Below are 115,343 nucleotides of genomic sequence, written 5' to 3'. Positions count from 1 at the left end.
GAGAGCTTGAGCGGTTCGATACCGGCGGCGATCGCACCCGAGGACACGATCACCACGTCCGACCCGGCCCGCATCCGGCCTTCGATCGCCTCGACCAGGGTGGCCAGCCGGCTGGCGTCGAACACCCCCGACGGTGTGGTCAGCGCGGTGGTGCCGATTTTGACGACGACGCTGCGGGCGCGGCGGATGGCGTCGCGGTGGGCGCTCACGACTCACCGTCGGGTCGGCGGCGCTCGCGGCGGGCCGCTTTGCGTTCGGCCGCCGACACCCGGTCGGTCTGCTCCAGCCGCGCATCGGTGCCGCGCCCGGACAGCGGCACGTCGACGCCGGCGGGAGTCTGGGGTTCCCAGTCGAAGGTGACGTCGCCGATCGTGACGGCGCAGCCGGGTGTGGCGCCGAGCCTGAGCAGTTCGTCCTCGACGCCGAGCCGGGCCAGCCGGTCGGCGAGATATCCGACGGCTTCGTCGTTGTCGAAATCGGTTTGGCTGATCCATCTTTCGGGCCGCATGCCGTGCACGACGAATGCGCCGTGGCCGTCGGGTTCGACGGTGAACCCGGTCTCGTCGACCGGTACGGGCCGGATGACCGGCCGGCGCGCCACGGCGGGCGGCTGCGCCTCGCGGTACGCCGACACCATGTCCCACAGCGCGAACGTCAACGGCCGCAGCCCTTCTCGGGTGGCAGTGGACACGGCGAAGGTGGGCCAGCCGAACCGTTCGGCGATCTCCTCACGGACGAACTCGGCCAGCTCACGCGCCTCGGGTACGTCGATCTTGTTGAGCACCACCGCTCGTGGCCGCTCGGCGAGATCGCCCAGCGTGGTGTCACCCTGCAACGTCGGGGTGTAGGCGGCCAGTTCGGCTTCGAGCACCTCGATGTCGGAGATCGGGTCGCGGCCCGGTTCGGCCGTCGCGCAGTCCACGACATGCACCAGCACCGCGCAGCGTTCGATGTGGCGCAGGAAGTCCAGGCCCAGGCCGCGGCCGGAAGATGCGCCGGGGATCAGGCCGGGCACGTCGGCGACGGTGAAGGTGTGCTCACCGGCGGACACGACGCCGAGGTTGGGCGCCAGCGTGGTGAACGGATAGTCGGCGATCTTGGGTTTGGCCGCCGAGATGACCGACACCAGCGACGACTTACCCGCGGACGGAAATCCGACCAGCCCGACATCGGCGACGGTTTTGAGCTCCAGCGTCAGGTCGCGGACCTCGCCTTTTTCGCCGAGCAGCGCAAAGCCGGGCGCCTTGCGGGCACGCGAGGCCAGCGCGGCGTTGCCCAGCCCCCCGCGACCGCCGGCGGCTGCCACGAAACGGGTGCCGGCACCGACCAGGTCGGCGAGCAGGCGGCCGTTCTCGTCGAGGACGACGGTGCCGTCGGGCACCTTGACTTCCAGGTCCTCGCCCGCGGCGCCGTCGCGGTTGCTGCCCGCGCCGGGCTTGCCCGACGGTGCGACGACGTGCGGGCGGAAGTGGAAGTCGAGCAGCGTGTGCACCTGCGGGTCGACGACCAGCACGACGCTGCCGCCGCGGCCGCCGTTGCCGCCGTCGGGGCCGCCGAGCGGTTTGAATTTCTCGCGATGGACCGAGGCGCAGCCGTTGCCGCCGTTGCCGGCCCGCGCGTGAATCACCACGCGGTCGACAAACCGGGGCATCGGATACTCCTCTCCATTCGCCGAAAGGGACGTTTGGGCGCGAAAGTGCGAGAGCCTAACGCCAAAACGTCGATTTCGACGGCGGAGTTAGGCCTCCGCGGACGGTCGCACGACGCTGACCGTCTTGCGGCCACGCTTGGAGCCGAACAACACGGCGCCGGGGGCGGTGGCGAACAGCGTGTCGTCGCCGCCGCGGCCGACGTTGGCGCCGGGATGAAAGTGTGTGCCGCGCTGGCGGACCAGGATCTCGCCGGCCTTGACGATCTGGCCGCCGAAACGCTTGACGCCGAGCCGCTGGGCGGCGGAGTCGCGACCGTTACGTGAGCTGGAAGCGCCCTTCTTGTGTGCCATGTCGTAAGCCCTTACTTGATGCCGGTGACCTTCAGGACCGTCACCTGCTGACGGTGGCCCTGACGCTTGTGATAGCCGGTCTTGTTCTTGAACTTGTGGATGCGGATCTTGGGGCCCTTGGTGTGCTCGAGCACCTCGCCGGTGACGGCCACCTTCTCCAGAGCCTTGGCGTCGCTGGTGACCTTGGCTCCGTCGACGACGAGGGCCACAGGCAGCGAAACCTTGGAGCCGGGTTCGCCGTCGAGCTTTTCGACCTTGACCACGTCTCCGACAGCGACTTTGTACTGCTTGCCGCCCGTCTTGACGATTGCGTACGTGGCCTTCTCGGCTGCCATCGTGCTCGTGCTCCTACGTCGTTTCTGCACACAGCGCTGCTCGCGACTGCGCGGGTCTGGGTTTAGACGTCGCCGGCAGGGCCTGGCGACAACTGCTCAAGGCTACTTGAGCCGTGCCGTAAGGGTCAAATCACCGCAGGTCACGGCACCGGTTCCGGCGGACCCGCAGGTCGCGCTGCGGCGCGCCGACGGTGCCGACCGCCCGGGCGGGTCACCGCGACGGACCGCTCGTCGTCGTCATCGGAGCCGTCGTCCTCGGAGTCGTAGTCGTCGTCCTCCTCGTCGTCGTCCTCCGAGTCAGAGTCGGAGTCCGAGTCGTCGTCGATGACCTCGATGTCGTCGTCGATGTCGTCGTCCTCGTCGTCGGAATCCAGGTCGATCTCGTCCTCGTCCTCGTCCTCGTCCGAGTCGTCCTCGTCGTCGGGCTCATAGGTGTCCTCGTCGTCCTCCTCCGGGGACGACACCGCCTCGCGGATGCTGTCGGAATCGACCTCGGCGACCTTCTCGGCGGGCTTCTTCTCCTCGCCGCCCTCCTCGCCGTTCTCCTCGTCGTCCTGGCGTTCGGCCGTGGCGGCCATCGCCTTGAACATCGGGTGCTCCCCGGCCGGATGCGCAGGCACCTTGGCGACCGCCACATCGTCGGACTTGCCGCCGCGCTTACCGCGCTTGCCCCGGCGACCGCCCCCGGAACTGCGCCCGTTGCCCGACGTCGAGTCGATGGGGTCGGTGTGCACCACGATGCCGCGCCCGCCGCAGTGCGTGCACGACGTGGAGAACGCCTCGATCAGCCCGGTGCCCAACCGTTTGCGCGTCAACTGCACCAGCCCCAGCGAGGTGACCTCGGACACCTGGTGGCGGGTGCGGTCCCGGGCGAGCGCCTCGGTCAGCCTGCGCAGCACCAGGTCGCGGTTGGACTCGAGCACCATGTCGATGAAGTCGATGACGACGATGCCGCCGATGTCGCGCAACCGCAGCTGGCGCACGATCTCCTCGGCGGCCTCGAGGTTGTTGCGGGTGACGGTCTGCTCGAGGTTGCCGCCCGATCCGGTGAACTTGCCGGTGTTGACGTCGATCACCGTCATCGCCTCGGTGCGGTCGATGACCAGCGTGCCCCCCGACGGCAGCCACACCTTGCGGTCCATCGCCTTGGTCAACTGCTCGTCGATGCGGTGCACGGCGAACACGTCCGGACCGTCGGGCGTCCCGGGCTCATACTTCGTCATCCTCGGAAGAAGTTCCGGCGCAACATTATTGACATATTCGGTGATGGTCTTCCAGGCGTCGTCACCGGCGACGATGAGCCCGGTGAAGTCCTCGTTGAACAGGTCGCGGATCACCTTGACCAACACGTCGGGCTCTTCGTAGAGCGCCACCGCCGCGCCGGCCTTCTTCTCGGTGATCTCGGCGGCCTTGGCCTCGATCTCGGTCCAGCGCTTCTGCAGCCGGTCGACGTCGGAGCGGATGTCTTCTTCCTTGACGCCCTCGGAGGCGGTGCGGATGATCACGCCCGCGTCCTGCGGCACGACCTCACGCAGGATCTCCTTGAGCCGCTGCCGTTCGGTGTCGGGCAGCTTGCGGCTGATCCCCGTCGACGACGCGCCCGGCACGTAGACCAGGAAGCGGCCGGCCAGCGACACCTGCGTGGTCAGCCGCGCCCCCTTGTGGCCCACCGGGTCCTTGCTGACCTGCACGACGACGTAGTCGCCGGGTTTGAGCGCCTGCTCGATCTTGCGGTTCTGCCCGCCGAGGCCCGCGGCCTCCCAGTTCACCTCGCCGGCGTAGAGCACCCCGTTGCGGCCGCGGCCGATGTCGACGAAGGCCGCTTCCATCGACGGCAGCACGTTCTGCACGATGCCCAGGTAGATGTTGCCGACCAGCGACGCCGACGCGGCCGACGTCACGAAGTGTTCGACGACGACGCCGTCCTCGAGCACGGCGATCTGGGTGTAGCGCGAGCCCTCGTGCGGCGGCTCGGTGCGGACCTTGTCGCGCACCACCATCATCCGCTCGACGGCCTCGCGGCGGGCCAGGAACTCGGCCTCGCTCAGGATCGGTGGGCGGCGCCGGCCCGCGTCGCGACCGTCGCGGCGACGCTGACGCTTGGCTTCGAGCCGGGTCGATCCGTTGATGCCCTGGATCTCGCCGTCGCCGCTGCCGGCCGACTTGTCGGCCTTCGTGCTCTTCCGCGGCTCGCGTTCGTGCACGACGGTATTGGGCGGGTCGTCGGGCGACGACGCCGTGTCGTTGTCGTCGCCGGAGCCGGACTTGCGACGACGGCGGCGGCGACGACGGCGGGTGGCGCCCTCAGCGCCGGTGTTGTCGTCGTCGTTGGTGTCGTCGTCGGAGTCGTCGGAGTCGTCGTCGGAGTCGCTGCCCTGGCTGTCGGTGTCGTCGGAGTCGTCGTCACCGCTCTGCTCGCCGCGGCCACGCCCTCGGCCGCGCCGGCCCCGGCGCCTGCGCCTGCCGGACGGCCGCTCGAACTGGTCGTCGTCGGAGTCGGAGTCGTCATCGGTGTCCGAGCCGTCGTCGTCCTCCTCGTCGTCATCATCGGAGCGGTAGCCGACGGTGACGGGCTGGGGCGCGACGAACAGCGGAAGGTAGTCGGCGGGCTCGGAGTTGGCGGGCGCCGCGGTGTCCGGCGGCTGCTCGGACTCCGCCTCGGCTTCCGACTCCGCGCTCTCGGCTTGCGCCTCGACGGTCTCGGCCTCCGGCGGTTCGGCGGGCGTTTCGACGACCGTGTCGGAAACCGTCAGCCCCTCGGGCTGAGGGTCTTCACTCTGCGGTGTCTGGTCTTCTTCGGTCGAGGCTTGGGAATGGTCTTGAGAATGGACATTGTCGGCCACGTAGTCTCCTTAAGCCCCCGGGCGCGTCGTGTTTGACGCGGCCACGCGAGGGCTTCCGCTATTGGCCCGGGTAAACGTCCCCGAGCTTGTTATGGTCTCGCCCCGAGCGGCTCCTAGGTGGAACCATCCCGGCGCCTATTGCGAATGATGGCTGGACGGTCGGCGCCGCACCGCGCGTGTCGATGGTCGCGCACGTCTAAGTCTTCATTCGGGCGTCCGACCCCAATTACAGGTCGGTAACCCACGGCAAGTATCCCACATCACGCCAACTCGCCGAACCATGGCGCACGAGCAGGCGATATCGGTGTTTTAGCTCCCGGGGAACCAGAGTTCGATCTCGCGGGCGGCCGACTCCGGTGAGTCCGAGCCGTGCACGATGTTGTCCTGGGTGACCAAGGCCAGGTCACCGCGGATCGAGCCCGGTGCGGCCTTCTCGACGGGATCGGTGCCGCCGGCGATCTGGCGGAACGCGGCGATGGCGCGGGGGCCTTCCACGATGGCCGCCACCACCGGCCCGGAGGTGATGAACTCCAGCAGCGAGCCGAAGAACGGTTTGTCTTCGTGCTCGGCGTAGTGCCGACGGGCCAGGTCCTCGCTGACGTCCTTGAGCTGCAAGGCCGCGATCGTCAGGCCCTTGCGTTCGATCCGGCTGAGAACTTCGCCGATCAGGCGACGCTTGACGCCGTCGGGCTTGATCAATACCAGGGTCCGCTCAGTCACGGCCGACAGCCTAGTCGGGCGGCTGCTGCTGTCCTGGCAGGAGTCCGCGTTTCTGCCTGCGCAGCACCTCGGCGCGCAGGTAGGCGATCACCAGCCACACCACCAGGAAGATGACCCCGATCAGCCCGACCGCGACGTGGAAGACGAACCCGGCGATGAACACCGCCTGCATGGCCAGGTTGACCCAGATCGCCCACGGTCGGCCCTGCACGCCGCACAGCAGCACGAGCACCACCGCGACACCGATGAGGTAGCCGCCGCTGGCTGCGGTCAGCCCGCCGCCGATGCGCGCCACCACCGGCAGCGCCAGCAGCACCACGATGGCCTCCAGGATCAGCGTGCCGGCCATCACACCGCGGAAGCTCTTCCACGGGTCCGGTTGCTGGGTCACTGCGGGTCCTTTCCGAACAGCGTCCGCGCCGCGCCCGCGGTCACCACCGAACCGGTGATCACGATCCCGGCGCCGCCCAACGCCTCGCCCTCGTTGCCCGGGTCTTCGACGATCGCCGTCGCGGTCTCGATCGCGTCGGGCAGGGTGTCGGCGGTGACGACGCGTTCCGGACCGAACCGCTCCTCGGCACGGAGCGCCAGCGCCGCGACGTCGAGCGCGCGCGGCGAACCGTTGTGGGTCACCACAATCTGATCAAACACCGGCTCCAGCGCGCTCAGGATGCCGTCGACGTCCTTGTCCTCCATGACTGCGACGACGCCCACGAGGGTGCGGAAGTCGAATTCCTCGGTGAGCGCCTGCGCCAGCGCCGACGCGCCCGCCGGGTTGTGGGCGGAGTCGATGAAAACCGTTGGTGCGCTGCGCATCCTCTCCAGCCGGCCCGGGTTGGCCACGGCGGCGAAGCCGGCCCGGACCGCCTCCACGTCGAGTTGGCGTTGCGCGCCCGCCCCGAAGAACGCTTCGACCGCGGCCAGTGCCACCACCGCGTTGTGCGCCTGGTGCTCGCCGTGCAACGGCAGATAGATCTCGGTGTACGCGCCACCGAGACCTTGCAGTTCCAGAAGCTGCCCACCGACGGCGATCTGCCTGCCGAGCACGGCGAACTCGGAATCCTCACGTGCGACGGCGGCGTCGGCCGCGACGGTCTGGCGCAGCAGCACCTCCATCGCCTCGGGGGCCTGTCGGGCGATGACGGCCACGGTGTCGGTCGGCACCAGGTCGTCTTCCTGTTTGGTGATGATTCCGGCCTTCTCCGAAGCGATCTCGGCGATCGTGTCGCCGAGGTAGTTGACGTGGTCCACGGAGATGGGGGTGACGACGGCGACGGGGGCGTTGACGACGTTGGTGGCGTCCCAACGTCCCCCGAGGCCGACCTCGACGACCGCGACGTCGATCGGTGCGTCGGCGAACGCGGCGAACGCCATCGCGGTGACCACTTCGAACTTGCTCATCGCGGGCCCGCCCGCCTTTTCGGACTGCTCGTCGACGAGGTGCACGAACGGTTCGACCTCACGGTAGGTCGCCACGTATTGCGCCGGGCTGATCGGCTTGCCGTCGATGGAGATCCGCTCCACGGCCGACTGCAGGTGTGGGCTGGTGGTGCGCCCGGTGCGCCGGTGCAGCGCGGTCAGCAGCGCGTCGACCATGCGCGCCACCGACGTCTTGCCGTTGGTGCCCGCGATGTGGATCGACGGGTAGCCCCGCTGCGGAGAGCCGAGCAACTCCATCAACGCCGCGATGCGCGCGGTGCTCGGCTCGAGTTTGGTTTCGGGCCAACGCTGGTCGAGCAGGTGCTCGACCTGAAGCAGTGCGGCCACCTCGTCGGGCGTCGGGGCGGGTTCCGTCATAACCGCTGCGCCGAGGTCATGTCAGCGATGCCAGCCTCGCGGTGATGCGCTCCACTTCCTCCTGGGCCAGCTGCTGGCGTCCGCGGATCTTCTCGACCACATCCGCCGGCGCCTTGGCCAGAAACGCCTCGTTGCCCAGTTTGCCTGTGGTGCCTGCTAATTCCTTCTCCGCGGCGGCGAGGTCCTTCTCGAGCCTGCGCCGCTCGGCGGCCACGTCGACGGTTCCGGAGGTGTCGACCTCGACGGTGACGGTGCCCTTCGACAACCGCACCTCGATGGCGGCGGTGGGGTTGAACCCGTCGTCTGCGGCGGTCAGCCACGCCAGCGCGCTGACGGCGGGCACCTGCGCCGACAGGTCGGCGGCGTCGATGTCGGTCAGTCGCGCGGGCACCTTCTGCCGGTCGTTGAGTCCCTGGTCGCTGCGGAATCGGCGCACCTCGGTGATCAGCTTCTGCATATCGGCGACCCGCTGGGCGGCCGCCGGGTCCAGCGCGAAGCCGGTGGGTTCGGGCCAGTCGGCCACCACCAGTGACTCCTGGCCGGTCAGCGTCTTCCACAGCACCTCGGTGACGAACGGCATCACCGGGTGCAGCAGCTTCAGCAGGGTGTCCAGCACCGTCGCCAACACCGCGGTGGTGTGTTGGATCCCCTCTGCCAGTTGCGTTTTCGCCAGCTCGACGTACCAGTCGCAGAACTCGTCCCATGCGAAGTGGTACAGCGATTCACAGGCCCGGTTGAATTCGTAGCCCTCGAAGGCCGCGTCGACTTCGGCGCGCACCACTTCCATCCGGCCCAGAATCCACCGGTCGGCGTCGGTGAGCTGCGAAGTGTCCGGCAGCGCGGCGGGTTTGGTGCCGTTCATCAGCGCGAACCGGGTGGCGTTGAACAGCTTGGTGGCGAAGTTGCGCGAGGCGCGCGCGTGGTCCTCGCCGATGGACAGGTCGCCGCCGGGGCTGGCGCCGCGGGCCAAGGTGAAGCGCAGCGCGTCGGCGCCGAACTTCTCCACCCAGTCCAGCGGGTCGATGCCGTTACCGCGCGATTTACTCATCTTGCGGCCGTGCTCGTCGCGGATCAGCCCGTGCAAGAAGACGTTCTCGAACGGCACCTGCGGACCGCGCTTGCCGTAGTCGGTGATCGCGTCGTCGCCGGCGACGAAGGTGCCGAACATCATCATCCGGGCCACCCAGAAGAACAGAATGTCGTAGCCGGTGACCAGAACCGTTGTCGGGTAGAACTTCTGCAGTTCTGGGGTGTGGTCGGGCCAGCCCATGGTGGAGAACGGCCACAGCGCCGACGAGAACCAGGTGTCGAGCACGTCGGGGTCCTGATCCCAGCCCGCGGGCGGGGTTTCGTCCGGGCCGACGCACACCATTTCGCCGTCGGGCCCGTGCCAGATCGGGATGCGGTGACCCCACCACAGTTGCCGCGAAATGCACCAGTCGTGCATGTTGTCCACCCACGCGAACCAGCGCGGTTCCAGGCTCTTGGGGTGAATCACCGTGTCGCCGTTGCGCACCGCGTCGCCCGCCGCCTTCGCCAGCGCGTCGACCTTGACCCACCACTGCAGCGACAACCGAGGTTCGATCGGCTCGCCGCTGCGTTCGGAGTGCCCGACGCTGTGCGAGTACGGCCGCTTCTCCTCGACGATACGGCCCTGGCCGGCCAGCGCTTCGCGCACCTTCACCCGCGCCTCGAACCGGTCCATACCGTCGAATTGCGTTCCGGTGTCGATGATCCGGGCCTTGGTGTCCATGACGGTGGGCATCGGAAGGCCGTGGCGCATGCCGATCTCGAAGTCGTTGGGGTCGTGGGCCGGGGTGACCTTGACCGCACCGGTGCCGAACTCCGGGTCGACGTGTTCGTCGGCCACGATGACGATTTCGCGGTCCAGGAAGGGATGCGGCAGCGTCTTGCCGACCAGGTGACGGTAGCGGTCATCGTCGGGATGCACCGCGATCGCGGTGTCGCCGAGCATCGTCTCCATCCGGGTGGTGGCCACCACGATGTGCGGTTCGTCGTCGGCCAGCGAACCGTAGCGGAACGACACCAGCTCACCGTCGACGTCTTCGTATTTGACCTCGAGATCGGAGACGGCGGTCTCGAGCACCGGCGACCAGTTCACCAGCCGTTCGGCGCGGTAGATCAGCCCCGCGTCGAACAGCCGCTTGAAGATCGTGCGTACCGCCCGCGACAGCCCGTCGTCCATCGTGAACCGGTCGCGGCTCCAGTCCACGCCGTCGCCGATGCGGCGCATCTGGCCGTTGATGGTGCCGCCGGATTCGCGTTTCCAGTCCCACACCTTGTCGACGAACAGCTCGCGGCCGAAGTCCTCTTTGGTCTTGCCGTCGACGGCGAGTTGCTTTTCGACCACGGATTGGGTGGCGATTCCGGCGTGGTCCATCCCGGGCAGCCACAGCACCTCGTAGCCCTGCATCCGCTTGCGGCGGGTCAGCGCATCCATCAGCGTGTGATCGAGCGCGTGGCCCATGTGCAGGCTGCCGGTCACGTTCGGCGGTGGCAGCACGATCGAATAGGCGGGTTTGGTGCTGGTGACGTCGGCGGTGAAGTAGCCGGCGGCCACCCAGCCCTCGTAGAGGTCGGCCTCCACCGCGCCCGGGTCCCAGGACTTGGGCAATGCTTCAACGCCGGGATCGGCGGCGCGGCGGGGGGTTGAGGTCACACGGCAATTCTAGGAAGGCTCGGCCGCTGCGAGGCCAGTGGGCCCACGGGGCGCCCAACAGTTCAGTCCAGCCGAACGGTCTGCACCGAGACACCCGCGGCCGGGAACCGCGCCAGCAACGCATCGCCCATCGCCGCGGCCGGGGTGAGCACCCCGCGTAGGTCCGACAACCGATCCCGGTCCAGCGCCAGCGCCAGGCCGCTCTCGCCGAGCAGCACGGAGGTGGCCTTGTAACCCGGGTCACCCTGCTGCGACATCGTGGCCTTGTACCGGGCGCCCGTCGTCGTGGTGGTGTAGGTCTCGACGGTGTAGTGCCCGCTTTCGCGGGTGCGTTCGCTGGGGCCGGTGCCCGGCTTGGGCACCACGCGCTCGACCAGCTTGCGTGGCAACCGGTGGAAGAACCGACTGCCCAGAGCCATGGTGGCGGTGTTCCCGCCTGCCGAGACGGCCGCGGCCACCGGCGCGAGGACCGAACGGCCCACGCTCATCTGCTCACCGTATTCGAATCGCCTGCCGTAGCCGTAGTCGAGTAATGCGTTGCTGCGCCGCACGATCCGGGTGTTGACGGTGGCCATGACGAACGGTCCGGTCCAGTATCCCTTCAGCTCCGGCGCGATTTCCGCACCCCGGCGCCATCGCATGTCGGGTTGCGCCCCGAGTTCCGGCTCGGCGCTGCGATCGTCGGCCAGGGTGTAGGGGTCCTCCATCAACCGCCTGGCCTCGGGGTCGGTGGAGGCGGTGTGCATCACCTCCAGCATCGAGGCGACCGTGCCCCCGGACACCCCGCCGGCGAACTTGCGCACCACGAGGTTGGTGTCGGTGAGCTGACCCGCTTGATCCTCCTGCGCCCTGCGGTACAGCGCGAACACCGTGAGATCTGAAGGGATGGAATCGAATCCACACGAGTGCACGATGCTCGCACCGGTGTCGATGGCCTGCTTGTGATACAGGTCGATGCTCTGGCGGATGAACATCGGCTCACCGGTCAGGTCGGCGTAGTCGGTGCCGGCGGCCGCGCACGCGGCCACCAGCGGCAAGCCGTACTTGATGTAGGGACCCACGGTGGTCACCACTACCTGGGTGCGCGCCGCCATGGCGTTCAGCGACGACGGCTCCGATGCGTCGGCGGTGATCAGCGGCCAGGACTGCGCCGACGCCGGCAACTCGTCGCGTACGGCCAGCAGCTTGTCCTGCGATCTGCCTGCCAGCGCGATACGGGCGTCCCCGGCGGCCCTGGCCAGGTAGTCGGCCGTCAGCTTGCCGACGAATCCGGTTGCCCCGTATACGACGATGTCGAATTCCCGTTGCGCGCTCATGGCAGCGACGCTACCCGAGGGTCTCGGGCAGCTCGACGTCCTCACCGAGCACATGACGGGCCAGAAACGCGGTGACCACCTGGTACCAGATCGTGGCGTGTTGCGGGGTGAGCACCCAATGGTTCTCGGAGGGGAAGTACAAGAACCGGTGCGGGCTGGTGCCGTCCTCGCCGGCGGGCAGGCCGGAGTCGGTGAGCAGCTCGTACCACAGCCGCAACGCTTCTCCGATCGGCACCCGGTAGTCCTTGTCGCCGTGGATGACCAGCATCGGGGTGCGGATCTGGTCGACGTAGTGGTGCGGGGAGTACGTCGCGGCCATTTCGCGGGTCATCTCGCGCACCCAGAAGTAGGACGAGTCGGTGGTGCCGCCGAACTGGTCGAGCGCCCACAGGCTGGCGTGCGTGACGACGGCGTCGAACCGATCGGTGTGGCCGGCTACCCAGTTGGCCATGTAGCCACCGAAGGAGCCGCCCATCGCCGCGGTCCGCGCGGCGTCGATGCGGGAATGCGCGCAGGCGGCGTCGGTGGCCGCCATCAGGTCGTCGAACGGCGCGCCGCCCCAGGCGCCCCATCCGCGGGAGACGAAGTCCTGACCGTATCCGGTGGACAGCCCGGGATCCGGCAGCAGCACCGCGTATCCACGGGCGGCCAGCAGCCACGGATTCCAGCGCCACGACCAGCAGTTCCAGCTGGCCAGCGGGCCGCCGTGAATCCACAGCAGCAGCGGCGCCGGCACGTCACCGTCGGGCAGCACCAACCAGGACCGCACCCGGGTGCCGTCGGTCGCCGTCGCCTCGATCTCAGTCAGCGCGCCCGGCAGGCGCGGGCCCTGCACGCACGGCAACTCCGTCACCGTGCCGTCGGCGTCGATGCGCACCGGGTGCGGCGGCGCGGCATAGGAACTGCGCAGCGCGTAGAACACCCCGTCGGGTGCGGCTGTGACGTCGGTGTAGGCATAGTCGTCGAACGTCAGCTGGGTCACCGCGCCGTCGGCCACGCCGACCGAAAACACCGGGCAGCGCCCGTCCTGGTCGGCGGTGACGATCAACGCCGACCCGTCGGGTGCCCACGTCACCGAGGACGGCCAACGGTCCCACTGCAACGCCAGATCTTCGTGCTGCCCGCCGAAGCGCATGCAGCCCAACGTGATTCGGGGAGCCTTGTCCGGTGTCGAATAGGACTCCCGTAGATATGCCACCGCCGAGCCGTCCGGCGCGATCGCCGGGTTCCACAGGTCGGCGTCGGCTTCGTCGGCGATCACGGTGCGTTCGCCGGTGTCGGTGTCGATGCGCATCAGCACCGAGTGCTGCGCGGCGCCCGGTGCGGGCTGCTGCCAGGTGGTCACCACGAACCGGCCGTCGGCGCTGACGTCGAACTGCGCGTCGCGCAACGCTCCTGCCGGCGACCCGGTGAGGTCGGCCGGTTCGTCCTCGCCGGTCGCGAGGCCGAACAGGTGCGGGTGACTGAGCCCAATGTCTTTGTCCCAGCGCCGGATCGGATAGCCGGTGTGCAACACCGCGGTGATGGTGTGGTCTTTGCGGAGGTCGCGCAGCCGGCGGTCGTCGTCGACGGTGCGCGCCGACGGCAGCATCGGCGCGCGGATCACCGTCACGCCCGCCTCACGTGCCGCGCGGGCGGCCTCCACCCCGCCCGGCAGCGCCAACTGCTCGTAGGCCTCCCCACCCGCGGCGGGCAGCCGCCACAGCGCCGCCGGTGGTTTGTCGTCGTCGTCGGTGGGGCGCACGGCGATGAACAGCAGGTCGCCGTCGGCGGTGAAGACCGGCGACGACTCCCCTTTGCCGCCGCGGGTCAGCCGTCGCGCCGGCGCGCTGCCCGTCGGGTCGAGTTCCCAGACCGCGCTGACGTATTCGGTGCGTTTGTCGTTGAGTTCGGCGATGGTGGTCACCACCCTGCTGCCGTCCGGGGATACCGCCAGCCCGGAGACGCGCGGCAGCGCGATGTAGTCGTCGAGATTGTCGAACGGCGTCGCGGTCACGCCTTGTTGGTAGCACAACCCCGGTTCGGTTCTCTGCCCGATTTCTGCGGCACGCGATACGTTCGACGGATGCCGAAGCGGATCGTGGTGGTCGGGGCTGGCGTCGCCGGGCTGGCGACCTCCGTCGCGCTGCAGCAGCGCGGCCACGCCGTCACCGTCGTCGAGGAGCGCACCGACACCTCGACCGGCGCGGGCATCAGCATCTGGCCCAACGCGCTGGCCGCGCTCGACGAGTTGGGCCTCGGCGACGCGGTGCGCGAGGCCGGCGGCAGGGTGACCGCGGGCGCGCTGCGCTGGCGCGACGGCACCTGGCTACGGCATCCCTCCCAGCAACGCATCGTCAAGGCGCTCGGCGAACCGCTGGTGGTGATCCACCGCTCGGCGCTGAGCGCCGTGCTGGCCGACGCGCTCACCGACTCCACGATGCGCACCGGGGTGGCGGCGACCGCGCTGGCGGCCGACGGCGACGGGGTGCGGGTGACGTTGTCGGATTCGTCGACGCTGAGCGCCGACGCCGTGATCGGCGCCGACGGCACCCATTCGATGGTGGCGCGTCACCTCAACGGCCCGCTGAACAACCGCTACGTCGGCTACACGGCCTGGCGCGGGGTCGCCGCGCACGCGATCGACCCGGACGTCGCCGGTGAGGTGCTCGGACCCGCCGTCGAGTTCGGCCACGTCCCGCTCGGCGCCGACCACGCCTACTGGTTCGCCACCGAACGCACCCCCGAGGGCGGCCGCGCCCCGCAAGGTGAGCTGGCCTATCTGCGTGAGCGGTTCGCGTCGTGGGCCGAACCGATTCCGCAGGTGCTGGCCGCCACCGATCCCGGCGAAGTGCTGCGCAACGATCTCTATGACCGCGACGAGGCGCGGCAGTGGTCACGCGGACCGGTGCTGCTGGTCGGCGACGCCGCGCATCCGATGCGGCCGCATCTGGGCCAGGGCGGCTGCCAGGGCCTTGAAGACGCCGCGATCCTCGCGAAGTTCCTCGACGGCGACGCCGACCTCGCCGGGGCGTTCGCGCGGTTCGAGGCGTTCCGCCGGCCCCGGGTGCGGTCGGTGGTGCGCGAGTCCAAGCTGCTCGGCGTCGTCGTCAACCTGCGCCCGGCGCTGCTGAGCACGCTGGCCAGCCGCGCCACGGTGCTGGTGCCCGAATGGGCGCTGACGCGGCATCTGGCCACCGTCGCGTCGCGCGCGGCGTTTCGGCTGCCCGACGCGTGAGCACCGCCCTGGGCGGCTTCTCCGTTGAAGCCGCCGACCCGCAGGCCGCGCAGAAGTTCTGGGCCGACGTGCTGGGCCGAGACGTCCAACATAACCTGTTGGCGTTTCGCCCGCAGCAGCGGGCCAAGACCGTGAAGAACCGCGTGCATCTGGACCTCTACACCCGCGACGTCACCGCGCTGGTGGACGCCGGCGCCCGGGTGCTTGCCGAACATTCCGGATGGGTGACGCTCGCCGATGTCGAGGGCAACGAGTTCTGCGCGTTTCCCGACCCGTCACCGGCGGGTGGGGCCGTCGCCCGGGTGTTCGCGGTGTGCACCGACAGCGACCGTCCCGAGGAACTCGCCGCGTGGTGGGCGGCCGTGGTGGGCGCCGACGTCCGCGACGGGCCCGACGGCACCCCGCGCTGGCTGTACGGCTCGGCCGGCTGGGAGTCGCTGATCTGGAAGTTCGTCCGGGTCTTCGATGAACGGGTGGTGCCCAATAGGTGGCAGTGGACGCTTCGGGGCGAGCCGGCGGTGGCCGTGGCGCGCGGTCCCGGCGGTGTCTTCGCCGATCCTCAGGGAAACGAGTTCAGCGTGTGGCGCCCAGCGTGCCCAGCGGGTTGAGCAGTGCGGTGCACATCTGGCGCGGGTTGACGAAACCGAGCAGGGCGCGGGTGGGCATCGCCGAGCACCCGGTGGCGGCTGGGGCCGACGGTGCCGCGGGGGTGCCGGCGTTGGTCCACACCGCGGGCGTGGCGCCGCGGGGCCCGCACTTCGGCCAGGCTTTCAGGCCCTGGGTGCGCAGGACGTTCTCGGCGACGCGGATCTGCTCGGCGCGCGTTGCATGTGCCGGGTTGCCGACGCCGCCGTTGGCCGCCCAGGTCGCCTGCTTGAACTGCAGGCCGCCGTAGTGGCCGTTGCCGGTGTTGATGTTCCAGTTGCCGCCGGACTCGCATTCGGCGATGGCGTCCCAGTTGACCGACTCGGCTTGTGCGGTGGGCGTCGACACGGCCATCGGCACCAGTGCAAGCGCGCCGGCGATAGCGGTGGCCCACAGGCCCTTGGTGACTGTCTTACGAATGTTCATCGCTGCGGTCCTTCCCCGACCGGTTGAAACAAGGTCCGCGTGAAGAGCTGCTCTCCGTTGCTGCTCTCCGTTGCGGTCATCCGGTCTGTCGGGTGAGGAACGTCACCTGTTACGCGAGTGTCAAAAGTTTTATTCGTTACTTAACTGGTGTAAGAGGCTTCTGAGAAAGAAGGGGCGACGCCGCTCATCGGCGGCGCCGCCCCTCTACGCTGTTTAGCCCTGCTCTGGCAGGGTCTGCGTGCTAGCCGCGCCCGCCGCAGGACGGCCATGCGCCGATACCCTGCGTCTGGAGCACGTTTTCCGCGACGCGGATCTGCTCCGACCTGCTGGCCTGGTGGGGCATGCCCGACCCGCCGTTGGACCGCCAGGTGCCCAACGTGAACTGCAGACCGCCGTAGTAGCCGTTACCTGTGTTGATCGACCAGTTGCCGCCGGACTCGCAGGCCGCGACGGCGTCCCAGTTCACGCTGTCCGCATTGGCGGTGCCCGCCAGGGCCATCGGAGCCACGGCGAGTGCGCCTGCGAAGGTCGCCAGGCCAAACGTCTTGCGGATGTTCTTCACTTCGATCCTTTCGCCAAGCGCGCGCCAACAAGCACCCGCGGATACGCAGGTGTAGGTGCCTGGTCAGGCGACAGGGGTTGGGCCGCACCGTCTCGGTCGGGTGCGACAGCGGAAGGCCGAAACCTCGCCGGACATCACAGTCCAGCGGCCACCGGAGGTATATCTCCCCCGACAGCCCCACTCACACGCATGTTCGTGGGTTTGCAGTTGTTTGCTCCGCGCAGAAGCCGTTTTGGACCGTACAAACCCAAACGGCGGAAGTCATATCGGTGAAGAACGTGTCGCGGAATGATCACGGACAGATCACGGCCGCGCTTTACAAGTGTCCGTGCAGGTCATTGGCGACTTCGACTACAGCGCAAAAAAGACGGGTCGACGCATATCGGTGAGTCAAATCACCACGATTTTGTGAGGTGGCCCACGTGTAGGAACGCATTTTCGGGGCACGAAGTGGGCGAAACCGCACTTCCGGCGCAAGAATCGCCGCCACAGCACGTGAAGTTCGCTAGCGCGGCGCCTCGCCGGTCAGCGTTTCGCTGCGACGGATTATCCTGTACCCGAGTATATTTCACGGCTTCCGGCAAAGTTTGCGCTCAAGAGCAACCGGGCGCGACGGCCGGCTCAAACCCTCAGAATCGTTGGTATCCAGCTATTCTCGCGATCGAGAGGTCGTAGGCTGCACGGCGTGCACGCCCATGCCCACATCAACATCCGTGCACCTGACCGAATCATCGCTTCCGGGATCGTCGCACCGTTGTCGCAGAGCACATTTCATGGCTCGAATGGGTTCACATTATCGGCTGGACAATTCGAAACCGCATGCGGCGGAAGCGGATCCGCGCATTATCGGCATCGGCTGTTCGTAACGGAATAGGCGAAGGGGTGCTATTGCCGGCGTTTATAACGACCATAATTCGTGCTACAGAATTAGAAACCATTCGCTACAAATAGCGGCTTATTCAAAAGCGAATTTGCTAGGCAATTTGCAGAGAACGTACCGCGGCCAAATCCTCGGCGGTGTTGACGTTGGTCAGCCCGCGCTGCTCAGGCATCACGATGCGCTGCGTGTCCACGGTCTCCACCAACGCGCGCATTCTGCGCTCTCCTGCGGCCACCAGGGCGTCCACCCGATCGGCCAGCGACGTCCGGTAGACACCGGCCAGGTAATGGTCGCGTCCGTCCCAGGGCAGCACCACGTCGGCGTTGAGGGCCACGGCGGGACCCACGAGCTGATCAATGAGCTCGACCCTCAGCAGCGGCATGTCCACCGCCGAGACGAACGCCAGCTCATGACCGGCCTCCGCGGCGGCGTGCAGTCCGCGTCCGGTCGCCAGAAGCGGGCCGACGCCGCGCACCTCGTCGCGCAGCACCTCGGCGTCGAGCGAAGGAAGCGCCTGTCCCGGTGCGGCCACCACGAAAACCGGCGCACAGCGGCGCTTGAGAATGGCCACCATGTGCTCGACGAGGGTGCTGCCCTCGTAGGGAAGCGTGGCCTTGTCCCGGCCCATTCGGCGAGAAGCCCCGCCCGCCAAAATGATCGCGGCAAGGCCCACGGTGGTCGTCATGGCTGAGACGTTAGTCGACCATCCACGTGTCTTTACCCCGAAGCAGCGACTGCAACGCGGTCGTGTCGTGCGGTTGGCCTTCCCTGGCCGCGACGACCTGCTGGCGGGCGGCGTCGTCGTAGGTCGGCCTGTGGACCTGTCGGAAGACGCCCATCACCATGTGTTCGAGGTTCTGCTCGGAAAGCCGCGACAGCGCGAACGCATACGCCGAGTCCTCGTTGTGCGCGTCGTGCACGACGATCTCCTCGGCCGACACATCGGCGGTCTTGGCGACCTCGAGGCCGTAGCCGGATTTCACCACGCAGTACTCGCCGTCGGCGCCGAAGACCACCGGCTCACCGTGGGTGAGGTTGATCAGGCGCTCTTCAGCGCCCTCCTTGCGCAGCGCGTCGAACGAGCCGTCGTTGAAGATCGGGCAATCCTGCAGGATCTCGACCAGCGCCGCGCCGCGGTGCGCGGCCGCAGCACGCAGCACCTCGGTGAGGCCCTTGCGGTCGGAGTCCAGCGCGCGACCGACGAAGGTCGCGTCCGCGCCAAGCGCCAGCGAGACGGGGTTGAACGGGTAGTCCAGCGAACCCATCGGGGTGGACTTCGTGATCTTGCCGACCTCCGAGGTCGGCGAATACTGACCCTTGGTCAACCCGTAGATCCGGTTGTTGAACAGCAGGATCGTGAGGTTGACGTTGCGGCGCAGCGCGTGGATCAGGTGATTGCCGCCGATCGACAGCGCGTCACCGTCGCCGGTGACCACCCAGACCGAAAGGTCCTCGCGGGCCAGGGCCAGTCCCGTCGCGATCGTGGGCGCCCGGCCGTGGATCGAGTGAAACCCGTAGGTGTCCAGGTAGTAGGGGAAGCGGCTCGAGCAGCCGATACCGCTGATGAACGCGATGTTCTCGCGGCGCAGACCCAGCTCCGGCAGGAAGTTGCGGATGGTGTTGAGGATGACGTAGTCACCGCAGCCCGGGCACCAGCGCACCTCCTGGTCGCTGGTGAAATCCTTGCCCTTCTGCGGCTGGTCGGTCGTGGGCACCCCACTGGTGCCCGATGTCAGGCCGAGGTCAGCTCCAACCAGATCTGTCATGCGTTCGCTCCCACACCAGTCGCGTCGGCTGCTTCGGCCTCGATGGTGGCCGCCGCCAGCCGCGCGAACTTGGTCTTGTCAGTTTCCTTGTCGCCCAGCGTTCCCTCGAGCGCGGCGTCGATGATGCCTTCCACCTCGTCGGCCAGGAACGCCATACCTTCCACCTTGGTCACCGACTGGATGTCGACCAAGAACTTGCCGCGCAGCAGCAGCGCCAGTTGGCCAAGGTTCATCTCCGGCAGCACGACCTTGGGGTAGCGCCGCAGCACCTCACCCAGGTTGGCCGGTAGCGGGTTGAGGTTGCGCAGGTGCGCCTGCGCGACCTTGATCCCGCGGCGCCGTGCGCGCCGGCACGCCTCGCCGATGGGGCCGTAGCTGCTGCCCCAGCCCAGCATCAGCAGTTCGGCATCACCGGTCGGGTCATCGACCTCGATGTCGGGCACCTTGATGCCGTCCACCTTGGCCTGCCGCAGCCGCACCATCAGATCGTGGTTCTTCGGCTCGTAGGAGATGTTGCCCGAACCGTTGGCCGCCTCCAGCCCGCCGATGCGGTGTTCCAGACCTGGGGTACCGGGAATGGCGAACTGACGTGCCAGGGTCTCCGGATCGCGTGCGTACGGCTGGAACGGCTCACCGGATTTGGCGAAGGTGTGCTCGATCGCCGGGTACGTGCTGAGGTCTGGAATGCGCCACGGCTCAGAGCCGTTGGCGATCGCGCCGTCGGACAGGATCATCACCGGCGTGTGATAGGTGACCGCGATGCGCACGGCCTCCATGGCCACTTCGAAGCAGTCGGACGGCGAGCGCGGCGCGACGATCGCAACCGGCGACTCACCGTTGCGCCCGAACATCGCCTGCAGCAGGTCGGCCTGCTCGGTCTTGGTCGGCAGGCCGGTGGACGGGCCACCGCGCTGCACGTCGATCACGATCAGCGGCAGTTCGGTCATCACCGCCAGGCCGATGGCTTCGGACTTCAGCGAGATCCCCGGCCCCGACGTACTAGTGACGCCGAGCGCGCCGCCGTAGGAGGCGCCGATCGCCGCACCGATCCCGGCGATCTCATCCTCGGCCTGGAAGGTCAGCACGTTGAAGTTCTTGTGCTTGGACAGCTCGTGGAGGATGTCGGACGCCGGAGTGATCGGGTATGTGCCGAGTACGACCTGCACCTCGGCCAGCTGGCCAGCGGTGACGATGCCGTACGCCAGCGCGGTGTTCCCGGAAATCTGGCGGTATTCACCGGATTTCAGCTTGGCGGGCGCCACCTCGTAGGTGCTGGCGAACGCCTCGGTGGTCTCGCCGTAGTTCCAGCCCGCCTTCAGCGCCAGCACGTTGGCTTCGGCGATGTCGGGCTTGCGGGCGAACTTCTCGCGGATGAAGGCCTCGCTGTGCGACAGCTCGCGGCCATACATCCACGACAGCAAGCCGAGCGCAAACATGTTCTTGGCGCGTTGGCCGTCCTTCTTCGACGCGCCGATGGATTCCACCGCGCCGAGGGTCAGCGTGGTCATCGCAACGGGCTGCACGACGTAGTCAGACAGTTCGTCGCTCTCGAGCGGGTTGGACTCGTAGCCGACCTTGGCGAGGTTGCGCTTGGTGAACTCATCAGAGTTGGCGATGATCAGGCCGCCGCGGGGAAGGTCGGAAACGTTTGCTTTTAGCGCGGCGGGGTTCATCGCGACCAGCACGTCCGGTCGGTCGCCGGCGGTGAGGATGTCGTAGTCGGCGATCTGGATCTGGAACGACGAAACACCGGGCAGCGTGCCCTGGGGGGCTCGGATCTCGGCAGGGTAATTCGGTTGCGTGGCAAGGTCGTTGCCGAACAGCGCGGCCTCGGTGGTGAATCGGTCACCGGTGAGCTGCATACCGTCGCCGGAGTCACCGGCGAACCGGATGACGACTTTCTCTAGCTTCTGCCGAGTTCCTGGACTGGCGCTGTTGCCGTTGGCCCCCACTCGCCTGCCTCTCTAGTTTGTGGACCGACGAACGTCGTTTGCGTCGCCGTCAGCATGACCCGCGCCGTCAGACGTTCACCCAAAATTTTTTATGTCACTGCCAGTACCGATTATTGCACTTTCCTTAGGTAGGCCTACACCGGACTCGCGGGGGACACTCGGACCAGGGTAGCCCAAACGCGCTGCTCACGTGTGTGCGGGGTGCCCTCGTGAGACAAAACTGTGCTTTTCGTCACCCCGCCGGGCGTCGCGATTTCTAAGGAAATGGTTACCGGGCAGTAGCAGCTGGCTAGCACGCCGCCTTCAGGGCGACGGCCGCAGCGGCGCTTCGCTACGCGAGCCGCTCGGCCACGGCCGCGGCGCGCCGCTCATGCCAGCGCAGACGCAAGAGCAGCAGGTTCTGGTGCGCGCGGAACCCGGCCGAAAGCGGATCACGCCACGCGCGCGTACGAGCCTTCGATGCGGTTTCAAGATGCACGAATCCATTGTGCCGGTTCGCGGCGACAGCGGCGAGTCCAACACGTGTGGGCTGCGCCCTAGGCTGGACACATGCCGTCGAGCAGTAGACGCGCCGACGCCGGCGCCGCGATCGGGCAGGAGAGGGCGTAATGGGCCGGGTCACCGCGCGGCGCCGCGTTCAGCACGTGACCGCGGCGGACACCGTCGCCCGACCGGACACGCTGGTGGTCGAAGAGCCGCTGGAGATCCGGGTCAACGGCACCCCGATCACCGTCACCATGCGCACACCCGGCTCCGATATCGAACTGGCGCAGGGCTTTCTGCTCACCGAAGGGGTGATCGCGCATCGCGAGGACGTGCTGACCGTGCGCTACTGCAAGGGCACCAGCCCTGATGAGTCCGGCGTTGCGGCCAACACCTACAACGTGCTCGACGTCACGCTGGCGCCCGACGTCGCGATGCCCGACGTGGATGTGACCCGCAACTTCTACACCACGTCCTCATGCGGTGTGTGCGGTAAGGCCTCCCTGGAAGCGGTGCAGTTGAGCAGCCGACACGGCCCCGGCGATGACCCGTCGACCGTCACCGCGCGGACCCTGACGACCCTGCCCGCCCTGCTGCACGACGCGCAGAAGGTGTTCGCCAGCACCGGCGGCCTGCACGGCGCCGCGCTGTTCGACACCGACGGCGCCACGCTCGCGGTCCGCGAAGACATCGGCCGCCACAACGCCGTCGACAAGGTGCTCGGATGGGCGCTGGAGCAGGACCGGATCCCGCTCGGCGGCACGGTGCTGCTGGTCAGCGGACGCGCATCGTTCGAACTGACCCAGAAGGCGGTGATGGCCGGTGTCCCGGTGCTGGCCGCGGTGTCGGCGCCGTCGTCGCTGGCCGTCGATCTGGCCAGCCAGTCCGGGCTGACGCTGGTGGCTTTTCTTCGCGGCGACTCGATGAACGTCTACACCCGGCCAGACCGGGTCCTTTAGCGCGTGCGCGTGCGATAACTGGCCGCTGGACCAGCCCGGCTGCGTTAAGCGCTCTTGTCGCGGCGCTCGTTACGGGACGGCTTGCGCGGCACGATCGTCGGCAGCACGTTGTCCTGGACCGTCTCCTTGGTGACGACGACCTTGGCGACGTCGTCGCGGCTGGGGATGTCGTACATCACCGGCAGCAGCACTTCCTCCATGATCGCGCGCAGCCCGCGGGCACCGGTGCCGCGCAGGATGGCCTGATCGGCGATGGCCTCCAACGCGTCGTCGGTGAACTCCAGCTCCACCCCGTCCATCTCGAACAGCCGGGTGTACTGCTTGACCAACGCGTTCTTGGGCTGGGACAGGATCTGCACCAGCGAGTCCTTGTCCAGGTTGGTGACCGAGGCCACGACGGGCAGCCGCCCGATGAACTCGGGGATCAGGCCGAACTTGATCAGGTCCTCGGGCATCACTTCGGCGAAGTGGTCCTGGGTGTCGATCTCGGCCTTCGAGTGCACCTCGGCGCCGAAGCCCAGCCCGCGCTTGCCGACGCGGTCGGAGACGATCTTCTCCAACCCGGCGAACGCACCCGCCACGATGAACAACACGTTGGTGGTGTCGATCTGGATGAACTCCTGATGCGGATGCTTGCGTCCGCCCTGCGGCGGCACCGACGCCTGCGTGCCCTCGAGGATCTTCAGCAGCGCCTGCTGCACACCCTCACCGGAGACGTCGCGGGTGATCGACGGGTTCTCGCTCTTGCGGGCGATCTTGTCGACCTCGTCGATGTAGATGATCCCGGTCTCGGCGCGCTTGACGTCGTAGTCGGCGGCCTGGATCAGCTTGAGCAGAATGTTCTCGACGTCCTCGCCGACATAGCCGGCTTCGGTCAGCGCCGTGGCGTCGGCGATGGCGAACGGGACATTGAGCATCTTGGCCAGCGTCTGCGCCAGATACGTCTTGCCGCAGCCGGTGGGACCCAACATCAGGATGTTGGACTTGGCCAACTCGACCGGCTCGGAGCGGGAGTCACGGGTCTTCTCGGAAGCCTGGATGCGCTTGTAGTGGTTGTAGACCGCCACGGCCAGGGTGCGCTTTGCGGTGTCCTGGCCGATGACGTAGCCCTCGAGGAAGTCGCGAATTTCAGCCGGCTTGGGAAGCTCGTCGAGTTTTACGTCGTCGGCGTCGGCGAGTTCCTCTTCGATGATCTCGTTGCAGAGGTCAATGCACTCATCGCAAATGTAGACCCCTGGTCCCGCAATGAGTTTCTTGACCTGCTTTTGGCTTTTGCCGCAGAACGAGCACTTCAGCAGGTCACCGCCGTCTCCGATGCGCGCCATGGTGGTGGGGTCCTACTTTCCTCGCAGTCGGTACTGAATGTTCTTGTGTGGTTGTCGTCGAGCTTTTCTGGGGAGTTGACTCGACGCTACCCGTTTGTTCCCGCACGGTGCGACCGATAAAGCCGAATCGCGTGGTTGGTATTTAGCTGTGTCGCGCCAACATATCGTCTGAGGCCGCCGATCGCCGACCGGAACGCGCACTGTGTCCCTGGCGTGTCGCCGCCGTTATCGCTTCGGGAGCCGTCCGACACCAAAGTACCCGTCGGCGAGCAGATATCCAGCGCGCGAGCTCAGCGCCTGCCCGGGCCTCCCGGACCCACCGGGCCCGGACCCACTGGGCCTGGTCCCACCGGCCCGGGGCCGACCGGGCCGACCACTCCCCCGACGCCGACCGGACCTGCGGGACCCAGCACCGGGTTCGGGCCCAGAATCGGCGTCGGGTTCAGATATACGTCGACGGCCGAATACGGGATGCACTGGTTGGTGTAGACGTCCCAGTACGTCCCCGCCGGACAGGGTTCTTCTTGGGCATGGCTCACCGCCGGCGACGCCACTTGAAGCGCCAACCCCACGGCACACGCGGCGATGACGCCGCCGAGTCGTGTCCCCACCTGCATCACGCTCTCCTGCCGTCTGATCCCCCGGATGGCTGCCGGAAAAGAGTGCCACACGGCGGGTTGCGACGTAGGTAAACGACGCGATTGGAACTCAGGCGGTCTGCGCCGAGAGCTTGCGGTACTCCAGCACCGTGTCGATGATCCCGTACTCCTTGGCGTCTTCGGCCGTGAGGATCTTGTCGCGGTCGGTGTCCTTGCGGATCTGCTCGGGCGTCTTGTCGGTGTGGCGGGCCAGCGTCGTCTCCATCAACGTCCGCATCCGCTCCACCTCGGCGGCCTGGATCTCCAGGTCGGAGAACTGGCCTTGGATGACGCCGGACAGCGCCGGTTGGTGGATCAGGACGCGGGCGTTGGGCAACGCCATGCGCTTACCCTTCGTGCCTGCCGCCAACAGCACCGCCGCGGCCGAGGCGGCCTGCCCGAGGCACACGGTCTGGATGTCGGCGCGCACGTACTGCATGGTGTCGTAGATCGCCATCAACGAGGTGAACGAGCCACCGGGTGAGTTGATGTACATGGTGATGTCGCGGTCGGGATCCAGCGACTCCAGCACCAGCAGCTGGGCCATGATGTCGTTGGCCGACGCGTCGTCGACCTGCACGCCGAGGAAGATGATGCGTTCCTCGAAGAGCTTGTTGTACGGGTTGGACTCTTTGACACCGAAGCTCGAGTGCTCGATGAACGACGGCAGGATGTAGCGAGCCTGCGGCGTAAGCCGGGCGTCAAGCGACGGATGGATGTGATCGGTCATTTGTCTAGTCCTGCTCCCGGTCCTTGGCCGTTGACTGACGCGCTGGTGATGATGTGGTCGACGAACCCGTACTCCAGCGCTTCCTGTGCGGTGAACCAGCGGTCACGGTCGGAGTCGGCCTCGATGCGTTCGACGGTCTGCCCGGTGAACTCGGCGTTGAGCCGGAACATCTCCTTCTTGATGACCGCGAACTGCTCGGCCTGGATGGCGATGTCCGAGGCGCTGCCGGTGACACCGCCGAGCGGCTGGTGCATCAGGATGCGCGCGTGCGGCAGGGCGAACCGCTTGCCCTTGGTTCCGGCGGCGAGCAGGAACTGCGCCATCGACGCGGCCATGCCCATGCCGTAGGTGGCGATGTCGCACGGCGCGAGCACCATGGTGTCGTAGATCGCCATGCCGGCGCTGATCGAGCCGCCCGGTGAGTTGATGTAGAGCGATATGTCCTTGGTGGGGTCCTCGGCGGCCAGCAGCAGAATCTGCGCGCACAGCCGGTTGGCGATGTCGTCGTCCACCTGCGAACCCAAAAAGATGATCCGCTCGGACAGCAACCGCTCATACACCGAGTCGACCAGGTTGAGCCCGTGGCCGTTCGACCGCATGTCAGTCACGACTTGGTACCTGCTTTCTGTCAAAGTCTCGTTCTCACCGACACTAACCAACCGGGGCCGTCGCGCAGTCCCCAGAGGGGCCGCGTTCGCTCACAGCGTCACTTGGTGTCGGCGGGTTCCTCGTCGGCTTCGGGTGCGTCGTCGGCGGCTTCTGCTTCCGGTGCTTCGGTCTCCGCCTGCGCATCGGCGCGGCCGAAGAACTCGGTGGTGTCGATCTCGGTGCCGTCGCTGTCGGTGACGGTGGCGCCCTGCACGACGGCGGCCACGGCCAGCCCGCGTCGCACATCGGCGAACATCGCCGGCAGCTGGTTGTTCTGCTGCAGGGCCTGCAGCAGCTGCTGTGGCTCCATGCCGTACTGCTGCGACATCAGCACCAGGCGCTCGGTGATGTCGTTCTGGCCGACCTGGACATCGAGCTTGTCGGCGATCGCGTCTACCAGCAGCTGGGTCTTGATCGCCTTCTCCGCGTTGGTGCGGTTGTCGGCGTCGAACTCCTCGCGGCTGCTGCCTTGGGCCGCCAGCGCCTCGGCGAAGCGGTCCTCGTCGTGGTCGAGGTTGTGGATCGCGCTGTGCAGGGTGTCGTCGACCTGAGCCTGAACGACGTTTTCCGGCAGCGGCACCTCGACCTGCTCGAGCAGGGTCTCCAGCGTCTTGTCGCGGATCTGCTCGGCCTGCTGCACCCGCTTGGTGCGCTGCACCTGCTCCCGCAGGCTGTCACGCAGCTCGTCGATCGTGTCGAATTCGCTTGCCAGTTGGGCGAAGTCGTCGTCGGGCTCGGGCAGCTCGCGTTCCTTCACCGACTTGACGGTGACGGTGACCTGGGCCTCCTTGCCAGCATGCTCGCCCGCGGCCAGCTTGGTGGTGAAGACCCGGCTCTCGCCTTCCTTGAGCCCGACGATCGCCTCGTCGAGGCCCTCGATCAGCTGTCCGGATCCGACCTCGTGTGACAGACCTTCGGTCGCGGCCTCGGGCAGGTCCTTGCCGTCGATCGAACCCGACAGGTCGATGGAGACGAAGTCGCCGTTCTGCGCGGCGCGGTCCACCCCGGACAGCGTGCCGAAGCGGGCGCGCAGCGACTGCAGTTCCGCGTCGACCTCTTCGTCGGTGACCTCGATGGGGTCGACGCTGATCTTCAGCGCGGTCAGGTCGGGCAGCTCGATCTCGGGGCGGACGTCGACCTCGGCGGTGAAGATCAGGTCCTCGCCGTATTCCTTCTTGGTGATCTCGATCTCGGGCTGCCCGATCGGGTTCACCTGCGTCGTCGTGACGGCTTCGGTGTAGCGGCCGGGCACCGCGTCGTTGACCACCTGGTCCAGCATCGCTTCGCGGCCGACGCGGGCTTCGAGCAGCTTGCGGGGCGCCTTGCCGGGGCGGAAGCCGGGCAGCCGCACCTGCTTGGCGAGCTGCTTGAACGCGCGGTCGAACTCGGGCTCGAGTTCAGTGAAGGGCACCTCCACGTTGATGCGAACCCGGGTCGGGCTCAACTTCTCGACGGTGCTCTTCACGTTCATGCTCCTTCAAATACTGGTCTGGTTCGTGTTGCAGTCGGGGTGACAGGATTTGAACCTGCGACCTTCCGCTCCCAAAGCGGATGCGCTACCAAGCTGCGCTACACCCCGCGTCCGTCGGCCGTCCTGGAAACACACAACGACCACGCGAGATACTACGGGCTGGACACGCGATGCCTTTAATTGGATTTGGTTCCGGTGCCGCCGGTACAGTCTGCTGGTGCTGCACACGCGGGCGTAGCTCAATGGTAGAGCCCTAGTCTTCCAAACTAGCGACGCGGGTTCGATTCCCGTCGCCCGCTCCAACACCTCCGGTCGGCCGCGTCAACGGGCGCTGTCACGAGCGCCGGCCTCCGCATCAGATGCCGTCTTTTGCGGCGCATCGCGTCGACGTCGAAAAAAGTATTGACGAGACCGTAATCCCCAGCGCCAAAATAAATCGATTAGCTTGCACGTGAAGACATACATCTGATGGATATTGCTGAGCAAAGCTATATCGAGTTCCTCCAGCTCGTTGAATTACGATCATATACTGTTCAACGCTCCGCCCCCCAAAACTGATCCAAAACACGCCAATCGAAGCAAACTACTGTAGTTTGCTATAACCGGACGTCGATGAGACCGGAAGTTCGCCCATCGCGTCCGAGCAGGCATCGGATATCGAGGGGAAGAACCATGGGGAAAGCGGCACCGATCGGTCGAGTCGGGGTGCTGGCAGTAGTGCTCGGCGTTGGGGTCGCAGCCCCGGGGGCGGTGGCGTGGGCGCAACTCACGCCAGGCCACGTATCCATCTCGCGTAACGGTGAGGTCGAGATGCAGCGCGGCAATGCGACGGCAGAATCAGTCGCGACCGCGGCTGGGGGGTCGGACGCGATCGCCAGGGGCGACGGCGCCGAGGCCGTCTCGTACGGCAGCAACAACAGGGCCGTGGCGATCGGCGACAGCAGCTTGGCTTTAGCCGGAAACAGGGAAGACCCAACAGGTTCCACGAACAACGTCGTCGACATCAGCGGATTTGCGAGTAAGGGCCGGGCGCAAGACGGCAGCGGCAACCGCCTCGACGTCATGGGTGATGGCCACTACGTGCGCGTCTTCGGCGGCGGCCACAACACCGTCACCGTCGACGGCTACAACCACCACGTGGACAGCCAGAGCGGCAGCAACAACACCATTGTGGTCAGCGCCGGTTTCCAGAACCGGATCATCAACAACAGCAGCCGCAGCACCATCAAGTCCGTCGACGTCGAACGGGGCGATGAGGTCACGATCACCCAGGACGGCACAAACTTCTGTCGTGGCACCGGGTGCCCACCGACGGGCGGAGCGTTGGGGGCTGCGGCCCTGCCGAGCGCGTTGTTGATCGGCGGTCGGCCGCTGATCGGCGATGGTATCGACGCTCCTCCGAACTGCCCCATGTGCGATGGCGGGGACGGTGGCCTGCTGTATGGCAATGGCGGCAACGGCGCCAACGGCGGCAAAGGCGGGGCAGCCGGGATGATCGGTAACGGTGGCAATGGCGGGAATGCCACCGCCACCGCGGCTGCGGGAGCCGGTGGCCCCGGCGGGTGGTTGTTTGGAAATGGTGGCGTCGGCGGTACGGCGAGTGCGGCGTTCCCGATGGCCGGCAGAGGCGGTGACGCCAGGTACTTCGGCCATGGCGGCGCCGGCGGGAAGTCGCCGGTGGACAACGGAACCGGCGGCGCCGGCGGGCGCGGTGGGGTGATCTGGGGCCACGGCGGCGCCGGCGGCGATGCGACCGGCGACAACGGGATCGGCGGCGACGGCGGAGACGCAGGAATGTTCGGCCGCGGCGGGGCCGGCGGGGCCGGGGGATCGAGCACCGTCGGGACGGGATTCGGCGGCAACGGTGGCACCGGCGGAGCGATCGTCGGCGACGGAGGTGCCGGCGGATCAGGAACCGGAACCGACACCGGACTTGGTGGTTTCGGTGGCAACGCCCGCGGGTTCGGCAACGGCGGCGACGGAGGTGCCGGCACGGCCACCAGCGAATCGGGTGTGGGTGTCGGCGGTGACGGCGGCAACGCCGGGAACATCGGCAACGGCGGCTATGGCGGGACGGGCAGCGGCCCCTATGCCGGCGTCGGCGGCGACGGCGGGCACGGCGGATCGTTGTCCGGCAACGGCGGCGAGGGCGGTGACGGCATCTCCGATGACGACACCGGCATGGCTGACGGCGGTGACGGCGGCAACGCAGGCGCACACGGTAACGGCGGCGACGGCGGTGACGCCATCGGCGGCGACTACGGCAGCGGTGGCCCCGGCGGAACCGGCGGCACTGTGCGCGGCGACGGTGGCGACGGCGGCTTCGGCACGACCGAGGGCGGCAACGGAGGCGCCGCCCCGCGCAACGGCAACGGTGGCAACGGCGGCGACACCGGCGCGTCCGGCACGCCAGGCACCGGCGGAAGCGGCGGCTCGGAGTCCGGCGCCGACGGCAGCGACGGGCAACGCGCCGACTGACCGCGCTTCAGAACCGATGAGGCTGGTTACGTACGTGTCTCATCGGAAGGCATTGAGCCCGGTGATCGCGCGTCCAACGATGAGGGACTGAACCGAGTCGGTGCCCTCGTAGGTGTACACGGCCTCGATGTCGGCATGGTGCCGCGCGACGTGGTGATCAAGCAGGATGCCGTTGCCGCCGAGAATGTCCCGGGCCATCGCGCAGACCCGGCGGGCGGCGTCACCTGTGTTCAGCTTCGCCAGCGCGGCGTGCTCGATCGACACCTGTCCGCGGGCCTGCAACTGCGACATTCGGGTGCACATCAACTGCATGCCGGTGATGTCGCTGAGCATGTGCGCCAGCTTGTCCTGGATGAGCTGGAACCGGGCCAGTGGACGACCGAACTGCTCGCGTCGCAGCGCATAGGTCAGCGCTGCCTCGTAGGCGGCGACCGCGTGGCCCAGTGCTTCCCAGGCGACGGTCTGTCGGGACTTCGCCAGCACGTAGTTGGTGTCGTTCCAGGTGCGGGCCTTCGCCAGCCGGGCGTCGGCGGGAACCCGCACGCCGTCCAAGCGGATCTGGGCCTGCCACACTCCGCGGTTGGCTGCTTTGCCGACGATCTTTCTGGCGTGATACCCCGGCACCGGGTGCTCCGCGCCGTCGGGGTGTTCCACAACGAAGGCACCGACCTGACCGTCGTCGTCCCTGGCCCAGACGACCACCACATCGGCGACCGTACCGTTGCCGATCCACCTCTTGTGCCCGTCCAACACCCACTCGTCGCCCTGGCGCCGCGCCCGGGTTTCCAACGCCACCACGTCGGACCCGTGCTTGGGTTCGGTCAGCGCAAAGGCGCCGAGAGTTTCACAGGTCGCCATCCGCGGCAAATACCGGGCCCGCTGATCTTCGGAGCCGAGCATCGCGATGGTCGTCATCGCGAGCCCGGAATGCACGGCGTTCAACGTGGCGATGCTGCCGTCGCCGCGGGCCAGTTCGGCCGCGATGACGCCTTCGGCGAGAAAGGACACCCCTGGGCAGCCGTTCCCGACGATCGAGGCGCCGGCGATCCCGAGCCGGCCATAGCCCTCGGCCAGGTCGACCGGGAACTCCGCTCGTTCCCAGAAACCGGCAGCGGCCGGCGCCACCTCGCTGTCGCACCACTGCCGAACGCGGTCCCGCATCTCTCGTTCCCGGTCGGTGAGCAGTTCATCGAGCAGGTAGAAATCGGTGCCCCGAGAAATCGCCAGATCAGCACCGCTCGGCAACTCGTTGTCGGTATCGCGGTAATCCTGCTCGGTCGCTGGACTGGTCGGCGCGTTCATGCGTGGGTCCTGCTTTCACGTTCAGATGGGTACGCGGGGCATGCGGGCCCGTCAGCCCTGAATCCGGCTGCTGTGGCCGGCCCACTCCTTGTCGCGCAGCGAAAACTTCTGCAACTTTCCGGTCGACGTGCGCGGTAAGGAATCGACGAACTCGATCGCCTTGGGCACCTTGAAGCGGGCGATGTGCTCCTGCAGGTAGGCGATCAGCTCCTCCTCGGACAGCTCGAGGTTGGGCTGGCGCACGACGAACGCCTTGGGCCGCTCACCCCACTTCGTATCCGGCACGCCGATGACGGCGACTTCGGACACCGCGGGGTGCGCCTCGATCGCGTGCTCGATCTCGATCGTGGAGATGTTCTCGCCACCGGAGATGACGATGTCCTTGGAGCGATCGCGCAACTCGACATACCCATCGGAGTGCTGGACGCCGAGGTCCCCCGTGCGCAGCCACCCGCCCTGGAATGCCTTGTCGGTGGCCTCCTCGTCGCGGAAGTACCCGGCCATCACATTGTTGCCACGCATCACGATCTCGCCCATAGTCTGGCCGTCGCGCGGAACATCGTTCATCTGATCGTCAACGACCCGCACGGGATCGGACTGGATCATCGCGACGCCCTGTCGTGCCTGTCGGCGCGCCTGTTCGGCCGCCGACATAGCCGACCAGCCGGCCTGCCACTCGTTGAGGGCGTAGGGGCCATACGACTCGGTCATCCCGTACACATGCACGATCCGGGCGCCCAACTCGCGCATCCGTGCGATCACCGTCGGCGCCGGCGCGGCGCCCGCTACCGTTGCCACCAGCCCCTGATCGAGCGGATGCGCCTGCGGCGCTTCGGCGATCGTCACCAGCACCGTGGGTGCACCGTCGAGATGTGTCACACGTTCCTCATCGAGCAGCCGCCAGATCACGTCGGCGCGTACGGCCCGCAGGCACACGTGCGTCGCACCGATGCCGGTCACCGCCCACGGCGTACACCAACCGCTGCAGTGGAACATCGGCAGCGTCCACAGGTACACGCTTTCCGGGTCGAAGCGCTGGTGGATGATCTCGCCCAACGCGTTCAGGTACGCGCCGCGGTGGGTGTACATCGCGCCCTTGGGTCGGCCGGTCGTGCCCGAGGTGTAGTTGATCGCGATCATCCCGAGCTCGTCGTCGACCTGCCATGGCAACGAGTCCGCCGAGCCGCGCGCCATCAGCTCGTCGTAGGAGATGTGCGCGTGCTCGGTAGCCGCGATCGAGGCGGGCCCAAGCGGGTCGTGCAGCGCCACCACCTCTTGAACGGTTTGCAGACTGGACAGCACCGGGGCCAGCGACTCGAGGTACTCGGTGTCGGCCACCAGCAGCTTGGCCCTGGAGTGATCGCAGATGTACTGGACTTCTTCGGCGGCGAGCCTGACATTGATCGGCACCATCACCGCACCTGCCAGCGGCACCCCGAAGTTGGCCACCAACATCTCCGGGATATTGGGGCACAGATACGCCACCCGATCGCCGCGTTCAATGCCTGAAGCGCGCAGTGCATTCGCCAAATGCGTTGCCGCCGCACCGAACTCGCTATAGGTCAGCCGGTGGTTGCCGTAGGCGATGGCGGTTTTGTCGGCGAACACGTCCAGTGACCGCTCGAGAAACGTCAACGGAGTCAGGGCCGTGTACGAGCCAGATGTCGTCACGTCCCGACCCGCCGGCAGGTCAACTGTGGGTGCCATGAACCCTCCGCATCGTAAGAATCGATACACACGGCCGTGTAGACGACGGTAGACCGCTGGCGCACGCAATACCCCTCGGTCCCGCGGAGTGGAAATCCCGGATCGGGCGAACTGGTTCCGGCGAACCGCAGGCGTATATAGCGGGTCCGCTCTCGGCGTAACCCAGCGCTGGTCGCGGCCCTGATCTGAGGGTTTCCTGTCGGTACGCTGAACGCCATGAACGCCGTGCTGCTGGTCCTGGTCGTGCTGGTCATCGTCGCGTTCGGCGTGCTCGTCTACGCGGCGATGAAGGCTTCGGACAAGCGCAACGCGGCGGCGCTGGACGACGCCAAGGCCGACGCGCGTCGCGTCATCGAGCGCCTCGGCGGTCAGGTGATCAGTCTGACCGGCACCGACGAGGCGTCCAAGCAGGCATTGGCCGACGCGTCGGAGCGCTACACCGCCGCCGGTTCGCAGATCGAGCAGGCCACAACCGCGCGCCAGGCCGAGTTGGCCAAGGAAAGCGCGCTCGAGGGCATGTACTACATCCGCGCCGCGCGCATCGCGATGGGCATGGACCCCGGACCCGAGTTGGAGACGCTGTCGGGTCAACGGTCGGCGGGAGCGGTCACCGAGGCCCGTCGCGTCAACTTCGAGGGTCGCGCGATCGAGGCGTCGCCGACGCCCTCCGAGCGCACCCCCAACTACTACCCCGGCGGCCAGGTCGCCGGCCGCCCAGTGCCCGCCGGGTGGTACTCCGAACCGTGGTGGAAGCCGGCCCTGGTGGCCGGAGCGTGGGGTGTCGGCTCGATGCTGCTGTTCAACGCGCTGTTCTCCGGGATGCACGGCAGCGGGTACGAGCAGGGTTTCGCCCAGGGCTACGACCAGGGTTTCGATCAGGGGATGGGCGGTGACGCCGGCGGCGGCGACGGTGGCGGCTGGGACTTCGGCGGCGACTTCGGAGACTTCGGCGGCTTCTAGTTTCTTGGCGCGAGCAATCTCTTAGCCCGAGCGATTTTTTGGCGCGAGCAGACGCAAAGGCCCCAATTCGCCGGTAATTTAGGGCCTTTTACGTCTGCTCGCCGAGAAAAAGTGGGCCTACTTCTGACAGGTCGGGCACCAGAACAGGTTGCGGCCCTCCATCACCGCGGTGCGGATCTCCGTCCCACAGATGCGGCACGGCTCGCCGGCGCGACGGTAGACATAGGTGCGGGGCCGGTCCGGACCGTAGGCCGGCGCGCCGTGGTCGTCCTCCGGGCGCATCACGATGATCTTGCCGCGGCGCAAACCGACCTTCATCAGCGCGACGAGATCGGTCCACATCGCGTCGAACTCGGCCTCGTCGATCTTTGTGCCCGGGCGGTACGGGTCGATGCAGTGGCGGTACAACAACTCGTTGCGGTACACGTTGCCCACCCCGGCGATCACCGACTGATCCATCAGCAGCGAGCCAATCGCCCTGCGCGACTTACGGATTCGCTCCCAGGCCAACGAGCCGTCGGCGTCGCGGCGTAGCGGATCGGGACCCAGCCGCGCGATCACGTCGTCGATCTCGGCCTCTTCGATCACCTCGCACACCGTCGGCCCACGCAGATCGGTGCCGTATTCCTCGCCGATCATCCGCATCCGCACCTGCCCGACCGGCAGCGGCATCGGCAGCCGCATCTCGGTGAAGGTCCCGTACAGCCCCAGGTGTACGTGCACCACCCGACCACCTTCGTAGTGGTGAAACAGGTGCTTGCCCCACGCGGTCGCTTTGCGCATCACCCGCCCGCTGACCGCGGCGGCCCCGTCGGCGAACCTGCCCTGGGGGCTGGACACCAGCACCGGCGCCCGCGCGTAACGGCGCTGATGCAACCGGGCCAGCCGGTGCAGGGTGTGACCTTCCGGCATGCCTAAGCGCCGGGCACAGGCGGCGCGACGTGGGTGCGCTCGTACTCGGAGAGGATGTCGATACGCCGTTGGTGGCGTTCGGCATCCGACCACGGTGTGCTGAGGAACGCGTCGACGATCGCGAGCATCTCGTCTTCGGTGTGCATGCGCCCGCCGATGCCGATCATCTGCGCGTTGTTGTGCTCGCGCGCCAGTTTCGCGGTCTCGACGCTCCAGCCCAGCGCGCACCTGATCCCGGGGACCTTGTTCGCCGCGATCTGCTCACCGTTGCCCGAACCGCCGAGCACGATGCCCAGGCTGCCCGGGTCGGCGGCCGTCTTCTCGGCGGCCGCGATGCAGAACGCCGGGTAGTCGTCGACCGCGTCGTAGGTGTAGGCCCCGCAGTCGACGGGCTCATGCCCGTTGGCCTTCAGGTGCTCGATGATCCGCTGCTTGAACTCGAAGCCCGCGTGGTCGGCTCCCAGGTAGACGCGCATGGCGGTCACCCTACTTCGGTGTTCGCGAAATCAACATGAGGGTCGTGATCTTGGCGCCTCAACGACCCTGGTGTACGTCTCGCGAAGCACCCGGGGGCCGCGGTCAGTCGAAGCTCGGCGCCTCGGTGCGGCTGCGCTTGAGTTCCCAGAAATGCGGATACGACGCGAACGTCACCGAGGCGTCCCACAGCTTGCCGGCTTCCTCACCGCGCGGGATCTTCGAGAGCACCGGGCCGAAGAAGGCGACCCCGTTGACGTGGATCGTCGGCGTGCCGACATCCTCGCCGACGGCGTCCATGCCCTCGTGGTGGCTCTTGCGCAACGCCTCGTCGTACTTGTCGGTGGTGGCGGCGTCGGCCAGTTCGGCGGGCAGGCCCGCCTCGGCCAGCGACTCCTTGATGACGACGTCGAAGTCCTTGTTGTCCTGGTTGTGGATCCGGGTTCCCATCGCGGTGTACAGGGGTTCGAGGACTTCGCGGCCCTTGGCCTGCTCGGCGGCGATGGCGACCCGCACCGGGCCCCAGGCCTTCTTCATCGCCTCCTGATAGTCCTCGGGCACATCGCGGCCCTCGTTGAGCACCGCGAGGCTCATGACGCGGAAGTTCACCTCGATATCGCGGACCTTCTCGACCTCGAGGATCCACCGCGAGGTAATCCAGCACCACGGGCACAGCGGGTCGAACCAAAAATCGGCGACGGACTTCTCGGGCATCAGGGCGTCCTCTCGTTGACTGCGGTCCGTTCAGCACAACTGCGTAGATGTGCAACGTGTTCCCCAAGCATGGCCGACGAATCTGAGCCTGATGAGAAACGCCTTAATGTACAAACGGTGACCAAACCGTGTTTCTGCTGTGACCGCTGTAATGAATCGTTACCAAAGTGAACAAGCATGTTAATCGAACGGCCCAGACCTTCGCGCTGACCATCGGCGCGACCGCCGCCGCAGCCCTGCTCGCGGCGCCCGCCCACGCCGATCCGGTCGACGACGCGTTTCTGGCCGCGCTTCGCGGTGCGGGCATGACGGTCGACAATCCGGTGGACATGGTCGCCCTCGGCGAATCGGTGTGTCCGCTGCTCGTCGAGCCGGGCGAGAACATCGCGAAGGTGTACACGCGGGTGTCGGACAGCGGTATCCCGCCGGGCGTCGCCGCGTTCTTCACCGGCATCGCGATCAAGTCGTATTGTCCGCAGATGCTGGCCTCGGTGGGTAACGGCACGGTGCTGGACTGGCTGCCCGCGGCGCGGGCGATCCCGGGCCTCTAAGCGCTGCAGCGGGCGGCGCTGCGCCAGCCGATAGGTTGGTTGGGTGGCCTTACCCAACCTGACTCGCGATCAAGCCGTCGAGCGCGCCGCGCTCGTCACCGTCGACAGCTACCGCATCGTCCTCGACGTCACCGACGGTGACGGTAACCCCGGCGAGCGCACCTTCCGCTCCACCACCACCGTCGAGTTCGACGCGCTGCCCGGCGCCGACACCTACATCGATCTCGCAGCCGACGCCGTTCACCGCGCGACGCTCAACGACCGCCCCATCGACGTCTCCGGGTACGACGAATCCACCGGCATCCCGCTGACCGGGCTTGCCAAGCACAACGTGCTCGTCGTCGACGCGGACTGCCGCTACTCCAACACCGGTGAGGGCCTGCATCGCTTCGTCGACCCGGTCGACGATGAGGTGTACCTGTACTCGCAGTTCGAAACCGCCGACGCCAAGCGGATGTTCGCCTGTTTCGACCAGCCCGACCTCAAAGCCACCTTCGACATCACCGTCACCGCCCCGTCGCACTGGGAAGTGGTGTCCAACGGCGCCACCCTGGGCATCGAGGACGACGGAAAAGCCAAGCGGCACAGCTTCACTGTGACACCGCGGATGAGCACCTACCTGGTGGCGCTGATCGCCGGGCCGTACGCGCGCTGGGATGACACCTACTCCGACGAGCACGGTGACATCCCGCTCGGCCTGTTCTGCCGCAAGTCGCTGGCCGAGTTCATGGACGCCGACCGGCTGTTCACCGAAACCAAGCAGGGATTCGACTTCTACCACCGCAATTTCGGCATCCCTTATGCGTTCGGCAAATACGACCAGTTGTTCGTGCCGGAGTTCAACGCCGGAGCGATGGAGAACGCGGGCGCCGTAACGTTCTTGGAGGACTACGTCTTTCGCAGCAAGGTGACCCGGGCGTCCTACGAGCGTCGCGCAGAAACGCTGCTGCACGAGATGGCGCACATGTGGTTCGGCGACCTGGTCACCATGGTGTGGTGGGATGACCTGTGGCTCAACGAATCCTTCGCCACATTCGCCTCGGTGCTGTGTCAGGCCCAGGCCACCGAGTACACCGAAGCGTGGACCACGTTCGCCAACGTCGAGAAGTCGTGGGCGTACCGCCAAGATCAGCTGCCGTCGACGCATCCGGTGGCCGCCGACATCCCCGACCTCGCCGCCGTCGAGGTCAACTTCGACGGCATCACCTACGCCAAGGGTGCCAGCGTGCTCAAACAGCTCGTCGCCTATGTCGGCGAGGACGAGTTTCTGGCCGGGCTGCGGGATTACTTCCGCGACCACGCCTTTGGAAACGCCACCTTCTCGGATCTGCTCGGCGCGCTGGAGAAGGCCTCGGGACGCGACCTGTCGGGTTGGGGGCAGCAGTGGCTCAAGACGACCGGGCTCAACACGCTGCGACCGGACTTCGACCTGGACGCCGACGGCCGGTTCACCCGGTTCTCGATCAGCCAGAGCGGCGCGCAGCCGGGTGCCGGTGAGACGCGGGTGCACCGGCTGGCGGTCGGGATCTACGACGACGACCCGGCCGGCACCGGCAAGTTGGTTCGCGTGCACCGTGAGGAGCTCGACATCGAAGGGTCGATGACCGAAGTACCTGCGCTGCAAGGGGTTTCGCGCGGGAAGTTCATTCTGGTCAACGACGACGACCTGACGTACTGCTCGCTGCGTCTGGATCCCGATTCGCTCCAGACGGTGCTGACCCGCATCGCCGACATCGCCGAGCCGCTCCCCCGCACGCTGGTGTGGTCGGCGGCCTGGGAGATGACCCGCGATGCGGAGCTGACGGCCCGTGACTTCGTGGCGCTGGTCTGCGGCGGTGTGCACGCAGAGACCGAAGTCGGTGTGGCGCAACGGCTGTTGCTGCAGGCGCAGACCGCGCTGAATTCCTATGCCGACCCACAGTGGGCCGGCGAGGAGGGCTGGCCCGAGTTCGCCGACCTGCTGCTGGAATCGGCCCGCAACGCCGCGCCCGGTTCGGATCACCAGTTGGCGTTCGTCAACGCGTTGTGCGGCTCGGTGCTCAGCCCGCGCCACATCGAGGTGCTGTCGGCGCTGCTGGACAGCGACCCGGCCGACAAGGGACTTCCCGGGCTGAACGTGGACACCGACCTGCGCTGGCGCATCGTCACCGCGCTGGCCGCGGCCGGCGGGATCGACAGCGACGGGATGGCGACGCCGTTCATCGACGCCGAGGCGCAACGGGATCCGACGGCGGCCGGACAGCGCCACGCGTTGGCCGCCGCGGCGGCCCGTCCCGAGCTGGCGGTCAAGGAAGCGGCCTGGGAGCAGGTCATCGAGGACGACACGCTGGCCAACATCACCGCACGATCGATCGTCGGCGGGTTCGTGCAGCCGGGTCAACAGGAGCTGCTGCAACCGTTCCGGGACAAGTACTTCGGCGCGATCTCCGGGGTGTGGCAACGACGCTCCAGCGAGGTCGCGCAGACCGTCGTCATCGGGCTGTACCCGTCGTGGGATGTCAGCCAGGAGGGGCTGGACGCCGCCGACCGGTTCCTGGCCGATCCCGACCTACCGCCGCCGCTGCGCCGGCTTGTGGTCGAAGGCCGCGCCGGCGTGGAGCGCGCGTTGCGGGCACGCCGGTTCGACGCGAGCCTTTGACGCGAGCCCCCTTTTGGCGCGAGTGTGCGTGTTTGCGGCCGACACGCCGGAGTTTTGCGGAACTTTACGCACGCTCGCACGGCATCCTCGGAAGGTGGCCGTCAACCGGAGCCGTCGGGCACGCGCTGCCCGCAAGCGCAAACGTCGGCTCAGCGCCGTCGACAACGACCTCACGGCCGACCAATGGGCGGCGATCAAAGCCGCGTGGAACGGTTGCGCCTATTGCGGCGCGACCGAGGGCCCACTGCAACGCGACTGCGTCATGGCGATCTCGCGGGGCGGGCGCTACACCATCGACAACGTGGTGCCGGCGTGCGCGTCGTGCAACACCAGCAAGTGCAACGAAGAGGTCACCGGCTGGATGCGCCGCAAGCGCCTCGACGAACGCAAGTTCCTGACTCGCTACGTCGAAATCCGCGCCACGTTCGCCGACGAGCGTGCGTAAAGTTCGGCAAAACCTCGGCGTGTCGGGCGCAAACACGCACGCTCGCGGCCGAAGAGGGCCAGCAACACTAGCGGGGCCGGACGCCCGCGCTCATCACCTCGACGGCCTCGATCAGGCCGTCGATCAGCTTGCCGTCCTTGAACGCTGCTGCGGCGGCCGACACCCCTTTGGGTGCGGAGTCCTCGATACCGCGGCCCTTGACGTCGTTGCCGTACACCACCTCGATCGCGCGCTGGTTAGGCGAGACCGCGAGCAGCACCGCATTGTCGGGCGTGGGCACCGTAGCCAGGACCTCGCGGGCACCTGCAGCGGTGTCAGCGCCGAGATCGCCGAGGTACACCGCGAAGCGCGCCCGCGCGGCGCGGGAGCCATACTTCAGCGCGTTGTCGAGGAAGACCAGGTCCTTGACGGGAAACGGGTAAGACAGCGAGGGCTCGTCGGGTTCGTTGACCCCCGAAATCCGTCCGCTGCTGGTGACGACCCAACCGAGCGGCAGGTCCGCCGATTCGATGGTCGTAACTTCACCACTTGCCACTGGCGCCGCCTCCTACGGTGAACGGGTGTGAATCATGGCCGCCGTGGCCATGGTCAGCAGGTTCGTCGGACGCCCACAAGATCGGTTCGTGCGTCCACTTCTCGGACAACTCGTAAGTCTCCGGGTGCACTCCCTTGCCCCGCCAGATCAACGCGGCCAGCACAGCGGTCAGCGCCAGCGGCACCAGGATCACTATCGCGTATGAAGTTGCGTCGCTCACGTCCGAAACCGTATACCAGCCGCGGTTACGCCGCGCCTTCACCCAGGTATCGCACCCACGACGGATCGAGTTCCTTCACCGACGACAGCAGCCGCCAGTGCTGTCCCTTCGGCGGCAGCGGAACCGAACGCAGCGTCCATCCCAGCTCGCCGAGCAACCGGTCGGCCTTGCGGTGATTGCACGTCGAGCAGGCCGCAACGCAGTTCTCCCAGGAGTGGTCGCCGCCGCGGCTGCGCGGCACCACGTGGTCGACGGTGTCGGCCTTGCCTCCGCAGTAGGCGCAGCGAAACCGGTCGCGATGCATCAACGCCGCCCGGGTCATCGGGATGCGGGCCCGGTAGGGCACCCGCACGTAGGCCTTCAGCCGGATCACCGAGGGCACGACGATGGACCGGGTCGCGGAGTGGATGACCGGCCCGGCCGGGTCGTCGTGCACGACGTCGGCTTTTCCGCACATCAGCATGATGACCGCCCGCCGCATGGGCAGAGCGGTCAACGGTTCGTAGGTGGCGTTCAGCAGAAGGACTCGGCGACGCCCCCAAAAGGAGCCGTCGCTGCTACTTGGTGGATGGGTCTCGACGCTGTGCAGAACACGCGTCTGGGCGCGCGATGTCGCGGCCCCGGACAAGCCCGCTCTTCTGGACGGGCCTTTCTTGCGATGCGCCATACGTCCTCCGACGGACAGTAAACCCTTGTTTCGCGCCGATCGCACGGTCTTTCTCCCCGTGTTCGCAGGTCAGTCCGATGAACAACCGGTAGCCGACCGTCTGACCAGCCACATCGGGCGACAAGACACAATGGGGGCGTGACCCAGTCCCAACGATCGTTCTACGACGAGGTCGGTGGCCACGAGACGTTCCGCGCGATCGTGTCGCGCTTCTACCAACTCGTGCGCGACGACGAGATCCTCTATCCGCTCTACCCGGAAAACGACCTGGACGGCGCCGAGGAGCGGCTCAGGATGTTCCTCGAGCAGTACTGGGGTGGACCGCACACCTACTCCGAGCGGCGCGGCCATCCTCGACTGCGGATGCGCCACGTCCCCTACCGCATCGGCTACCTCGAGCGCGACGCCTGGCTGCGCTGCATGCACACCGCGATCGCGGAGATCGACTCCGAGACGCTTGACGACGTCCATCGCAAGCAGTTGCTGGGTTATCTGGAGATGGCGGCCGACTCGCTGGTCAACTCGCCGTTCTGATGCCCGCGCGCTGGTGGTCTTCGGCCGTCTTCTACCAGGTGTATCCACGGTCGTTCCGGGACAGCGACGGCGACGGTGTCGGCGACCTCGACGGCGTCGCGGCCCGACTGGACCATCTGCAGGGCCTCGGCGTCGACGCGATCTGGCTCAACCCCGTGATGGTGTCGCCGATGGCCGATCACGGCTACGACGTGGCCGATGCGCGCGACGTGGATCCGCTGTTCGGCGGCCTCGGCGCGCTGGACCGGCTCATCGAGGCCGCCCACGGACGCGGCATCAAGATCACCATGGATCTGGTGCCCAACCACACCAGCTCACAGCATCCGTGGTTTCTGGCGGCGCTGCGGGCCGGCCCGGACAGCGCCGAACGTGAGCGCTACATTTTCCGCGACGGCGCCGGGCCCGACGGCAGCCAACCGCCGAACAACTGGGTCTCGATCTTCGGCGGCCCGGCGTGGACCCGCGTCGTCGAACCCGACGGCGCAGCCGGCCAGTGGTACCTGCACCTGTTCGACGCCGAGCAACCCGACCTCAACTGGGACAACCCGGAGGTGTTCGAGGACCTCGAGAAGACGCTGAGGTTCTGGATGGAACGCGGCGTGGACGGGTTCCGCATCGACGTCGCGCACGGGATGGCCAAGCCGCCGGGGCTACCGGACATGGAGGTCGCCAGGGCCGAGATGCTGTTGGCCGATATGGACAAGGATCCCCGGTTCAACAACGACGGGGTGCACGAGATCCACCGTCAGATCCGCCGCGTGTTCGACGATTTCGAGCACGCGGTCGCGATCGGGGAAGTGTGGGTCTACGACAACGAACAGTTCTCCCGCTACCTGCGCCCCGACGAGTTGCATCTGGGCTTCAACTTCCGATTGTTGCGGTGCCACTTCGACGCGGCCGAGATCCGCGAAGCGATCGAAAACTCCATGGCCGCTGCGGATCTGGTGGACGCCACCCCGACGTGGACGTTGTCGAACCACGATGTCGACCGCCCGCCGACCCGCTACGGCGGCGGGCAGGTCGGGCTGTCGCGGGCGTTGGCCATGGCGTTGGTGATGTTGGCGCTGCCGGGCGCGGTGTTCGTCTACAACGGCGAGGAACTGGGCCTGCCCAACGTCGACCTGCCCGACGAGGCGCTGCGCGACCCGATCTGGGAGCGGTCGGGACGCACACAGCGCGGCCGCGACGCATGCCGGGTGCCGATGCCGTGGGAAGGTGACGCGCCGCCGTTCGGGTTCTCCACCAATGCCGATACGTGGTTGCCGATTCCGCCCGAGTGGGCGGCGCTGACGGTCGAGAAGCAGGTCGACGACCCCGATTCCACGCTGTCGCTGTATCGTCGCGCCCTCGAATTGCGCCGCACACGACGCGAATTCGAGGGTCGCACGGTTTCGTGGCTCGACTCCCCTGCCGACAGTGTGGCCTTTGCGCGCGACGGCGGCTTGGTGTGCGTACTCAACGCGGGCGACGCCGCCATCTCGCTGCCCGACGGCGAGGTGCTGTTGGCCAGTGCCCCGCTGGTCGACGGCAAGCTGCCGCCCGACACCGCCGCCTGGCTGTCCCTTCTTTAGCCCTTCTTTAGCCGCGAGCAGACGCAGAAGGCCCCTTCGGAGCCCCTCAGAGGGGCCTTCTGCGTCTGCTCGCGGAGATATCGGTCACGGGTCTGTGGGAGGGAGCAGCATGTGCTGCCATGTCTGGCCCTCGGGCGCACTGCGCGCAAGGTTGGACTGCGTGTAGGTGCGGCCGTCGGATCCGACATAGGTGCCCGAATTCGGGTCGTACTGCGCAATCGCCACCGGCGTCGGCGTTTCGGGGCGAGGTTGCGGAACGGCCTGCCCAGACAACGTCGCGTTCGGGTCGCCCTTCCAGTTGTACCCGTCGTTGAGAGGTACGTAATTCTCTTCGCTCTCACACATTTTGGCGGTCGGAGCCCGCTTGCCGGGGCGGGCGGCGCAGGGCACGTTGCGCAGGCCGCGCACGTTGAACTGCGAGTCCTGCGGCACCCGGCAGTACAGGTCACCGGCGGGACGGTCGGGATAGTCGACCTCGCTGGGTGGTCGTCGCTGTTGAGCCGGCAGATATCCGGTCATACAGGGTGGCGGGAGGTTGAGGTTCAGGTTGAACGACAGGTAAAGCCCGCGGTAGTCCTGTTTCGTGTCGCGGTTCGCCAGACCGGCGCCTTGCAGGATCTCCAGCCCCGGTGGGGTCAGCACCAGGAGCTGTTCCAAGTTGGGTTGGTAGGTGACGGCCACGTCGGCGACGCTGACCAGGTTCGCCATCAAAACCGGCAGGGTCGGTTGCACGCGATCAAGCATGCTGCGAACCGCCTCGGCGGCGTCCGGACCGGTGTCCAAAATGCCGCGCAGCGCCGCGTCGTTCTCCTGCACCTGGCGGGTGATCTGCGCGGTGTTGGCGGCCCACGCCTGAATCGAGTCCGAGGTGTCGATCTGGGTATCCAGAATCGGCTGAGACTCGTCGATCAGGGTGGTCAACGCGTCGAGGTTGTCGCGCGCATCGATGGCCAATGTGGTGCTGGATCTGACAATCCGGGACAGTTCGGGACCCAGACCGCCCACGGCGGTGAACGCTTCGTCAATGGCCGTCTTCAGGTTGTCGTGCGGAATCGCTTGCAGGCCTCGGTTGGTCGCACTCAGAAGCGCGTTGATGTCGGCAGGCACCGTTGTGCGGTCGACGGGAATCACGTCGCCGTTCTTCAGCAGCGGGCCGCCATCGCTGCGCGGCACGAGCGCGATGAACTGTTCCCCCAGCGCCGTCTGGCTGTGCACGCGCGCATCCAGGTCGGCGGGTATATCGATACCGGTCTGCATGGTGAGGACGGCGTCCACCCCGGTCGGGCTCAACCGCACATCCTTGACGAGGCCGACTTCGGTGCCTCGGTAGGTGACGTTGGCATTGGAGTAGAGCCCGGCGGCGACGGGCAGGTTCACGGTGACCTGGTACTGGCCGGCGCCGAAAAGAAGATTCGGCACCCTGAGATACGTCAATGCCATGGCGCCGCCGGCGAACAGGGAGATCACGGCAAAGAACACCAGCTGCAACTGGACTCGTCTGTTGAGATGCATATTAAGGCCCCTGATCCCAGCGGTAAGGCGCCATCAGCGGGTTACTTGCCGTGTAGGGGCTGGGCAGCTGGCCGATGGTGCGACCCCATTGCAGCTCCAACTCCGTGAGGTCGCCCTCCCAGCGAGTTCCGGTGAACAAAGCCGAGTCCATCCGACTGAGGGTCAGGTCCGCGACGACGGTGACGTTGGCGTAGTCGCCGCGCATCCAATTGGTCAGCGTGTCCTTCGGGAAGGGATAGGTGGTCAGTAGGTCGAGCGAACGCGTCAAGGCAGGGCCGGCGTTCGCGAGCGACTCGAGCACCGGGCCGAGGTCTTTGAGTTCCTGAACCAGCGCGGCGCGGGTTTGGTGGACCGAGTCGGTGGCCAGCGCGTTGAACTTGCCCAACTGATCGAATACCTCGACAAGGTTGTCGCGCTGGCTATTGAGGACTGCCAGGCCATCTGGGATCGCTTCGAGCGCCTTGTCGACGACGGGTTTCTGCGCAGCGAACTGTTCGACGAGCCGGTTGAAACTTTCGGTGGCAGCGATGATGTCGCTGGTTTGATCGTTCGCCCGGTCCATGAACGTGTCCAGCTGCACCAGCAGGCTCCGCAGATCGTCTTCGCGACCGGCAAATGCGGTGCTCAATGCCTTCGTGATGTCGTGAACCTGCCCGATTCCACCGCCGTTGAGCAGCAGTGACGCCGCGGCGAGTGTCTGTTCGGTCGACGGATAAGCGCGGCCCGATGACAGGGGAATCACGGAGCCTTGGCGCAGCCTGCCCTGTGGCGGTGTGTCGGTCGGCGGCGCGAGTTCGATGTGCAGTGATCCCAACAGGCTGGTCTGCCCGACCGAGATCGTGGCGTTGGCGGGGACGTTGACGTCACCGTTGAGCCTGATTGTCACCAGTGCGTGCCAACTTTGTCGTTCGATCGTGGTGACCGTGCCGACGTTCACGTCGCCCACGCGGACCCGCGAATTCTGCTGAATGTTGTGCACATCGGGCATCTGCGCCTGGATCGTGAAGGAGCCCGGGCCACGACCTTGAGTGCCGGGCAGCGGAAGGGCGTTCAATCCGCGCCAACCGCACCCGGACAACACTGTGCTCAATACCAGCACTGCCGCCACACCGGCGGTTCGCCACCGTCGTGCCCGCGTCATGGTGCCGCCTCGGGCGGAACCATTATTCCGGGTAACCCTTCGCCCGGATCGGTTTGCCGCCCCGGCTGCTCCGCGCCCGGTATCGGTTGGGGTGGAACGTAATCCGGCCGCATCCAGGCCTCGCTGTAGGTGACTTCGTTGGGACGTACGCTGGCGCCGACGAATGGGTTGAGCCCGAGCGGCAGAAAGTTGTACTGGCGGTTCTTCACGATCGGTGCCAGATACTGCACACACAATTTCGACGACTGTTCAGCGTTCAGCCGTGATGCGGCCTGAATCGCGCCGCACAGAAAGGTGATGGGATCGCTGAAGTTGTTGGCCGACAACGCTCCGCTGAGGGTGCCCTGGGCGGGTTGATACGAGTTGATCAGGTTGGCCTGTCCCGTGGGAGCGGCGTGCAGGAACTGCTTGATGTCGTCGATGCTGTCGACCAGCACCTGGGACACTGACGCCAACTTCTCCGACGTCGTGCCGATGCTTTCGCGGTTGTCGGCAACGAACGCTTTCACCTCGCCAAGGACAGAATTCATGTCCTCGATGGCGTGCGCCACTTCGCCGGGATCGTCGGCCAGCAGTCCCGTGACAGAGGCAAGGTTCCTGTTGAGCTGTCGTATCAGCACCGTACTGTCCTGCAACGCCGACACCAGCGAGGACAGGTTCTTGACGCTGGTGAACATGTCGTCGCTGTGATCACCGAGAGACGACAGCGCCTGCGAAAGTTTGGTGATCGCATCGCGAATCGCCGGCCCCTGCCCCCGCAGGTTGTCAGCCGTGGTGTTGATGAAGGAGCCCAGGGTGCTGACACCACCTGCTTCGGTGGGCTGCAGCGCCTCGGTGAGCCGTTCGAGTTGACCGCGGAAGTCGTCCCACTCCATCGGTACCGCAGTGCGGTCTTCGCCGATCACCGCATCGTCGGGCAGGGTCGGGCCTGACCGATACGGCGGGGTGAGCTGAATTGACCTTGCTGTCACCAGTGTTGGCGACAGAATCACTGCCTTGACGTCGGCCGGAACGGAATAGGAGCCATCCACCCAGAACGTGATCTTCACCGTCGTGGGTTGCGGTTCGATGGCGTCGATCTTGCCGACAGTGACGCCTCGGATCCGGACGTCATCGCCGACGAAGACGCCGTTGCTGTTCTGGAAGAACGCCACCACACGGGTGCGGTTCGTCTCGCGCGCGGCCCCAATCAACAGGGCCGCCGCGCCGACCAGGGAAACAATCAAGGTCATGATTACGCCGATACGCGTGTGTGCCCTGCTCATCGGTCACCCTGCCCGGAAGCGTGTTCGGCCGACGGCTGCGCCGGAGGCCCTGGCGGCGGTCCGCCCGGTGGCGGCGGCGGTAGCGGCTCGCGGTACGGATAGCGCGGATCACCGGGTTTACCGGTAATGGCGTCGGGCAGATGTAGCCGCGGCTCGCCGCCCTGCCCGGTGCGCGGAAAGGGCACCGGCGACGCTGGCGTGCCGGGCTGGCCGACCTGCGAATCGGTACGCTCCGAGGGCGCAAGCACGTTCGGATCCAAACCCAAGTCGGAGAACGCGGCATCGACGAACGGTTGTACGAACTGACCGGGCAACAAGTTGGCGACGTAGGCGTTGAAGAACGGCCCGGAGCTCACCGATTCGCTGAGGGCCATCACGTACGCGGACAGGCCGCGGAATGCTTCCCGCACTTCGGCTTTGCGGTTGTCGATTGTTGCGAGCACTCCGTTCAACTTGTCGAGCGCCGGTTTCATGGTCGACCGGTTCTCGGTGATGAACCCGAGAATCTGATTGGCCAGTGCCGAGATGTTGCCGGAGATCTGGTCCAGTGCAGCGCTTTGGCTTTGCAGTTGCGCAAGCATGGCGTTGGTGTCGGAGATGAGCCGTACGATCTGGTCGGTACGCCCAGCCAACACCCCGGTGGCCTTGCGGGCGTTCGCCAGTAGCTCACGCAGGTGTGTGTCGCGTCGGTTGAGGGTTTCGGAGAATCGGGCGATGCCGTCGACCGCGACCTTCAGCTGCGGTGGGGTGTCGCGAAGCGTATCGCTCAGTGTCCGCAACGAATCGGATAACTGGCCGGTGTCCAGGCCGCTGATGGTCGCCGTCAAGTCGCCGATGGCGTCGGGAAGCTGGTAGGGCGAGGTGGTCCGCTCGATCGGGATGGTGCCGGACAATCGGCCCTCCCCGCGCGGCGTAATCCCCAGAACTTTGTTACCCAGTAGGCCGATTGTCTTGATGGCGGCCTCGGTTCGCTCCCCTAGCCGGATGTTGTCAGCGACGGAGAAGGTGACCAGCACGCCCTCGGGTTTGAGGTCGATCCTGCGCACCTGCCCGGCGCGAAAGCCCGATACCTGCACTGGGGCGCCGGTCGTCAGACCGCCCGCTTCGTCGAAGTACGCGGAGTACGTCGTGTCGGAGCTGAGGAACGGCAGCTTGTTGAAGTTGAAGGCACCCACGGCGATGGCTGCGACCGCGGTCAGCGCGACGGCGCCGATGATGATCGGGTTGCGTTCCCTGAAGGGCTTCATCGTGGGGTGCACCTGCCTGTGGATTGACCGGCGACTTTGACGTAAACAGGCTGGCCGCCTTTACCGTTCAACTTCAGAACCACGTCGCACATGTAGAAACTGAAGAAGTCGCCGTAGATCGCCTGCCGGCCCAGCACGCGGTAAGCGTCCGGAAGTGTCGTGAGCAGGTCGTCGAAGTACTCGTGATCGGCCAGCACGGTTCCTGCCGTACGGTCGGTTTCGGTAACCACCTTCTTCAGTGGCTCACGGGCCTCGGCGAGCAGGCCGGCAATACTGCGGGCGCCCTCGTTGGCGTGCGCCATCCCAGTGCTGATGTCCTGCTTGCGCTTCTCGAGCCCGTGCACGAGCTCCGACAGCGAGTCCACAGCCTTGTCGAACTTGTCGGTGTGATCGCCGAGTGAACCCAGCACCGTATTCAGGTTGACGACGACCTGTCCGATCAGTTCGTCCCGATCGGCCAGCGTGTTGGTCAGTACAGCGGTCTGGGTGAGAATCGACCCGATCGTGGGCCCCTGCCCCTCAAACGCCGAGATCAGCTGGCCCGCCAACGCATTTACTTGATCGGGTTCCAACGCTCGAAACAGCGGCCGGAATCCACCGATCAACGCGTCGAGATCGAGTGCCGGCGCGGTCTGGGTCATCGGGATCGTGTCACCAGGGATGAGCTTCCTGGTTCCACCGGCGCCGTCCTCCAACGACAGATAGCGTCCTCCGATCAGGTTGTCGTATCGGATGACCGCCCTGCTGCCCTCCGTCAAGATCACGGAGTCATCGGCACTGAATTCGACCAACGCGGTGGAATCATCCTGGATCGCGATGTGTTTGACTTTGCCGACCTCAACGCCGGCGATGCGGACGAAGTTGCCGTTCTCCAGCCCGGTCACCGCGCTGAAGGAGGCGTGGTAGGTGCTCTCCTCCTGGAACCTGAGTTGGGCGAAGATGGCGATCAGGCCAAAAGCGCCCAGCGCGCACACAACGAAGAAGATTGCCAGGCGGATCAGAAGCCCGGACATACTACGTCGCAAGGCGATTCACCTCTTCCAAATGGTGCTGACTGAGCGGCGTCGGCGTGATCACGATGGCGGTGCTTCCCCGTGATCGGTGGGCCCCGGCCCGGGTGGCGGATGCGGGGGAACGCCCGGATACAGCGTCGTGCCGTCGGGTCCGTACTGCGGGGCACCGTAGGGCGGCGCACCGAAGTACGGAAAAGGACCGGGAGCCGGGCCGCCCGGAGAGCGGATGCTCGGCGGTTCGGGCACCGCCCGAGTGACCGGCAGGTAGTTGGCCCACCCGGGGAAGCCGATCCCGGGATTGGGACGGACGTCCAGGCCGGCCCCGAACCCGGTGTTGGCCACCAGGTAGCGGACAGGCCAGCTGTGCGCGACGTCGGGAAGCGATCCGCAACCGGGCTTGCCGCCGGGGCCGCCCTTGGCCGCGATGACGGGTAGGTTCTGCGGATATCGGTACGGGTCGTCACCCATGAGCAACGCCGCGTCCATGATGAGCGACTTGCCGTTGCCGCCACCGGCGTAGTGCCGCAGCCCGTGGTCGAGGGTGTTCTGGGCGCCGACGAGAAGGCAGGTCAATGACGGGTTGTATTTCATCAGCAGGTTCGTGGTCGGCTCGATCAGATTGACGGCTCTGATCAAACTGTCCTTGCTCGGGCCCAGAACGTTGATCCCGCTGCGCGACATGCCCACAACGCCAAGCAGCAGTGCGTCGAGCTGCCGGGCCTGATCAGTCAACGTCACGCTCGTGGTTGTTGCGGCGCCGAGGGTATCGATGATGTCCTGCGCGGCCGCGCTGTAGGTGTCGCTGACCTCTTCGATTGCTCGCCAGTTCGCACGCATTGTCTCGGATCGCGGATTCAGCGCGATCAGTACCTCGTTTGCGGCTGTCGTGGCCTCCCCCATGCGTTCACCCTGGCCACGCACCCCCTCGGCGAACGCGGCCAGAATCGCATTCAACTTCGCCGGATCGATCTGGTTGATCAGCTCCACCAAGTTTTGGAAGACGGTATTCACCTCGACGGAGACGTTCTTCGACTCCAAAACCGCACCGGCGGAAAGTCGTTGCGGATCCGGATTCCTGGGAAACACCAGGTCGACGAACTTCGACCCGAACAGCGATGTGGCGTCAATACGGGCTTCGACGTTGGCCGGGATGTATTGGACCTGATCGGGGTCAATCTCTAGTCGAAGGGTCACCGCGTCGGACGCACCGGAGATCATGGCGACACGCCCGACCTGAACCCCCCGCATCTTCACCTTTGCGTACGGTTCCATCACCAGCCCCGCGCGCTCCGAAGTCAATGTGACGGGCACCGTCGGCGTGAATGACCGGTTGAACGCGCCCATGCAGACCGCGACTGCGACGGTCAATCCGACAACCAAAAACGCAGCCCACCACTCGGACGCGATTCGCGGAGTTCCCCATTTCGACGACATCGCACTACCCGGAGAAGTTGAATATGCCGGTCTGGCCATAAATGGCGAGAGTGACGAACAGGATCAGGAAGCTCGACGCCACGAGTGAGGTTCGGGTGGCACGCCCGACGGCCTCCCCCACCCCGACGGGACCACCGCTGGCGGTGTAACCGTAGTAGGTGTGAATCAGCATGATCACGACCGCCTGCATGATTGTGACTGCGAACGAACGCATTACATCGCCGGGAACCAGGAACGTGTTGAAATAGTGGTTGTACACCCCCGCCGACTGGCCGTAGAACACCGTCGTGCCGAAGCGAGCAGCGGTATAGGCCATCAACAGCGCGACGGAGTAGAGGGGAAGGACGACGATCACCCCGGCCGCTACCCGCGTTGAGGCCAGGTAGGCAATCGAGCGGATACCCATGACCTCCAATGCGTCAATCTCTTCGTTGATCCGCATCGCGCCCAACTGCGCGGTCGCACCGGCGCCGATCGTGGCGGCCATCGCGATTCCTGCGGTGGATGGCGTGATCAGTCGGGTGTTGAGGAAGGCCGACGCGAAACCGACCAGGGCGTCCACCCCGACCTGGGAGAGTTGGTTGTAGCCCTGCGCCGCGATCAGCCCGCCTGTCGACATGGTCAGGAAGGCGACGACAGCGACCGTGCCCCCGATCACCGCGAGGGCACCGGTTCCCAGGCTCATCGCCGCGACCTGTCGTAACAACTCGGACTTGTACCGGATGAAGACGTCGCCGATCGAAATGATTGTCTGGCCGTAAAACCGGGTCTGATCACCGATTTGCCGCCAGCCCGACCTCGCCCCGTCTACCGCGATCATGGTCCGCGGTAGACGTTGTCGGAGAACGACGCTCGCGCTCACTTGGTGACCTCGAACCCGATCGCGGTGACGACGATGTTGATCACGAACAGCAGGACAAACGAAAACACGACCGTTTCGTTGACCGCATTGCCGACCCCGGCCGGGCCCCCACCGACGGTCGTGCCCTGGTAGCAGGCGATCAGACCGGCTGCCAAGCCGAACAGCGTTGCCTTGACCATGGATATCAACACGTCGCTCAAACCGGTGATGAACGTCATGCCTGCGACGAACGCGCCGGGGGTGACATGTTGGAAGAACACTGAGAACAGGAACCCGCCCGTCAGGCCGGTGAGCGTCACCAGCGATGACAGCAGCAACGCCACCACCGTGGCAGCCAGCACTCGCGGCGCCACCAGGGCCTGCATCGGGTCAATACCCATGACCCGAAGTGCGTCGAGCTCTTCACGGATGGTGCGCGCTCCCAGATCGGCGCACATGGCCGCCGCACCCGCACCGGCAACGACAAGCACGGTGACGAAGGGACCGATCTGGTTGACCGCCCCGATCGCTGCGCCGGTGCCGGAGAAGTCGGCGGCGCCGAATTCCATGAGCAGCACGTTGAACGTGAAGACGGTCATGACGACCAGCGGAATGGACAACATCAGGGTCGGGATGAGTGACACCCTGGCCACAAACCAAGTCTGCTCCAGGAATTCGCGCCAGGCGAACGGTGGTTTGAACATCGTCACGAACGCGTCGAGGGAAAAGGCGCAGAAGCCACCGACGCTGCGCAGAGGTTTCAAAACGATGGCGCGCGGTGAACCAATCGATGTCCGGTTGACATCTCCGGCGCGGCGGATGATCCTCGCCGAAGTTTCAGCGCTGTCGGTGGCCACGACTTCACCTGCTCACGGGTGAGCTGGTTGACGGTTCTCGGTGACTGCGGCCCACGATGAACCTCACGACTGCGCCAAGTGCGCATAGGAGACACGGAGTTCCTTCTTGAGGATCTTGCCGCTCGGGTTCTTCGGTAGCGATTCGACGAAGACCAGATACTTCGGCCGCTTGTAACCACCCAGCACTTTTCGTGCATGTTCCTCGACCTCTTTGGCCGTCAGCCCCGCACCGTCTTTGGGAACGACTGCCGCGGTGACCGCTTCGATCCAGTGCGGATGCGGCACGCCGAAAACGGCGACCTCCGCGACCCCGTCGAGCAGGTAAAGGGCCTCCTCCACCTCACGGGAGGCGACGTTCTCGCCTCCCGTTTTGATCATGTCCTTCTTGCGGTCGACCACCGTGAGATAGCCGTCCGGGTCGATCACGCCGAGGTCGCCAGAATGAAACCAACCACTGCGGTAAGCGACGGCGGTCTTTTCTTCGTCGTTGTAGTACCCAAGCGTGGCGTGCGGTGAGCGGTGCACGATCTCGCCGACTTCGCCGCAGGCAACGTCGAGGTCGTCCTCGTCGACTACGCGGGTCTCCACGTTCAGCGATGGGCGTCCTGCCGAGCCGGCATGTGAAAGCTGTTCCTCCGGACGCAAAATGGTGGCTAGCGGGGCCAGCTCGGTTTGTCCGTAGAAGTTCCAGAACCGCACGTTGGGCAGACGGCGGGAGAGTTCCTTGAGCACTTCCACGGGCATCGGCGATGCACCGTAGTAGCCCTTCGCGAGGCTGGACAGGTCCCGCGCGTCGAAATCAGGATGTCGCAGCAGGGAGATCCACACGGTGGGCGGACAGAACAGCTTTGTGACCTTCTCCCGCTCAATCGTTTCAAGCAACACTTCGGCGTCCGGTCGAGGCAGGATGATGCTGGTTGCACCGAGATAGACATCGACCGAGAAGAAGCAGTCAAGCTGGGCGCAGTGATACATCGGCAGACTGTGCAGCTCGATGTCATCCGAACTCATGTCGCCGTCCACAGCGCAGGAAACGTACTGGCTGATCAGCGAACGTGAAGTGAGCACGACACCCTTGGGCCGGGATTCAGTCCCGGAGGTGTACATCAGCCGCAGCGGGTCATCGTCTCCGATCAACACCTCCGGCGACGAGCTGTCGCCAGCGTCGATCCAGCGGTCGACGTTGTCCCAGTTGCCCGTTGGCGGGCTGCCTGTCATCGGAATCCAGCCCAGTACAGCATCAGAGATGCTCGCCGAGGACAACGCCTGCTCGGCGACCGGGGCCAGCGCATCTTCGGCGATGAGACTCTTGGCGCCCGAATGGGCGAGGATGAAGGCGATCTCTTCGGCGTTGAGCATGAAGTTGATCGGGACCAGCACCACTCCGAGCCGAGCGGTTGCGAAGGTCAAAACGGCGAACTGCCAACAGTTATGGGACAGAATGGCGAGCCGATCGCCTTTGACCAAGCCTTTTTCGGTGAGGTTGTTCGCGCACCGGTTCACCGCAGCATCGAACTCGCGGAAAGTCACTCGGCGGTTGTCGGCAATGACGGCGGTCTTGGCTGGATACCGAAGTGTTGTGCGGCGGAGGAGATCGCCTAAGCCGTGTTGGCGTGCGCGCGCCACTGTTGCCGCGGTCGCCGCAGATGAAGCCGTGCTCGTCATGACCATCCCCTCTGGATTTCAGACAGCTGTTACGCAGACGCCTCGTGTATCGAAGGCCTCGCCGGCGAGTTGAACGTGCGTCGCAGCTTGACCATTGGGTCGAAGAATAGCCCACGGTTTGATCAAAATAAAGCAGTTTTCTAATCTTCTGGGCCTCTAATGGCATCTTTGTGATCAAACTAGCGGTTGCTCGGCGCATCGTCGGCTGGCGCGACCTTCCGGATACCGCGCACGCGCAGAGCTACCGCGGACTACTCCTCCACTGGGTCGCCGGCGAGCGGACGTTGATCGCAGGAGTCGTATTCACGGGCGAAATGGACGAAGAGATCGCTGCGTAACCCCTTCCAGCACGTGACCAGCACCGCACCCACAATCGCTGTGGCAAAGGCGATCACTACCAAGAGGTCGGTCACGTCACGTCCCCTTGAGAAAGTCCGGAGTCGGAAAGAGGTTGCCCCACGCGTCGAACCCGGCACGGTCCGACCAGGTTCGCGATGGGGTGTCATGGTTGACAATCGACATCTCACAAGATAATTCGAGCCTGTGGCCGTCGGGCATGATGAAGTAGGCAAAGATGTTGCCACCCGCACGATGACGACTCACCCCGAGCTCGAGGTGCGTACCAGCCGCGGCGAGGACATCGATTGCCATCTTCACGTGATCGATGCTCGACATCGCCAGCGCCCAGTGGTGCATGCGTGCCTGCCCCAGCGTCACCGCGATGTCATGATGCAGCAGGCCCTTGCGAATGAAGCTGCCGTGCCACATGTCGGAGCTGGGATCCAACTCGATGTGTTCGGTCTCGCGCCAGCCGAGTACGTCGACGAACAACTTCGATGCCGCTTTGACGTCAGCAGACTGAATTGCGATGTGGTCCAGGTCCAATGGCTGAAAACCGCGGCGTGACGCGATGGTCGGCTCTGCGAGCACGTGGTAACGGTTGTCAGCCACCAGCACGTAGTCCACCGCGAGACCGGAATCAAGAACCCATCGCATTCCCTCGGCCTGATTCGGATGCGCTCCGTCGGTGCGAGTCGTCGTCAACCCCGCTTGGTTCAACGCGCGCTCGGCAGATTCGATCTCAGCCACGTCTTCAGCGCGGAAGGCGACACGACTGACTCCCGTGGGCCCTTCTTTGAAGGCGACGTCCCAGTTGCCATCAAACCCACAGCCCAGATAAACCGCATCACCGGTGCGCGCAATTTCGACCAGGCCGACGACATCCTGGTAGAAACGGACAGTCGAGTCGATGTCGTTGACGTAGAGCTCGAGGTGTTCAATCTGCTGAATTCCCACTGTTCCTCCGAGGTTCGGCTGGTATGACAGGCAAGATGACATAAGGCAGTTGACGATCGGACGAGTGCAGGGTGACCGTCCCGCCAAAGACGTCCGCGGGCCGATCCCGGGTGTCCCCGTGCATTGCGTCGGCGGGGTTGTACCAGTCCACCGAGGTTTGGCTGTCGGACGACTCATGTTGATAGTCGTGCCCCTGCACCGTGAGCGCGAGTGTGTAGCCGGCCGGGACGACAATCGACGTCGGCCAGATTTCGACGTCGAGCTCGTAAACGGTCTGGGGCACAAGAGGCGTCGGATCGTCATGGGTATGGTAGGGCCGATAGGGCGTGCTCTGAACGGGATCGAGCTTGCGGTGCGATCCGCGCAGCCAACCCAGCGAGATCGGAGTGTGCGGATCGTTCGCGCCGGCAAAAGTGACTTCGTTGCCAAGGGGGTCGAAGACCCGAAGCACCAGGAAAAGGTCGACGTCACGGGTCGATGACGAGACGAAGATCTTCACGGCCGAGGGCCCGGTGATCTCCGTATCGACGTCGAAAACCGTGCGGTAAGTGAGGCCGCCGCTCAAAGCTTGGTAGCTCGCCTGGCGTTCGCCTGCAGGTGGCTTCTGGACGAGCCTTTGGTCGGAATGATCCAGGTACAGCTTTGTCCAGTCAGTCCCTGGAAGGGGCCAGTCCTGTTCGTATCGAAGCGACGTAGTCCCGTCGACGTGGCGAACGTTGAGAATTACCGGGGGAACATCATCCCAGCCGTTCGGCTCGTCCTTGAGAAAGTGGTCGAAGAAACGCTTTTGCAATTCCCGCCCGTAATCGGTGTAGAAATGGGTCCAGTGCTCGAGGTTGTGAAACTCAAGCCACTTCCGCCGGGATCCCGCGCGTAGGAAGCCCTCGACGTTACCGCGCAAGTGAAGGCCCTGCCCGCCAATGTTGGCCGCAGACAAGAGCGGCACCTCGATGGCCGACAGGTCCGCGTTGAGCGACTCGAAATACTCGTCGAACGTGGGATGGTCGTAAAGCTCCGCAATCAAGTCGGCACGATTTTGCGCACGGACCTCGCTTGGCAAGGTTTCGTCTCCGAAGACCGGCACACCTGTGACGGGATTTCGCCCGCCACCTTCGCCAACGCCGAACTGCGCCTTGTCGATCCGGTTGCGATACCAGCGGACGATGAACGTCGACAGGATCCCGCCGTGCCGGCGTGCGTCGCGGTAGTGATCGGAACAACCCTCCCACGGACAGATGGCCGCCAAGTGCGGTGGTCGCAATGCAGCAACCTGCCACTGATTCATTGCGACATAAGAGATTCCGATGAGGCCGACCCGCCCGGTACTCCAGGGTTGGGTTCCAGCCCACTCGATGCAGTCGTAATAGTCTTGCGTCTCGCGAGGGGACCAGTGGTCCACATATCCGGGGCTGCGCCCCATGCCCCGTGAGTCGACACGCACCACCGCGTACCCGTGTGGAACCCATTTCTCGGGATCGATCGTCTCCCAATTGGCGTACCGATTACTGGAACCCGTGGGTACATCGGGGTGTCGGGTGCAGAGGGCGGTCCATTGATCCGGCCGGCCTGCGGCGAAGTTCAGCCCTTTTCCGTACGGCGTGTAGCAGAGAAGTACCGGATGCCGCCCCTCCGTCGGGCGGTAGACGTCTGCGCGAAGGAGTAGGCCGTCGTCGGCTTCGATCTCGACATCCCAATCAATCTGCATACCTTGGCCGTCGTGGGCCATCTTCACCTCTTTCTGCCCGCTGCACGGTGTACGCTGCCTCCCACGCACGCTACGGACATTTGATCATAAGATGCGCCAATTGCGGGCCGATTGGCCCAATTCGCGGACTTTTTGATCAAATTATTCGCTCGCGCGCGGATGCTCTGCGTCATCCCGCCGGCGGCTAGCCCGCGCGGAGGCGCATTCACCGCGTCGCGATCAGAGCGGGCAGCCTCTTGTCGATCAGTTCGTACGCGTCGCGCATGATCTGATCGACCACCTCGGCGCAACTCGCGACTCCGTCGATCAGCCCTTGGGCCTGACCGGCCCACCACATGCCGCCCTCCACGTCGCCTTTCTCAAGCACTTCCGTGCGGCCTCGCGCGCCTGAGGCAAGGTGCGCGATATCTTCAAACCCCGAACCGTCCCGTTCCGAGATGCTGAGAATCTCCTCAGACACAGAGTTGCGTGCCACCCGAGCGGTGTTGCGGAATTTTCGGAAGACGATCACTGTCGCACGTTCGTCGTTCATCACAATCTGCTTCTTCACGTTCTCGTGCACCGGGGCCTCAGTCGTCGCAACGAATCTGGTGCCCATGTTGATCGCCGACGCACCCAACGCAAGTGCGGCCGCCAGACCCGCACCTGTGGCGAACCCACCACTTGCGATGATGGGAATGGTGAGGCACTTAGCGGCGGCGGGAATGAGCACGAGACCGGGAACATCATCGTCTCCGGGGTGGCCGGCGCATTCGAATCCATCGATGCTGACCGCGTCGACGCCAAGCTTCTCAGCCTTCAGCGCATGACGCACAGCCACCGCCTTGTGGATTACCTTCACACCAGCGCTCTGGAACCGAGGCAAGTGCGGTGCCGGGTTGTTGCCCGCTGTCTCAACGATTTTCACGTCACCGTCGATGATCGCTTCGCGATACTCGTCGTAAGGCACCGGTTTGATCGTGGGGAGGATGGTGAGGTTGACACCGAACGGCTTATCCGTGAGATCACGCGTACGCTGGATCTCCCGCGCCAGCGCCTCCGGCGTCGGCTGGGTCAGCGCCGTCAGGAAGCCCAACGCACCGGAATTCGCCACAGCGGCGATCAACTCTGCGGTGCCCACGGCAGTCATGCCACCGCAGACGATGGGATGCTCTATTCCGAACTCCTCGGTGAACCGGGTGACGAACATGGACCTTCTCTCCTTGCCGGGGACTATGGTTCCCGCATGCTGGCGACCCTGGCAGCGCCGGCGGCCAGGGTCGCGAGATAAGGGCGCCGCGTTCACCCCGTCGCTCAATCAGCCCTGATACCGGGAGGACGGACGCTAGTCACCGACACCGACTGCCGGGGCGGTCGCCGCGCCCTCGATGACGCGCCCGGCTTCGACCGGATCGAAGAACCACGGAAAGGCGTTGGGCGGATGTGAGAAGTTTCCGAAAATGCGCTCCGCCAGGTCTTTTCGCTCTTGCGCGGCGGAGAACAGGGCGAGTTGGGACTGTGACGGCGGGTCCAAGAGGCTGTTGGTGAAGGTATACGCGTACTGCTCGTAGTCCTGCCAGAACGTCTCCCACACATCTGACATCCATTCGGAGTCAAACGGTCGGCTATCGCGCTCCACGATGCGGTGCAGATAGTGGCGCGCGCCTTTGGCAGCACTGTTGGAACCTTGGCCGCTGACCGGGTCCTTCAAGCTCAGCACGTCACCGAGTCCCAACACCTGCGCACCCGATGGCAGCGTAGCCACGGGCCGGCGAACTCCAGGGGTGATTCGGCCGCGGATGGCGCTAGCCGGATCCGCCAGCCGCGCGTTGCGAGCCAGCGCGTATTGGTCCGGAGCGATATCTTGAAGTATCTCCTTGCAACGCTTCAGGATTTCCTCTGGATCCGTCGCATCGTCGAAGCGATCGATCGGCCCACCCGGGACCGCCTCGAAGATCATGAACACCGAGTCGCGCTCGGTTGTGTTGAGAAAGTGCGTCCCGAATATCTCGCCCGCCCCCGCGTGCGCAGCGAAGTACATGCACTCGAAACCAACCGACTCAGCCCAGGCGGGATGACCGTCAACGACGACCATCGCCAGATGCCGCTGGGCCTCGGTGTAGACCGACCGTTCTTGATCACGCTCGAAAAGTCCGCTGATATCCCCCTTTCCCGCGGCGACGATGGTCAGGTCGCTTGCGCCCGCGTACGCCTCGATGTTCTCCAGCCTGGCGTCCTGTATCACCAAGTTGCCACCGCGCCGCTGGAACTCCTCGGCCCACCGGGCGCACTTGAGCCGCAGATCGACTGCCTGCCAAGAAATTTTTTCGGGGTTCCACGGGCCGTCGATCGACAGCGCAACGGTCCCGCCTGGCACGATCATTTCGAAGTGCACGCCGTCTGAGGGGACCAACACGTCATCCCAGAAGTTGACTCCGAGCTCCCGCTCGAAAGCCTGTGCGTCCGGTGAGATCCCCGCCGACGAGGGGACGAAGCCGCGACGAACCTGGCCCGGCGTGCGGTCGGAAACGATCGTCACGTCGTGCCCGTGCTCAAGCAGGCCGAGCCCCAACAGCAGGCCGCTGTGACCCGCACCGATGATCGAGATCTTCCTCATAGTTCATCCTTTGCAAACGAAACATATTGGTGTCCAACAGGTTTTGTGCATTCAGCGGTATCGAGCCTGCCCCTTCGGGCATCGTCGGTGCCATGGAGATCGACTTCGCAGACACGTCCCGTCAGATCTGCAAGATCTGCACCCCTGCGGGCCATCGGCACCTCTTCTATCGGTGGGTCGACCCTAAAGCGCAGATTGCAACCGCGTCAAGCATGTTTGATCACAAAGTTCGCTTTTTGCCATCTTTTTCGTGCGTTCTAGCTTTTCTTTGATCAAACAATGGGTTACTGTTCAGGCCGATGGGACGGACCACCGACCCAGGACCCGAGCGCAACGACGAACGAGAGGCCGTGGATCGCAATGACATCGGCAAGCACGACGTCGGTGGTCGCCATCGAGGAATCGCCGACGGGCACTACACAGACGCGCGTTGATATGGCCGTCAATGCCCTGCAGGATTTGATCGTGTCGGGATCGCTTGAGCCCGGTGCCCCGCTTCGGCTCGCGCCGCTGGCGGAGCGATTGGGCATGAGCATGATGCCGGTTCGGGAGGCGCTGCGGGTGCTGGAATCCCTGGGCCTGGTGGAGCAACAGCCCAGGCGCGGGGCGCGGGTGAGCCTGTTCTCCGTACAAGACCTCATGGACACTTATCGGGCTCGGATCCGACTCGAGACCTTGGCTGTCGAGCTGGCCGCCGAGCGTTTCACGCCCGAGCACGGGAAGGTGGCGCTCGCGCACCTGGAACGGCAATGCGCCGCGGCCGCACGTGGCGCGCTGGAGGAGTCGCGCAAGGCGCACACGTCGTTCCACTTCTCGATCTACGAAGCAGCCGGATCCGCCTGGTTGATTCGCCTGATCACACCGCTGTGGGCGAACAGCGAACGCTATCGAATGCTGTCTCTGCCCCACCGAGGCGCCGTCAAGGACCGCCGACTCGAACACGAGCGGATCTTGGAAGCGTGTATCCGCGGCAATCCTCGCGTTGCGTCACGCGAACTGCACGAGCACCTGGCCAAGACGGTCAACGTCGTGGCCCGTCAACTTGGAGAGGAAGCCCTGTTTTGAACAGCCCTGAACTCACTGAACTCATCCTGCGGGCAGAGGAAATGCCCTGGCGGGCAAAGTCATTGCCCGGTGTTTCCGAACGTATGCTGTGGCGCGACGATGACTCCGGCGCCTCGATCGCGCAGATCAAGATCGAGAAGGGCTGCGGCATTCCGCAGAACCACTGCCACGCCTCGAACCAGTTCATGTACGTGCTGTCGGGCAGCTACAAGTACCTACACAGCGGCGAAGTCCTGACCACCGGATCCTTCTACTGGAATCCCGCCGGCAACTTTCACGGACCGACCGAGGCTCTGGAGGACACCGTCTTTCTGGAGGTCTACGACGGACCGCACTACCCACAACGTCCCGATTGGTATGACAACGATGAAGATGCGAGGTAGCCATGTCCATTTCCGAGGTCTACAGCAAGAAGCTGAACACGCCGTTGGGAGTGTTCTCCCAGGCCATCAAGGTGACTGATCCGAAAGAGTTGCTGTTTGTCAGCGGTCTGACGTCCCGCGCTCCTTCGGGCGAGGTGGTCGGCGTCGGCGACGTCAAGGTCCAGACCGAAACCATCCTCGAGAATATGAAATCCATCCTCGAGGAGGCCGGCGGCAGTCTCGCCGACATCGTCAAGCTCACGGTCTTCATCCGGGACATGGAGCAGTTCGATGACATCCACGAGGTGCGCAAACGTTACTTCTCCGCACCGCTACCGGCGTCGTCGATGTTCGAGGTTTCCCGACTGGTGGACAAAGAACTCCTGATCGAGATCGAGGCCATCGCCGCGATCGGCCAGTCAGGCCGCTGATATGCAGCTTGCCACCTTCCAAATGCCGGGCGGGCAAGCCAAGCCGGGCGCCGTACGGAGGGACGAGGTCATCGACCTCAGCGCGATCTGCGACGAGATCCTCGATCTCGTCGCAGATCCCGCGCTCTTCGACGACGCCAAGCGGGCCGCCGCTGCCAACGAGAGCACCGCTCGTCTCGCGGATGTTCGACTGTTGGCCCCGATACCACGACCAAACCACATCTATTGCGTCGGCTGGAATTATCCAAAGCACTACGAGGAGGGCATCGGCAAACGCGCCGGCCAAGAGACCGACGAGCGCAAGTTCGCGACATTCTTCTCCAAGCCCAACGGCAGCGTGATCGGCCCCGGCGATGCGATCGCCTGGGATGCGGCTGTCACGACCAAGCTCGACTACGAGGGCGAACTGGCGGTCGTCATCGGCAAAGGGGGCCGATCCATCTCTGAAGAATGCGCGAAGGATCACGTATTCGGATACACCCTGGCCAACGACATCACCGCGCGTGACATCCAGCGCCGCCACGGCGGCCAGTGGCAAAAGGGTAAGGGCATGGACACGTACTGCCCCTTGGGGCCCGTGATCGTCACCGCCGACTCACTTGACGAACGGTCTTTGACCCTGCGGTCACTCGTCAACGGGGAAGTGCGCCAAGAGGCGTCGACAGGGTCGCTGTTCTACCCCGTCGAACGGATCATCGCGCAACTCTCGCTGGGTATGACCCTCGAACCGGGCGACGTCATCCTCACCGGCACGCCGTCCGGGGTCGGTTTCGCCCACGACCCACCCCTGTTCCTCGAACCGGGCGACGTCACAGAGGTCGAGATCGCCGAAATCGGGCGTCTGGTCAACCGCGTCGAGAAGATCGCACTCACCTAACTCGCCACCGTCGACCCCTCCCGCGAGGCAGACTTCCCCGGGGACCTACGCGCTCATCAGCCGAGCCGACCCACAAGGAGTAAGCGATGTTGCTGAAACCGTTCGAATACGCGGTTGCTGCATCGGTTGACGAGGCGATCCAGCTGCTTTCCGCACCGGATTCTCGCGTCCTGGCGGGCGGAGCCACCTTGATCAACATGATGAAACTTCGGGTAGCTTCGCCCCACCGGCTCGTCGACATCGGCAGCCTTGCCGACCTCAAACAAATCGTCGTGGGTGACGACGGTTCACTCCAGTTGGGCGCCGGCGTGACCTTCACAGAGATGATCGCCTCCGAGACGGTGCGGGCGCACCGCCCGATCCTGTGCCACGTGGCCGCCACCCTCGCGGATGTGCAGGTACGCAACCGCGCCACCGTCGGCGGCAACGTCTGTCACAACGACGTCAACAACAACCTGCCGCCGCTCATGCTGGCCGTCGGCGCGTCGATGACAGTCGTCGGCGCCGACGGCGAGCGACAAGTCCCGGCCGACGAATTCTTCATCGCGCCGTTCTGGACCGCGGTGAGGCCCGGGGAACTGTTGACCAAGATCGTGATCCCGCCCAGACCACCCCGTCGAAGCGACGGATGGGCGGCGTTGCGCGTCGGCGCCGACGGCCCCGGCATCGTCAATGCGGCAGCGACCCGCATCGGTGACGACGTCCGGATTGCGTTCGGAGGCGTCGCCTCTCGGCCCGTTGCGGTGTCGGCCGCCGCAGAGCCGGACGAGATCCGCGCTGCCATCGCCGATGCGAGTATTTCTCCGCCCCCCGACGTGCACGCCACGACCGAGTACAAACGGCACCTCGTCGGTGTCCTCGGCTTGCGCGCCGCGCAGCAAGCCCTGAGCGAAACGGAGGCCCTGTAGATGAGCGAGCCCACCCGCGCGAAGGCGATCGACCTGCGTGTCAACGGCCGTGCATACCACTGCGAGGTGGAGGCCCGAAAACTGCTTGTGCACCTCATCCGCGACGACCTCGATCTCGTCGGAACACATGTCGGGTGCGACACCGGCACATGCGGGGCATGCACTGTGCTCATCGACGGCCAGTCCACGAAGTCCTGCTCGGTACTTGCCATCCAGGCCGACGGAGCCGAGATCATCACGGTCGAAGGCGTGTCACCGACCGACGGCCTCAGCGATCTCCAACAGGCGTTCTCCGACCACCACGCCCTCCAATGCGGCTACTGCACACCGGGCATGTTGATGAGCGCGACCCACCTGCTGCGGTCCAATCCAAACCCGACACGCACCGAAATAAAGCGTGCGCTGAAGGGCAATATCTGCCGCTGCACCGGCTATTGGAACATCGTCGATGCCATCGAGGCAGCCGCCAGGAAGGAGCGAACGAGTGAGTAGCGACCTCCACGACACCGCAGAGGCTTCCTCGGCAATCACCGCAACCGAAGCTTGGACCGGTCAACGGCTCAAACGCAAAGAAGACCGACGACTCCTCAAAGGGCAAGGCAAGTTCGTCGATGACGTCAAGCGGTACGGTATGGGCTACCTGCACTTCGTCCGCAGTCCGTACGCGCATGCACGCATCGTCTCGGTGGATGTGTCGCAGGCCGAGGCGCTTCCCGGGGTGCATGGAACCCTCACCGGACGCGAGGCAGCGGACCTCACCGATCCGTACTGGCAGGTCGCACCCGGCGATGCAAGCGCCATCACCGAATACTGCCTGGCCGTGGACAAGGCGTGCTGGGCAGGGCACCCCGTCGCTGCCGTCGTGGCGGCCACCCGCGAAATAGCCTGTGATGCCGCTGAATTGGTAGAAGTAGAGTACCAGCCTCTTGACCCGCTGATGGATGCCCGCAAGGCAACCGAGAACGACGCGCCGATCGTGCACGAGGATGCCGGGACCAACGTCGTATTGTCCGCCCTGTTCGACTACGGCGATGTCGACGCGGCGCTGCGAGATGCCGATCATGTACTTCGGATCTCAGAACTCTACTTCCACAGGTTCTCTTCGACTCCGCTGGAATGCTCCGGCTCCGTTGCGGAGTTCGACGCGGGCACAGGTGACTTCACCGTCACCTGCAACCTGCACGGTCCCGGTCCGTCGATCACCTGGATCTCTGGCGCGCTGCGGGTTCCCGCCGCCAAGTTGCACCTGATCACCGGCGACATCGGTGGCGGGTTCGGAAACAAACTCACCGGATACACCTATGTGACCGCGGCTTGTCTACTGGCCCGCAAGCTGGGCCGTCCCGTCAAGTGGACCGAGTGGCGCACCGAACAACAGACCGCGAACGCACACGGTGCCGATCGTTGGTTCCAGGACATCGCAGTCGCCGTGGCGAAAGACGGTACCCTGCTGGGGTTTTCGGCGAAGGCGATAGACGACGTCGGCGCCTTCCCCCGCTACGAGCCAACAGGCGCCGTGCTCTGGACCCAGGTGACACCCGGATGTTATCTGTGGCGGAACATCCGCGTCGACATGAAGCAAGTCATCACCAATAAGACGCCCAGTTCGGCGAACCGCGGCTACTCACGGATGCAGCATCTGTGGTTGACCGAACGGATCATCGACATCGTGAGCCACGAACTCGGCTTCGATCCGGTCGAGATCCGGAAGCGCAATTACATCCCGGCCACGGACTTTCCGTACGAAACTCCCAGCGGGGGGATCTACGACTCCGGTGATTACACGCAGTCCCTCGACATCGCCTTGGAACTCGCAGATTACGACAGGTTCCGAACTCAACGTGGCATCCGCAACAACGGCAAGCTGCTGGGTATCGGCATCGGATCCACCCTGGACTCGGGCACCCAGAACTACGCGCAGGTGCGTCTGGCGAACCCGCACATCCCCGTCTCCGGCAACAACCAGGTCGCGACCATCAAATTGGACCTTTCCGGCGAGGTGGTGCTGTCGCTTGGCTCGGCGCCACAGGGCCAAGGACACGAAACCACCGCCGCACAGGTAGCGGCCGACATCCTCGGTGTGACACCCGATGACGTCGTCGTGCACAGCGGGCACGACTCGCGCCGCAACACGCATGCCGGTTGGTCGGGCACCAATGCCAGCCAATTCGCCGTCACCGGACTGGGTGCGACCAAAGGTGCTGCGGAGAAGCTGGCCGCTGAGATCCGACTCCTCGCCGGCGCGGTGCTCGGGGCACCTGCCGCCGAGATCGTCCTCGCCAAGGGAGCGGCCATGGCTCCCCACGGCGGATCGCTCACGTTTTTCGAGCTGGCGAGTCTGGTGAACGTCGACAACCTCGACTACCCAGCCGATTTGGATGTGACGCTCAACTGTCGTTACGTGTACCGGCCGCCGTTCGCCCTGCCAGATGTGGAACGGAAGTTCGGCAACTTGACGCTGACGTATGCGTCGCAGATCCACCTGGCCGTCATCGAAATCGACCCGGACACCGGGGCAATCGAAATTCTGCGGTATGTCGCCGTTGACGACTGCGGGGTACGAGTCAACCCGATGATCGTGGAGGGTCAGGTGCACGGCGCGCTGGCCCACGGCCTGGGCGCTGCGCTCACCGAAAGCTACGAATACGACGAACACGGGCAGTTGCTGACGTCGAACTTCTACCAATACCACGTGCCGACTGCCCTCGACATGCCAGATCTTCACACCGGCGAGGTCGTCACCCCGTCGCCATTCGGACCGGTGGGCGCGAAGGGGATGGGCGAGGGCGGCGGTGCAGGCCTGCACACCATCAGCGCGGCAGTTCAAGATGCGTTGCGGGCCGCAGGGATACGAGCGGTGGTGCACGAAAGTTTCAACGACCCACAACGCGTGTGGTCACTCATCCACGAACCCGAGGCCAGCCAACGCCGAGTGATCGTGGAGTCACGATGAACTTTGATGGGACCCGCTTGGTGGAGGCATCACCAGAGACGACCTGGGACGCGATCGCCGAGCCCGCCACCTTCCTCGGCTTGATCCCGGTGGTCCAGGACGTTTCGACGCAATCGTCCGGCGAAATCCGCGCGCGCTGCGTATTTCCGCTCGGCCTCGGCAACCTGCACCTCAACGCCAGGGTGAAGTGCGTCGAACGCACACCGGGCGAGAGCGCACGCTTCGCGGGCACCGCACTCGGAGACGGCGTTCACGCCACCTTCGACAACAGGATCGTGTTGGGCGCCGCGCCCGATCCCAACTGCACGACGCTGCGATGGACCGCATCCGTCGTATTGCGCGGCCCCGTCGTCGGGATGACTCAGCACGTCGCGCCGCTTCTGGTGTCACAACAGATCGATACCGCCTTCGCGGCGTTCGTATCGCGCTTGGGTTCGGTCTGAGCCATTGCCACGATTTGACGCAGTGATCATCGGGAGTGGACTCAACTCTCTGGTAGCCGGCGCGCTGCTGACCCGCGCCGGCTGGGGCGTGTGCGTCCTGGAGAGCAGCGACCGCCTCGGCGGCGCCGTGCAGACCGCCGAGCTCACCGCGCCGGGTTACACCCACGACGTCTTCTCCGGGTTTCACGTGCTGTTCCTGCTGAGCGAGGCATACCAGCGGCTCAAACCTGAACTCGACGCCCGCGGACTGCAATACACGTTCGCACCGGTACAGACTGCCTACGCTTCCCCACACCACGACGCGGTCCTGCTGACATCGTCGCACGAGCAGAATGTCGCCGAGTTCACGCGCCACCACCACGCCGACGGCGCGGCCTGGGATCGCCTCTCCGACTGGTTCGGCCGACATCAGCAGACCACCACTCATTTGATGGGGAAAGAGTTTTGGTCGTTGGCGACGCTGAAACTCGGCGTCACTGCCTACCGCCGGCTGGGGCGCGACGGCAGCCTGCGCTACGCAAGCGACCTACTCGAAAGCTGCCGTGACTGGGTGACGGCGGAGTTCCGATCCGAACCTGCCCGCGGCTTTTTCGCACCGCTGCCCCTCCACGGTGGCCTCGGACCGGAGTCCGTGACCTCTGCGTTGATGGCGAAAATGGTCGCGCTGTCGATCGAGATGGTTGGGATGCCGATTCCCCAGGGCGGCGGGGTCAAGCTGATCGAGGCCCTGGCCGGCATCATCCGCGACGGTGGCGGCGAATGCCGAACCAATCGTGACGTCACCCGCATCGAGGTGTCGGGCGGAGCGGCGACCGGTGTTGCGACCGCCGACGGCGAACGCTACGAAGCGCGCCAAGCCGTGCTCGCCAACGTGACTCCCCAACAGCTTTACCTGGATCTCCTGCGGAACGAGGATGTTTCGCCCCCGGTTGCCAGCGACGCTCGGCGATTCCGGTATGGCCGCGCGGGAATGCAGATACACATGGCACTGAACGAGCAGCCTCGCTGGCGGGGCGATTCCCGGCTAGCCCAAGCCGCATCGGTGAACCTGACACCGGGACTCGACGGCGTGTCACGAGCCGTCAACGAAGCGACCCGACGACTGCTTCCCGCATCTCCCACGATCGCCATCGGCCAGCACACGGTCGCAGATCCCTCTCGTGCCCCGAAGGGCGGTGCCACGTTGTGGGTTCAACTCCTCGAGTTGCCGTCCAGTCCTGTCGGTGACGCGGCGGGCGAGATCGATGTCGGAAACGGCGTGTGGACCGAGCATCTCAGAGAGACATTCGCCGACCGAGTTCAGGAGATCATCGCGCAGCACATCACCAACCTGGACTCGGCGCTGGTGGGCCGCGCCGTGTTGTCCCCCGCAGACCTCGAGGCCGCCAACCGCAATCATGTGGGCGGCGACGGCTACAGCGGGTCATTGGAACTCGACCAGAGCCTCATCCTGCGTCCGCGGCCCGGCCGGTCCAGCCATCGAACCATGGTGGATCGGCTACTACACATCGGCGCGAGCACCCACCCCGGACCGGGATTGTCCGCGGGATCGGGTGTCCTTGCCGCAGACGCGCTTCTGCGCAGACGCCGACTTACGCGCATCCTGCCCCGCCGCGGGTGAGCCCAGCACCCGAGACCGAATCTCGCAGTAAGGACGGAAGGTGAACGACACGTTGAACGAGCACAGGATCGCCGTCATCGGCGCCGGGCCGGTGGGGCTCAGCGCCGCCGCCTGGCTGGCCTGTCACGGCATCTCCGTGACGGTGTTCGAAGACGACGCGATGACGTCGTCGGCACCCAAAGCCGGCACGGTCGTTCCGCGAGCGTTGGAATTTTTCGACCGTCTCGGCGTCATCGACAAAGTACTCGAATCGGGCATCCGCATCGAGAGCGTCGACTTCATCAGGCGGACAACAGAAACGCCGTTGATGCGTGTCGACATGACCGAACTCCAACAGGACACCGCGTTCCCGTTCTTCTTGAACTTGCCTCAACATGAGTTCGAGCCGATTCTGCTGCAACGCGCGGTGGAGCTTGGGGCCGAGGTCCGCTTCGGGCACCGGCTGACCGCCCTGAGCCAACGCGACGACGGCTGTCGGCTCACGCTGGAAACCGACGACGGCACCGTCGAATACGAGGCCGATTACGTTCTCGGATGTGACGGTGGCAAAAGTACCGTGCGTCGCCAGCTAGGCTTGCGCTACCGCGAAATCACTCCGGCCGAGCAGTTCATCGTCGTCAACGCCGAGACTGACGTCCGCGGCAACGACGGGCACCCTCCGGATTCACTGTCCTATCTCTGCGACGCCAACGGATTTTTCACCCGGATCCGCCTGCCGAAGTTCTGGCGGTTGGGTTGGGCGGCACCGGCGGACGCCCCTGAACTCACCGATGCCGAAATCGATCAGCGCTTGCGGGAGGAGCTCGGGCCAGATCAGCCGTTCCGGGTGCTCGATTGGGCGCAGTATTCATCTCAGGGACGCGTCCTGGATCGGTTCCGCGTCGACCGAGTGTTCCTCCTCGGCGACGCCGCCCATCTCGTAACGCCAATCGGCGGCCTGGGCCTCAATACCGGCTTCGAGGACGCCTTCAACTTTGGTTGGAAGCTGGCCTGGGTGCTGCGGGGCTGGGCGGGCCCGGCGCTGTTGGACACCTACAGCACCGAACGTCAGCCCATCATCTCCAGCACCGCCTTGGCGATGCAGAATCGCAAGCGCAGCTTCATGGAAGTCAGCGGCAGTCGGCTGATCAATGCGGCCGGCGCGGTGCGGCGCCAGGCAGCTCTGCGCGACCCGCGTCGCCGTTGGGCTGCGGCATACAACGGTTCGCTTCTCGGGCTCAACTACCTTCGGGCACCCGACACCAAGCCGGTTCTGCGCCCACCGATCGCACGCGGAGACCGGGTCCCCGACGGCAGCATCTTCGGCCCCGACGGACGGCTCCGGCGTCTGCACAGCCTGCTCGGCCGCGACTTCGTCGCGCTGACATTCGTCGACTGGCCCGCAGAGGCGCCGTTGCTCACCGATCCCCCACCCGGACTCGCGCAGGTTCTGATCAGCTGCCGCGACGCCCCCCTTGACTCCGGGGCCCGCGGCCGGACCTACTTTGACGTTCGAGGCACCCTGACCAAGCGCTTCGGCGCCAAGAGCGGCACTACCTACCTCGTGCGGCCCGATGACTTCACGGCGGCGATCACCTCTGCGGAACCCGCGGCGATCGTCACCGCCTACCTGACGGCCGTCGGCACGTCCCTCGCGGCAGTGGCGGAGGAACCCGCGTGACCGTCGGCACCATGACGGGGTTGCATCACGTCTCCTTCGCTGTTTCCGACCTGCCGCGTTCGGTGGCGTTCTACGGGTCGCTGGGTTTCGCACATGAACGAACCATCGTCGTAGCCGATGCCGCCGGCATCGGTGGGCGGCTGCGCTGCGCCTTCATGGCTGCGCCGGGGGTACGTCTCGAACTGCGCGAGTACGGTGTCAGCGGTGATCAACGCGCACCCGAGGAACACGATGTCGGATCGGCGCATATCGCACTGCAAGTCGACGACATCGAGGCGTGGCATCGCAGGCTCAGCGCCGAGGGTGTCCGCTTCCTGTCCCCGCCGCTGCACAGCGACACCGCCGCCGCGATGTGGGTCTTCCTGCTCGACCCAGACGGGCTGCCCGTCGAGCTCGTGGAGCCGGACACAGCCGGTGCGCCGTCGAGGAAGGCGCAGGGTATGGACACGGTCCGCGACATATAGTGAGGTTATGACGGTTTTGCCGTGCTGACGCAGACGCTGCGGATGGAGAAGGCTTTTTGAGCGGCACTACGAGTAAGCCGAGGCCTACGACGAGAGTCGAGGACGCGGTGGAGATCCTTCGGGAAGAGATCGTCACGGGCAAGCTTCCTCCTGGCTCACCACTTCGGTTGAAAGCGCTCGCCGACCGGCTCGGGATGAGCATGATGCCGGTCCGCGGCGCACTGCTCAGCTTGGAGTCGCTCGGGCTGGTGGAACAAGATCCTCGCCGCGGCGCGCGGGTGGGCAGCTTCTCGCTCGATGACCTGTACAACACCTACGAAGCCCGGCTTGCACTCGAGGTCCTCGCCGTCGAGCGGGCCGCATCCCGCTTCACCGACGAGGACGAGGAAAAAGCGCGCAAAGCGCTGGACGAGCACACCGCTACTGCAGCGAACACCATGGCATCGCGGGAAGCGCACACGGCGCTGCACTTTGCGATCTACGAGGCCGCCCGGTCTCCGTGGTTGACCAAACTCATCATGCCGCTGTGGGTCAACAGCGAGCGCTATCGGCTCGTGTCGATTCCGCACCGTGGCGACCGCGAGGCACGCCGGCTCGAGCACGAACGGATCATCGACGCCTGCGCCAGGCGAAATCCTCGCGTCGCCGCACGCGAACTCAGCACGCATTTGGCGTATACCGCCAACCTCGTCGCCCGGGAACTCGGCGGCGAGGACATGTTCTAAGCGCTAACGCGCAAGGAAGCCACCGTCCACCGTGAGCGCGGTGCCCACCATGTATGACGCGTCGTCGGATACCAGAAACGCGATAGCAGCCGCGATCTCCTCCGGCTCGGCGCTTCGACCGATGGCGGTGGTTTCTTCACCGACGGCCTGAAAGACAGCGTCCGACTGCTCCTGTGGCATACCGGCATAGAAGTGCTGCAAGGCCATGGTCCGAGTCGGTCCAGGGACGACGCAATTGACCCGGACCCCATCGCGCGCGTACCGGGTCGCCAGTGACGTGGTCAGCTGACGAACGGCGGCCTTGGTGACGTTGTACGCGATCGTGCTTTCTCCGTTGATTTCTTGCCCGACGTATGACGAGATCGACGCGAGGTTGACGATCGATCCGGACCGCTGCGCGATCATCGTCGGCAGGACTGCCTTGCAACACAAGAAGGCGCTGCGCAAGTTCACCGCCATCACCCGATCCCACTCGTCCACAGTGATTTCGACGGGGTCCTTGATGAACATGTTGCCAACAGCGTTGACGAGAATGTCGACTCGTCCGTACGCATCGAGGGCCTGCGCCGCAAGGGCGGTGGCGGTCTGCTCAACCGAAGCGTCGCCGACGACGGGCAGCACCGTGGACTGCGGCAGCGTCTCGACAAGCGCGCGCAAGTAATCGTCGTTGATGTCGTTGACGACCAGGCGACAGCCTTCGTCTGCTAGACGCTGCACTGTCGCACGACCTATGCCGGCGCCGGTGCCCGTGACGATCGCGACCTTGCCGTCGAGTTTCAAGTCAAATCCTCACGCCGTGGCCGGGTTTGATGATCGGCGGCACCCCCCGGTGGAGGTTTTCGCCGCAAATTCACTGTGACCGTATATGATCAAAATCGGCGTCGTCAATGGCGCGTATGCTCGATCCGACGACTATTTTGATCAAATTCGATACATGGCGGCGGGCTCTGTGCTTATCTGTAGACGTGGCCCGCCCGGCACGGCCTTCATCGCTGACGGATGCTCGATCCGGCAGATCGCCGGCGTGTCAAACGCAGGGTGCCACGCTGCTCGACCTCGACCGCATCGAAGACGACGATCAGATCCAGGCCTTGCTGACCGACCTCCTCGCGCCGCATTCCCTTGATGTCGAACGCGGCTGGGCGCTCGATGCGGCTGTACGTGTCCATGCCATCGGCAGGATTCAACTCGTCTGGATCAAGTACGGCGCACCCGTCCTCATCGACGTGGTGCCATCGGCGAGACCGTTTCATTTGGTGCAGATGCCATTACAGGGTTGCGCCGCCATCGCCACAGCCGACGAGGAACTCGTTTCGACCCCGAGCGTCGCGTCCGTCGCGAATTCACGACGACGCTGTGAGATGCGATGGCAAGCCGACTGCTCGGAGGTCGCCGTGCGCGTCGACGACGACGTGCTACAGCGGCACCTGGAGTCCTTGTTGGGCCGCCGGGTCAAAGCTCCGATTCAGTTCACACTCGGAATGCCGCTTGACACAGGCCCTGGACGAAGTTGGCGCGCGACGATCGACTTGCTGGTCGCTGAGCTTCGCCGCGACGAGAGCTTGGTCCATTCGTCGCTGATGGCTACCGAACTGGAAACACTGATCCTCACCGGTCTGCTGACCGCGCAGCCTCACAACTACTCGACGGCCCTGCATTCCGACGCCCGGGCCGTACCCCCACGCGCCATCAGGAGCGCAGTGGAATTCATTGAGACAGCGTCCAACCGCGCGATCACCACCGCCCGCTTGGCTGCCCACGCCGGCGTCAGCGCAAGCGCACTACAACGTGGGTTTCAGGTTCATGTCGGTTGTTCGCCCATGGAGTATCTGCGCGACGTCCGTCTGAGACGGGCCCGGGATGCGCTTGTGGCCGCTGACCCAGCGTCGAATGTCACCGTCACCGAAGTGGCCTTGGAGGCCGGTTTCATGCACCTGGGCCGCTTCTCCGTCGAATACCGCCGCAGGTTCGGCGAATCCCCGTCCGAGACCCTCCGCCGCTGAGGTGCGAACGCCGCACCCCTTCAGTTCGCGATCACCGAGAGGCACCGAAATCCGCCCGAGTGGAAGATCAAGGGCTCACCTCCGCGCGCCTCGTAGCGCTCGATTTCACCTATCAACATGATGTGATCGCCGACATCAACCGTCCGGACGTTGCGGCACTCGAAATGCGCGATCGCGCCCACCAGGACTGGCGTATCGCCGAGGCCGTTGACGACCTCCACTCCAGCGAACTTGTCCGGCGCGGGTTTTGAGAACTGGTGGGCAAGGTGCGCATGTGCGGCATCCAAGACATGCACAGCGAAATGCGATGCGGTGGTGAACGCTCGCGCGCTGGGTGCATCGCGACGAACGCACCAGGTCACCATAGGCGGATCCAGCGATGCCGAGGAAAATGAGTTGACGGTCATCCCAACGGGTGTGCCGTCGAGATCTCGAGCCGTCACAACATTGACCCCGGTCGCGAACTGCCCGAGGGCGCGTCGCAGATCACGAGGGTCAAACTCGGGCCGGCTCAGGCTGGCCAAGTACGCCGCGGCGTTCTCCGCGTCCAGATACCACGAGAAGAAATCCGGTGGGTAGTCAAGGCCGTTGGCGAAGCGGTCGCCGATCTCGGGGTGCTGCGTGGCGGCGATATGCAGCTGGATGGCGTACGGTTCCGGCGGCTCGAGCATCGCGTTCGTCCACTTCGTGACGTATTGCGCATAATCCCAGTAGCGCTCGAACGTGCGCTGCATGAATTCCCGGTCAAATGCGCGGCCGTCGTGCGCAGAGATCGCGTCCAGATAGATGGCGGCGCTCTTGCTCGCGTTGTTCGATCCCTGCCCGGTCAGCGGATCGTTGAGCACCACCACATCGGCCATTCCGAGCACCTCGGCTCCCGAGGGCAGCACAGCCACGGGATGCCGAACCACCGGTGTCAGACGTCCCGACATCACCCCTTGTTCGTCGGTCAGCGCGATGTGGTGGCATCGATCCGCCTCCCACGGCAAGGACTCGGTCAGAATGCGCTTCGAGATTTCCAGATGTTCGGATGCCGACCTCACATCGTTCCAGCAGTCCATCGGACCGCCGATTACCCCCGAGAAAACCATGATGCTGCAGGGGCCGCCCAGCGTCAGAGCGGGAAAGACGAAGTACTCACCTACGCCCGGCAAGATGTTGTAGGACACCTCTGCCGGCTGCGGATCCATTCCGCGCACGTAGGTCAGCGCGGTGACACGTTGCGGCTCGTCGTACGTGGACCGCGCGCTGTCGCGGGTGAATAGGTTTGCGACATCGCCCTTGCCTGCCGCGATCACGACGAGGTCTGACTCCCTGGCATACGCCTCGATATCGTCGACGTCGGCCTTACCCACGACGAATTCGCCACCGCGCCGGACGAATTCGTCGATGTATCGAGGTATCTTGACTCGTTGATCCACCGACTGCGCGATGGCGCCGAGTTGGCCCGTCCACCTGATGGATGGCACCGGTTCACCCGGCTGGTTCGCGATCGTCATCGATACGGCGCCGATCGACGGCGCCTCGTCCCGCCACAGATCCAACCCAAGGGCCCGCTCGTGGCGAAGCGCACGGCCGAACATGCCCTGACTCGATGTCACTGCGCCGGCCGCGATCTCCGCTGGAGTGCGGTCGCTGACCACACGGACGTGATAGTTGTGTGCAAGCAAGCCGATGGCCAGTTGCAGGCCCGACTGGCCGGCACCGACGATCGTGATGTGGTCATGCGTGCTCAAGTGGGCTCCTCGCGTGCTGAGATCACGAGTCAGAAGTTAGCGTTCCCGCCCACAGCGCTGCTATCCGATTGGCCGCGCCACTATCCGCAAAGCATCGCGATCGTGCACAGATTTCGGCGCCCGCCCTGAAACCGCCTGGCTCTCCCCCCTCTTAGCCGCGAGCAGACATAGAGGGCCCCCTTGGAGGGCCTCAGAGGGGCCTTCTATGTCTGCTCGCGGGAGAAAAGTCAGCGCAGCACCACGGCGGGGGCGCCGCGGCGCCGGTACACCGAACCGAACCGCGCGTCGATACGCAACCACGTCGGATGCGCCCGCACCCGCACGATCTCGTCGTCGGCCAACGCCGGCGGGAGAAAACCCATCGCGGTCAAGGCGAATACGCAGCGCATCGGAATTCCGACGCTGTCCTCACCTGCGCTGACCGACATCACATCCTGATCCAGCAGGGATACCGGCGGTCCGTGTGCGCTGGAATGCTCCTTGGCCAGCGCGCCGCCCTGTTCGGCGAGGTCCAGCACGACGCCGGCCGGCACATCGTCGAGGTGGACGAAACCCGTCTCAGGCGGTAGCGCGCCGCGCCACGCGGAGTCCATCGTGAAGCCGGGTTCGACGTGACCGTCAGGCGCCATCGCGGCCAGGCCGGCGGCCAGTGCGTCGGCGCCGACGGCCAGATCGGCCGGTTTGACCCGGCCGCGCACCACCCGGCTGGCCAGCACGTCGAATCCGGTTGCCGCCCAGGCGACAAGCTGCTCGTCCGAGCGCTGCCGCAACCTGACCACCGCGGTGTCGTCGAGCCGCAGAACGCGGTCGGTGAACGTGGCGAGGTCGTCGCGGTGGGTCGCACCGTCGAGCCAGATACCGCGCTCGCGCTCGGTCATCGCGACCAATGCCGCAGATACTCCTGCTGCTCGGGCGAAAGACGCTGCAATCGCTGTTCTTTGATGTGCACGGCGGCCAGTTGGGTATCGGCGATGACGGCCGGTTTCGAGTCGGGCGAGGCGTTGACCGACCTCACCTCGTAGCCGATGGTGAAGTCGACGGCCCGTACCCGCTTGGACCACATGGTCACCTGCAGCGGCGAGTCCACCAGCCGCAGTTGCGCCTTGTACGAGATGTTGACGTCGGCGATCAACAGTCCGATGGTCTCGATCCTTGGCCCGAACGGCTCACGCAGAAACGGGATTCGGGCCTCTTCGAGAATGGTCACCATGGTGGCGTGGTTGATGTGTTGGTACATGTCGATGTCTGACCAGCGGACATGTACCGGCGCCACAAATCCATTCACCCAGAGGTCCCCGTTCCACTTGTGCGCGTCATGCTGCGGATCTGTCGCGCCGCCACCGACAACGTCGCCAGGTCGTGTTGGCCGCTTTCATAGATCTCGGTGAGCGTGCGTCGCGCCCGCGACACCCGCGAGCTGTTCGTCATCTCCCACTCGGCGATCTTCTCCTCGCCGCTCTCGTTCGGTTCGCCGCCGGCCAGCACGTCAAGACACAATGTTCGCAACGATCCGTAGATGTCGTCACGTATCGCCAAGCGGGCCAACGAATGCCACCGATCGTCGCGTGGTAGCCGCGACACCGAGGTGAGCAGCCCATCGGTGCCGAGATGGTCCATCAGCGCGAAGTAGGTTTCGGCGACCTCGTCGGGGTCCCTCTCGATGATGTCGGCGATGTCGATGACGTCGAGCAGACTGAACTGATACAGCCCCGCGGCGGTGACGTACGCGAGATCCTTCGGTATCCCCTGGCTCGTCAGCTCCTCTGCGTTCTTGCTGACGATCGCCTTGTCGTCACCGCGCAGCCATTCCGACATCCGCGGGGTCAGCGCTTCGACGTTCGCGGCGAACCGGTTCGTCTCGGCGCCGACCGCCAACGGCTGCGGACGGTAGTTGAGCAACCACCGGCCGGCGCGGTCCACGAGCCTGCGCAGATCCAACGTCATTCGGTCGGTCACCGCCACCGGGACCCCGTCATCGGCGGTGGCCCGGATTTCCCTCCACCGCTTGCTGATCCCGAAGATGGCGTTGACCGCGGCGTAGCTGCGGACGGCATCGACCGGCCCCACACCGACGTCCTCGTTGATTCGGTACACGTAGGTGATGCCGCTGACGTCGACGACGTCGTTGACGAGCATGGTCGTGACCATCTCCCGGCGCAGCTCATGCCCGCGGATCTCGCTGCTGAACTGCTCACGCAGCTTCACCGGGAAGTACCAGGGCAGCCTCGAGGCGAACGCCTCTTGATCGGGCAGGTCGCTGGCCAGCACGTCGTCTTTGAGCGCCAGCTTGACGTGCGCCATCAACGTCGCGAGTTCCGGTGACGTCAAGCCGATTTCGGCTTCGGCGCGCCGATTGATCTCCTTCTCCGAGGGCAGCGCCTCCAGTTCCCGGTTCAAGCCGCGGTCGCTGACGAAATCCCTGATCATGCGGGCGTGCACCGACAGCAGGCTGGCCGCGTTGACGCGGCTGGTGCCCATGAGATCGTTCTGGTCCTTGTTGTCGTTGAGGACCATCTCGCCGACTTCGTCGGTCATCGACAGCAGCAACTCGGCACGATCCTGCGGGTCGACCTTGCCCGCGGTGACCAGCGAGTCGATCAGGATCTTGATGTTGACCTCGTGGTCTGAGCAGTCGACACCGGCGGAGTTGTCCAGCGCGTCGGTGTTGATCCGACCGCCCGCGAGGTCGAACTCGATGCGCCCCAGCGGCGTCACCCCGAGGTTGCCGCCTTCACCGACAACTTTGGCGCGCAATTGGTTTCCGTTCACCCGCACGGGGTCGTTGGCACGGTCGCCGACGTCGGAATCCGACTCGGTCTCGGCCTTGATGTAGGTGCCGATCCCCCCGTTGAACAGCAGGTCGGCGGGCGCCTTGAGGATGGCTTTGATGAGGTTCGGCGGGGTGAGCTCTTCGACGGAATCGTCGATACCGAGGGCGGCACGCGCCTGCGGGCTGATCGTGATCGACTTCTGTTGTCTGGTGTACACGCCGCCCCCCTCGCTGATCAACGAGGTGTCGTAGTCCTCCCAACTGGACCGGGGCAGGTCGAACAGGCGTTTACGCTCGTCCCACGATCGTGCGGCGTCGGGGTCGGGGTCGATGAAGATGTGCCGGTGGTCGAACGCGGCAAGCAGTCGGATGTGCTTGGACAGCAGCATGCCGTTGCCGAACACGTCCCCGCTCATATCGCCGATGCCGACGACGGTGAAGTCCTCGGCCTGGGTATCCACGCCTATCTCGCGGAAGTGCCGCTTGACGCTTTCCCACGCCCCCTTGGCCGTGATGCCCATCGCCTTGTGGTCGTACCCGACCGATCCGCCGGAGGCGAAGGCGTCGCCCAGCCAGAACCCGTAGGACTGCGCGACGTCGTTGGCGATGTCGGAGAATGTGGCGGTGCCTTTGTCGGCTGCGACCACCAGGTAGGCGTCGTCGCCGTCGCGCCGGACCACGTCGGGCGGCGGGACGATGGCGCCGGTGGTCTTGTCGACGTTGTCGGTGACGTCGAGCAGGCCGGAGATGAACAGCTTGTAGCAGGCGATCCCCTCGTTGCGTTGGGTTTCGCGATCGGCGGCCTCGTCGCCGGTGGCCGTCGGCGGTCGTTTGACGACGAATCCGCCCTTGGCGCCCACCGGGACGATGACGGCGTTCTTGACCGCCTGCGCCTTGACCAGCCCCAGAATTTCGGTGCGGAAGTCTTCACGGCGGTCTGACCAGCGTAGCCCGCCGCGCGCGACGTGCCCGAACCGCAGATGCACGCCCTCCACCCGAGGCGAATACACGAAGATCTCGAATTTCGGCCGCGGCAACGGTAATTCGTCGATCAGACCGGCGTCCAGCTTGAACGACAGCGCGTTGTGTTGACGCGCCGAGTCGGGCCGTGTGACGAAATAGTTGGTGCGCAGGGTCGCCTGGATCATCGACGCGAACGCGCGCAACACCCTGTCGGTGTCCAGGCTGACCAACGCGTCGATGTCGGCGGCCACCGCCGCTGCGGCGGCCTGCGCACTGCGGCGCTTGGCTGCGCCGTCATCTGATTCGTCAACCGGGCGGAACAGTGCCTCGAACAGTTCGACGAGGGAGCGCGCCGTGTCGGCGTTGTCGTTGAGCACCGTCTCGATGTGCGCCTGGCTGTAGAGAAATCCCGCCTGCCGCAGGTACTTTGCGTAGCTGCGCAGCACCGCGACCTGTTGCCAGTTCAGACCCGCACGAAGCACGAGTTCGTTGAACCGGTCGACCTCCACACGGCCCTGCCAGATCGCGGTGACCGCGTCGGCGAAACGTTCAGCGGTGCCGTCGCGTTCGGGCCCGCGCGTCGGCCTGGGAATGGACGTGTGCGGCACGATTTTGAACTGGTAGATCCAGACTTGCAGACCTTCTGGACGCACCACCGTGAACGGCCGTTCCTCGAGGACGATGACGCCCATCGACTGCAGGATCGGCAGCAGGTCGCTCAGCGACGCCGACCGACCGCCCAGGTACAGCGTCAGCTGCGCAGCGCCCTCGTCGGTCAGGTCGATCAGGACCGGCGTGATCGAATCATCCTGCAGCTCTTCGATGATCGCGATATCGTCGATGGCGTCGGACGGCTCGACGGCTTCCTTGTAGAAGTCGTTGAACGCTGTGGCGTAATGCTCGGCGCGGGTCTGATCGATCGAACCGGTTTTCACCGCGCCGATCAGCCGGTCCCCCCAGGTTCTGGCGGCCTCGGTGAGCAGGCCCTGGATCCGGCTCTTGTTCTCGGGCGAGGTGTCGATATCCTGGGGGCGGGTGTTGTCGGGCATCCGGACCGTGAAATGAACCACCGCCCAGGGTGATTCGCTGACCCGGGCGGTGTAGTCGATGCCGACACCGTTGAGTTCACGAACAAGGATGTCTTGCATGTCCAGCCGTACCGCGGTCGTATAGCGGTCGCGCGGAAGGTACACAAGACATGACACGAAGTGGGCCAGCGAATCGACGCGCAGGAACAACAAGGTGCGTCGCCGCGAACCCAGTTCGACGACGTCCTTGACCATGTCGAGCAGATCTGGGGCCGACAGCGCGAAGAGCTCTGATCGCGGAATGGTCTGGATGATGTCGAGAAGGAGCTGGCCTGGATGGTTGGGGTCGCGTTGCGACTGCGCCAACGCGTCCTGGACGCGACGTGAGATCAACGGGATCTCAAGCACATTGGCGTTCATCGCCGCCGCGCTGAACAACCCGACGAAGCGGTGTTCGACCGCGGTCTGACCGGTTTCCTCGCGCACCACGACGATGTAGGGGTAGGCGCCGTACCGTAAGTAGCTGGGAATGGTCGCCTGGGCCAGCACCAGCAGCTCGCCGGGTTCGGTCAACTCCTGAAGCACGTCGCGGCGGGACCGCAACAGGCCCAGCCGGCTCGACGAGTCGACCGAGGATTTTCCGTCGCGCACCGGGCAGCGCTGATAGCCGAGCAGCACGAAGTAGCCGTCGCCCAACCAGCGCAGCAGCGCGGCAACGTCTTTGCGGTCCTGCCCGGGGAACCGTCCGCTGGTGTCGGTGTCGACCTGGTGGGCGAGGTCGGCCAGCGCGGTGACCAGCGCATCGGTGTCCAGCGCGACCTGACGTGCATCATCGAGCACTGTCGGCAGCGATTGCGCTGCTACCGCCACCGCCTTGTGGTCCGCGGTCGGCGCCAGCTGAACGTGAATCCACGCTTCCTCGACGCCGTCGGGGATGTCCTCGGCCGCTGTGGCCGGGCGCAGATCGAGCAGGTCACCCGTCGGGCTGCGGCGGGCCTGGAAGACCGGGTTCATCAGCGCGCTGTACGCGACGCCGCACCGGTGAAGCAATACGGTCACCGAGTCCATCACCATCGCGGTGTAGTCGGTGACGATCTGCAGTGCCGGACCGAAGCCGCCCGCGTCGTCGCCGGTGTACACCGCGACCCGGGTGCTCCCGACCGGTCGCTGTCTGCCGAGCCGGCGATGGGCGGCCAGCAACTCCGGTGACACCACTTTGTGGGCGGCAAGGCTCACCGGCGATGTGACGATGGCGGATTCGGGCGCGTCGGCGTGGGGACCCCGGTAGGTCTCGACATAGGCGTTCGCCACCTGCTTAGCGGCGTCCTCACTGAGTTCCGGTGACGGCGGCGGGACATCACCGGATCTCGGGTACACCGACATAGGACGCTCCTGTCCTCGACGACACGATTCCGCGCTCCGCAGGTGCGACGATATCGTCCCGCAGAGTCCTCCCTGGCCACATCCGGTCGGGAGGTTCGCGCTGGCGCTGCTAAGCGTGCGGATCAGTCGCGGGTCAGTCGCCTGTGGGTCACCCGGTGCGGACGTGCCGCTTCGGCGCCGAGCCTTTCCACCTTGTTCTCTTCGTAGGCGGCGAAGTTGCCTTCGAACCAGAACCACTTGGCCTCGTTGTCCTCGTCGCCCTCCCACGCCAGGATATGCGTGCAGGTGCGGTCCAAGAACCAGCGGTCGTGGGAGATCACCACGGCGCAGCCCGGGAAATTCTCCAGCGCGTTCTCCAGCGAGGACAGCGTTTCTACGTCGAGGTCGTTGGTCGGCTCGTCGAGCAGGATCAGGTTGCCGCCCTCCTTGAGGGTCAGCGCGAGGTTGAGCCGGTTGCGCTCACCGCCGGACAGCACGCCGGCCGGCTTCTGCTGGTCAGGTCCCTTGAAACCGAACGCCGACACGTAGGCGCGCGACGGGATCTCGTTCTGGCCGACCTCGATGTAGTCCAGCCCGTCGGACACAACCTCCCAGACCGTCTTGTTCGGGTCGATGCGCGACCGGCCCTGGTCGACGTAGCTGAGCTTGACGGTGTCGCCGACCTTGACGGTGCCGCTGTCCGGCTCCTCCAGGCCCACGATGGTCTTGAACAGCGTCGTCTTGCCGACGCCGTTGGGCCCGATGACGCCGACGATGCCGTTACGCGGCAGCGTGAACGACAGATCCTTGATCAGCGGACGACCGTCGAAGCCCTTGTCGAGGTTCTTCACCTCGACCACGACATTGCCCAGCCGGGGCGGGGTCGGGATCTGGATCTCCTCGAAGTCGAGCTTGCGGCTCTTCTCGGCTTCGGCCGCCATCTCCTCGTAACGCTGCAGCCGCGCCTTGCCCTTGGCCTGGCGCGCCTTGGCGCCCGACCGCACCCACGCCAGTTCGTCCTTGAGCCGCTTGTGCAGCTTGGCGTCCTTGCGGCCCTGCACCGCGAGGCGCTCGGCCTTCTTCTCCAGATAAGTGGAGTAGTTGCCCTCGTAGGGGAACGCCCGGCCGCGGTCCAGTTCCAGGATCCACTCGGCGACGTTGTCCAGGAAGTACCGGTCGTGGGTGACGGCGAGCACCGCACCCTTGTACTCGGCCAGGTGCTGTTCCAGCCACAGCACGCTTTCGGCGTCGAGGTGGTTGGTGGGTTCGTCGAGTAGCAGCAGGTCGGGCTTGGACAGCAGCAGCTTGCACAACGCCACTCGGCGACGCTCGCCGCCGGACAGGTGGGTGACGGGCTCGTCGGGCGGCGGGCAGCGAAGCGCGTCCATCGCCTGCTCGAGCTGGGAATCGATGTCCCACGCGTCGGCGGCGTCGAGCTCCTCCTGCAGCCGGCCCATCTCCTCCATCAACTCGTCGGAGTAGTCGGTGGCCATCAGCTCAGCCACTTCGTTGTAGCGGTCGAGCTTCTCCTTGATCGCCACGCCCTCTTCGACGTTCTCGCGGACCGTCTTCTCCTCGTTCAGCGGCGGTTCCTGCTGCAGGATGCCGACGGTCGCGCCCGGCTGCAGGAACGCATCGCCGTTGTTGGGAGTGTCCAGACCGGCCATGATCCGCAAGACGCTCGACTTTCCGGCCCCGTTCGGGCCGACGACGCCGATTTTCGCGCCTGGAAGGAAGTTCAGGCTGACGTCGTCAAGGATGACCTTGTCGCCGTGCGCCTTGCGGACCTTCCGCATCGAATAGATGAATTCGGCCATGCCGTGGTGTTGCCTCCTGAGTCTTTAGCTATCTGCGCTGTCTGCGCGGGTTCGCTCGGGCCCCATCCTAGGCGCGGCCTGTGTCGGCTAAGCCGACAGCGTCAGCTCCTCCTCTGCGCTCACCGCGTCGGTGGCGGAGCCGGGCTCGTCCGCGCCCTGGTCGGGACCCGCGGCGTCTCGGTCGGTCGACCGCTGGTCCTCCTGCTGCTTGCCTCGGTCGATACGCGCGACACAACGGGCTAGATCGGGCCCGACCGATGTGGCGCGCACCTCGACCGACGAGCGTCGGTTGCCGTCGCGGTCGTCGTATTCACTCGTGTAGACGTGCCCGACAACGATCACCGGATCACCCTTCACCAGGGCGGCGCTGGCTCCGGTCACCACCCGCCCCCAGCAGATCACCGTCACGAACAACGAGTTTCCGGGCTCCCATGTTCCCTCGGCCGTACGGCGCCGCGAGTTGCTGGCGACGCGGAACCTGACCATTTCCTGATCGCCGACGCGGCGGTGGATCGGGTCGGTGACGATATTGCCGACGATGGTAAAAGGTGTCTCGAACATGATTCCTCCAACTGTTGCGTGACGACGGCCGCTCGGCGCGTCGGTGACACCGCAATTGACCGTCACCGCACCGACAGCGTCGGCTCGCCGGCGGGGCCAGGCCGCGTGCTTGTGGATGAATCCGCCGTTGGGGATAACCCCGCGTCTGCTCTCCGCGAGACCGACGCTTTGGCTGGTTTCGGGCCGACGAATCGACCATTGCGTCGGTTTCGAGCACGCTGACGGGACACCTACGGGCGCCAGCCCCGCGCGAGCAGGGCAGTGCGGACCTGCGCAACGATGTCGGCGCCGCGATCCTCTTTGATGACGTGGACGACGTGCCAGTCGAGGCGCTGCAGTACGCGGTTGACCTGAACGTCCGAAATGTATTGTCGCCGGCTGGTCAGATGTTGTTCGCCGTCATATTCCGCGCCGACCTTGAAGTCCTCCCAAACCATGTCGAGGCGCCGCACATAGCAGCCCGTCTCGTCGCACACCACGAATTGCGTTGCCGGATGGGGCAGCCCAGCGTCGACGAACAGCAGCCGCAGCCACGTTTCCTTCGGCGACTCGGCGCCGCCGTCGACGAGCGGCAACGCCACCCGCAGGCGCCGCAGACCGCGCACACCGCGATGACGTTTCACCAGCAGCGCGACATCCTCGGGAGCGAACGGGCTGGCGTTCATCAACGCGTCCAAGCGCGCGACGGCCCGGTCGCGTGGCTGATGGCGGCCGAGGTCGAATGCGGTACGGGCCGGCACGGTCACCCGGATGCCCCCGATCGTGGTGACCTCGTCGTCCTCCAGGGTCTCGTCGCGGACGATCAGCCCGCGCTGGCGTCGAGCCGCCGAGACCAGTTCGATCGGAATGTCGTCGTCGACCCATTTCGCTCCATGCACTGCGGATGCGGCGACCCCGGCGGTCACCGCTGAGGGCGAGGCCAGCGACACCCCGGCGATCCGCTCGCGCAGCGACACTTCGTATCCGCGGGGGACGTAGATGCCGCGGTACAGCGGCCGGTACTGACTGCGCAGGTTGGCTCGGGTGAGATGGCCGGCGGCTACGGCGTCGCTGCCGATGAACGGAATCTCCACACTGATTTGGACGCACGCGCCACCGATTGGGCTCCCCTGTTGCCGAGTCTGTCGCCGAAACCGACGCAATGGTCGATTCGGCGGCCGGAAATCGACCAAAGCGTCGGTCTCGGCGCCTAGCAGCCCGAGGCGCCGCGCCTATTGGGACTGGCGATCCCGGCGGGACAGTTCGGCCAGCATGTTGTTGTAGGCGGCCAGTTCCTCGTCGTGGTCGCGGTCTGCCGCGCGGTCGAAGCGCTTGGCGGTGCGCTCATCGCTGCGCTGCCATTGGATGAGCAGGGCAATCATCACCACGACGAGCGGGACTTCACCTGCGGCCCAGGCAATTCCGCCGCCGGTGCGCTGGTCGCTGAGCAGATCGGTGTTCCAACTCAGGTCCAGGCCGCGGTAGAACGTCTCGGCCAGGATCGTCTTCGAGCCCATCAGCAACACCCCGAAGAACGCGTGCAGCGGCAGGGACGCGAACACCATCGCGACCTTGCCCAGCTGCGGAAGCTGCCGCGGCGCGGGGTCGATGCCGATGACGACCCAATAGAACAGGTAGCCGCTGAGCAGGAAGTGCAGGTTCATCAGGACGTGCGCGAAGTGGTAGTCGACCGCGGTGTCGTAGAGCCCACCGAAATACAGGCCGTAGAACCCGGCGACGAACACCACGGTGGCCACGATCGGATGGGTGAAAAAGCGCGCGAGCCGCGAGTGCAGTCCGGTCAGCAGCCATTCCCGCATCCCCGGCGGCTCCCCGCGCCCTGCCGACGGCAGCGCGCGCAGCGCCAACGTCATCGGCGCGCCCAACACCAGCAGGATCGGCACCAGCATCGACAGCGCCATGTGCGCGATCATGTGCATCGAGAACATCGCGGGCATGTAGCGGCCCAGACCCGACGAGGTCGCGAACAGCAGCGCAGCGCATCCCAGCAGCCAGCCTGCGGTCCTGCCGACGGGCCAGGCGTCCCCGCGGCGCCGCAGTCGGCGTACCCCCAGTAGGTACACCACGGCCATGACGATCGCGGCGGTGCCGAAGATCAGGTCGAACCGCCAGTCGAACAGCACCCGCTCGAAGGTCGGCGGTCCCGCGAGCTCGTAGCCGATCTCGACCTCGACCACGCTGGGCTGCACGGGCAGCGGCGGCGGTGGGGTTCGGCCCAGGCCGACGGCGATGCCGAACGTCGCACCGAACACCACGGCCTCGACCAGTGCGAGTCGAATCAGCGGCCGGCGCTCCCCCGGATCCTTCTGCAATGCCGCAACGCCGCTGCGGCGCTGTTGCCAGCCGATCACGCCGAGGATGACCAGCGCGAGGACCTTGGCGATGACCAGGCCGCCGTACCGCGTGGTGAATAGGTCGGCCGGCTCGATCCGCACGAATGCGTTGACCACCCCGCTGACGGCCATCACCACAAAACACCACAGCGCCAGCATCGAGAACCGGCGCGCGGCCAAATCGGCGTGCGAACCGTCGCGCAACGCGTGCACCAGCAGCGCGAGCAGGCCGCCGGCCCACAGGGCGCCCGCGAAGATGTGGAACAGCAGGCTGTTGGTGGCCATATCGTGTGAACCGCCGGTGGCCGAATGCCCCGTCAGCACCAACGGCAGCAGTGTCAGCAGCGCACCGGCGAACAGGATCGGCGTCCACGTCCACCGCAGCACCGGCAGGCTGGCCACCGTCACCGCCGCCGCCAGAAACGCCGTCCACCGCCACGCCCCCGCGACGTCGATCATGCTGGCCACCGACCACACGCTGATCGGGTCGAGGACGTGCAACGGCTGCCCGGAGACATCGGACACCGTCAACGGCACCAACAGCACCGCGCACACCGTCCACACCGCCGACGCGGCGGTGCCCAATCGCAGCGACCTGTAGCCGGCGGCGTCGAGCACGCCGTTGTTCTGCGGCGGGGTCAGGAACGCCGCGAACAAGAAGGCGCCGACGGCGACGACGGCCGCGATCTCCCCGGCCGCCCGCACGAACGGCAGCCCGTACGTCGTCACCGGGCCCGGGTCGGGCAAACCGGTGGCCGTCAGCGCGTCGGCCAGCGACAGCCCGCCGATGGCGGCCGCGACGGCACCGGCCAGCAGGCCCACGCCGACGAGCACCGGCCATACCGAGCTACTGCGTACGCCCGCCGCGACCTGCCGGCTGGGAGTAGTCATAGCCCCAGCTTATTGCGCAGGCTCAGGCGGGTTCGCTGCGCAGTGCCTGCCGCTCCATTTCACGGGCGAAGAACTGGGAGCGCGAGATCTGCTCGACGTGGTCCATGTCGCGCAAAATCGCGCGCAGTTCTTCGCGAAACGCGCCGCGCCGCTGCTCGAGATCGGCAGCGGGGGTCAGAAGGTCCTGGTCGGCAGCCACTTGGCGGGCGGTGGTGAACAGCAGCGCCGAGACCGCCTCGTTGCTGCGAATCCGCCCCTGCGCGACGTACTGGTTGCCGAGCCCGAGCGCCTTCTTCGTCAGCTCTTTTTCACCGATCTCGGCGGGGGCCTCGCGCAGCGCATCGGCGACGATCTCGTAGGCCTCGAAAAACGGACGCAGCATGGCGCCGGCGATCAACGGCTTTTTGCCCCGCAACAAGGCGTCGACCTGATCACCTCCGGCCGATACGTGGGCTTCCCAGTCCTCATGCCACGACATCTCCTCGGCGATGTGCTCCCGGAAGGCCGCGGAGTCGGCGAAGTAGAAGTCGAACTTCAACAGGTCGCGCAGCCGCATCGCCTGGTTCCAGAAGGCCTCGAGCCGGTCGCCGTCGGCGCGCGCCGCGCAGGCCAGCGCCAGCTCGACGATGGAGGTCTCCAGGAACGCGTCGATGAGCGTGTTGCGGTAGAACGCCGCCTCGTGCTCGTCTTCGGGCGCGATCCGCCACACACATTCCCGGCCGCCTTCGACCGCGGTGACGGGATGGCGGTTGGACAGCGCATCGAGCGCCGACCGGACGCCGTCGGCTGTGCGTAACCGCAAGGCGCTGTTGGTCATCGGGGTCTGCTTGCGTTCCAGATAGTCCAGCGAGTCCTGAAGCGTGTGGTGGATCTGGTCGAGCGTCAACGCGACGCCGCGCGTGGTGAGCAGCAACGCCGAAACCAGCGCGGTCGCGTTGACCGGCGTCGCCCGCAGGATCCGCCACGACACCTCGAACGCCATCTTCTGCAGCGCAAGGCGTTTGGCGGCGTCATCGGTGCTCATCGACCCGTGCGGCTCGCCGAGGTACTCCCGCATCGACACGGCCTGCGGGAACCGGACGTAGATCTTGCCGTAGTTTCGCTCGCCCTGCGCCTTGATGAAGTTGTACATCCACGACAGGCTTTCGGGCGTTTTCTCGCCGCCGCGCGCATACGCGGCGTATTCGGCGGTCTCGTGTAACTGGTCGAAGCTGATCGACACGGGTTGCAGGAGAATGTCGTCGCTGCGGCCGTCGAGGTAGGCGTCGGCGACGTAGGCGAGCAGTCCGAGCTTGGGCGGCAACATCTTTCCGGTCCGTGATCGGGTGCCCTCGATCGACCAGCTGAGGTTGAACCGCTTTTCGACGATGTAGCCGACGAACTGGCGCAGCACGTACTTGTAGAGCGGATCGTCGAGCTTGCGGCGAAGGAAGATGACGCCGGAGTGGCGCATCAACGGGCCCATCAGGCCGAAGGACAGGTTGATACCGGCGAACGTGTGCACGGGAGGTAACCGGTTCTCCTGCATGGCAACCGGCACGATGACACCGTCGAGGTAAGACCGGTGCGAGAACAGCAGCACGGCCGGATGGTTCTCCAGGTTGCGCCGCATCACTTCGACCTCGGACCGGTCGTAGTCGATGTTGGGGTCGAAGCCTCGGCTGAAGATCGCCCGGCCCAACGACGGGATCAGGTCGACCGAGAACCGGCTCCATCCGGTGGAAAGCTCATCGAGCATCTCGCCGGCGCGTTCCAGCGTCGCACCCGGAATCTGGGCGAGCCCTTCGCGAAACCGCGACGAGGCCAGCAGCTCCGGTTTGATCAGCCGCGGCGACTTGTACTCCGGGCCGAGCAGCCGCAGCTCGACCCGTTCGATCGCCAGGGCGGCACGACGGATAACGAATCGGGCGAACTCCCTGGCGTTTTCGGCGACCGTCGTATCGGCCCACTGCTGGCGGAGCTCGGAGACCTTGGCCGGCTCACCGGCCACCACTCGGGCCCGCGACGGATCTTTGCGCAGGATGCGACGCTGGATGATCTCCGGTGGCCGGTAGGTGTCGCGCCCGGACAGCAGGGCGACGATCTTGGACCGGGTGGGCAGCCCGCCCGGGACCCAGAACACCCGCACCGGCACCACCGACCGGTCCTCGTGGGCTTGAAGTTTCTCGACCAGTTGGGCGAGCACGCCGGGTGGCGGGTCGTCGCTGTGCGGCAAGCGCAGCACCTCGACGTTCGTGTCGGGATGCTCGCGGCGCTGTTGCGCCAACCAGTCGTCGAGCAGTTCCTGCTCAGCCGGTGACGACACCGACGCCAACACCAGCGCATCGTCGGTGGGGGTGAACGGCGTGTAGTGGTCGACGGGTGTCTTCACGACCGGCCTTCCCCGGCGGGGTTTTTCGCCGACTTCTTGGCGGGAGCCTTCTTGGCGGAGGCCTTCTTGGCGGAGGCCTTCTTGGCGGAGGCCTTCTTGGCCGCCGCTTTCTTGGTCGACTTCTTGGCGGGTTTCTTCGTCGACGAGCGGGTGTACAACTCGGGAGTCGGCAGCGTGTCGTGCGGCCAGTCCCTGAGCGTGTCGAGGTAAAGCTGGCGGATCTCTTCGATCCGTTCGGACAGGTCGTCGTGTGTCCAGTCGTCGACGGGTATCGGCGGATACACGACGACGTCGACGGTGCCCGGGTTGAAGGTGCTCGAGTCGCGTGCGGCGATGACCTCCGCGTTGCGGATCACGATGGGCACGATGGGGATTCCCGCCGACATCGCGATGCGGAACGGCCCCTTCTTGAACGGGCCGACCTCCGTGGTGTCCAACCGGGTGCCCTCCGGCGCGATCAGAATCGACAACCCCTTGCGGGCCAGTTCCTCGACCTTCTTGAGCCCCTCGACCGCCTTCTGCGGATCATCGCGGTCGATGAACGCCGCGTCCATCACCTTGCCGAGGGTTCCGACGACGGGGTCTTTTTCGAGCTCCTTCTTGCCGACGGACGTGAAGTCGGTGTCGACCAGCCGTCCCGCGATCAGCGGATCGGCCTGGTTGCGGTGGTTGAAGATGAACACCGCCGGCCTTTTCGCGGTCAGGTTTTCCTTGCCCAACACGTTGATGTTGACGCCGATCGCTGTCATCAGCGCTCGGCCGAAAGCCGCTGTGAAGAAGTTGACCCCGGTGCGCTTGCTGCGGGTGAGCATCCCGAGGCCCAGCGCGCTGGCGGCGATCGGCACCATCGTGGCGATGCCGGCGGCCGTGCGTAGCTGTGAAACCGGGCTGCTGCCGCTGCGGCTGCTGAACCGCAGCACCGGCCAACCGCGTTTGGCGGCGACGGCGGCCAGCTTGCCCTCCGGGTTGGTGGGGCGCGGGTTGCCGACGAGGTACATCAGCGCGACGTCTTCGTCGCCGTCGGCGTAGAAGTAGCTCTTCGACAGGTCCACGCCGTGCTTGGTGGCGAAAGCCTGTACGGCCCTGGCCTTTCCGGGCCCCCAGATGATGGGTCGGCGTACCTCGCCGGTGAGCAGACCGTTCTCGTCGATCTCGAACTTGTTGCTCAGCACGTTATCGATGCCGAGGAACCTCGCGACGGGTTCGACCTGGACCGTCAGCGCCGAAGAGCTGAGCACCACGGTGTGGCCACGAGCCTGGTGGGCCCGCACCAACTCGCGCATCTCGGGATAGATACGGCCGACGATCTTCTGCACGAACAGCCGCTCGGCCAGCTCGTCGATGTCGGCGAGCGAATTACCGCGCAACATGCGGGCGCCCTTGCCGATCAGGTCCTCGAACTCGGAGCGCCCGAGCTGATGATTCAGCCCGGCCTGCACCATGCCGATGAACTCGCCGACCGACATCTGCCGGTGGCGCAACCGATCTCGCGTCATGACCACACCGGTGAAGCCGGCGACCAGCGTGCCGTCGAGGTCGAAGAACGCACCGATTTCCGGACCTCGCGGGCTGGCCTCGATCTCGGCGACCGAACCCGGCAGCCGCATGGTCTGTCTGGTGGGCTGACCGTTTCCCGAAGTCATTTCGACGTGCTCCCGTTTGGTGAGACCGGACTGGACGAAGCGGTGTCGAGCTCGAACGAGGCGGGTACCGCTCGGCCGTCACCGCCGAGAGCGAGGACCTCGTCGAAGCCCTCCACCAGGCAGCGCGCCCATAGATCCGGATCGGTGATCGCCGCGCGGTCATAGCGGGTCGTGATTGTGCAGTACCCGCTGCGCGAGATCAGCACGACCATCATCGCCACCCCCGGGAGCGGACCAAGGCCATACTGTCGCAGTACTTTTGCGCCGGCGATGAAGGTGTCGCCCGCATAGACCGGTACGTTGCTGGCCTGCACGTCGGAGTTGACGATCGATCCCGCCATCGACTCGAGCACGCTGTCGGGCAGAAGGCCGATCACCGGCGCGAGCGCCCCGACCATGTCGATGGCCCGTTCCTCTCGCTTGGTGGTCATCTGCGATCGGATGTTCTTGATGCGCACCTGCGGATTGGTCAGGCCGATCGGCGCGGCGAGATTCACACCGGCGAACCGGTTTCCACCGGCCGGGTCGGCGTCGGACCGAAGGTTCACCGGCACCGCCATCGGTAGTTCGTCGATCGGCACCCCCTTGGCGTGGTGGTAGAACCGCAGCGCCCCGCAGAGCCCGGCCAAATAGGCGTCGTTGATCGATCCGCCGGCCGCCTTGGCGGCACGGTGGAGGTCGCCGAACTCGATGTCGATCGCCTCGCTGCGCGAGGCCAGGCTGCGTCGGCGCAACACCGGTGACGGCTCGGCGACCGGGCCGACGACACGGGCACCCGACATCGCGTACTCGACGGCGTCACCGAACCGCGACAGCGGGTCGCGCACCACCTCACCCACTACGTGGGCGGCCCCGGCCACAACACCGCGGAACCTGCCGAACACCGTGCCGGGCAGTCGGCTGATCCCTTGGCGCATCAGGTCGTTGGGCGAGAGATCCTGCGGGACCGGCAGCGGCGGTGGCGTCTGCGGCGGCGGTTCGCGTTCGAGGTCGTAGAGGTTGGCGAACATCTCCACCCCGCCCACACCGTCGGTGACGGCATGGCTGAGGTGCACCACCAGCGCGGCGCGGCCGTCGGCGAGACCCTCAACCAGCGTGGCCGTCCACAGCGGCCGGGAGATGTCGAGCGGCGACTGCGCGGCGACCTCGGCGAGGTCCAGCACCTGGCGGAAGGTGCCCGGCTCGGGGACACGGATGCGGCGGACGTGGTAGTCGAGGTTGAAGTCGGGGTCGACGACCCAGCGCGGCGCCACGGTGGGCAACGTCGGCGACACCACCTTCTGCCGCAGCCGCAGCACCTTGCGGGAGGTGTGTTCGAATCTGGCGCGGAACAGGTCCCAGTCGGGCGTGGTGTCGAGAATTTCCAGGGTCATGATCCCCGAGCGGGTGCGCGGGTTGGCCTCGCCGCGATGCAGGATCTGGTCGAGGGCGCTGAGTTCCTCAGGAAGTCCTGCCGCGTCCACGTCCGGCAGATCCGTCATAGCTCGTCGCTCCCCTTCCCAAGCCGAATGCTGCTGCCACCACGCTAGCCCGCCACGCGCTGGTGGGAAGGGGCTTTAGTAGCTGTCCGGTGTCGGCGGCCTCAGAAGATAGAATTCTGGGCGCATTGCCTCCGTAGCTCAGCTGGATAGAGCATCGGCCTTCTAATCCGACGGTCGCAGGTTCGAGTCCTGCCGGGGGCGCGATACATTTGCTGGCAGCTTCGAACGGAAATCACGAATGAGCAGACGCGCGGGCAGGGTGGCCACGCTCGTCGCGGCCGCTGGCATCGCGACGGGTGTCGCCGGCGTCGCTGCGCTCCAACCGGCTGCCATCACAGCGCCGCTGGTCGATCTGACCGCGCTGATCGTCGTCGGCAGCTCCACCAACCCGACGGGCGCCGGGGTCGAGAACTTCTTCCAGGGCAAGTTCAACGATCCGATGTACACGGGGCCGAACGGCGATGACATCGTCTACGTCAACTTCTGGTCCGGTGCGGAAGGAATCCAACGGGCCCTCGACGCCAACGCCGGGGAACGCAACGCCATCATCGCGTCGGGCTGGGGCGCGGCCAACGCGAGCCTGCTGGCGCTGAAAAACCGGCCGAACCTCAGCGACACGGTGTTGATCCTCGACAACGACGTCGCCCGGCCCGACGGCGGCTTCGGCACCAGATATCCGTGGTTCGCGCTGATCGGCGTCAACCCGTTTCCCACCCCCAGCGAGGTGCCCGCCCTGCGCGCGGTGAACATCGGATACGAGTACGACTACAACTCCAACGCCCCCGCCGTGCTGCTCAACCCGCTGGCGGCGGTCAACTCACTGGTCGGATATCTGTACCGCCACCGCGACCAGGCCTCGCTCGACCTGCCGGTCAACGCCGACGGCACACCGGCCGTCCACTGCGACGCCAACACTTGCGCGATCACCGTGAGCGGCGCCGTTGTGGATTGCCCCGACGCGCGTTGCGACTCTCCGGAAGACCCCATCACGGCTTACGTGACCACACGGAACAACACCACCTACGTGACGTACGCCGCCGAGGAGCTACCGCTGACCCGGCTCATCGGTGATGTTTTCGGTCGCCGTGTCTCCGCGTTCTTCGACCCGCTTCTGACCCTCCTTGTCGACTCCGCGTACTACGGCGGCAACCCGATTCCCAGCGATCCCAGCGCATACCGCCCCGCGACGCTGTTCCCGTCGCTCATGCGGGTGCTGGACACTGTGGTGCGCATTCCCGGCGCCATCGCCGAGGGCTGGCACGCCGCGACGGCGCCCCCGAAGACGGCGCCCCCGAAGAAGGCGCCGACGCCTACCTCCGACGACGACGTCTCGGTCCCGGAGGAATCCGGTGAGGACACCGCCGAGAAGACATCCTGGACGCAATCGCCCGTCGTTAAACGCGCACTGTCCGCGTGGTCACCCGAACCCGAGCAGTCGTCGGTCGACGAGGAAATTTCCGAAGTTTCCGAGACGGCCAAACCGCGCACCAACGTCGTACGCACCAGCGTCAAAGCCGTACCCGGCATCGCCGCGCTCACCGACAGCACCGATGACGCCGACTCGGAACCGGTTGAAAGCGACGATGTTTCGCTTTCCGACAGTGAGAGCGAACCGTCGCAGGACGACGACGACGACACCGACGACACCCAGGACGACAGCGACGGGTCCGACAGTGCCGACGCCGACAGCGCCGGCGCCGACAGCGCGGCCGCCTAGTACCGGACAAGGCGCCCGGTCGATACACTTTGCGGCGTGAACCTCGCGCGACGCGGCGGAGCCGCGGTCATGGCGATCGGCGCACTGGTTGCGGGCGCGCTCGCCGGTCCCGCGCAGGCCAGCCCGCCCAGCTACGGCAGCAACGGGGTGTTCGGCGTCTCCACCAACCCCACCGAGGGCTGGGCGACGGCCTACATCGCACCGGGCCGCTACCGCGTCGACCAGGCGCCGAGCATGGCGCCGTACCAGAGCGCACCCGGTTTCTGGTACCGGTGTCACTCCTTCCCCTGCAGCCCGAGCTTTCCGGGCAGCGTCATCGCCAGCGGTGCGGCGATCCGCGATGTCCCGACGTTCGTCGACGTGCTGCCCAGCGACGTCGCGGTGGCCCTGCACAACGTCACGTTGACGGCCGCCCCCTGAGCCGCGACGCGTCCGCTCTACGCTGAGCAGCGTGTCTGATCTTGTGTTGGTCCACATCGAGGACCGCGTCGCCGTCGTCACCGTCAACGATCCCGACCGTCGCAACGCCGTGACGTTCGAGATATCGACCCAGCTTCGTGGCGCCGTCGAGGCCGCCGAAGCCAACCCGGATGTGCACGCGCTCGTCGTCACCGGGGCCGGTAAGGCGTTCTGCGCCGGCGCCGACCTCAGCGCGCTCGGCGAGGCGACCGATGAGGGTCTGCTCAAGCTCTACGACGGCTTTCTCGCCGTAGCCAACTGCGCACTGCCGACCATCGCCGCGGTCAACGGCGCGGCCGTCGGCGCCGGGCTGAACCTCGCGCTCGCAGCCGACGTGCGCATCGCGGGCCCGGCGGCGCTGTTCGACCCCCGCTTTCAGAAGCTGGGCATCCACCCCGGCGGCGGCGCCACGTGGATGCTGCAGCGTGCTGTCGGGCCGCAGGCCGCCCGCGCGTCGCTGTTGTTCGGCATGCGCTTCGACGCCGAGGCCGCTGTGCGTTACGGGCTCGCGCTGAGCGTGGCCGACGACCCGGTGGCCGCGGCGCGTGAGCTGGCCGCCGGCCCGGCGGCCGCACCGCGCGACGTCGTTCTCGCGACCAAGGCCTCCATGCGCGCCACGGCCAATCCCGGTGTCGTCGACTCCGATCAGCACCGCATCGCCGTCGACACGGAGCTCGGGCCGCAGGCCACGTCGATCCTGTCCCCGGAGTTCGCCCAGCGCCTGGCCGCCGCCAAACGTAAGTGATCGCTAGAGGTCGAGCAGCGCCCGTTCCGGTGATTCGACGAGGTCGCGCAGTTCGTTGAGGAACGCCGCGACCTGGGCGCCGTCGGCGACGCGGTGATCGAACGCGCAGGTGAGCTTCATCGTCGGGCGCGCGACGACCTCACCGTCGACGACGACCGGCCGCGGCCGCAGCGATCCCATCCCGAGGATGGCCGCCTCCGGGTAGTTGATGACCGGCACGCCGTCGTCCAGACCCAGCGCGCCGAAGTTGGACACCGTGAACGTCGACCCCTGCAGGTCTGCCGGGCGCAGCGTGCCCGCGCGGGCGTTGTCGATCAACTCGTCCACCACGGCAGCCAGTTCCCGCGTCGTCTTGTCCTGCGCATTGCGGACCACCGGCACCAGCAGCCCGCGCTCGGTGGCCACGGCGAAGCCCAGATGCACCGCGGTGTGCAGGTGCACCCGTGGGCCGTCGGCCGTGTCGACCCAGGTGGCATTGAGGTTGCGGTGGTGACGCAACGCGATCGTCAACAGTCGCAGCGTCAGCACGAACGGTGAGACGGGCAGCCCGGTCAGCCGGCTGCCGTCGACCTCCACACCGGCGTGCGCATCCGGTATCTCCCTGCGCGACAACGTCATTCGCTGTGCCATCGCGGCGTGGACGCCGTGCACCGTCACGGTGTCCGCGGCGGCCAGCACGTCGTCGCGCGTGATGACGCCGTCGGATCCGCTGGGAGTCAGGGCGTTCAGGTCGACGCCGGATTCGGCGGCCAGCTTGCGCACAGACGGTTTGGCGCGGGGCCGGCGGCTGCTGCTGTCCAGGTCATCGTCGGCGCCGTAGCCGACCAGCACCGGTTTGCGCTTGGCCTCTGTTTCGATACGCAACAACACTGCGCCGACGTCGAGCGTATCGCCTTCGGCGCCACCGAGTTCGACGATGCGGCCCGCGTACGGGCTCGGGATCTCGACCTCGGCCTTGTTGGTCTCCACGGTGCACAGCGTCTGGTTCAGTTCGACGTCGTCGCCGACGGCGACGGCCCATCCGGTGATCGTCGCGTCTTCGAGGCCCTCGCCGAGGTCGGGAACCAGGAACTCCTGCACGGTCATGGCTGCTCCAGTGTGCGTTCGATGCAGTCGAGTAACCGGTCGACGCCGGGCAGCCACAGCTTCTCCAGCCGGGCAGGCGGATACGGTGTGTCAAAGCCGGTGGCGCGCAACACCGGCGCTTCCAGGTCGTAGAACAGCTCCTCTTGCAGCCGCGCGGAAAGCTCGGCGCCGAAGCCCAGCGTGCGCGGACCCTCATGTATCACCACCGCGCGGCCGGTACGCCGCACCGAGTCGGCCACCGTGTCGAAGTCCAGCGGGTTCAGCGACCGCAGATCGATCACCTCGATGCTCCAACCCCGTTGTTCAGCAGCCAGTTCGGCCGCGCTCATCGCGGTGGCGACCAGTGGCCCGTAGGTGATGACGGTGGCGTCGTCGCCGCTGCGCCGCACCGCCGCGCGGCCGATCGGCAGGCCGGGCACGGCGGTGTCGACGGGTTCGCGCGTCCAGTACCGCCGTTTGGGTTCGAGGTATACGACGGGGTCGGGGGTCTCGATCGCCTGGCGCAGCAGCCAATACGCGTCAGACGGCGTCGACGGCACCACCACTTTGAGCCCGGCGGTGTGCAGCCAGTAGGTCTCGGTCGACTCGGAATGATGTTCGACAGCGCCGATCCCGCCGAACGACGGGATGCGGATCGTCACCGGCATGGCGACGTCGCCGCGGGTACGCATCCGGTACTTCGCCAAGTGGCTGACGATCTGATCGAACGCGGGGGCGGCGAACCCGTCGAACTGGATCTCCGGCACCGGTACCAGGCCGCGGATCGCCATGCCGACCGCGATGCCGACGATCGCCGATTCCGCCAGCGGGGTATCGAAACACCGTTGCGTTCCGAAGTTTTGGGCCAGCCCATCGGTGACGCGGAACACCCCGCCGAGCGTCGCGACGTCCTCGCCGAACACCAGCACCCGCTCATCGGCGGCCAGCGCGTCGTGCAGCGCCCGGTTGATCGCCTGCACCATCGTCAGCGTCGGCGCCACGGGCACCGGGGTCAGCAACGGCCGGCGAGGCTCGTCCTCGCCGTGCGCTGCGGGCCGTTCGATGATCTGCGTCATGTCACACCTCCCGGGCCAGCTCAGCCAATAGAGTTCGCCGCTGGTCCTGCAGGTCCGGGGTGATGTCGGAATAGACGGTGTCGAAGACGTCGCCGACGTCGAAATCGTCTGCGCCGACGACGGAGTCACGCAGTTCGGCCCGCAACCGTTTCGCCTTGGCCACGACGCGTTCTTCGAGCCGGCCGGTCCATACACCTTCCTCGCGCAGGTACGTGCGGTAGCGCTCGATCGGATCCTTTGTGGCCCAGTGCGCTAACTCGTCGGGATCCCGGTATCGGGTGGGGTCGTCGGAGGTGGTGTGCGGGCACATGCGGTACGTCAGCGCCTCGACCAGCGTCGGTCCCCCGCCGTCGCGGGCGCGCGCGGCGGCCTCGGCCACCACCGCGAAACAGGCCAGCACGTCGTTACCGTCGACGCGGATGCCCGGCATGCCATAGCCGATGGCGCGGTGCGCGATCGACGGCGCGGCGGTCTGGCGTTCGACCGGTACCGAGATCGCCCACTGGTTGTTCTGCACGACGAACACGCACGGCGCCTGGAACACCGCCGCGAAATTCAGCGCCTCGTGCGTGTCGCCGGTGCTGGTCGCGCCGTCACCGAGAAACGCCAACGTGACCGAATCCTCGCCCAGCCGTTGCGCGGCCATCGCGGCGCCGACGGCGTGCAGTGGCTGCGTGCCGATCGGGATGGAGATGGGGGCGACGCACTTGTCGGTGAAACCGAGTCCGCCGTGCCACCTTCCGCGCCACACGGCGGCCATCTGTGCGGGGCTGATGCCGCGCAGCAGGAACGCGCCGATCTCGCGGTATTGCGGAAAGAGCCAGTCGGTCTTATGCAGGCATGCCGTCGCGCCGATCTGCGCGGCTTCCTGGCCGCGGCACGACGCGAACAGCGCCAGTTCGCCCTGGCGTTGCAGGTTGACGAACTCGACGTCGAGTTCGCGGGTGGCGACCATCGACTCGTAAAGCCAAGACAGCGTCTCGGGCGGCAGATCTCGGCGGTATCGGGTCTCGGCCGTCGGTGTGCCGTCGGGCGCCACGAGTTGGACCAACTCCGACAAACCAGCCATACCGCCTCCTAGAGTCACTGACGGCGGATCGCGCCGTCAGGCGACTGAGGTGCTCAGCGTTGAGGCGGTCAGAGCAAAACCCCTGGTTGGAGGCCCGTCCGTCAGCTGCCGGGGTGTGGCGCCAACGCGACGATGCGCTCTGCTCGCCGCAGCACTGGGGCATCCACCATTATGCCCTCGAAAGCGAAAGCACCGCGTTGATCGGTTGCTGCGGCCAGCACGTGTCGCGCCCACTGCACCTGCTCTTCTGACGGCGCGTAGCCGTCCCGGATCACCGCGACCTGGGTGGGATGCAGTGCCACCTTGACGTCGAAACCGACCGCGACGGCGTCGTCGACCTCGCGGCGCAGTCCCTCGAGGTCCTTGATGTCGATGTAGACCGAGTCGACCGCGAGCCTGCCGTAGGCCTTGGCGGCCAGCAGCGACTGCGACCGAATGTGCTGGGCAACCTCGCGGTAACTGCCGTCGGGGTAGCGGTTGGCGGTGCCGCCAAGAAAACCGAACAGATCCTCGGCTCCCCAGAAGACACCGATGGTGTTGGCCGCGGCGGCGCACTCAGCGATCTTGAGTGCACCCAACGGGCTCTCCACGATGAACACCACCTCCAGCGGTGCCAGCGCGGTGATCTGCTCGGCCGATTCACACTTGGGCAGCATCACCGTGGTGTACGGGGTACGTTGCAGCGCTTCGAGATCCCGCCGCTGCTCCTCGGTGTCAGCCGGGTTGATCCGGATGACGGTGCGATTGGGGTCCAGCGGGGTGTCGACGATCGCCTCCCGCGCCGCGGGCTTGTCCCCCGCCCCGTCCTCGAGGTCCAGAATGACGATATCGGCTGCTGCAGCGGCCTTTTCGAAGCGTTCCGGTCGGTCCGCCGGGCAGAAGATCCAGGCCGGGCCGGCGTTGTCCAGGGGCACTTAGCTCTCCTCGCTGGGCTTCTTGCGCATCAACGCCTTGCGGGTGGCGGTGGCGACGATGTCGCCGTGCTGATTGCGGCCGGTGTGCACGAAAGTGACGATGCCCTCGCCGGGGCGGCTCTTGGATTCGCGCTTCTCGGTGACGACGGTCTCGGCGTACAGCGTGTCGCCGTGGAACATCGGCTTGGGGAACGCGATATCGGAGAAGCCGAGGTTGCCGACGGTGGTGCCCTGGGTCATCTGGGTGACCGACAGCCCGACCAGGGTGGCCAGCGTGAACATCGAGTTGACCAGTCGGGCGTTGAAGGGCGGCTGAGCGTCCGACCAGGCGGCGTCGAGGTGCAACGCTTGGGTGTTCATGGTCACGGTGGTGAACAGCACGTTGTCGGCCTCGGTGATGGTCCGGCCCGGCGCGTGCTGGTAGCGCACACCGGTCTCCAACTCCTCGTACCACAGCCCACGCTGGACCACTATGCGCTTCTCGCTCACAAGCCCAGCTCCCGCCCGATCAGCATCAGCTGCACTTCCGTTGTGCCCTCACCGATTTCGAGGATCTTACTGTCGCGGTAATGCCGGGCCACCGGGTACTCGTTCATGAACCCGTAGCCGCCGAAGATCTGGGTGGCGTCGCGGGCGTTGTCCATCGCGGCCTCGCTGGCCACCATCTTGGCGATGGCCGCGGCCTTCTTGAACGGCTTGCCCGACAGCATCATCGCCGCCGCGTCGTAGTACGCCGTGCGCGCGGTGTGCGCCCGCGCTTCCATCCGCGCGATCTTGAACGCGATCGCCTGGTTGGCGCCGATCAGGCGGCCGAACGCCTCGCGTTCCTTGGAGTACTTGACGCTTTCGTCGACGCAGCCCTGCGCGGCACCCACCGACAGCGCCGCGATCGCGATGCGGCCCTCGTCGAGGATGCGCAGGAAGTTCGCGTAGCCGCGGCCCCGCTCGCCGAGCAGGTTCTCCTCGGGCACCCGCACATCGTCGAAGCTGAGCGGGTGGGTGTCCGATGCGTTCCACCCCACCTTGTTGTAGGCCGGTTCGACCGTGAAACCCGTTGTCGGAACGGGCACCAGGATCGAGGAGATCTCCTTTTTACCGTCGGTCTCCCCGGTGACCGCGGTGACCGTGACGAGCTTGGTGATGTCGGTTCCGGAGTTGGTGATGAACTGCTTGCTGCCGTTGATCACCCAGTTGCCGTCATCGAGCTTGGCGGTGGTCTTGGTCGCGCCGGCGTCGCTGCCGCCGCCGGGCTCGGTGAGACCGAACGCGCCGAGGGCTTTGCCGCTGGCCAGCAGCGGTAGCCACTCCTGCTTCTGGGCGTCGGTGCCGAACCGGTAGACGGGCATCGCGCCCAGCGACACCCCGGCCTCGAGCGTGATCGCCACGCTCTGGTCGACCTTGCCGAGTTCCTCGAGCGCCAGGCACAGCGCGAAGTAGTCGCCACCCATACCGCCGTACTCCTCGGGGAACGGCAGACCGAACAATCCCATGTCGGCCATGCCCGCGACGACTTCGTAGGGAAACGAGTGCTCCTCATCGTGTTTCGCCGAGACCGGCGCCACCACAGACTGTGCGAAGTCGCGCACGGTCTTGGCCAGTTGCGCGTAGTGATCGGGCAGTGTGCCCGTGGCCAGAAAGTCGGTCATGATTGCGGCTCCTTGCCTGCCGTTATCCGGGCCAGAACCTGGCCCACCTTCACCTGATCGCCCGCGGCGGCGATTAGTTCCACCACACCGTCGACCGGCGCGGTCAGCGCGTGTTCCATCTTCATCGCCTCGACGGTGACGACGACGGTGCCCGCTTCGACCGGCTGCCCGTCCGAGACACCCACGGCAACAACGGATCCCGGCATCGGGCTGGTCAGCTCGGCGTCTCCGGACAGTTCGTCGTCGGCGCGCACCGGCGCTTCGCGGAGCTCTTCGACCACCGCGGTGCGGCCGGCGCCGGACAGCCAGATCTGACCGTCGGTGGCGGCGACGAGGTAGTCGGTGCGCAGCCCGTCGAGCGTGATCGTCAGCCGCTCACCGGCCAACGACGCTGTCAGCGAATGGGTTTCGCCGTGTTCGACGGTGGCGCGGGCGGCCGAGGGGGCGCCGGTGAGATATACGTGGTCGGTGCGCTCACCGGAGTTCAGCCGAAACGTCGTCGGCGCCGGTTCTCCGATCCGCCAGCCCGACGGCATCGCCCACAGGTCGGCCGCCGCACTGTCCCAGCCGCGCAGCCACTTGTAGGCCGCGGCGGCGATCAACGCGTCGTCACCGGGTGGAGCGGGTTGGAAATCGGGCGCACGGCGGTCGAGCAACCCGGTGTCGAGGCGGCCCGCTGCGACGTCGGCGTCGGCCAGCAGAAACCGCAGGAACTCGATGTTGGTGGTCACCCCGAGCACCGCGGTATCGGCCAGCGCCGCGTCGAGCGCGCGGATGGCGTCGGACCGGTCGGTGCCGTGGGCGATCACCTTGGCCAACATGGGGTCGTAGTCGCTGCCGATGACCGTGCCGCGGGTCAACCCGGAGTCCACCCGGATGTCGGGGCCGCGCGGTTCGGCGAGGTCGAGTACGTCGCCGCCGGTCGGCAGGAAGCCGCGGCCCGGGTCTTCTGCGTACACCCGTGCCTCGATGGCGTGGCCGGTGAGGTTGATGTCGTCCTGGGCGATCGGCAGCTTCTCGCCTGCGGCGATGCGCACCTGTTGTTCGACGAGGTCGATGCCGGTGATCAGTTCGGTCACCGGATGTTCGACCTGCAGGCGAGTGTTCATCTCCATGAAGAAGAACTCGTCGGGCCGGTCGGCGGACACGATGAACTCCACCGTGCCCGCGCCGGTGTAGTCCACGCTGCGTGCGGTGTCGCAGGCGGCCGCGCCGATGCGCGTCCGGGTCGCGGCGTCGAGCAGCGGGGACGGCGCCTCTTCGATGACCTTCTGGTGCCGCCGTTGCAGGCTGCATTCGCGTTCGCCGAGGTGCACCACGTTGCCGTATCCGTCGGCGAGCACCTGCACCTCGATGTGGCGCGGGTTGAGCACGTAGCGTTCGAGGAACAGGGTGTCGTCGCCGAATGCGGCGCCGGCCTCGCGCCGTGCGCTGGTCAGCGCGGCGGGCAGCGCCGCGGACTCCTGCACGACGCGCATACCCTTGCCGCCGCCGCCGGCCGACGGTTTGACCAGAACCGGATATCCGACGTCCTCGGCGCCGGCGATCAGGTCCGCGTCGGTCAGGCCGGGTCGCGAAATTCCCGGCACAACGGGGACACCGAACGCCGAGACCGCGGCCTTGGCCGCGATCTTGTCGCCCATGGTCTGGATCGCGGCGACGGGCGGCCCGATGAACACGATGCCGGCGTCCTGCAGTGCAGCCGCGAATTGTGCGTTCTCCGAGAGGAATCCGTAGCCAGGGTGGATCGCCTGAGCGCCGGTGCGCTTGGCCGCGGCGATGACGGCGTCGATGTTGAGGTAGCTGTCGCGCGCGGCCGCCGGGCCGATGTGCACGGCGGTGTCGGCCTCGGTGACGTGGCGTGCGCCGGCATCGGCGTCGCTGAAGACCGCGACCGACCGGATTCCCATCGCGCGCAGCGTGCGGATGACCCGCACCGCGATCTCACCGCGGTTGGCGACCAGCACTGTGTGAAAAGCAGCCACGTTCATCACATCCGGAATACGCCGTAGGAAACCGGGTCGAGCGGGGCTTGCCCGGCGATTGAAAGCGCCAGGCCCAGCACCGTTCTGGTGTCGGCGGGATCGATGACCCCATCGTCCCACAGCCGCGCCGTCGAGTAGTAGGGGTTGCCCTGGTCCTCGTACTGCTGGCGGATGGGGGCCTTGAAGTTCTCCTCCTCTTCGGGGGTCATCTCGCCGCGCACCGTCGCCAGCACCGACGCGGCCTGTTCGCCGCCCATTACCGAGATCCGGGCGTTGGGCCACATCCACAGGAACCGCGGCGAGTAGGCCCGACCGCACATCGAGTAGTTACCCGCGCCGTAGGACCCGCCGATGACCACCGTCAGCTTGGGCACGCGGGCGCATGCGACCGCGGTGACCATCTTGGCGCCGTGTTTGGCGATACCGCCCGCCTCGTAGTCGCGGCCCACCATGAAGCCGGAGATGTTCTGCAGGAACAGCAGCGGGATGACGCGCTTGTCACACAGCTCGATGAAATGCGCGCCCTTCAATGCGGATTCACTGAACAGCACACCGTTGTTGGCGATGATCCCGACGGGATGGCCGTGGATGCGGGCGAAGCCGGTGACCAACGTGCTGCCGTACTCGGCCTTGAACTCGGAGAACTCTCCCCCGTCGACGATGCGGGTGATCACCTCGTGCACGTCGTAGGGAACACGTGAGTCGACGGGAACGACGTCGTAGAGCTCGGTCTGATCGGCCACCGGCTCGACCGTCGGCGCGACGTCCCACGGCGGTTCGGCACGCGGACCCAACGTTGCCACGATGCGCCGCACGACGCGCAGCGCATCGCGGTCGTCATGTGCCAAATGGTCGGTCACGCCGGAGGTTTTGGAGTGCAGGTCACCGCCGCCGAGTTCTTCTGCGGTCACCACCTCGCCGGTGGCGGCCTTCACCAGCGGTGGGCCGCCCAGGAAGATCGTGCCCTGGTTGCGCACGATGACGGCTTCGTCGCTCATCGCAGGCACGTAGGCGCCGCCCGCGGTGCATGAGCCGAGCACCGCGGCGATCTGCGCGATGCCTTTCGCGCTCAACGTGGCCTGGTTGTAGAAGATGCGGCCGAAGTGGTCACGGTCGGGGAACACCTCGTCCTGGCGCGGCAGGAACGCGCCGCCGGAGTCGACGAGGTAGATGCACGGCAGCCGGTTCTGCGCGGCGATCTCCTGAGCGCGCAGGTGCTTCTTGACGGTGACCGGATAGTAGGTGCCGCCCTTCACGGTGGCGTCGTTGGCCACGATCATGCACTCGCGCCCGGACACGCGCCCGACGCCGGCAATCATGCCCGCGCCCGGGCACTCGTCGTCGTACATGCCGTCGGCGGCCAGCGCCGCCACCTCGAGGAAGGGGCTACCCGGGTCGAGCAGCCCGTCGACCCGGTCGCGCGGCAGCAGTTTGCCGCGGCTGACATGTCGTTCGCGGGCACGTTCGGAACCGCCGAGTGCCGCGGCGGCCAACTTGGCCCGCAGCTGCTCGACGAGCTCGACATGCTTCTCGCGATGTGAAACCCGCGTTGCCATCGAAAGAAACCCGTTTCAGTTGAGTTAATGGCGACTAACCGAGGTGGATGTTAGTTATCATTAACCGAAATGTCTACCGTCGCGCGCCTTGAAACACCCCGCAGTCGACGCAAGTCCGACCGCCGCGGGAAGTTGCTGGCGGCCGCTGAGCGGCTGATCGCCGACCGCGGCTATCTCGCGGTGCGCCTCGAAGACATCGGGGCGGCTGCCGGCGTCAGCGGACCGGCGATCTACCGACACTTCCCGAACAAGGAAGCGCTGCTGGTCGAACTGCTGGTGGGTATCAGCACGCGACTGCTGGCGGGCGCGGAAGCGGTCGTCGAACAGGCGGGCGACCCGGAGGAGGCGCTGGACGGCCTGGTCGACTTCCACCTGGACTTTGCGCTGGGCGAACCGGACCTGATCCGTATCCAGGACCGCGATCTGGCACATCTACCCGCTCCTGCGAAGCGTCAGGTCCGCAAGGCCCAGCGTCAGTATGTGGAGATCTGGGTGCGTCAACTACTGCACCGCGGCGTCATGGAGAAGGAGGCGCGGCTGATGGCCCATGCGGCGTTCGGCTTGATGAACTCCACTCCGCATGCGCTGAAAGCTCACGGCGCCAACGGGATCGAGCCATCACGCTCGCGCGCGGTACTGCGGGCGATGACCATGGCGGCGTTGTCCTAGCCGGTCGTCGCGCAAACGACAACGGCGGCCACCCGGAAATCGGGTGACCGCCGCAGAAGTCGGTGGGGTCAATACCAGGCACGCCGGCCGCCGACCGGACGCCCCATACTTCCCAGCAACCAGAAGACCGCGCCGATGACGATCAACGCGATGCCGATGTACATCAACGGCGTCCACAGGAAGTATCCCAACACCGCAAGGATGATTCCGAGCACAATCATCACGCCACTCCTTTGTTAGTAGCCGCTACTGTCAGGCAACGGCTTTCGGGTAGAGCCCAGACGCACTGGGCTCCGGGATGTTGCAATCAACTTTCGGGTTCACGCCCGCGTAGTTGAGCGGCCCGACCAGAACCGTCAATGCCACTCGGGCCGCCGTGGCGCAGTTTGCGTCGCCGGTCTGAAAGTAACCGCGTTGATAGGCGGCCAAAACCCCGATCAGCAACCAAATCAGAACTACGACGCCGATAACTCCTCGCATACCGAGCCTCCGTCCTTGTGGACACCGCCATTGACGTAGCTGTGAATTACCCTCGCGGTGATCGTGATAAACCTCCGAAGCACAGCTAATACGTCAACGCGGTGCCGTCGGCGAAAACGCTGCGAACAGCCACTCGCTCATCGCCTTGAGCAGCACGGCGCGGTTCTCCCGCCGGTCGATCTCGTGGCCGTCGTCGTCGAACACCAGGTATTCCACGGTGCGGCCGAGCCCCTTTAGCGCGTCGTACATCTGCTGCGATTCCGCGGGCGGCACGTTGGTGTCGTTTGCACCGTGCACGAGCAGCAGCGGGGCAGTCAGGTCCCTCACCCGCTGCAGGGGTGAAAGCCGGGCCAGCAGCTCCCGGTCGCCAACGGGGTGGCCGTACTTCGGATAAGCCGCCGCGGCAATCCACGGTTCGGTGCTGCGATACCAGGTGTTCAGATCGCTCATCCCGCAGATGCTGATGCCCGCCGCGAACAGGTCCGGGTGAAACGTGAGCGCGGCCTGGGTGAGATAGCCGCCGTAGGACCATCCGCAGCAGGCGATGCGGTCTGCCGGCGCGTAGTTGTGCTCGGCCAGAAAGTTCACGGAGTCGGCGACGTCGTCGATGGCCGCGAACCGGCGTTCCTTGTCGTCGGCGTGCATGAAACTGCGTCCGAACCCGCCGGATCCGCGCACGTTGGGCAGGAAGACGGCGATTCCGGCCTCCACCAACGCCGGAAAGAACTCGTTGTAGCCGGGTCGGCCTTGGCCCTCGGGCCCGCCGTGCAGGAAGAGCATTGCGCCGATCGTTTCGACATCTTCGGGCGGCCGGAACAACCAACCGCTGAACTCCAGCCCGTCGCGGGCGGTGATGGTCTCCAACGTCGGGTCGGCGCTCACCGGCCCGAGGCTGGGCTCGCGGTCGACGAGTTCCCACTCGCCGGTACGCGGGTCGACCAGCTCGACTGTGGGCGGCCGCGACGGCCCTTCCACCGTCAACGCCAGCATCGAACCGCCCGCGCTGATGCTGAGCTGACTGGCCACCATGCCGGGCAACGGAATCGGTTCGTGCAGAGTGTTGTCGGTCAGTTCGAGAATCTGTAATTGGCTGGCGCCGTGGATGTTCCACAGCATGGCCACGGTCGAGAGGTCGTCGCTGACCGTGAATTCGTCGAGTTCGATTCCGGGCCGCTCGGCGACCACGTGATAGGACACCCCGTCGGGGGTTGCGGTGATTCCGAGCAACCGCGCGTGTTCGGCACCGTTCTCGCTGCGGATGAGGGCGCGCACATAGCCCTCGGTGCCGTCGTCTTCCAAGTGCGTTGCGGGCTGGTACATCTCGGTGAACTCACCCTCCACGCCCGCGCGCAGCCGGCGCGGGAGGTGGTCGTCGAGGATGAGACCGGTGTCGGTGGTGGATCCGGGATCGTATGGCAGCAGCACCATCTCGATGCCGCCGCGCAGCATGATCAGATCCCGGTAGCCACGTGGGCCGACGCGCACCAGCGCGACTCCAGCCCAGGCGTCGACCAACCGGCCGCTCGAGCGGCGGTCCAGCACGGTGGTTTCGCCGGTGGCGGGGTCGATCAGGCAGGAACTTCCGACGCCGTCGTCACCGGTCAGGATCGCCGCCACCAGGGTGCCGTCCCAATTGATCAGCTCGGCGGTGCCCTCGCTGCCGTCAGGCCACGAGTCGATGCGCCGCGCGTCGCGGTCGTCGGGATCAGTTGTCACGACCCAGATCTGGGTGCGGGTGCTGCCGTCCGGGGACACCTCACACGCCAGCCAGTGCCCGTCGGCCGAGTGCATCACCCGGGTGACGGGGCCCTCGACGGGCAGTTCGACGTCACGCGAGGACGTCGCCCGCCAACCGCGCAGGAAGCGCTGCACCGCGCGGGGAAAGCCGCCGTCGTCGACAAGGTGCGCGAACGCGGTCGCATCCGGCGACATTGACGCGCCGTAGACCCGGCGTACCTGTTGCCCCACCCCTCGTATTCTCCATAGCCGGGGGCGCTCGGCGACCCGGCCCGGGGAAGTGCCAGGTCACCGGCGCGGCTTTGGGGCTGATCAGGGACTTATGCGCCGCGACGAGCGCGGTTTGGGCGGCCGCACAGGTACCCTCGCAGCCATGAGGTGGGCATGACCGACTCACGCCGCGACGGGCCGGACCCGTCCCAACCGCCGGGCAGCGGCTACCCGGGCTATGCCGATCCGGCGTACGCGAGCCAGGCGTATGGCCCCACCTACCAGGCCCCTACCGGGCCTGCGCCCACGGAGCAGCTGACGGGGTATTCGCCCTACGGCTACGACCCCTATGCGGCCGGCCAGTACGGCCAGCAGTACCCTCCCGGCCCGCCGCCCGACGAACCTCCGCCGGAAGAGCCGAGCACGCCGCGCTGGCTGTGGGTATTGTCCGGGGTGGCGGTGGTGACCGTCGTCGGCCTGGTCGTCGCCCTGGTCATCGTGAACGTGAACCGGTCCCGGCAGGAGACCGTCGTCGCCCCGCCGTCGATGCAGGAGCCGAGGTTCACCGCGCCGTCGCCGACGACCACCCGGCGGCCCACCGTCCCCGTGGTTCCGCCGCCGACGGTGCCCAGCACGCCGCCGAGGACCACGACCACCAACCCGGGGGTCACCGAAACGGTGGTCTACGACGTCACCGGCACCGGCCGGGCGATCAACATCACCTACGTGGACTCCGGCGGGCTGTTACAGACCGAGTTCAACGTGCTGCTGCCTTGGAGCAAACAGGTCGAATTGTCCAAGCCCGCAGAGGGTTCGGCCAGTATCAGCATCATCAACGTCGGCCCCGAGGTGTCCTGCTCGATCAGCGTCAACGGTGCGATGGTGCAGCAGCGCACCGGCGCGGGGCTGACCATCTGCACCGCGCTCGGCTAGTCCCTCGGCACGTGGCGGGGTACGCGTACGGCCAGCATCCCCAGCAGGCCGGCGAGCAGCACCACGAGCAGCCCCGCCATCCCTGCGCGGTCGGCGCCGAACACGGCGATGAAGGTGGAGAACAGAAACGGCGCCAGATACGACACCGCCCGTCCGGTCGTGGTGTAGAGGCCGAACGCGACGCCCTCTTTACCCTCGGCTGAGATCCGCAGCAGCAACGTGCGCGCGGCTGACAGCGTCGGCCCGATGAACAGACACAGCAACAAGCCGCAGATCCAGAACGCCAACGGCCCGGACAGGGCCATCAGCGTGGCGCCGACGGCGATCATCGACGTCAGCGACGTGACGATCACGGCCTTGGCGCCGAACCTGTCGTCGAGCAGGCCGCCTGCGACCGCTCCCACGGCCGCCACCACGCTGGCGCTCACCCCGAACAGCAGCACGTCGGCCGCCGAGACCCCGTAGACGTTGACGCCGAGCACCGCGCCGAACGCGAAGATCCCGGTGAGCCCGTCCCGAAACACCGCGCTGGCCAGCAGGTAGTAGACCACGTTGCGGTCGCGGTGCCACTCGCTGACGATCTCCTTCCACAGGGTGCGATAGCCGCTGAAGAAACCCGCTCTGGCAATGGGTTCTTGAGGCCGCGGCACCGGGCTGCGCACCGCGATGACGACCGGCAAGGCGAACAGCCCGAACCAGATGGCGGTCAACAGCATTGCGGCGCGGATGTTTTGGCCGTCCTCGACCGGCAGGCTCAACAAGCCGCGGGTGTCGCCGTCGCCGGAGACGAAGCCGAAGTACACGATCAGCAGCAGGACCACGCTGCCGAAGTAGCCAAGGCCGAGACCCAGACCGGAGATCTGCCCGGACGTCGTCGGTGTGGACAGCTGGCGCAGCATCGCGTTGTAGGGCACCGTCGCCAACTCGTTGCAGGCCGAGGCGCCTGCCAACAGCAGCAGGCCGGGCAGCAGGTGGTGGTAGTCGTCGCCGATCAGGCTCATCGCCGCGGTGAGTAGCAGCGCAAGGCCGCTGAGCACCCCCAGCACGCGTCGGCGCCGCCACGGCGCGTCGACCCACACGCCGGTGAGCGGCGCGAGCAGGGCGACCACCAGACCCGCGAAACCCAGCGCCCAGCCCAGCAGGCCCGCGGGGCTGGCGCTGCCAGGAAGGTCGTCACCCACGACATTGGTCAGATAGACCGAGAACACGAAGGTCACGACGATCGCGTTGAGCCCCGTCGCGCCGAAGTCCCACAGCGCCCATGCGAACACCTGCCGTTTGGCCGCGCTCGGCAGCGCCGCCGCCGGGCGGGTGTCGCTCATGGGTGCCCACGATATAGTCCCGCCCATGCCAGTACCCGCTCCCACCGCGGACGCCCGGGCGGTCGTCACCGGCGCATCGCAGAACATCGGTGAGGCGTTGGCCGTCGAGCTCGCCGCCCGCGGACACCACCTCATCGTCACGGCTAGGCGCGAGGACGTGCTCACGGCGTTGGCGGAGCGGCTCACCGAGCGCTATGGCGTGACGGTCGAGGTGCGCCCGGTGGACCTGGCCGATCCGACCGCGCGCACCGAGTTCTGTGACGAGCTGGCCACCCGCAACATCTCGATCCTGTGCGCGAACGCGGGCACGGCGACGTTCGGTCCGGTCGCCGAGTTGGATCCGGCCGGCGAGAAGGCGCAGGTACAGCTGAATGTGCTTGGCGTGCACGACCTTGTTCTCGCGGTGCTGCCAGGGATGGCGCAGCGCCGGGCCGGCGGCATCCTGATTTCCGGTTCGGCGGCGGGTAATTCACCGATCCCCAACAACGCGACCTACGCGGCGAGCAAGGCGTTCGTCAACACGTTCAGCGAGTCGCTGCGCGGTGAGCTCAAACGCGACGGCGTGCATGTCACGCTGCTGGCGCCGGGACCGGTGCGCGAGACACTTCCGTCCGAGGATGAGCAGTCGCTCGTCGAAAAACTTATCCCGGATTTCTTGTGGATCTCCACCGAGTACACCGCGAAACTGTCGCTGGATGGCTTGGAGGCCAACAAGATGCGGGTGGTGCCCGGCGTGACGTCGAAGGCGATGTCGGTGGCCAGCGGGTACAGCCCGCGCGCGATCGTGACGCCGATCGTCGGCGCGGTGTACAAGAAACTCGCCGGCGGTTAGCGCCTGCGCCGCCGACGGCCGGTGCCGAAGATGGAGCGGGTGATCTCGCGGCCGATGACGGTGCCCGCCGAGCGCATCGCGCTCTTGAAGGCGGGGCTGTCCATCACCTTCTCCAATACGCCGGGTTCCTGAACCGGGGCGGGCATTGGCGGCGGCACCGGCACGTCCGGGGGCGCAGCCTCGGTGACGTCGGGCGCCGGCGCGAGCTTGGCGGCCAGCCGCTCATAAGCCGAGTCGCGGTCCACGGTCTGGCCGTATTCGGCCTGCAGCGGGCTGGCCTTGGCGGCCGCGGCGATCGCGTCGTCGCCGATGGTGTCCATGAGCGAGCGCGGTGCGCGCATCCGCGTCCAGGCCACCGGCGTCGGCGCGCCCTTCTCCGAGAGCACCGTGACGATCGCCTCGCCGATACCGAGCGATGTCAACGCCGACTCCAGGTCGTACACGTCGGTTTTCGGGTAGGTGCGCACGGTCTTGGACAGCGCCTTCTGGTCATCGGGGGTGAACGCGCGCAGCGCATGCTGGATGCGCGCGCCGAGTTGGGACAGCACATCGTTGGGGACGTCGGTCGGCAGCTGGGTGCAGAAGAACACACCGACACCCTTGGACCGGATCAGCTTGACGGTCTGCTCGACCTGCTCGAGGAACGCCTTGGAGGCGTCGGTGAACAACAGGTGCGCTTCGTCGAAGAAGAAGACGAGCTTGGGCTTGTCGAGGTCGCCGACCTCGGGTAACGACGTGAACAGGTCGGCGAGCACCCACATCAGGAAGGTGGAGAACATCACCGGGCGGGTGGCCTGGCTGCCGAGTTCGAGCAGCGTGATGACGCCGCGGCCCTGGTCATCGAAGCGCAGCAGGTCCTGGGGCTCCAGCTCGGGCTCGCCGAAGAACGTGTCACCGCCCTCGGCCTCGAGGTTCACCAGAGCGCGCAGGATCACCCCGGCCGTCGTCGTCGACACCGCGCCCAGCGACTTCAGCAGGGGCTTGCCCTCATCGCTGGTGAGGTACTGGATGACCGACCGCAGATCCTTGAGATCCAGCAGCGGCAGGCCCTGCTGGTCGGCCCAGTGGAAGATCAGCCCGAGGGTCGACTCCTGGGTCTTGTTGAGCCCCAACACTTTCGACAGCAGAATCGGCCCGAAACTGGAGACCGTCGCCCGTACCGGCACACCGATGCCGTCGGTGCCCAGCGTCAGGAACTCCACCGGATACGCCGTGGGTGCCCAGCTGTCGCCGGTATCGGCGGCGCGCTGATCGATCTTGTCGCCAGCCTCACCGGGCCGTGACAGCCCCGACAGGTCGCCTTTCACGTCGGCCATTAGGCACGGCACGCCGGCGGCGGAGAGCTGTTCGGCGATCAGTTGCAGCGATTTGGTCTTGCCGGTGCCGGTGGCGCCCGCGACCAGCCCGTGACGGTTGATCATCGCCAGCGGAATGCGGACCTGCGCCGACGGGTCGCAGACCCCGTCCACGACGACGGCGCCGAGTTCCAGAGCCTGGCCCTGGACGGCGTATCCGGCGGCGATCTCCTGGGCGGGATGCTCAGTCGTCATGGTCGAGAACAGTACTGTGATCGTCTGGGCGAGCGATGCGCCCACGCCCGAACGACAGGGGACGACGGGAAGGGGTGCTGTGCGCGACGAACTGGTGTGGATCGACTGTGAGATGACGGGGCTGGATCTGGCGACCGACCGGCTGATCGAGATCGCGGTGCTCGTGACCGACGCCGACCTCAATATCCTGGGCGAGGGCCTCGACGTCGTCATTCACACCGACGACGAGGCGTTGTCCTCGATGATCCCGGTGGTCACCGAGATGCACACCAAATCGGGGCTGATAGAGGAGGTCCGGGCCTCGTCCGTGGACGTCGCCGCGGCGGAGGAGATGGTCCTCGACTACATCCGCACGCACGTCAAACAGGCCAAGACCGCACCGCTGGCCGGCAACTCGATCGCCACCGACCGCGGCTTCATCGCCCGCGACATGGCCAAGCTCGACGAGTTTCTGCATTACCGGATGATCGACGTCAGCTCCATCAAGGAATTGTGCCGCCGCTGGTACCCAAGGATCTACTTCGGCCAGCCCGAAAAGGGGCTGGCCCACCGCGCACTGGCCGATATCCACGAGTCGATACGTGAGTTGCGCTACTACCGCCGCACCGCGTTCGTCCCCCCGCCCGGGCCGTCGACCAGCGAAATCGCGGCAATCGCGGGAGAGTTGGGAACGAACGGCGCCGACTCGAACGTTACCGATTCGGCCGCGGAGCGGTCGAGCGGATAGTATCGACGGCGCCGCAGCTTCGGCCGCGGCAATGGTGGCTGTAGTTCAGTTGGTAGAGCACCAGGTTGTGATCCTGGCTGTCGCGGGTTCGAGTCCCGTCAGCCACCCCGACGGGTCAGGGAGCGGATTTCCGCTCCCTGACCTTTTTGCGGCTCAGATGTTGGCGTTGCCGGCCTTCCACGTCTCCCACGGGATGTTCCAGTCCCCGAGGCCGTCGGTGCCCGGCAGCGTCGAACCGACCGAGTTGACCACCTCGACGATGTCACCGCGCTTGGAGTTGTTGTAGTACCACTGCCCGTTGCTGGTGCTGACGTTGACGCAGCCGTGGCTGACGTTGCTGTGGCCCTGGCTGCCCACCGACCACGGCGCCGCGTGCACGTAGATGCCGCTGTAGGAGATCTGGGTGGCCCAGTCCACCTCGGTGCGGTACCCGTTGGCCGAGTTGACCGGCACACCGTAGGTCGACGAGTCCATCACCATGTGCGCGCGCTTCTCGCCGACGATGTAGGTGCCGTTGTTGGTCGGCGTGCTGTTCTTGCCCATCGACACCGGCATCGTCTTGATGACCTCGCCGTTGCGCTTGACCGTCATCGTCTTGGTGTTGTCGTCGATCGTGGAGATGACCTCGTCGCCGATCGTGAAGTGCGTGGAGACGTTCTCCTGCCCGAACAACCCGTCGCCCAGATCCACCCCGTAGGTGTTGACCGAGACGTCAACCGTCGTACCGGGCTTCCAGTAATGGGCTGGGCGCCAACGAACCTCGCGGTTGTTCAGCCAGTAGAACGCGCCGTCGACGTGCGGCGTGGTCTTGATCTCGATCGCCCGCTGGGCGGCCAGCCGGTTCGGGATGTTCTCGTCGAACCGGATCGCGACCGGCTGACCGACGCCCACGACCTCACCATCGCTGGGCACCACGTAGGGCATCGTCAGGTTCTCCGGCGAGTGCGTTTCGAACGTCATCTGCCTGCTGGTGGCGCCACCGAGACCCATCGACTCCGCGGTCAGCGTGTAGCGCTTGTTGTAGCCCAGCGGTTCGGAGGTCGACCAGGTCAGCCCGTCTTGGCTCAGCTTGCCGTCCACGGTGCGGCCGTTCTCGTTCACCATCGTGACCGAGCCGAGCACGCCCGACTCCGCGCTGACCGTCACCGGGGCGTCGACGCTGACCCCCACTGCGCCGTCCTTGACCGAGGAAACCAGCTTGGGGATGAGCAAATCCCCGAAGGGGGTGCCCTTGTCGTCGATCACCTGGGGCTCCGGCGGCGCGGAGGTGCTGCTGCACGCAGACAGCCCCAACGCGACCACGGGGACAAGGGCAATGGCAGTCAGCCATGCACGACGTCGACGCGGACGGGTCACCGTCGGGACCTGCCACATTCTCTTTCCACCTCGCAAACAGGAACAACCGAGCAACGCTTCTTTAGCAACAGTGTATGGGCAAATTCGACTACGGGTCGCCTCGACGGGCTCGCCTGTGACCGTCTGCGCTCGGGATTTCACCCAGCGCCAGAGCGCCTGTTATTGTCGCACACGCGCGCCGTTAGCTCAGTTGGTAGAGCAGCTGACTCTTAATCAGCGGGTCCGGGGTTCGAAACCCTGACGGCGCACTCACCGCGGTCGATCTGTCGACCTCCATGGCGCGGCCCCGCCGGCCGGGGCGGCGCCTACCCTTCATGTGCCCGCCCGACGGGTAAACGTCTCCCCCACCTGCCTCGCAGCGGTGTGACCTGGGCTGACCAAATCGTTGCGGTTAACGCCGACGTAAATTACGCTCCCCGCTCAGTAGCTCAACCGAAGGCTGTGTGCTGGTGAAGGCATAAGCAAAGTTATGGCCGAAGTCACACGCCGCGCATAAGAGTTGCGGAGGGAACATGGTCGCCGCCTAAATTCCAGGTTTTAAGCTGCTAGAGGTGGATATCTCTGCTACAGTTTCGGTTAGCTGACCACAGGTTCACGGACCACAGGTGAGCAAGTTGCACAAAGGGATGGGGAATTAGCTGATGTCGCAGATGAGCGGATCGCTTACGGCTGGTGCCGGGGGTTCGCATGCTGGCGATGAGGTAACTGCGGACGGCCCCATCGCGGTGTACAACTGCAGTCGCATTGGTCGAGTCGCCAATCCGCCGACTTTTTCTTTCGCGGACTGGTTCCGCTCCGCGCGGCGCCGCGGCTGAGGGCGTCAGCCCTGCTTGATCCGACGTACCGTCAGCACGAGCAGCAACGCACCCACGCCGGCCAGCGACATCGCCACAGCCGGCTTCTTGACGAACCGCACGACGCCGGCCTTGAGATCCTCGGCCAGCCTGCTGGGGTTGGCCCGTTCGGCCAGAATGTCCACAGTCGACGCCAACTGATCACGTGCCTGATCGATGTCCCGCTTGATGGTGTCGGGATCGCGGTCTGCCACTTGCGCCTCCAAGCCGCCTGAGAAGTCGCCACTCCGCTTCGGAGCCTGTCGATCTACCCTAGAGCAGCCCGCGCTCACCGCAGCGCACCGGTCAACAAGAAGGG

The 115,343-nt window shown here is 66.1% G+C and carries 101 protein-coding genes and 5 tRNA genes (1 of these 106 cut by a window edge); 34 read left to right on the top strand and 72 right to left on the bottom strand.

Annotation, left to right across the window (positions count from 1 at the left end):
• From proB to ABQE93_RS16600, 11 genes are all read right to left on the bottom strand, one after another.
• Positions 1-209, bottom strand: partial view of a glutamate 5-kinase gene (gene proB / locus ABQE93_RS16650; protein WP_448408844.1) — the start only. 892 nt of this gene lie to the left of the window's left edge; 209 of the gene's 1,101 nt are visible here — the first part of the coding sequence; the start codon lies at positions 207-209; its stop codon lies off the left edge, out of view.
• Positions 206-1,651: a GTPase ObgE gene (gene obgE, locus ABQE93_RS16645; RefSeq protein ID WP_448408845.1), complete on the bottom strand. Its 1,446-nt coding sequence runs from the start codon at positions 1,649-1,651 to the stop codon at positions 206-208. The genes proB and obgE overlap by 4 nt, the downstream gene beginning before the upstream one ends.
• A gap of 87 nt (positions 1,652-1,738) precedes the next feature.
• Positions 1,739-2,002 carry a 50S ribosomal protein L27 gene (gene rpmA, locus ABQE93_RS16640; RefSeq protein WP_448394605.1) on the bottom strand — a complete coding sequence of 88 codons (264 nt, stop codon included), beginning with the start codon at positions 2,000-2,002 and terminating at the stop codon, positions 1,739-1,741.
• 11 nt (positions 2,003-2,013) lie between these two features.
• Positions 2,014-2,337 carry a 50S ribosomal protein L21 gene (rplU, locus tag ABQE93_RS16635; RefSeq protein ID WP_448408846.1) on the bottom strand — a complete coding sequence of 108 codons (324 nt, stop codon included), beginning with the start codon at positions 2,335-2,337 and terminating at the stop codon, positions 2,014-2,016.
• 140 nt (positions 2,338-2,477) lie between these two features.
• Complete coding sequence (locus ABQE93_RS16630; RefSeq protein WP_448408848.1) at positions 2,478-5,180, bottom strand: ribonuclease E; 2,703 nt, start codon at positions 5,178-5,180, stop codon at positions 2,478-2,480.
• A gap of 309 nt (positions 5,181-5,489) precedes the next feature.
• Positions 5,490-5,900, bottom strand: coding sequence for a nucleoside-diphosphate kinase (gene ndk, locus ABQE93_RS16625; protein ID WP_448408849.1), 411 nt, complete (start codon positions 5,898-5,900; stop codon positions 5,490-5,492).
• Between the two features lie 10 nt (positions 5,901-5,910).
• Positions 5,911-6,249 (bottom strand): DUF4233 domain-containing protein, encoded by a 339-nt coding sequence (locus ABQE93_RS16620; RefSeq protein WP_448409136.1) that lies wholly within the window; start codon positions 6,247-6,249, stop codon positions 5,911-5,913.
• Positions 6,250-6,287: 38 nt separating this feature from the next.
• Positions 6,288-7,697 (bottom strand): bifunctional tetrahydrofolate synthase/dihydrofolate synthase, encoded by a 1,410-nt coding sequence (gene folC, locus ABQE93_RS16615; protein WP_448408851.1) that lies wholly within the window; start codon positions 7,695-7,697, stop codon positions 6,288-6,290.
• Positions 7,698-7,713: 16 nt separating this feature from the next.
• Positions 7,714-10,377, bottom strand: coding sequence for a valine--tRNA ligase (locus tag ABQE93_RS16610; RefSeq protein WP_448408852.1), 2,664 nt, complete (start codon positions 10,375-10,377; stop codon positions 7,714-7,716).
• 62 nt (positions 10,378-10,439) lie between these two features.
• Positions 10,440-11,693 carry a saccharopine dehydrogenase family protein gene (locus ABQE93_RS16605; protein ID WP_448408853.1) on the bottom strand — a complete coding sequence of 418 codons (1,254 nt, stop codon included), beginning with the start codon at positions 11,691-11,693 and terminating at the stop codon, positions 10,440-10,442.
• 10 nt (positions 11,694-11,703) lie between these two features.
• Entirely contained in the window at positions 11,704-13,689 is a 1,986-nt protein-coding gene (locus ABQE93_RS16600; protein WP_448408855.1) for a S9 family peptidase, read from the bottom strand.
• A gap of 69 nt (positions 13,690-13,758) precedes the next feature.
• Between ABQE93_RS16600 and ABQE93_RS16595 the strand changes: the two genes are divergently transcribed.
• Positions 13,759-14,910, top strand: coding sequence for an FAD-dependent monooxygenase (locus tag ABQE93_RS16595; RefSeq protein ID WP_448408857.1), 1,152 nt, complete (start codon positions 13,759-13,761; stop codon positions 14,908-14,910).
• On the top strand, positions 14,907-15,518 hold the full coding sequence (locus ABQE93_RS16590) for a VOC family protein (RefSeq protein ID WP_448408859.1): 612 nt from the start codon (positions 14,907-14,909) through the stop codon (positions 15,516-15,518). Before ABQE93_RS16595 ends, ABQE93_RS16590 begins: the two co-directional genes overlap by 4 nt.
• Here ABQE93_RS16590 and ABQE93_RS16585 read toward each other — a convergent pair.
• The 6 genes from ABQE93_RS16585 to ABQE93_RS16560 form a co-directional block, all read right to left on the bottom strand.
• Positions 15,484-15,981 (bottom strand): transglycosylase family protein, encoded by a 498-nt coding sequence (locus ABQE93_RS16585; RefSeq protein WP_448408860.1) that lies wholly within the window; start codon positions 15,979-15,981, stop codon positions 15,484-15,486. The two genes, ABQE93_RS16590 and ABQE93_RS16585, sit on opposite strands and share 35 nt — an antisense overlap.
• A 241-nt stretch (positions 15,982-16,222) precedes the next feature.
• On the bottom strand, positions 16,223-16,543 hold the full coding sequence (locus tag ABQE93_RS16580; RefSeq protein WP_448408861.1) for a transglycosylase family protein: 321 nt from the start codon (positions 16,541-16,543) through the stop codon (positions 16,223-16,225).
• Between the two features lie 974 nt (positions 16,544-17,517).
• Positions 17,518-18,108, bottom strand: coding sequence for a molybdenum cofactor guanylyltransferase (mobA, locus tag ABQE93_RS16575; protein WP_448408862.1), 591 nt, complete (start codon positions 18,106-18,108; stop codon positions 17,518-17,520).
• A gap of 10 nt (positions 18,109-18,118) precedes the next feature.
• On the bottom strand, positions 18,119-19,189 hold the full coding sequence (locus ABQE93_RS16570) for a 2-oxoacid:ferredoxin oxidoreductase subunit beta (RefSeq protein WP_448408864.1): 1,071 nt from the start codon (positions 19,187-19,189) through the stop codon (positions 18,119-18,121).
• Positions 19,186-21,141 (bottom strand): 2-oxoacid:acceptor oxidoreductase subunit alpha, encoded by a 1,956-nt coding sequence (locus ABQE93_RS16565; protein WP_448408866.1) that lies wholly within the window; start codon positions 21,139-21,141, stop codon positions 19,186-19,188. The genes ABQE93_RS16570 and ABQE93_RS16565 overlap by 4 nt, the downstream gene beginning before the upstream one ends.
• Positions 21,142-21,472: 331 nt before the next feature.
• Positions 21,473-21,619, bottom strand: coding sequence for a hypothetical protein (locus ABQE93_RS16560; protein WP_448408868.1), 147 nt, complete (start codon positions 21,617-21,619; stop codon positions 21,473-21,475).
• A gap of 130 nt (positions 21,620-21,749) precedes the next feature.
• On the opposite strand from ABQE93_RS16560, the gene fdhD reads away from it, so the two are divergent.
• Positions 21,750-22,583: a formate dehydrogenase accessory sulfurtransferase FdhD gene (gene fdhD, locus ABQE93_RS16555; RefSeq protein WP_448408869.1), complete on the top strand. Its 834-nt coding sequence runs from the start codon at positions 21,750-21,752 to the stop codon at positions 22,581-22,583.
• A 44-nt stretch (positions 22,584-22,627) separates the two neighbouring features.
• Here the strand turns inward: fdhD and clpX are convergent, their stop codons facing one another.
• From clpX to ABQE93_RS16525, 6 genes are all read right to left on the bottom strand, one after another.
• Positions 22,628-23,908: an ATP-dependent Clp protease ATP-binding subunit ClpX gene (gene clpX / locus ABQE93_RS16550; protein ID WP_448394587.1), complete on the bottom strand. Its 1,281-nt coding sequence runs from the start codon at positions 23,906-23,908 to the stop codon at positions 22,628-22,630.
• Between the two features lie 290 nt (positions 23,909-24,198).
• On the bottom strand, positions 24,199-24,525 hold the full coding sequence (locus tag ABQE93_RS16545) for a hypothetical protein (RefSeq protein ID WP_448408871.1): 327 nt from the start codon (positions 24,523-24,525) through the stop codon (positions 24,199-24,201).
• Between the two features lie 91 nt (positions 24,526-24,616).
• Positions 24,617-25,276 (bottom strand): ATP-dependent Clp protease proteolytic subunit, encoded by a 660-nt coding sequence (locus ABQE93_RS16540; RefSeq protein ID WP_448408872.1) that lies wholly within the window; start codon positions 25,274-25,276, stop codon positions 24,617-24,619.
• Complete coding sequence (locus tag ABQE93_RS16535; protein ID WP_448409138.1) at positions 25,273-25,875, bottom strand: ATP-dependent Clp protease proteolytic subunit; 603 nt, start codon at positions 25,873-25,875, stop codon at positions 25,273-25,275. Before ABQE93_RS16535 ends, ABQE93_RS16540 begins: the two co-directional genes overlap by 4 nt.
• A 107-nt stretch (positions 25,876-25,982) precedes the next feature.
• The gene (gene tig, locus ABQE93_RS16530; RefSeq protein WP_448408873.1) at positions 25,983-27,389 is read right to left on the bottom strand and encodes a trigger factor; all 1,407 of its coding nucleotides are present in this window, start codon (positions 27,387-27,389) and stop codon (positions 25,983-25,985) included.
• 40 nt (positions 27,390-27,429) lie between these two features.
• Positions 27,430-27,503: transfer RNA gene (locus ABQE93_RS16525), tRNA-Pro, on the bottom strand.
• 120 nt (positions 27,504-27,623) lie between these two features.
• Here ABQE93_RS16525 and ABQE93_RS16520 point away from each other — a divergent pair.
• Both ABQE93_RS16520 and ABQE93_RS16515 read left to right on the top strand, forming a co-directional pair.
• A tRNA-Gly gene (locus ABQE93_RS16520) sits at positions 27,624-27,697 on the top strand.
• Positions 27,698-28,067: 370 nt separating this feature from the next.
• Positions 28,068-29,873: a PGRS repeat-containing protein gene (locus tag ABQE93_RS16515; protein WP_448408875.1), complete on the top strand. Its 1,806-nt coding sequence runs from the start codon at positions 28,068-28,070 to the stop codon at positions 29,871-29,873.
• Between the two features lie 39 nt (positions 29,874-29,912).
• Here the strand turns inward: ABQE93_RS16515 and ABQE93_RS16510 are convergent, their stop codons facing one another.
• Both ABQE93_RS16510 and ABQE93_RS16505 read right to left on the bottom strand, forming a co-directional pair.
• On the bottom strand, positions 29,913-31,175 hold the full coding sequence (locus ABQE93_RS16510) for an acyl-CoA dehydrogenase family protein (RefSeq protein ID WP_448408876.1): 1,263 nt from the start codon (positions 31,173-31,175) through the stop codon (positions 29,913-29,915).
• A 51-nt stretch (positions 31,176-31,226) separates the two neighbouring features.
• A complete protein-coding gene (locus ABQE93_RS16505) occupies positions 31,227-32,882 on the bottom strand; it encodes a long-chain-fatty-acid--CoA ligase (protein ID WP_448408877.1) in 1,656 nt (551 codons plus the stop codon).
• 216 nt (positions 32,883-33,098) lie between these two features.
• On the opposite strand from ABQE93_RS16505, the gene ABQE93_RS16500 reads away from it, so the two are divergent.
• A complete protein-coding gene (locus ABQE93_RS16500; RefSeq protein ID WP_448408879.1) occupies positions 33,099-33,842 on the top strand; it encodes a DUF1542 domain-containing protein in 744 nt (247 codons plus the stop codon).
• Between the two features lie 117 nt (positions 33,843-33,959).
• On the opposite strand, the gene ABQE93_RS16495 is transcribed toward ABQE93_RS16500, so the two are convergent.
• From ABQE93_RS16495 to ABQE93_RS16485, 3 genes are all read right to left on the bottom strand, one after another.
• A complete protein-coding gene (locus tag ABQE93_RS16495) occupies positions 33,960-34,754 on the bottom strand; it encodes an Fpg/Nei family DNA glycosylase (RefSeq protein ID WP_448408880.1) in 795 nt (264 codons plus the stop codon).
• Positions 34,755-34,756: 2 nt separating this feature from the next.
• Complete coding sequence (locus tag ABQE93_RS16490) at positions 34,757-35,230, bottom strand: ribose-5-phosphate isomerase (protein ID WP_448408882.1); 474 nt, start codon at positions 35,228-35,230, stop codon at positions 34,757-34,759.
• Positions 35,231-35,333: 103 nt separating this feature from the next.
• A complete protein-coding gene (locus tag ABQE93_RS16485) occupies positions 35,334-35,942 on the bottom strand; it encodes a mycothiol-dependent nitroreductase Rv2466c family protein (protein WP_448408884.1) in 609 nt (202 codons plus the stop codon).
• Between the two features lie 167 nt (positions 35,943-36,109).
• On the opposite strand from ABQE93_RS16485, the gene ABQE93_RS16480 reads away from it, so the two are divergent.
• From ABQE93_RS16480 to ABQE93_RS16470, 3 genes are all read left to right on the top strand, one after another.
• Positions 36,110-36,493 carry a DUF732 domain-containing protein gene (locus tag ABQE93_RS16480; RefSeq protein ID WP_448408886.1) on the top strand — a complete coding sequence of 128 codons (384 nt, stop codon included), beginning with the start codon at positions 36,110-36,112 and terminating at the stop codon, positions 36,491-36,493.
• Positions 36,494-36,536: 43 nt separating this feature from the next.
• Positions 36,537-39,131, top strand: a complete 2,595-nt coding sequence (gene pepN / locus ABQE93_RS16475) for an aminopeptidase N (protein ID WP_448408887.1) — start codon at positions 36,537-36,539, stop codon at positions 39,129-39,131.
• Between the two features lie 94 nt (positions 39,132-39,225).
• Positions 39,226-39,576 carry an HNH endonuclease gene (locus ABQE93_RS16470; RefSeq protein WP_448408888.1) on the top strand — a complete coding sequence of 117 codons (351 nt, stop codon included), beginning with the start codon at positions 39,226-39,228 and terminating at the stop codon, positions 39,574-39,576.
• Positions 39,577-39,643: 67 nt separating this feature from the next.
• Here the strand turns inward: ABQE93_RS16470 and ABQE93_RS16465 are convergent, their stop codons facing one another.
• From ABQE93_RS16465 to ABQE93_RS16455, 3 genes are read right to left on the bottom strand one after another with little or no spacing between them, the layout of a single operon-like run.
• Complete coding sequence (locus ABQE93_RS16465; RefSeq protein WP_448408889.1) at positions 39,644-40,111, bottom strand: DUF5130 domain-containing protein; 468 nt, start codon at positions 40,109-40,111, stop codon at positions 39,644-39,646.
• Positions 40,098-40,331: an aa3-type cytochrome oxidase subunit CtaJ gene (ctaJ, locus tag ABQE93_RS16460; RefSeq protein WP_448408890.1), complete on the bottom strand. Its 234-nt coding sequence runs from the start codon at positions 40,329-40,331 to the stop codon at positions 40,098-40,100. The genes ABQE93_RS16465 and ctaJ overlap by 14 nt, the downstream gene beginning before the upstream one ends.
• A gap of 25 nt (positions 40,332-40,356) precedes the next feature.
• On the bottom strand, positions 40,357-40,998 hold the full coding sequence (locus tag ABQE93_RS16455; protein WP_448408892.1) for an HNH endonuclease: 642 nt from the start codon (positions 40,996-40,998) through the stop codon (positions 40,357-40,359).
• Positions 40,999-41,136: 138 nt separating this feature from the next.
• Here ABQE93_RS16455 and ABQE93_RS16450 point away from each other — a divergent pair, with 138 nt between their 5' ends.
• Both ABQE93_RS16450 and ABQE93_RS16445 read left to right on the top strand, forming a co-directional pair.
• Positions 41,137-41,532 (top strand): globin, encoded by a 396-nt coding sequence (locus tag ABQE93_RS16450; protein ID WP_448408894.1) that lies wholly within the window; start codon positions 41,137-41,139, stop codon positions 41,530-41,532.
• Positions 41,532-43,103 carry a glycoside hydrolase family 13 protein gene (locus ABQE93_RS16445; protein ID WP_448408895.1) on the top strand — a complete coding sequence of 524 codons (1,572 nt, stop codon included), beginning with the start codon at positions 41,532-41,534 and terminating at the stop codon, positions 43,101-43,103. The genes ABQE93_RS16450 and ABQE93_RS16445 overlap by 1 nt, the downstream gene beginning before the upstream one ends.
• A gap of 84 nt (positions 43,104-43,187) precedes the next feature.
• Here the strand turns inward: ABQE93_RS16445 and ABQE93_RS16440 are convergent, their stop codons facing one another.
• The 14 genes from ABQE93_RS16440 to ABQE93_RS16375 all read right to left on the bottom strand — a co-directional run bounded on the left by ABQE93_RS16440 (position 43,188) and on the right by ABQE93_RS16375 (position 59,675).
• Positions 43,188-44,615, bottom strand: coding sequence for an MCE family protein (locus ABQE93_RS16440; protein ID WP_448408896.1), 1,428 nt, complete (start codon positions 44,613-44,615; stop codon positions 43,188-43,190).
• A gap of 1 nt (position 44,616) precedes the next feature.
• Positions 44,617-45,756: an MCE family protein gene (locus tag ABQE93_RS16435; RefSeq protein WP_448408898.1), complete on the bottom strand. Its 1,140-nt coding sequence runs from the start codon at positions 45,754-45,756 to the stop codon at positions 44,617-44,619.
• Positions 45,753-47,021: an MCE family protein gene (locus tag ABQE93_RS16430; RefSeq protein WP_448408899.1), complete on the bottom strand. Its 1,269-nt coding sequence runs from the start codon at positions 47,019-47,021 to the stop codon at positions 45,753-45,755. The genes ABQE93_RS16435 and ABQE93_RS16430 overlap by 4 nt, the downstream gene beginning before the upstream one ends.
• Positions 47,018-48,268: an MCE family protein gene (locus ABQE93_RS16425; protein ID WP_448408901.1), complete on the bottom strand. Its 1,251-nt coding sequence runs from the start codon at positions 48,266-48,268 to the stop codon at positions 47,018-47,020. The genes ABQE93_RS16430 and ABQE93_RS16425 overlap by 4 nt, the downstream gene beginning before the upstream one ends.
• Positions 48,265-49,281, bottom strand: coding sequence for an MCE family protein (locus ABQE93_RS16420; protein ID WP_448408902.1), 1,017 nt, complete (start codon positions 49,279-49,281; stop codon positions 48,265-48,267). The genes ABQE93_RS16425 and ABQE93_RS16420 overlap by 4 nt, the downstream gene beginning before the upstream one ends.
• A gap of 60 nt (positions 49,282-49,341) precedes the next feature.
• On the bottom strand, positions 49,342-50,715 hold the full coding sequence (locus ABQE93_RS16415; RefSeq protein ID WP_448408903.1) for an MCE family protein: 1,374 nt from the start codon (positions 50,713-50,715) through the stop codon (positions 49,342-49,344).
• Between the two features lie 4 nt (positions 50,716-50,719).
• A complete protein-coding gene (locus tag ABQE93_RS16410) occupies positions 50,720-51,577 on the bottom strand; it encodes an ABC transporter permease (RefSeq protein ID WP_448412422.1) in 858 nt (285 codons plus the stop codon).
• Entirely contained in the window at positions 51,574-52,377 is an 804-nt protein-coding gene (locus ABQE93_RS16405) for an MlaE family ABC transporter permease (RefSeq protein WP_448409140.1), read from the bottom strand. The genes ABQE93_RS16410 and ABQE93_RS16405 overlap by 4 nt, the downstream gene beginning before the upstream one ends.
• A 99-nt stretch (positions 52,378-52,476) precedes the next feature.
• Positions 52,477-54,078 carry an acyl-CoA synthetase gene (locus ABQE93_RS16400; RefSeq protein WP_448408907.1) on the bottom strand — a complete coding sequence of 534 codons (1,602 nt, stop codon included), beginning with the start codon at positions 54,076-54,078 and terminating at the stop codon, positions 52,477-52,479.
• Between the two features lie 251 nt (positions 54,079-54,329).
• Positions 54,330-54,491 carry a hypothetical protein gene (locus ABQE93_RS16395; protein WP_448408908.1) on the bottom strand — a complete coding sequence of 54 codons (162 nt, stop codon included), beginning with the start codon at positions 54,489-54,491 and terminating at the stop codon, positions 54,330-54,332.
• Position 54,492: 1 nt separating this feature from the next.
• Complete coding sequence (locus tag ABQE93_RS16390) at positions 54,493-55,374, bottom strand: VOC family protein (RefSeq protein WP_448408909.1); 882 nt, start codon at positions 55,372-55,374, stop codon at positions 54,493-54,495.
• Positions 55,355-57,100 carry a CocE/NonD family hydrolase gene (locus tag ABQE93_RS16385; protein WP_448408910.1) on the bottom strand — a complete coding sequence of 582 codons (1,746 nt, stop codon included), beginning with the start codon at positions 57,098-57,100 and terminating at the stop codon, positions 55,355-55,357. The genes ABQE93_RS16390 and ABQE93_RS16385 overlap by 20 nt, the downstream gene beginning before the upstream one ends.
• 184 nt (positions 57,101-57,284) lie before the next feature.
• Positions 57,285-58,268, bottom strand: coding sequence for an NAD(P)H-dependent flavin oxidoreductase (locus ABQE93_RS16380; protein ID WP_448408911.1), 984 nt, complete (start codon positions 58,266-58,268; stop codon positions 57,285-57,287).
• 135 nt (positions 58,269-58,403) lie between these two features.
• On the bottom strand, positions 58,404-59,675 hold the full coding sequence (locus ABQE93_RS16375) for a styrene monooxygenase/indole monooxygenase family protein (protein WP_448438070.1): 1,272 nt from the start codon (positions 59,673-59,675) through the stop codon (positions 58,404-58,406).
• Positions 59,676-60,059: 384 nt separating this feature from the next.
• Between ABQE93_RS16375 and ABQE93_RS16370 the strand changes: the two genes are divergently transcribed.
• The 12 genes from ABQE93_RS16370 to ABQE93_RS16315 all read left to right on the top strand — a co-directional run bounded on the left by ABQE93_RS16370 (position 60,060) and on the right by ABQE93_RS16315 (position 71,184).
• A complete protein-coding gene (locus tag ABQE93_RS16370; RefSeq protein WP_448408914.1) occupies positions 60,060-60,740 on the top strand; it encodes a GntR family transcriptional regulator in 681 nt (226 codons plus the stop codon).
• Positions 60,737-61,123, top strand: a complete 387-nt coding sequence (locus ABQE93_RS16365; RefSeq protein WP_448408915.1) for a cupin domain-containing protein — start codon at positions 60,737-60,739, stop codon at positions 61,121-61,123. Before ABQE93_RS16370 ends, ABQE93_RS16365 begins: the two co-directional genes overlap by 4 nt.
• 2 nt (positions 61,124-61,125) lie before the next feature.
• A complete protein-coding gene (locus tag ABQE93_RS16360; protein ID WP_069405936.1) occupies positions 61,126-61,533 on the top strand; it encodes a RidA family protein in 408 nt (135 codons plus the stop codon).
• 1 nt (position 61,534) lies between these two features.
• The gene (locus ABQE93_RS16355; RefSeq protein ID WP_448408916.1) at positions 61,535-62,410 is read left to right on the top strand and encodes a fumarylacetoacetate hydrolase family protein; all 876 of its coding nucleotides are present in this window, start codon (positions 61,535-61,537) and stop codon (positions 62,408-62,410) included.
• 86 nt (positions 62,411-62,496) lie between these two features.
• A complete protein-coding gene (locus tag ABQE93_RS16350; protein ID WP_448408918.1) occupies positions 62,497-63,318 on the top strand; it encodes an FAD binding domain-containing protein in 822 nt (273 codons plus the stop codon).
• Positions 63,319-63,810: a (2Fe-2S)-binding protein gene (locus ABQE93_RS16345; RefSeq protein WP_448408919.1), complete on the top strand. Its 492-nt coding sequence runs from the start codon at positions 63,319-63,321 to the stop codon at positions 63,808-63,810.
• The gene (locus ABQE93_RS16340) at positions 63,803-66,271 is read left to right on the top strand and encodes a xanthine dehydrogenase family protein molybdopterin-binding subunit (RefSeq protein WP_448408920.1); all 2,469 of its coding nucleotides are present in this window, start codon (positions 63,803-63,805) and stop codon (positions 66,269-66,271) included. The genes ABQE93_RS16345 and ABQE93_RS16340 overlap by 8 nt, the downstream gene beginning before the upstream one ends.
• 20 nt (positions 66,272-66,291) lie before the next feature.
• Positions 66,292-66,714, top strand: coding sequence for an SRPBCC domain-containing protein (locus tag ABQE93_RS16335; protein WP_448438069.1), 423 nt, complete (start codon positions 66,292-66,294; stop codon positions 66,712-66,714).
• 22 nt (positions 66,715-66,736) lie between these two features.
• Positions 66,737-68,335, top strand: coding sequence for a phytoene desaturase family protein (locus ABQE93_RS16330; RefSeq protein WP_448408923.1), 1,599 nt, complete (start codon positions 66,737-66,739; stop codon positions 68,333-68,335).
• A gap of 40 nt (positions 68,336-68,375) precedes the next feature.
• Positions 68,376-69,995, top strand: coding sequence for an FAD-dependent monooxygenase (locus ABQE93_RS16325; RefSeq protein ID WP_448408924.1), 1,620 nt, complete (start codon positions 68,376-68,378; stop codon positions 69,993-69,995).
• The gene (locus tag ABQE93_RS16320; RefSeq protein WP_448408925.1) at positions 69,992-70,459 is read left to right on the top strand and encodes a VOC family protein; all 468 of its coding nucleotides are present in this window, start codon (positions 69,992-69,994) and stop codon (positions 70,457-70,459) included. Before ABQE93_RS16325 ends, ABQE93_RS16320 begins: the two co-directional genes overlap by 4 nt.
• Positions 70,460-70,566: 107 nt before the next feature.
• Positions 70,567-71,184 (top strand): GntR family transcriptional regulator, encoded by a 618-nt coding sequence (locus ABQE93_RS16315; RefSeq protein WP_069405007.1) that lies wholly within the window; start codon positions 70,567-70,569, stop codon positions 71,182-71,184.
• Positions 71,185-71,187: 3 nt separating this feature from the next.
• Here the strand turns inward: ABQE93_RS16315 and ABQE93_RS16310 are convergent, their stop codons facing one another.
• Positions 71,188-71,964, bottom strand: coding sequence for an SDR family NAD(P)-dependent oxidoreductase (locus tag ABQE93_RS16310; RefSeq protein WP_448408928.1), 777 nt, complete (start codon positions 71,962-71,964; stop codon positions 71,188-71,190).
• A gap of 116 nt (positions 71,965-72,080) precedes the next feature.
• Here ABQE93_RS16310 and ABQE93_RS16305 point away from each other — a divergent pair, with 116 nt between their 5' ends.
• The gene (locus tag ABQE93_RS16305; RefSeq protein ID WP_448408929.1) at positions 72,081-73,187 is read left to right on the top strand and encodes an AraC family transcriptional regulator; all 1,107 of its coding nucleotides are present in this window, start codon (positions 72,081-72,083) and stop codon (positions 73,185-73,187) included.
• Between the two features lie 20 nt (positions 73,188-73,207).
• Here ABQE93_RS16305 and ABQE93_RS16300 read toward each other — a convergent pair whose 3' ends face one another.
• From ABQE93_RS16300 to ABQE93_RS16250, 11 genes are all read right to left on the bottom strand, one after another.
• Positions 73,208-74,542, bottom strand: a complete 1,335-nt coding sequence (locus tag ABQE93_RS16300; protein WP_448438068.1) for a flavin reductase — start codon at positions 74,540-74,542, stop codon at positions 73,208-73,210.
• 608 nt (positions 74,543-75,150) lie between these two features.
• Positions 75,151-75,801 (bottom strand): DUF8185 domain-containing protein, encoded by a 651-nt coding sequence (locus ABQE93_RS16295; protein ID WP_448408932.1) that lies wholly within the window; start codon positions 75,799-75,801, stop codon positions 75,151-75,153.
• Positions 75,798-76,160 carry an acyl-CoA thioesterase gene (locus ABQE93_RS16290; RefSeq protein WP_448409142.1) on the bottom strand — a complete coding sequence of 121 codons (363 nt, stop codon included), beginning with the start codon at positions 76,158-76,160 and terminating at the stop codon, positions 75,798-75,800. The genes ABQE93_RS16295 and ABQE93_RS16290 overlap by 4 nt, the downstream gene beginning before the upstream one ends.
• Positions 76,161-76,204: 44 nt before the next feature.
• Complete coding sequence (locus ABQE93_RS16285; protein WP_448408933.1) at positions 76,205-81,067, bottom strand: NAD-glutamate dehydrogenase; 4,863 nt, start codon at positions 81,065-81,067, stop codon at positions 76,205-76,207.
• 122 nt (positions 81,068-81,189) lie between these two features.
• Positions 81,190-82,863: an energy-dependent translational throttle protein EttA gene (ettA, locus tag ABQE93_RS16280; protein WP_448408935.1), complete on the bottom strand. Its 1,674-nt coding sequence runs from the start codon at positions 82,861-82,863 to the stop codon at positions 81,190-81,192.
• 87 nt (positions 82,864-82,950) lie between these two features.
• Positions 82,951-83,424 (bottom strand): single-stranded DNA-binding protein, encoded by a 474-nt coding sequence (gene ssb / locus ABQE93_RS16275; protein ID WP_448408937.1) that lies wholly within the window; start codon positions 83,422-83,424, stop codon positions 82,951-82,953.
• Between the two features lie 230 nt (positions 83,425-83,654).
• Complete coding sequence (locus ABQE93_RS16270) at positions 83,655-84,497, bottom strand: type IV toxin-antitoxin system AbiEi family antitoxin (protein ID WP_448408939.1); 843 nt, start codon at positions 84,495-84,497, stop codon at positions 83,655-83,657.
• A 138-nt stretch (positions 84,498-84,635) separates the two neighbouring features.
• Complete coding sequence (locus tag ABQE93_RS16265; RefSeq protein ID WP_448408940.1) at positions 84,636-86,648, bottom strand: bifunctional copper resistance protein CopD/cytochrome c oxidase assembly protein; 2,013 nt, start codon at positions 86,646-86,648, stop codon at positions 84,636-84,638.
• A 22-nt stretch (positions 86,649-86,670) separates the two neighbouring features.
• The gene (locus tag ABQE93_RS16260) at positions 86,671-89,019 is read right to left on the bottom strand and encodes a glycerol-3-phosphate 1-O-acyltransferase (RefSeq protein ID WP_448408942.1); all 2,349 of its coding nucleotides are present in this window, start codon (positions 89,017-89,019) and stop codon (positions 86,671-86,673) included.
• Entirely contained in the window at positions 89,016-90,662 is a 1,647-nt protein-coding gene (locus ABQE93_RS16255) for an HAD-IB family hydrolase (RefSeq protein ID WP_448408944.1), read from the bottom strand. The genes ABQE93_RS16260 and ABQE93_RS16255 overlap by 4 nt, the downstream gene beginning before the upstream one ends.
• A complete protein-coding gene (locus ABQE93_RS16250; protein ID WP_448408945.1) occupies positions 90,659-92,143 on the bottom strand; it encodes a wax ester/triacylglycerol synthase family O-acyltransferase in 1,485 nt (494 codons plus the stop codon). The genes ABQE93_RS16255 and ABQE93_RS16250 overlap by 4 nt, the downstream gene beginning before the upstream one ends.
• Before the next feature lie 127 nt (positions 92,144-92,270).
• Between ABQE93_RS16250 and ABQE93_RS16245 the strand changes: the two genes are divergently transcribed.
• From ABQE93_RS16245 to ABQE93_RS16230, 4 genes are all read left to right on the top strand, one after another.
• Positions 92,271-92,344: transfer RNA gene (locus tag ABQE93_RS16245), tRNA-Arg, on the top strand.
• 37 nt (positions 92,345-92,381) lie between these two features.
• Positions 92,382-93,860, top strand: coding sequence for an alpha/beta hydrolase family protein (locus ABQE93_RS16240; RefSeq protein ID WP_448408946.1), 1,479 nt, complete (start codon positions 92,382-92,384; stop codon positions 93,858-93,860).
• Between the two features lie 69 nt (positions 93,861-93,929).
• Complete coding sequence (locus tag ABQE93_RS16235; RefSeq protein ID WP_448409143.1) at positions 93,930-94,280, top strand: hypothetical protein; 351 nt, start codon at positions 93,930-93,932, stop codon at positions 94,278-94,280.
• Between the two features lie 31 nt (positions 94,281-94,311).
• Positions 94,312-95,064 carry an enoyl-CoA hydratase gene (locus ABQE93_RS16230; protein WP_448408947.1) on the top strand — a complete coding sequence of 251 codons (753 nt, stop codon included), beginning with the start codon at positions 94,312-94,314 and terminating at the stop codon, positions 95,062-95,064.
• A 3-nt stretch (positions 95,065-95,067) separates the two neighbouring features.
• Here ABQE93_RS16230 and ABQE93_RS16225 read toward each other — a convergent pair whose 3' ends face one another.
• The 8 genes from ABQE93_RS16225 to ABQE93_RS16190 all read right to left on the bottom strand — a co-directional run bounded on the left by ABQE93_RS16225 (position 95,068) and on the right by ABQE93_RS16190 (position 104,375).
• Positions 95,068-96,150, bottom strand: coding sequence for a dihydrolipoamide acetyltransferase family protein (locus ABQE93_RS16225; protein ID WP_448408949.1), 1,083 nt, complete (start codon positions 96,148-96,150; stop codon positions 95,068-95,070).
• Entirely contained in the window at positions 96,147-97,205 is a 1,059-nt protein-coding gene (locus tag ABQE93_RS16220; RefSeq protein ID WP_448408951.1) for an alpha-ketoacid dehydrogenase subunit beta, read from the bottom strand. Before ABQE93_RS16220 ends, ABQE93_RS16225 begins: the two co-directional genes overlap by 4 nt.
• 1 nt (position 97,206) lies before the next feature.
• The gene (pdhA, locus tag ABQE93_RS16215) at positions 97,207-98,274 is read right to left on the bottom strand and encodes a pyruvate dehydrogenase (acetyl-transferring) E1 component subunit alpha (protein WP_448408952.1); all 1,068 of its coding nucleotides are present in this window, start codon (positions 98,272-98,274) and stop codon (positions 97,207-97,209) included.
• A 101-nt stretch (positions 98,275-98,375) separates the two neighbouring features.
• The gene (locus ABQE93_RS16210; RefSeq protein ID WP_448408954.1) at positions 98,376-99,188 is read right to left on the bottom strand and encodes an HpcH/HpaI aldolase/citrate lyase family protein; all 813 of its coding nucleotides are present in this window, start codon (positions 99,186-99,188) and stop codon (positions 98,376-98,378) included.
• Complete coding sequence (locus tag ABQE93_RS16205; RefSeq protein WP_448408956.1) at positions 99,189-99,677, bottom strand: MaoC family dehydratase; 489 nt, start codon at positions 99,675-99,677, stop codon at positions 99,189-99,191.
• On the bottom strand, positions 99,674-100,834 hold the full coding sequence (locus ABQE93_RS16200; RefSeq protein ID WP_448408957.1) for an acyl-CoA dehydrogenase family protein: 1,161 nt from the start codon (positions 100,832-100,834) through the stop codon (positions 99,674-99,676). The genes ABQE93_RS16205 and ABQE93_RS16200 overlap by 4 nt, the downstream gene beginning before the upstream one ends.
• On the bottom strand, positions 100,831-102,825 hold the full coding sequence (locus tag ABQE93_RS16195) for an acetyl/propionyl/methylcrotonyl-CoA carboxylase subunit alpha (protein ID WP_448408958.1): 1,995 nt from the start codon (positions 102,823-102,825) through the stop codon (positions 100,831-100,833). Before ABQE93_RS16195 ends, ABQE93_RS16200 begins: the two co-directional genes overlap by 4 nt.
• Positions 102,825-104,375: a carboxyl transferase domain-containing protein gene (locus ABQE93_RS16190; protein ID WP_448408961.1), complete on the bottom strand. Its 1,551-nt coding sequence runs from the start codon at positions 104,373-104,375 to the stop codon at positions 102,825-102,827. The genes ABQE93_RS16195 and ABQE93_RS16190 overlap by 1 nt, the downstream gene beginning before the upstream one ends.
• Before the next feature lie 69 nt (positions 104,376-104,444).
• On the opposite strand from ABQE93_RS16190, the gene ABQE93_RS16185 reads away from it, so the two are divergent.
• Complete coding sequence (locus tag ABQE93_RS16185; RefSeq protein ID WP_448408963.1) at positions 104,445-105,044, top strand: SACE_7040 family transcriptional regulator; 600 nt, start codon at positions 104,445-104,447, stop codon at positions 105,042-105,044.
• A gap of 68 nt (positions 105,045-105,112) precedes the next feature.
• On the opposite strand, the gene ABQE93_RS16180 is transcribed toward ABQE93_RS16185, so the two are convergent.
• From ABQE93_RS16180 to ABQE93_RS16170, 3 genes are all read right to left on the bottom strand, one after another.
• Positions 105,113-105,265 carry a DUF6131 family protein gene (locus tag ABQE93_RS16180; protein WP_448394525.1) on the bottom strand — a complete coding sequence of 51 codons (153 nt, stop codon included), beginning with the start codon at positions 105,263-105,265 and terminating at the stop codon, positions 105,113-105,115.
• A 31-nt stretch (positions 105,266-105,296) separates the two neighbouring features.
• Complete coding sequence (locus tag ABQE93_RS16175) at positions 105,297-105,524, bottom strand: hypothetical protein (protein WP_163903270.1); 228 nt, start codon at positions 105,522-105,524, stop codon at positions 105,297-105,299.
• 93 nt (positions 105,525-105,617) lie between these two features.
• Positions 105,618-107,456, bottom strand: a complete 1,839-nt coding sequence (locus tag ABQE93_RS16170; protein WP_448409145.1) for an alpha/beta hydrolase family protein — start codon at positions 107,454-107,456, stop codon at positions 105,618-105,620.
• A gap of 189 nt (positions 107,457-107,645) precedes the next feature.
• On the opposite strand from ABQE93_RS16170, the gene ABQE93_RS16165 reads away from it, so the two are divergent.
• A complete protein-coding gene (locus ABQE93_RS16165) occupies positions 107,646-108,404 on the top strand; it encodes an MmpS family transport accessory protein (RefSeq protein WP_448408965.1) in 759 nt (252 codons plus the stop codon).
• Here ABQE93_RS16165 and ABQE93_RS16160 read toward each other — a convergent pair.
• Entirely contained in the window at positions 108,401-109,726 is a 1,326-nt protein-coding gene (locus ABQE93_RS16160) for an MFS transporter (protein WP_448408967.1), read from the bottom strand. The two genes, ABQE93_RS16165 and ABQE93_RS16160, sit on opposite strands and share 4 nt — an antisense overlap.
• A 25-nt stretch (positions 109,727-109,751) precedes the next feature.
• Between ABQE93_RS16160 and cmrA the strand changes: the two genes are divergently transcribed.
• On the top strand, positions 109,752-110,558 hold the full coding sequence (cmrA, locus tag ABQE93_RS16155) for a mycolate reductase (RefSeq protein ID WP_448408969.1): 807 nt from the start codon (positions 109,752-109,754) through the stop codon (positions 110,556-110,558).
• Here the strand turns inward: cmrA and ABQE93_RS16150 are convergent.
• On the bottom strand, positions 110,555-112,108 hold the full coding sequence (locus ABQE93_RS16150) for a helicase HerA-like domain-containing protein (RefSeq protein WP_448408970.1): 1,554 nt from the start codon (positions 112,106-112,108) through the stop codon (positions 110,555-110,557). The genes cmrA and ABQE93_RS16150 overlap by 4 nt on opposite strands.
• Positions 112,109-112,187: 79 nt before the next feature.
• Here ABQE93_RS16150 and orn point away from each other — a divergent pair, with 79 nt between their 5' ends.
• Positions 112,188-112,835, top strand: a complete 648-nt coding sequence (gene orn, locus ABQE93_RS16145) for an oligoribonuclease (protein WP_448408972.1) — start codon at positions 112,188-112,190, stop codon at positions 112,833-112,835.
• A 34-nt stretch (positions 112,836-112,869) separates the two neighbouring features.
• Positions 112,870-112,942, top strand: a tRNA-His gene (locus tag ABQE93_RS16140).
• 46 nt (positions 112,943-112,988) lie between these two features.
• Here ABQE93_RS16140 and ABQE93_RS16135 read toward each other — a convergent pair.
• Positions 112,989-114,209, bottom strand: a complete 1,221-nt coding sequence (locus tag ABQE93_RS16135; protein WP_448408974.1) for a L,D-transpeptidase — start codon at positions 114,207-114,209, stop codon at positions 112,989-112,991.
• A 157-nt stretch (positions 114,210-114,366) separates the two neighbouring features.
• Here ABQE93_RS16135 and ABQE93_RS16130 point away from each other — a divergent pair.
• Positions 114,367-114,439, top strand: a tRNA-Lys gene (locus tag ABQE93_RS16130).
• 572 nt (positions 114,440-115,011) lie between these two features.
• Here ABQE93_RS16130 and ABQE93_RS16125 read toward each other — a convergent pair.
• Positions 115,012-115,239 (bottom strand): DUF3618 domain-containing protein, encoded by a 228-nt coding sequence (locus ABQE93_RS16125; protein ID WP_448408976.1) that lies wholly within the window; start codon positions 115,237-115,239, stop codon positions 115,012-115,014.
• Positions 115,240-115,343: the final 104 nt, after the last annotated feature.

The organism is Mycolicibacterium sp. XJ662, assembly GCF_053484035.1.
This window is presented reverse-complemented; position numbering and strand designations above follow the sequence as displayed.

Excerpts from the sequence above, each read along its gene's own strand:
- ABQE93_RS16400 (WP_448408907.1), bottom strand. The coding sequence starts at position 54,078 with ATGACGAGCACGGCTTCATCTGCGGCGACCGCGGCAACAGTGGCGCGC.
- ABQE93_RS16235 (WP_448409143.1), top strand. The coding sequence starts at position 93,930 with ATGGCGATCGGCGCACTGGTTGCGGGCGCGCTCGCCGGTCCCGCGCAG.
- pdhA (WP_448408952.1), bottom strand. The coding sequence starts at position 98,274 with ATGGCTGGTTTGTCGGAGTTGGTCCAACTCGTGGCGCCCGACGGCACA.
- ABQE93_RS16200 (WP_448408957.1), bottom strand. The coding sequence starts at position 100,834 with ATGACCGACTTTCTGGCCACGGGCACACTGCCCGATCACTACGCGCAA.
- ABQE93_RS16305 (WP_448408929.1), top strand. The coding sequence starts at position 72,081 with ATGCTCGATCCGACGACTATTTTGATCAAATTCGATACATGGCGGCGG.
- fdhD (WP_448408869.1), top strand. The coding sequence starts at position 21,750 with ATGGGCCGGGTCACCGCGCGGCGCCGCGTTCAGCACGTGACCGCGGCG.
- ABQE93_RS16500 (WP_448408879.1), top strand. The coding sequence starts at position 33,099 with ATGAACGCCGTGCTGCTGGTCCTGGTCGTGCTGGTCATCGTCGCGTTC.
- ABQE93_RS16495 (WP_448408880.1), bottom strand. The coding sequence starts at position 34,754 with ATGCCGGAAGGTCACACCCTGCACCGGCTGGCCCGGTTGCATCAGCGC.
- ABQE93_RS16435 (WP_448408898.1), bottom strand. The coding sequence starts at position 45,756 with ATGACGCGGGCACGACGGTGGCGAACCGCCGGTGTGGCGGCAGTGCTG.
- ABQE93_RS16420 (WP_448408902.1), bottom strand. The coding sequence starts at position 49,281 with ATGTCCGGGCTTCTGATCCGCCTGGCAATCTTCTTCGTTGTGTGCGCG.
- obgE (WP_448408845.1), bottom strand. The coding sequence starts at position 1,651 with ATGCCCCGGTTTGTCGACCGCGTGGTGATTCACGCGCGGGCCGGCAAC.
- ABQE93_RS16150 (WP_448408970.1), bottom strand. The coding sequence starts at position 112,108 with ATGACGACTGAGCATCCCGCCCAGGAGATCGCCGCCGGATACGCCGTC.
- ABQE93_RS16510 (WP_448408876.1), bottom strand. The coding sequence starts at position 31,175 with ATGAACGCGCCGACCAGTCCAGCGACCGAGCAGGATTACCGCGATACC.
- ABQE93_RS16585 (WP_448408860.1), bottom strand. The coding sequence starts at position 15,981 with ATGAACATTCGTAAGACAGTCACCAAGGGCCTGTGGGCCACCGCTATC.
- ABQE93_RS16285 (WP_448408933.1), bottom strand. The coding sequence starts at position 81,067 with ATGTCGGTGTACCCGAGATCCGGTGATGTCCCGCCGCCGTCACCGGAA.
- ABQE93_RS16620 (WP_448409136.1), bottom strand. The coding sequence starts at position 6,249 with ATGGCCGGCACGCTGATCCTGGAGGCCATCGTGGTGCTGCTGGCGCTG.
- ABQE93_RS16255 (WP_448408944.1), bottom strand. The coding sequence starts at position 90,662 with ATGACTTCGGGAAACGGTCAGCCCACCAGACAGACCATGCGGCTGCCG.
- ABQE93_RS16540 (WP_448408872.1), bottom strand. The coding sequence starts at position 25,276 with ATGACCGATCACATCCATCCGTCGCTTGACGCCCGGCTTACGCCGCAG.
- ABQE93_RS16425 (WP_448408901.1), bottom strand. The coding sequence starts at position 48,268 with ATGAAGCCCTTCAGGGAACGCAACCCGATCATCATCGGCGCCGTCGCG.
- ABQE93_RS16535 (WP_448409138.1), bottom strand. The coding sequence starts at position 25,875 with ATGCGGTCGAACGGCCACGGGCTCAACCTGGTCGACTCGGTGTATGAG.
- ABQE93_RS16165 (WP_448408965.1), top strand. The coding sequence starts at position 107,646 with ATGACCGACTCACGCCGCGACGGGCCGGACCCGTCCCAACCGCCGGGC.
- ssb (WP_448408937.1), bottom strand. The coding sequence starts at position 83,424 with ATGTTCGAGACACCTTTTACCATCGTCGGCAATATCGTCACCGACCCG.
- ABQE93_RS16135 (WP_448408974.1), bottom strand. The coding sequence starts at position 114,209 with ATGTGGCAGGTCCCGACGGTGACCCGTCCGCGTCGACGTCGTGCATGG.
- ABQE93_RS16195 (WP_448408958.1), bottom strand. The coding sequence starts at position 102,825 with ATGAACGTGGCTGCTTTTCACACAGTGCTGGTCGCCAACCGCGGTGAG.
- ABQE93_RS16505 (WP_448408877.1), bottom strand. The coding sequence starts at position 32,882 with ATGGCACCCACAGTTGACCTGCCGGCGGGTCGGGACGTGACGACATCT.
- ABQE93_RS16545 (WP_448408871.1), bottom strand. The coding sequence starts at position 24,525 with ATGCAGGTGGGGACACGACTCGGCGGCGTCATCGCCGCGTGTGCCGTG.
- ABQE93_RS16375 (WP_448438070.1), bottom strand. The coding sequence starts at position 59,675 with ATGAGGAAGATCTCGATCATCGGTGCGGGTCACAGCGGCCTGCTGTTG.
- ettA (WP_448408935.1), bottom strand. The coding sequence starts at position 82,863 with ATGGCCGAATTCATCTATTCGATGCGGAAGGTCCGCAAGGCGCACGGC.
- ABQE93_RS16240 (WP_448408946.1), top strand. The coding sequence starts at position 92,382 with ATGAGCAGACGCGCGGGCAGGGTGGCCACGCTCGTCGCGGCCGCTGGC.
- ABQE93_RS16485 (WP_448408884.1), bottom strand. The coding sequence starts at position 35,942 with ATGCCCGAGAAGTCCGTCGCCGATTTTTGGTTCGACCCGCTGTGCCCG.
- ABQE93_RS16355 (WP_448408916.1), top strand. The coding sequence starts at position 61,535 with ATGCAGCTTGCCACCTTCCAAATGCCGGGCGGGCAAGCCAAGCCGGGC.
- ABQE93_RS16190 (WP_448408961.1), bottom strand. The coding sequence starts at position 104,375 with ATGGCAACGCGGGTTTCACATCGCGAGAAGCATGTCGAGCTCGTCGAG.
- ABQE93_RS16175 (WP_163903270.1), bottom strand. The coding sequence starts at position 105,524 with ATGCGAGGAGTTATCGGCGTCGTAGTTCTGATTTGGTTGCTGATCGGG.
- ABQE93_RS16445 (WP_448408895.1), top strand. The coding sequence starts at position 41,532 with ATGCCCGCGCGCTGGTGGTCTTCGGCCGTCTTCTACCAGGTGTATCCA.
- ABQE93_RS16220 (WP_448408951.1), bottom strand. The coding sequence starts at position 97,205 with ATGACGCAGATCATCGAACGGCCCGCAGCGCACGGCGAGGACGAGCCT.
- ABQE93_RS16360 (WP_069405936.1), top strand. The coding sequence starts at position 61,126 with ATGTCCATTTCCGAGGTCTACAGCAAGAAGCTGAACACGCCGTTGGGA.
- ABQE93_RS16490 (WP_448408882.1), bottom strand. The coding sequence starts at position 35,230 with ATGCGCGTCTACCTGGGAGCCGACCACGCGGGCTTCGAGTTCAAGCAG.
- rpmA (WP_448394605.1), bottom strand. The coding sequence starts at position 2,002 with ATGGCACACAAGAAGGGCGCTTCCAGCTCACGTAACGGTCGCGACTCC.
- ABQE93_RS16170 (WP_448409145.1), bottom strand. The coding sequence starts at position 107,456 with ATGTCGCCGGATGCGACCGCGTTCGCGCACCTTGTCGACGACGGCGGC.
- ABQE93_RS16185 (WP_448408963.1), top strand. The coding sequence starts at position 104,445 with ATGTCTACCGTCGCGCGCCTTGAAACACCCCGCAGTCGACGCAAGTCC.
- ABQE93_RS16385 (WP_448408910.1), bottom strand. The coding sequence starts at position 57,100 with ATGGCCCACGACGGCCAAGGTATGCAGATTGATTGGGATGTCGAGATC.
- ABQE93_RS16290 (WP_448409142.1), bottom strand. The coding sequence starts at position 76,160 with ATGTACCAACACATCAACCACGCCACCATGGTGACCATTCTCGAAGAG.
- ABQE93_RS16380 (WP_448408911.1), bottom strand. The coding sequence starts at position 58,268 with ATGTTCGTCACCCGGTTCACCGAGGAGTTCGGAATAGAGCATCCCATC.
- folC (WP_448408851.1), bottom strand. The coding sequence starts at position 7,697 with ATGACGGAACCCGCCCCGACGCCCGACGAGGTGGCCGCACTGCTTCAG.
- ABQE93_RS16515 (WP_448408875.1), top strand. The coding sequence starts at position 28,068 with ATGGGGAAAGCGGCACCGATCGGTCGAGTCGGGGTGCTGGCAGTAGTG.
- ABQE93_RS16225 (WP_448408949.1), bottom strand. The coding sequence starts at position 96,150 with ATGACCGTGCAGGAGTTCCTGGTTCCCGACCTCGGCGAGGGCCTCGAA.
- rplU (WP_448408846.1), bottom strand. The coding sequence starts at position 2,337 with ATGGCAGCCGAGAAGGCCACGTACGCAATCGTCAAGACGGGCGGCAAG.
- ABQE93_RS16415 (WP_448408903.1), bottom strand. The coding sequence starts at position 50,715 with ATGTCGTCGAAATGGGGAACTCCGCGAATCGCGTCCGAGTGGTGGGCT.
- mobA (WP_448408862.1), bottom strand. The coding sequence starts at position 18,108 with ATGACGACCACCGTGGGCCTTGCCGCGATCATTTTGGCGGGCGGGGCT.
- ABQE93_RS16250 (WP_448408945.1), bottom strand. The coding sequence starts at position 92,143 with ATGACGGATCTGCCGGACGTGGACGCGGCAGGACTTCCTGAGGAACTC.
- ABQE93_RS16345 (WP_448408919.1), top strand. The coding sequence starts at position 63,319 with ATGAGCGAGCCCACCCGCGCGAAGGCGATCGACCTGCGTGTCAACGGC.
- ABQE93_RS16570 (WP_448408864.1), bottom strand. The coding sequence starts at position 19,189 with ATGACAGATCTGGTTGGAGCTGACCTCGGCCTGACATCGGGCACCAGT.
- ABQE93_RS16160 (WP_448408967.1), bottom strand. The coding sequence starts at position 109,726 with ATGAGCGACACCCGCCCGGCGGCGGCGCTGCCGAGCGCGGCCAAACGG.
- ABQE93_RS16295 (WP_448408932.1), bottom strand. The coding sequence starts at position 75,801 with ATGACCGAGCGCGAGCGCGGTATCTGGCTCGACGGTGCGACCCACCGC.
- ABQE93_RS16455 (WP_448408892.1), bottom strand. The coding sequence starts at position 40,998 with ATGGCGCATCGCAAGAAAGGCCCGTCCAGAAGAGCGGGCTTGTCCGGG.
- clpX (WP_448394587.1), bottom strand. The coding sequence starts at position 23,908 with ATGGCGCGCATCGGAGACGGCGGTGACCTGCTGAAGTGCTCGTTCTGC.
- cmrA (WP_448408969.1), top strand. The coding sequence starts at position 109,752 with ATGCCAGTACCCGCTCCCACCGCGGACGCCCGGGCGGTCGTCACCGGC.
- ABQE93_RS16430 (WP_448408899.1), bottom strand. The coding sequence starts at position 47,021 with ATGAGCAGGGCACACACGCGTATCGGCGTAATCATGACCTTGATTGTT.
- ABQE93_RS16265 (WP_448408940.1), bottom strand. The coding sequence starts at position 86,648 with ATGACTACTCCCAGCCGGCAGGTCGCGGCGGGCGTACGCAGTAGCTCG.
- ABQE93_RS16350 (WP_448408918.1), top strand. The coding sequence starts at position 62,497 with ATGTTGCTGAAACCGTTCGAATACGCGGTTGCTGCATCGGTTGACGAG.
- ABQE93_RS16605 (WP_448408853.1), bottom strand. The coding sequence starts at position 11,693 with ATGAGCGCGCAACGGGAATTCGACATCGTCGTATACGGGGCAACCGGA.
- ABQE93_RS16180 (WP_448394525.1), bottom strand. The coding sequence starts at position 105,265 with ATGATTGTGCTCGGAATCATCCTTGCGGTGTTGGGATACTTCCTGTGG.
- ABQE93_RS16595 (WP_448408857.1), top strand. The coding sequence starts at position 13,759 with ATGCCGAAGCGGATCGTGGTGGTCGGGGCTGGCGTCGCCGGGCTGGCG.
- ABQE93_RS16440 (WP_448408896.1), bottom strand. The coding sequence starts at position 44,615 with ATGCATCTCAACAGACGAGTCCAGTTGCAGCTGGTGTTCTTTGCCGTG.